The sequence below is a fragment of the Enterobacter cloacae complex sp. CARB60 genome (assembly GCF_036487345.1).
Lineage (GTDB): Bacteria > Pseudomonadota > Gammaproteobacteria > Enterobacterales > Enterobacteriaceae > Enterobacter > Enterobacter asburiae_D.
In genome coordinates, this window is the sequence record NZ_JAZKLC010000002.1 from 2,014,596 (window position 1) to 2,129,275 (window position 114,680).

110 protein-coding genes, 2 pseudogenes and 1 other annotated feature (2 of these 113 cut by a window edge) are annotated in these 114,680 nt (G+C 53.9%); of the genes and pseudogenes, 63 read left to right on the top strand and 49 right to left on the bottom strand.

Going from position 1 to position 114,680, the window contains the following annotated elements:
• On the bottom strand, positions 1–409 hold the start of the coding sequence (locus V4835_RS10610) for an anthranilate synthase component 1 (protein WP_331412117.1). It extends 1,154 nt beyond the left edge of the window; only the first 409 of its 1,563 coding nucleotides appear in the window; its start codon is at positions 407–409; its stop codon lies off the left edge, out of view.
• A 23-nt stretch (positions 410–432) separates the two neighbouring features.
• Positions 433–527: a sequence feature (Trp leader region), on the bottom strand.
• A complete protein-coding gene (gene trpL / locus V4835_RS24390) occupies positions 504–548 on the bottom strand; it encodes a trp operon leader peptide (protein ID WP_106993556.1) in 45 nt (14 codons plus the stop codon). It overlaps the preceding feature by 24 nt.
• A 139-nt stretch (positions 549–687) precedes the next feature.
• Here trpL and rnm point away from each other — a divergent pair, with 139 nt between their 5' ends.
• The 3 genes from rnm to rluB all read left to right on the top strand — a co-directional run bounded on the left by rnm (position 688) and on the right by rluB (position 3,158).
• The gene (rnm, locus tag V4835_RS10615) at positions 688–1,569 is read left to right on the top strand and encodes an RNase RNM (RefSeq protein WP_331412118.1); all 882 of its coding nucleotides are present in this window, start codon (positions 688–690) and stop codon (positions 1,567–1,569) included.
• Complete coding sequence (locus tag V4835_RS10620) at positions 1,566–2,186, top strand: L-threonylcarbamoyladenylate synthase (RefSeq protein ID WP_003856793.1); 621 nt, start codon at positions 1,566–1,568, stop codon at positions 2,184–2,186. Before rnm ends, V4835_RS10620 begins: the two co-directional genes overlap by 4 nt.
• A 96-nt stretch (positions 2,187–2,282) precedes the next feature.
• A complete protein-coding gene (gene rluB / locus V4835_RS10625; protein WP_008502809.1) occupies positions 2,283–3,158 on the top strand; it encodes a 23S rRNA pseudouridine(2605) synthase RluB in 876 nt (291 codons plus the stop codon).
• A gap of 33 nt (positions 3,159–3,191) precedes the next feature.
• Here rluB and cobO read toward each other — a convergent pair whose 3' ends face one another.
• Complete coding sequence (gene cobO / locus V4835_RS10630; RefSeq protein WP_331412119.1) at positions 3,192–3,782, bottom strand: cob(I)yrinic acid a,c-diamide adenosyltransferase; 591 nt, start codon at positions 3,780–3,782, stop codon at positions 3,192–3,194.
• Positions 3,779–4,540 carry a YciK family oxidoreductase gene (locus V4835_RS10635; RefSeq protein ID WP_331412120.1) on the bottom strand — a complete coding sequence of 254 codons (762 nt, stop codon included), beginning with the start codon at positions 4,538–4,540 and terminating at the stop codon, positions 3,779–3,781. Before V4835_RS10635 ends, cobO begins: the two co-directional genes overlap by 4 nt.
• A gap of 251 nt (positions 4,541–4,791) precedes the next feature.
• On the opposite strand from V4835_RS10635, the gene sohB reads away from it, so the two are divergent.
• A complete protein-coding gene (sohB, locus tag V4835_RS10640) occupies positions 4,792–5,838 on the top strand; it encodes a protease SohB (protein ID WP_331412121.1) in 1,047 nt (348 codons plus the stop codon).
• Positions 5,839–5,872: 34 nt separating this feature from the next.
• Here sohB and V4835_RS10645 read toward each other — a convergent pair whose 3' ends face one another.
• A complete protein-coding gene (locus tag V4835_RS10645; protein ID WP_023312072.1) occupies positions 5,873–6,124 on the bottom strand; it encodes a YciN family protein in 252 nt (83 codons plus the stop codon).
• Positions 6,125–6,523: 399 nt separating this feature from the next.
• On the opposite strand from V4835_RS10645, the gene topA reads away from it, so the two are divergent.
• The 5 genes from topA to acnA all read left to right on the top strand — a co-directional run bounded on the left by topA (position 6,524) and on the right by acnA (position 14,008).
• Positions 6,524–9,121, top strand: coding sequence for a type I DNA topoisomerase (gene topA, locus V4835_RS10650; protein WP_029740526.1), 2,598 nt, complete (start codon positions 6,524–6,526; stop codon positions 9,119–9,121).
• Positions 9,122–9,308: 187 nt separating this feature from the next.
• Positions 9,309–10,283 (top strand): HTH-type transcriptional regulator CysB, encoded by a 975-nt coding sequence (cysB, locus tag V4835_RS10655; protein ID WP_024907120.1) that lies wholly within the window; start codon positions 9,309–9,311, stop codon positions 10,281–10,283.
• Between the two features lie 337 nt (positions 10,284–10,620).
• Positions 10,621–10,761, top strand: coding sequence for a YmiA family putative membrane protein (locus tag V4835_RS10660; protein ID WP_213327741.1), 141 nt, complete (start codon positions 10,621–10,623; stop codon positions 10,759–10,761).
• Between the two features lie 311 nt (positions 10,762–11,072).
• A complete protein-coding gene (gene ymiC, locus V4835_RS10670) occupies positions 11,073–11,171 on the top strand; it encodes a small membrane protein YmiC (protein ID WP_032623144.1) in 99 nt (32 codons plus the stop codon).
• A 161-nt stretch (positions 11,172–11,332) separates the two neighbouring features.
• Positions 11,333–14,008 (top strand): aconitate hydratase AcnA, encoded by a 2,676-nt coding sequence (acnA, locus tag V4835_RS10675; RefSeq protein WP_331412122.1) that lies wholly within the window; start codon positions 11,333–11,335, stop codon positions 14,006–14,008.
• Positions 14,009–14,044: 36 nt separating this feature from the next.
• Here the strand turns inward: acnA and ribA are convergent, their stop codons facing one another.
• On the bottom strand, positions 14,045–14,635 hold the full coding sequence (ribA, locus tag V4835_RS10680) for a GTP cyclohydrolase II (RefSeq protein WP_063145054.1): 591 nt from the start codon (positions 14,633–14,635) through the stop codon (positions 14,045–14,047).
• Between the two features lie 197 nt (positions 14,636–14,832).
• On the opposite strand from ribA, the gene pgpB reads away from it, so the two are divergent.
• From pgpB to yciH, 5 genes are all read left to right on the top strand, one after another.
• Positions 14,833–15,600 carry a phosphatidylglycerophosphatase B gene (gene pgpB / locus V4835_RS10685; protein WP_063145055.1) on the top strand — a complete coding sequence of 256 codons (768 nt, stop codon included), beginning with the start codon at positions 14,833–14,835 and terminating at the stop codon, positions 15,598–15,600.
• Positions 15,601–15,748: 148 nt separating this feature from the next.
• Positions 15,749–16,057 carry a LapA family protein gene (locus V4835_RS10690; RefSeq protein WP_023312067.1) on the top strand — a complete coding sequence of 103 codons (309 nt, stop codon included), beginning with the start codon at positions 15,749–15,751 and terminating at the stop codon, positions 16,055–16,057.
• 6 nt (positions 16,058–16,063) lie between these two features.
• A complete protein-coding gene (lapB, locus tag V4835_RS10695) occupies positions 16,064–17,233 on the top strand; it encodes a lipopolysaccharide assembly protein LapB (protein WP_331412123.1) in 1,170 nt (389 codons plus the stop codon).
• 185 nt (positions 17,234–17,418) lie between these two features.
• Positions 17,419–18,156, top strand: coding sequence for an orotidine-5'-phosphate decarboxylase (gene pyrF / locus V4835_RS10700; RefSeq protein WP_331412124.1), 738 nt, complete (start codon positions 17,419–17,421; stop codon positions 18,154–18,156).
• The gene (yciH, locus tag V4835_RS10705; protein ID WP_063145056.1) at positions 18,156–18,482 is read left to right on the top strand and encodes a stress response translation initiation inhibitor YciH; all 327 of its coding nucleotides are present in this window, start codon (positions 18,156–18,158) and stop codon (positions 18,480–18,482) included. Before pyrF ends, yciH begins: the two co-directional genes overlap by 1 nt.
• A 105-nt stretch (positions 18,483–18,587) precedes the next feature.
• Here the strand turns inward: yciH and osmB are convergent, their stop codons facing one another.
• From osmB to V4835_RS10720, 3 genes are all read right to left on the bottom strand, one after another.
• Entirely contained in the window at positions 18,588–18,806 is a 219-nt protein-coding gene (gene osmB / locus V4835_RS10710; RefSeq protein ID WP_008501216.1) for an osmotically-inducible lipoprotein OsmB, read from the bottom strand.
• 263 nt (positions 18,807–19,069) lie between these two features.
• Positions 19,070–19,822, bottom strand: a complete 753-nt coding sequence (yciT, locus tag V4835_RS10715) for a DNA-binding transcriptional regulator YciT (RefSeq protein WP_023312063.1) — start codon at positions 19,820–19,822, stop codon at positions 19,070–19,072.
• Positions 19,823–19,865: 43 nt separating this feature from the next.
• Positions 19,866–20,048, bottom strand: coding sequence for a YciZ family protein (locus tag V4835_RS10720; RefSeq protein WP_024907126.1), 183 nt, complete (start codon positions 20,046–20,048; stop codon positions 19,866–19,868).
• 193 nt (positions 20,049–20,241) lie between these two features.
• Between V4835_RS10720 and V4835_RS10725 the strand changes: the two genes are divergently transcribed.
• Positions 20,242–21,111 (top strand): crotonase/enoyl-CoA hydratase family protein, encoded by an 870-nt coding sequence (locus V4835_RS10725; protein WP_331412125.1) that lies wholly within the window; start codon positions 20,242–20,244, stop codon positions 21,109–21,111.
• Here the strand turns inward: V4835_RS10725 and pdeR are convergent.
• The 6 genes from pdeR to crrC form a co-directional block, all read right to left on the bottom strand.
• On the bottom strand, positions 21,108–23,099 hold the full coding sequence (pdeR, locus tag V4835_RS10730; RefSeq protein WP_331412126.1) for a cyclic di-GMP phosphodiesterase: 1,992 nt from the start codon (positions 23,097–23,099) through the stop codon (positions 21,108–21,110). The genes V4835_RS10725 and pdeR overlap by 4 nt on opposite strands.
• Before the next feature lie 322 nt (positions 23,100–23,421).
• Positions 23,422–25,356: an exoribonuclease II gene (locus V4835_RS10735; protein ID WP_331412127.1), complete on the bottom strand. Its 1,935-nt coding sequence runs from the start codon at positions 25,354–25,356 to the stop codon at positions 23,422–23,424.
• Between the two features lie 88 nt (positions 25,357–25,444).
• Entirely contained in the window at positions 25,445–26,431 is a 987-nt protein-coding gene (locus V4835_RS10740) for a CMD domain-containing protein (RefSeq protein WP_331412128.1), read from the bottom strand.
• Between the two features lie 153 nt (positions 26,432–26,584).
• Positions 26,585–27,373 (bottom strand): enoyl-ACP reductase FabI, encoded by a 789-nt coding sequence (gene fabI / locus V4835_RS10745; protein ID WP_003856831.1) that lies wholly within the window; start codon positions 27,371–27,373, stop codon positions 26,585–26,587.
• Between the two features lie 270 nt (positions 27,374–27,643).
• Positions 27,644–30,739 (bottom strand): multidrug efflux RND transporter permease subunit, encoded by a 3,096-nt coding sequence (locus V4835_RS10750; protein WP_331412129.1) that lies wholly within the window; start codon positions 30,737–30,739, stop codon positions 27,644–27,646.
• A gap of 95 nt (positions 30,740–30,834) precedes the next feature.
• Positions 30,835–31,245, bottom strand: a complete 411-nt coding sequence (gene crrC / locus V4835_RS10755; protein WP_331412130.1) for a colistin resistant protein CrrC — start codon at positions 31,243–31,245, stop codon at positions 30,835–30,837.
• 247 nt (positions 31,246–31,492) lie between these two features.
• Here crrC and V4835_RS10760 point away from each other — a divergent pair, with 247 nt between their 5' ends.
• Together V4835_RS10760 and V4835_RS10765 are read left to right on the top strand one after the other, a co-directional pair.
• Positions 31,493–32,197, top strand: a complete 705-nt coding sequence (locus V4835_RS10760; protein WP_331412131.1) for a response regulator — start codon at positions 31,493–31,495, stop codon at positions 32,195–32,197.
• Positions 32,194–33,258, top strand: a complete 1,065-nt coding sequence (locus tag V4835_RS10765) for an ATP-binding protein (protein WP_331412132.1) — start codon at positions 32,194–32,196, stop codon at positions 33,256–33,258. Before V4835_RS10760 ends, V4835_RS10765 begins: the two co-directional genes overlap by 4 nt.
• Here the strand turns inward: V4835_RS10765 and V4835_RS10770 are convergent.
• The 7 genes from V4835_RS10770 to pspF form a co-directional block, all read right to left on the bottom strand.
• Positions 33,239–34,180, bottom strand: a complete 942-nt coding sequence (locus V4835_RS10770) for an ATP-grasp fold amidoligase family protein (RefSeq protein ID WP_331412133.1) — start codon at positions 34,178–34,180, stop codon at positions 33,239–33,241. The genes V4835_RS10765 and V4835_RS10770 overlap by 20 nt on opposite strands.
• A gap of 149 nt (positions 34,181–34,329) precedes the next feature.
• Positions 34,330–35,136: a putrescine export ABC transporter ATP-binding protein SapF gene (gene sapF, locus V4835_RS10775; RefSeq protein WP_063145066.1), complete on the bottom strand. Its 807-nt coding sequence runs from the start codon at positions 35,134–35,136 to the stop codon at positions 34,330–34,332.
• Between the two features lies 1 nt (position 35,137).
• Positions 35,138–36,130: a putrescine export ABC transporter ATP-binding protein SapD gene (sapD, locus tag V4835_RS10780; RefSeq protein WP_008501228.1), complete on the bottom strand. Its 993-nt coding sequence runs from the start codon at positions 36,128–36,130 to the stop codon at positions 35,138–35,140.
• The gene (gene sapC / locus V4835_RS10785; protein WP_063145067.1) at positions 36,130–37,020 is read right to left on the bottom strand and encodes a putrescine export ABC transporter permease SapC; all 891 of its coding nucleotides are present in this window, start codon (positions 37,018–37,020) and stop codon (positions 36,130–36,132) included. Before sapC ends, sapD begins: the two co-directional genes overlap by 1 nt.
• The gene (gene sapB, locus V4835_RS10790; protein WP_063145068.1) at positions 37,007–37,972 is read right to left on the bottom strand and encodes a putrescine export ABC transporter permease SapB; all 966 of its coding nucleotides are present in this window, start codon (positions 37,970–37,972) and stop codon (positions 37,007–37,009) included. Before sapB ends, sapC begins: the two co-directional genes overlap by 14 nt.
• Complete coding sequence (gene sapA / locus V4835_RS10795) at positions 37,969–39,609, bottom strand: ABC transporter substrate-binding protein SapA (protein ID WP_331412134.1); 1,641 nt, start codon at positions 39,607–39,609, stop codon at positions 37,969–37,971. The genes sapB and sapA overlap by 4 nt, the downstream gene beginning before the upstream one ends.
• Positions 39,610–39,697: 88 nt before the next feature.
• Positions 39,698–40,675 (bottom strand): phage shock protein operon transcriptional activator, encoded by a 978-nt coding sequence (pspF, locus tag V4835_RS10800; protein WP_331412135.1) that lies wholly within the window; start codon positions 40,673–40,675, stop codon positions 39,698–39,700.
• A gap of 166 nt (positions 40,676–40,841) precedes the next feature.
• On the opposite strand from pspF, the gene pspA reads away from it, so the two are divergent.
• From pspA to V4835_RS10875, 15 genes and pseudogenes are all read left to right on the top strand, one after another.
• Positions 40,842–41,510, top strand: a complete 669-nt coding sequence (gene pspA, locus V4835_RS10805) for a phage shock protein PspA (RefSeq protein ID WP_063145071.1) — start codon at positions 40,842–40,844, stop codon at positions 41,508–41,510.
• Between the two features lie 49 nt (positions 41,511–41,559).
• Complete coding sequence (gene pspB, locus V4835_RS10810; RefSeq protein WP_023312045.1) at positions 41,560–41,784, top strand: envelope stress response membrane protein PspB; 225 nt, start codon at positions 41,560–41,562, stop codon at positions 41,782–41,784.
• Positions 41,784–42,143: an envelope stress response membrane protein PspC gene (gene pspC, locus V4835_RS10815; protein WP_023617934.1), complete on the top strand. Its 360-nt coding sequence runs from the start codon at positions 41,784–41,786 to the stop codon at positions 42,141–42,143. Before pspB ends, pspC begins: the two co-directional genes overlap by 1 nt.
• 12 nt (positions 42,144–42,155) lie before the next feature.
• A complete protein-coding gene (gene pspD / locus V4835_RS10820) occupies positions 42,156–42,380 on the top strand; it encodes a phage shock protein PspD (RefSeq protein ID WP_023312043.1) in 225 nt (74 codons plus the stop codon).
• A 197-nt stretch (positions 42,381–42,577) separates the two neighbouring features.
• Positions 42,578–44,275 (top strand): sugar phosphorylase, encoded by a 1,698-nt coding sequence (locus V4835_RS10825; protein ID WP_331412136.1) that lies wholly within the window; start codon positions 42,578–42,580, stop codon positions 44,273–44,275.
• Between the two features lie 14 nt (positions 44,276–44,289).
• Complete coding sequence (locus tag V4835_RS10830; protein ID WP_331412137.1) at positions 44,290–45,582, top strand: ABC transporter substrate-binding protein; 1,293 nt, start codon at positions 44,290–44,292, stop codon at positions 45,580–45,582.
• Positions 45,583–45,604: 22 nt separating this feature from the next.
• Positions 45,605–46,486: a carbohydrate ABC transporter permease gene (locus V4835_RS10835; protein ID WP_063145076.1), complete on the top strand. Its 882-nt coding sequence runs from the start codon at positions 45,605–45,607 to the stop codon at positions 46,484–46,486.
• Positions 46,473–47,315, top strand: coding sequence for a carbohydrate ABC transporter permease (locus V4835_RS10840; RefSeq protein WP_023335920.1), 843 nt, complete (start codon positions 46,473–46,475; stop codon positions 47,313–47,315). The genes V4835_RS10835 and V4835_RS10840 overlap by 14 nt, the downstream gene beginning before the upstream one ends.
• A gap of 28 nt (positions 47,316–47,343) precedes the next feature.
• Positions 47,344–48,396: a zinc-dependent alcohol dehydrogenase gene (locus V4835_RS10845; protein ID WP_331412138.1), complete on the top strand. Its 1,053-nt coding sequence runs from the start codon at positions 47,344–47,346 to the stop codon at positions 48,394–48,396.
• Positions 48,397–48,413: 17 nt separating this feature from the next.
• Positions 48,414–49,202: a sugar phosphate isomerase/epimerase family protein gene (locus V4835_RS10850; protein ID WP_331412139.1), complete on the top strand. Its 789-nt coding sequence runs from the start codon at positions 48,414–48,416 to the stop codon at positions 49,200–49,202.
• Between the two features lie 11 nt (positions 49,203–49,213).
• Complete coding sequence (locus tag V4835_RS10855; protein ID WP_331412140.1) at positions 49,214–50,272, top strand: Gfo/Idh/MocA family protein; 1,059 nt, start codon at positions 49,214–49,216, stop codon at positions 50,270–50,272.
• Positions 50,266–52,545, top strand: a complete 2,280-nt coding sequence (locus V4835_RS10860; protein ID WP_331412141.1) for a glycoside hydrolase family 65 protein — start codon at positions 50,266–50,268, stop codon at positions 52,543–52,545. Before V4835_RS10855 ends, V4835_RS10860 begins: the two co-directional genes overlap by 7 nt.
• Positions 52,535–53,199 (top strand): annotated as a pseudogene (gene pgmB, locus V4835_RS10865) (beta-phosphoglucomutase). The gene V4835_RS10860 and the pseudogene pgmB overlap by 11 nt, the downstream one beginning before the upstream one ends.
• A 13-nt stretch (positions 53,200–53,212) precedes the next feature.
• The gene (locus V4835_RS10870) at positions 53,213–54,295 is read left to right on the top strand and encodes an ABC transporter ATP-binding protein (RefSeq protein ID WP_331412142.1); all 1,083 of its coding nucleotides are present in this window, start codon (positions 53,213–53,215) and stop codon (positions 54,293–54,295) included.
• A 66-nt stretch (positions 54,296–54,361) separates the two neighbouring features.
• Positions 54,362–55,276 (top strand): OmpG family monomeric porin, encoded by a 915-nt coding sequence (locus tag V4835_RS10875; RefSeq protein WP_331412143.1) that lies wholly within the window; start codon positions 54,362–54,364, stop codon positions 55,274–55,276.
• 34 nt (positions 55,277–55,310) lie between these two features.
• Here the strand turns inward: V4835_RS10875 and V4835_RS10880 are convergent, their stop codons facing one another.
• Positions 55,311–56,321, bottom strand: a complete 1,011-nt coding sequence (locus V4835_RS10880) for a LacI family DNA-binding transcriptional regulator (protein ID WP_331412144.1) — start codon at positions 56,319–56,321, stop codon at positions 55,311–55,313.
• A 155-nt stretch (positions 56,322–56,476) separates the two neighbouring features.
• Here V4835_RS10880 and V4835_RS10885 point away from each other — a divergent pair, with 155 nt between their 5' ends.
• The 3 genes from V4835_RS10885 (at position 56,477) to tyrR (ending at position 60,577) form a co-directional block, all read left to right on the top strand.
• Entirely contained in the window at positions 56,477–57,874 is a 1,398-nt protein-coding gene (locus tag V4835_RS10885; RefSeq protein WP_023312030.1) for a YcjX family protein, read from the top strand.
• On the top strand, positions 57,871–58,923 hold the full coding sequence (locus V4835_RS10890; protein ID WP_331412145.1) for a YcjF family protein: 1,053 nt from the start codon (positions 57,871–57,873) through the stop codon (positions 58,921–58,923). The genes V4835_RS10885 and V4835_RS10890 overlap by 4 nt, the downstream gene beginning before the upstream one ends.
• 112 nt (positions 58,924–59,035) lie before the next feature.
• The gene (gene tyrR / locus V4835_RS10895) at positions 59,036–60,577 is read left to right on the top strand and encodes a transcriptional regulator TyrR (protein WP_023335909.1); all 1,542 of its coding nucleotides are present in this window, start codon (positions 59,036–59,038) and stop codon (positions 60,575–60,577) included.
• 37 nt (positions 60,578–60,614) lie between these two features.
• Here tyrR and V4835_RS10900 read toward each other — a convergent pair whose 3' ends face one another.
• Positions 60,615–61,823: an aldose 1-epimerase family protein gene (locus tag V4835_RS10900; protein ID WP_331412146.1), complete on the bottom strand. Its 1,209-nt coding sequence runs from the start codon at positions 61,821–61,823 to the stop codon at positions 60,615–60,617.
• 275 nt (positions 61,824–62,098) lie between these two features.
• On the bottom strand, positions 62,099–62,605 hold the full coding sequence (tpx, locus tag V4835_RS10905; RefSeq protein ID WP_047348304.1) for a thiol peroxidase: 507 nt from the start codon (positions 62,603–62,605) through the stop codon (positions 62,099–62,101).
• Positions 62,606–62,712: 107 nt separating this feature from the next.
• Here tpx and ycjG point away from each other — a divergent pair, with 107 nt between their 5' ends.
• Complete coding sequence (gene ycjG, locus V4835_RS10910) at positions 62,713–63,678, top strand: L-Ala-D/L-Glu epimerase (protein ID WP_331412147.1); 966 nt, start codon at positions 62,713–62,715, stop codon at positions 63,676–63,678.
• On the opposite strand, the gene mpaA is transcribed toward ycjG, so the two are convergent.
• Complete coding sequence (gene mpaA / locus V4835_RS10915; protein ID WP_331412148.1) at positions 63,669–64,382, bottom strand: murein tripeptide amidase MpaA; 714 nt, start codon at positions 64,380–64,382, stop codon at positions 63,669–63,671. The two genes, ycjG and mpaA, sit on opposite strands and share 10 nt — an antisense overlap.
• A gap of 185 nt (positions 64,383–64,567) precedes the next feature.
• Here mpaA and V4835_RS10920 point away from each other — a divergent pair, with 185 nt between their 5' ends.
• Positions 64,568–66,184 carry a peptide ABC transporter substrate-binding protein gene (locus V4835_RS10920; RefSeq protein WP_331412149.1) on the top strand — a complete coding sequence of 539 codons (1,617 nt, stop codon included), beginning with the start codon at positions 64,568–64,570 and terminating at the stop codon, positions 66,182–66,184.
• A gap of 199 nt (positions 66,185–66,383) precedes the next feature.
• On the opposite strand, the gene dctP is transcribed toward V4835_RS10920, so the two are convergent.
• Positions 66,384–67,445, bottom strand: a complete 1,062-nt coding sequence (dctP, locus tag V4835_RS10925) for a TRAP transporter substrate-binding protein DctP (RefSeq protein ID WP_331412150.1) — start codon at positions 67,443–67,445, stop codon at positions 66,384–66,386.
• 33 nt (positions 67,446–67,478) lie between these two features.
• Positions 67,479–68,090, bottom strand: coding sequence for a nuclear transport factor 2 family protein (locus tag V4835_RS10930; protein WP_331412151.1), 612 nt, complete (start codon positions 68,088–68,090; stop codon positions 67,479–67,481).
• 112 nt (positions 68,091–68,202) lie between these two features.
• Between V4835_RS10930 and V4835_RS10935 the strand changes: the two genes are divergently transcribed.
• Positions 68,203–69,084 (top strand): LysR substrate-binding domain-containing protein, encoded by an 882-nt coding sequence (locus V4835_RS10935; protein WP_331412152.1) that lies wholly within the window; start codon positions 68,203–68,205, stop codon positions 69,082–69,084.
• Between the two features lie 95 nt (positions 69,085–69,179).
• Here the strand turns inward: V4835_RS10935 and V4835_RS10940 are convergent, their stop codons facing one another.
• From V4835_RS10940 to V4835_RS10950, 3 genes are read right to left on the bottom strand one after another with little or no spacing between them, the layout of a single operon-like run.
• Positions 69,180–70,544 carry an efflux transporter outer membrane subunit gene (locus V4835_RS10940; protein WP_331412153.1) on the bottom strand — a complete coding sequence of 455 codons (1,365 nt, stop codon included), beginning with the start codon at positions 70,542–70,544 and terminating at the stop codon, positions 69,180–69,182.
• A gap of 3 nt (positions 70,545–70,547) precedes the next feature.
• Positions 70,548–73,655 carry an efflux RND transporter permease subunit gene (locus V4835_RS10945; protein ID WP_331412154.1) on the bottom strand — a complete coding sequence of 1,036 codons (3,108 nt, stop codon included), beginning with the start codon at positions 73,653–73,655 and terminating at the stop codon, positions 70,548–70,550.
• Positions 73,655–74,776, bottom strand: a complete 1,122-nt coding sequence (locus V4835_RS10950; protein ID WP_331412155.1) for an efflux RND transporter periplasmic adaptor subunit — start codon at positions 74,774–74,776, stop codon at positions 73,655–73,657. Before V4835_RS10950 ends, V4835_RS10945 begins: the two co-directional genes overlap by 1 nt.
• 240 nt (positions 74,777–75,016) lie before the next feature.
• Between V4835_RS10950 and V4835_RS10955 the strand changes: the two genes are divergently transcribed.
• From V4835_RS10955 to V4835_RS10965, 3 genes are read left to right on the top strand one after another with little or no spacing between them, the layout of a single operon-like run.
• Positions 75,017–75,676 (top strand): response regulator, encoded by a 660-nt coding sequence (locus V4835_RS10955; protein ID WP_331414109.1) that lies wholly within the window; start codon positions 75,017–75,019, stop codon positions 75,674–75,676.
• Positions 75,673–77,043, top strand: a complete 1,371-nt coding sequence (locus V4835_RS10960; RefSeq protein WP_331412156.1) for a sensor histidine kinase — start codon at positions 75,673–75,675, stop codon at positions 77,041–77,043. Before V4835_RS10955 ends, V4835_RS10960 begins: the two co-directional genes overlap by 4 nt.
• Positions 77,044–77,088: 45 nt before the next feature.
• A complete protein-coding gene (locus V4835_RS10965; protein ID WP_331412157.1) occupies positions 77,089–78,066 on the top strand; it encodes an aldo/keto reductase in 978 nt (325 codons plus the stop codon).
• Positions 78,067–78,228: 162 nt separating this feature from the next.
• Here V4835_RS10965 and V4835_RS10970 read toward each other — a convergent pair whose 3' ends face one another.
• The 4 genes from V4835_RS10970 to V4835_RS10985 all read right to left on the bottom strand — a co-directional run bounded on the left by V4835_RS10970 (position 78,229) and on the right by V4835_RS10985 (position 82,679).
• Positions 78,229–78,792, bottom strand: a complete 564-nt coding sequence (locus V4835_RS10970; RefSeq protein WP_074147325.1) for a DJ-1/PfpI family protein — start codon at positions 78,790–78,792, stop codon at positions 78,229–78,231.
• A gap of 217 nt (positions 78,793–79,009) precedes the next feature.
• Positions 79,010–79,150 carry an Ecr family regulatory small membrane protein gene (locus V4835_RS10975; protein ID WP_021240268.1) on the bottom strand — a complete coding sequence of 47 codons (141 nt, stop codon included), beginning with the start codon at positions 79,148–79,150 and terminating at the stop codon, positions 79,010–79,012.
• A gap of 74 nt (positions 79,151–79,224) precedes the next feature.
• Positions 79,225–80,457: a sensor domain-containing diguanylate cyclase gene (locus tag V4835_RS10980; RefSeq protein WP_331412158.1), complete on the bottom strand. Its 1,233-nt coding sequence runs from the start codon at positions 80,455–80,457 to the stop codon at positions 79,225–79,227.
• A 92-nt stretch (positions 80,458–80,549) separates the two neighbouring features.
• Complete coding sequence (locus tag V4835_RS10985) at positions 80,550–82,679, bottom strand: putative bifunctional diguanylate cyclase/phosphodiesterase (RefSeq protein ID WP_331412159.1); 2,130 nt, start codon at positions 82,677–82,679, stop codon at positions 80,550–80,552.
• Positions 82,680–83,136: 457 nt separating this feature from the next.
• Between V4835_RS10985 and V4835_RS10990 the strand changes: the two genes are divergently transcribed.
• The 4 genes from V4835_RS10990 to dbpA all read left to right on the top strand — a co-directional run bounded on the left by V4835_RS10990 (position 83,137) and on the right by dbpA (position 87,267).
• A complete protein-coding gene (locus V4835_RS10990) occupies positions 83,137–84,279 on the top strand; it encodes a methyl-accepting chemotaxis protein (RefSeq protein WP_331412160.1) in 1,143 nt (380 codons plus the stop codon).
• Positions 84,280–84,424: 145 nt separating this feature from the next.
• A complete protein-coding gene (gene zntB / locus V4835_RS10995; RefSeq protein ID WP_331412161.1) occupies positions 84,425–85,408 on the top strand; it encodes a zinc transporter ZntB in 984 nt (327 codons plus the stop codon).
• Positions 85,409–85,683: 275 nt separating this feature from the next.
• Positions 85,684–85,866, top strand: coding sequence for a proline-rich small protein YnaL (ynaL, locus tag V4835_RS11000; RefSeq protein ID WP_071787463.1), 183 nt, complete (start codon positions 85,684–85,686; stop codon positions 85,864–85,866).
• Between the two features lie 27 nt (positions 85,867–85,893).
• Positions 85,894–87,267, top strand: a complete 1,374-nt coding sequence (gene dbpA, locus V4835_RS11005; RefSeq protein WP_331412162.1) for an ATP-dependent RNA helicase DbpA — start codon at positions 85,894–85,896, stop codon at positions 87,265–87,267.
• A gap of 42 nt (positions 87,268–87,309) precedes the next feature.
• Here dbpA and ttcA read toward each other — a convergent pair whose 3' ends face one another.
• The 3 genes and pseudogenes from ttcA to gcvA all read right to left on the bottom strand — a co-directional run bounded on the left by ttcA (position 87,310) and on the right by gcvA (position 89,824).
• Positions 87,310–88,245, bottom strand: coding sequence for a tRNA 2-thiocytidine(32) synthetase TtcA (ttcA, locus tag V4835_RS11010; protein ID WP_257261100.1), 936 nt, complete (start codon positions 88,243–88,245; stop codon positions 87,310–87,312).
• Between the two features lie 48 nt (positions 88,246–88,293).
• Positions 88,294–88,560 (bottom strand): annotated as a pseudogene (locus tag V4835_RS11015) (tyrosine-type recombinase/integrase); the annotation flags it as partial.
• 349 nt (positions 88,561–88,909) lie between these two features.
• Positions 88,910–89,824 (bottom strand): transcriptional regulator GcvA, encoded by a 915-nt coding sequence (gene gcvA / locus V4835_RS11020; RefSeq protein WP_331412163.1) that lies wholly within the window; start codon positions 89,822–89,824, stop codon positions 88,910–88,912.
• A gap of 103 nt (positions 89,825–89,927) precedes the next feature.
• Between gcvA and V4835_RS11025 the strand changes: the two genes are divergently transcribed.
• Positions 89,928–90,254 (top strand): gamma-glutamylcyclotransferase family protein, encoded by a 327-nt coding sequence (locus V4835_RS11025; RefSeq protein ID WP_331412164.1) that lies wholly within the window; start codon positions 89,928–89,930, stop codon positions 90,252–90,254.
• A 161-nt stretch (positions 90,255–90,415) separates the two neighbouring features.
• Here V4835_RS11025 and V4835_RS11030 read toward each other — a convergent pair whose 3' ends face one another.
• Positions 90,416–91,612, bottom strand: a complete 1,197-nt coding sequence (locus V4835_RS11030) for an MFS transporter (RefSeq protein ID WP_331412165.1) — start codon at positions 91,610–91,612, stop codon at positions 90,416–90,418.
• A 135-nt stretch (positions 91,613–91,747) separates the two neighbouring features.
• Here V4835_RS11030 and V4835_RS11035 point away from each other — a divergent pair, with 135 nt between their 5' ends.
• Together V4835_RS11035 and V4835_RS11040 are read left to right on the top strand one after the other, a co-directional pair.
• Positions 91,748–92,335, top strand: coding sequence for a TetR/AcrR family transcriptional regulator (locus V4835_RS11035; RefSeq protein WP_331412166.1), 588 nt, complete (start codon positions 91,748–91,750; stop codon positions 92,333–92,335).
• A 157-nt stretch (positions 92,336–92,492) separates the two neighbouring features.
• Positions 92,493–92,813, top strand: a complete 321-nt coding sequence (locus V4835_RS11040; RefSeq protein ID WP_331412167.1) for a cupin domain-containing protein — start codon at positions 92,493–92,495, stop codon at positions 92,811–92,813.
• Positions 92,814–92,831: 18 nt separating this feature from the next.
• Here the strand turns inward: V4835_RS11040 and V4835_RS24395 are convergent, their stop codons facing one another.
• Together V4835_RS24395 and V4835_RS11045 are read right to left on the bottom strand one after the other, a co-directional pair.
• Positions 92,832–92,978 carry a YnaM/YnfT family protein gene (locus V4835_RS24395; RefSeq protein ID WP_370731984.1) on the bottom strand — a complete coding sequence of 49 codons (147 nt, stop codon included), beginning with the start codon at positions 92,976–92,978 and terminating at the stop codon, positions 92,832–92,834.
• 266 nt (positions 92,979–93,244) lie between these two features.
• Entirely contained in the window at positions 93,245–93,472 is a 228-nt protein-coding gene (locus V4835_RS11045; RefSeq protein WP_331412168.1) for a hypothetical protein, read from the bottom strand.
• A gap of 97 nt (positions 93,473–93,569) precedes the next feature.
• On the opposite strand from V4835_RS11045, the gene V4835_RS11050 reads away from it, so the two are divergent.
• Positions 93,570–93,734, top strand: coding sequence for a YnfU family zinc-binding protein (locus V4835_RS11050; protein ID WP_213327664.1), 165 nt, complete (start codon positions 93,570–93,572; stop codon positions 93,732–93,734).
• A gap of 187 nt (positions 93,735–93,921) precedes the next feature.
• Here V4835_RS11050 and V4835_RS11055 read toward each other — a convergent pair whose 3' ends face one another.
• Complete coding sequence (locus V4835_RS11055; protein WP_023335894.1) at positions 93,922–94,140, bottom strand: cold shock domain-containing protein; 219 nt, start codon at positions 94,138–94,140, stop codon at positions 93,922–93,924.
• A gap of 824 nt (positions 94,141–94,964) precedes the next feature.
• Here V4835_RS11055 and V4835_RS11060 point away from each other — a divergent pair.
• The 6 genes from V4835_RS11060 (at position 94,965) to V4835_RS11085 (ending at position 98,409) form a co-directional block, all read left to right on the top strand.
• Positions 94,965–96,488, top strand: coding sequence for an EAL domain-containing protein (locus V4835_RS11060; protein ID WP_331412169.1), 1,524 nt, complete (start codon positions 94,965–94,967; stop codon positions 96,486–96,488).
• Positions 96,489–96,563: 75 nt separating this feature from the next.
• A complete protein-coding gene (locus V4835_RS11065) occupies positions 96,564–96,911 on the top strand; it encodes a DUF1294 domain-containing protein (protein ID WP_331412170.1) in 348 nt (115 codons plus the stop codon).
• A gap of 100 nt (positions 96,912–97,011) precedes the next feature.
• Entirely contained in the window at positions 97,012–97,461 is a 450-nt protein-coding gene (locus tag V4835_RS11070) for a hypothetical protein (RefSeq protein ID WP_331412171.1), read from the top strand.
• 178 nt (positions 97,462–97,639) lie between these two features.
• A complete protein-coding gene (locus V4835_RS11075) occupies positions 97,640–97,837 on the top strand; it encodes a hypothetical protein (RefSeq protein ID WP_023312007.1) in 198 nt (65 codons plus the stop codon).
• Positions 97,838–97,840: 3 nt separating this feature from the next.
• Positions 97,841–98,263 (top strand): GFA family protein, encoded by a 423-nt coding sequence (locus V4835_RS11080; RefSeq protein ID WP_331412172.1) that lies wholly within the window; start codon positions 97,841–97,843, stop codon positions 98,261–98,263.
• Positions 98,264–98,331: 68 nt separating this feature from the next.
• Positions 98,332–98,409 (top strand): hypothetical protein, encoded by a 78-nt coding sequence (locus V4835_RS11085; protein WP_223239581.1) that lies wholly within the window; start codon positions 98,332–98,334, stop codon positions 98,407–98,409.
• A 64-nt stretch (positions 98,410–98,473) separates the two neighbouring features.
• On the opposite strand, the gene V4835_RS11090 is transcribed toward V4835_RS11085, so the two are convergent.
• The 3 genes from V4835_RS11090 to nifJ form a co-directional block, all read right to left on the bottom strand.
• A complete protein-coding gene (locus V4835_RS11090) occupies positions 98,474–98,599 on the bottom strand; it encodes a hypothetical protein (protein ID WP_265327649.1) in 126 nt (41 codons plus the stop codon).
• 145 nt (positions 98,600–98,744) lie between these two features.
• The gene (gene ompC, locus V4835_RS11095; RefSeq protein WP_032643297.1) at positions 98,745–99,854 is read right to left on the bottom strand and encodes a porin OmpC; all 1,110 of its coding nucleotides are present in this window, start codon (positions 99,852–99,854) and stop codon (positions 98,745–98,747) included.
• A gap of 388 nt (positions 99,855–100,242) precedes the next feature.
• The gene (gene nifJ, locus V4835_RS11100; protein WP_063142638.1) at positions 100,243–103,767 is read right to left on the bottom strand and encodes a pyruvate:ferredoxin (flavodoxin) oxidoreductase; all 3,525 of its coding nucleotides are present in this window, start codon (positions 103,765–103,767) and stop codon (positions 100,243–100,245) included.
• Between the two features lie 271 nt (positions 103,768–104,038).
• Between nifJ and V4835_RS11105 the strand changes: the two genes are divergently transcribed.
• On the top strand, positions 104,039–104,305 hold the full coding sequence (locus V4835_RS11105) for a putative hemolysin (RefSeq protein WP_032658293.1): 267 nt from the start codon (positions 104,039–104,041) through the stop codon (positions 104,303–104,305).
• On the opposite strand, the gene hslJ is transcribed toward V4835_RS11105, so the two are convergent.
• The 4 genes from hslJ to V4835_RS11125 all read right to left on the bottom strand — a co-directional run bounded on the left by hslJ (position 104,306) and on the right by V4835_RS11125 (position 107,410).
• Positions 104,306–104,743, bottom strand: a complete 438-nt coding sequence (hslJ, locus tag V4835_RS11110; RefSeq protein ID WP_331412173.1) for a heat shock protein HslJ — start codon at positions 104,741–104,743, stop codon at positions 104,306–104,308. It lies immediately after the preceding gene.
• A gap of 128 nt (positions 104,744–104,871) precedes the next feature.
• Positions 104,872–105,000 (bottom strand): DUF2474 domain-containing protein, encoded by a 129-nt coding sequence (locus tag V4835_RS11115; protein WP_008501283.1) that lies wholly within the window; start codon positions 104,998–105,000, stop codon positions 104,872–104,874.
• On the bottom strand, positions 105,000–106,010 hold the full coding sequence (gene cydB / locus V4835_RS11120; protein WP_331412174.1) for a cytochrome d ubiquinol oxidase subunit II: 1,011 nt from the start codon (positions 106,008–106,010) through the stop codon (positions 105,000–105,002). Before cydB ends, V4835_RS11115 begins: the two co-directional genes overlap by 1 nt.
• On the bottom strand, positions 106,010–107,410 hold the full coding sequence (locus V4835_RS11125; protein WP_331412175.1) for a cytochrome ubiquinol oxidase subunit I: 1,401 nt from the start codon (positions 107,408–107,410) through the stop codon (positions 106,010–106,012). Before V4835_RS11125 ends, cydB begins: the two co-directional genes overlap by 1 nt.
• A gap of 390 nt (positions 107,411–107,800) precedes the next feature.
• Here V4835_RS11125 and ymcF point away from each other — a divergent pair, with 390 nt between their 5' ends.
• The 7 genes from ymcF to patD form a co-directional block, all read left to right on the top strand.
• A complete protein-coding gene (gene ymcF, locus V4835_RS11130; RefSeq protein ID WP_023335881.1) occupies positions 107,801–107,989 on the top strand; it encodes a cold shock small protein YmcF in 189 nt (62 codons plus the stop codon).
• 82 nt (positions 107,990–108,071) lie between these two features.
• The gene (locus tag V4835_RS11135; protein ID WP_063142643.1) at positions 108,072–109,481 is read left to right on the top strand and encodes an aminotransferase-like domain-containing protein; all 1,410 of its coding nucleotides are present in this window, start codon (positions 108,072–108,074) and stop codon (positions 109,479–109,481) included.
• 271 nt (positions 109,482–109,752) lie between these two features.
• Positions 109,753–110,898 (top strand): putative ABC transporter substrate-binding protein YdcS, encoded by a 1,146-nt coding sequence (gene ydcS, locus V4835_RS11140; RefSeq protein WP_331412176.1) that lies wholly within the window; start codon positions 109,753–109,755, stop codon positions 110,896–110,898.
• Positions 110,899–110,915: 17 nt separating this feature from the next.
• Complete coding sequence (locus V4835_RS11145; protein ID WP_331412177.1) at positions 110,916–111,929, top strand: ABC transporter ATP-binding protein; 1,014 nt, start codon at positions 110,916–110,918, stop codon at positions 111,927–111,929.
• Positions 111,930–111,936: 7 nt separating this feature from the next.
• Positions 111,937–112,875 carry an ABC transporter permease gene (locus tag V4835_RS11150; RefSeq protein WP_414973509.1) on the top strand — a complete coding sequence of 313 codons (939 nt, stop codon included), beginning with the start codon at positions 111,937–111,939 and terminating at the stop codon, positions 112,873–112,875.
• Positions 112,865–113,671: an ABC transporter permease gene (locus V4835_RS11155; RefSeq protein WP_331412178.1), complete on the top strand. Its 807-nt coding sequence runs from the start codon at positions 112,865–112,867 to the stop codon at positions 113,669–113,671. Before V4835_RS11150 ends, V4835_RS11155 begins: the two co-directional genes overlap by 11 nt.
• 24 nt (positions 113,672–113,695) lie before the next feature.
• Positions 113,696–114,680, top strand: partial view of an aminobutyraldehyde dehydrogenase gene (gene patD, locus V4835_RS11160; RefSeq protein WP_331412179.1) — the 5' portion only. It continues 440 nt past the right edge of the window; only the first 985 of its 1,425 coding nucleotides appear in the window; the start codon lies at positions 113,696–113,698; its stop codon lies off the right edge, out of view.

Consider the following 114,680-nt stretch of genomic DNA (forward strand, 5'->3'; position numbering starts at 1 on the left):
GCACGGTGACCAGGTTCTGCAGCAGGCGGAAGGCATCGAAAACGGACAGGGAGCAGAGACGCGCGTCTTCGTCCAGCAGCTGGCTCACCGGCGGGAAATGCAGAATGCGCATTTCTGGGTGACGTTCGTTTTCAATCCCTGAAGGCAGGGCGGCATCCAGCAGCGGCAGCAGCGATGCGCCATTGTCTGACAGCGCCTTGATTGTGACGGTGTCACCTAAAGCGGTAATGCGCAGCGCGCTGTCGACCAGCAGCAGGCTCTTAAGGTCGTCTTTACTGTCGATATCCGCAGATTCCAGCAGTAGGGTAGCCGGACGCGCTCCGCAAACCTGATGAAACAGCGCGGTGGGGTTATGGCGATAGGCCGCCTCGCAGGTCAGCAGTTCGAGGTGTGGTTTGGCTGTTTGCATGATTTTATTCTCATTTTCTGTTCAAAAAAAAGCCCGCTTGGAAGCGGGCTGGGTATCTGTTTGCATTTCGCAGACGCGTGACACTGCCCGATGATCAGGAAGTACGCCACCAACCGTGCAGAGTGAAATGTGCTGTCATTTTCAGATACCTTTCTCGTGTGAACTTACGTACTAGTTAACTAGTTCGATGGCAAGTTGTCAACCCTTGATTTCAGAATTTCGCGTTAAGTCGGTATCATGGTGTTTTCGGATGTCTCTAACCTGCTATGGGAAGTGCTTTGAGCGATACCACCTACGCCATTATTTATGATTTACACAGCCATACTCAGGCCTCTGATGGCCTGCTGACACCCGAAGCCCTGGTTCATCGTGCCGTTGAAATGCGCGTCGGTACCCTGGCGATAACCGATCACGATACGACAGATGCCATTCCTGCGGCGCGCGCTGAGATCGCCCGCAGCGGGCTGGCGCTGAATCTGGTGTCCGGCGTCGAGATATCAACCGTCTGGGAAAACCATGAGATTCATATCGTTGGCCTGAACATCGATATAGACCATCCGGCACTTGTTGCATTTTTGCAAGAACAAAAAACGCGCCGCAATCAGCGTGCAGAGATGATCGGCGAGCGTCTCGAAAAGGCGCATATTCCGGGCGCGCTGGAAGGGGCGCAAAAGATGGCGAACGGCGGGGCGGTCACTCGCGGTCATTTCGCCCGTTTTCTGGTCGAAGCGGGGAAAGCGACGACCATGGCGGACGTCTTTAAAAAGTATCTGGCGCGCGGGAAAACCGGATACGTTCCGCCACAGTGGTGTACAATAAAACAAGCTATTGATGTGATTCATCATTCTGGCGGAAAGGCCGTGCTGGCCCATCCGGGACGGTATAATCTTTCTGCTAAATGGCTGAAAAGGCTGCTGGCACACTTTGCCGAATGCGGTGGCGAGGCGATGGAAGTCGCCCAGTGTCAGCAGGCGCCCAACGAGCGCGCGCAGCTCGCGACCTATGCCCGCCAGTTTGGCCTGCTTGGGTCACAGGGGTCTGATTTCCATCAGCCCTGCGCCTGGATCGAACTGGGGCGCAAGCTCTGGTTGCCCGCTGGCGTTGAGCCGCTCTGGCAGCTCTGGGAACAGCCGCAGCAAATTGAAGAGAGGGAAGTATGAGTCAGTTTTTCTATATCCATCCGGATAACCCGCAGCCACGTCTGATTAACCAGGCCGTGGAGATCGTCCGCAAAGGCGGCGTGATTGTCTACCCGACCGATTCCGGCTACGCGCTGGGCTGCAAAATTGAAGATAAAGGGGCGATGGAACGCATTTGCCGTATTCGCCAGCTGCCTGACGGCCATAACTTTACCCTGATGTGCCGCGATCTCTCTGAGCTGTCGACCTACGCGTATGTCGATAACGTGGCGTTTCGCCTGATTAAGAACAACACGCCGGGTAACTACACCTTCATCCTGAAGGGCACGAAGGAAGTACCGCGTCGTCTGCTGCAGGAGAAACGTAAAACCATCGGCATGCGCGTGCCGTCTAACCCGATTGCGCAGGCGCTGCTGGAAACCCTCGGCGAACCGATGCTTTCTACCTCGCTGATGCTGCCGGGAAGTGAGTTTACCGAGTCCGATCCGGAAGAGATCAAAGATCGTCTGGAGAAGGTGGTCGAGCTGATTATTCACGGCGGTTATCTCGGTCAGCAGCCCACTACCGTGGTCGACTTAACCGAAGATGCGCCGGAAGTGATTCGTGAAGGCGTGGGTGATGTAAAGCCTTTCTTGTAAGGGTATAAGCAGATATACTACGCGGCCATCAAAGCAGGGCTCAGCCCTCTTTTGACCTGATTCGACGCCTGTGAAGGCGACACCTGAGGAAGCTCAATGAGCGAGAAGTTACAGAAAGTGCTGGCGCGCGCCGGCCACGGCTCACGCCGTGAAATCGAAGCCATTATTGAAGCGGGCCGCGTGAGTGTGGACGGTAAAATCGCCACGCTGGGTGACCGCGTTGAAATCGTACCGGGGCTGAAGATCCGCATCGACGGTCATCTTATCTCCGTGAAAGAGTCTGCTGAACAAATCTGTCGCGTGCTGGCTTACTACAAGCCGGAAGGCGAGCTGTGCACCCGCAACGACCCGGAAGGTCGTCCGACGGTGTTTGACCGTCTGCCTAAACTGCGTGGCGCTCGCTGGATTGCCGTCGGTCGTCTGGACGTAAACACCTGCGGTCTGCTGCTGTTTACCACCGATGGTGAACTGGCTAACCGTCTAATGCACCCAAGCCGTGAAGTAGAACGTGAATACGCGGTGCGCGTATTTGGCCAGGTTGATGAGAATAAACTGCGCGATCTGTCGCGTGGCGTTCAGCTGGAAGACGGCCCTGCGGCGTTTAAAACCATCAAGTTTACCGGTGGGGAAGGCATTAACCAGTGGTACAACGTGACCCTGACCGAAGGCCGTAACCGCGAGGTGCGTCGTCTCTGGGAAGCGGTAGGCGTCCAGGTGAGCCGTCTTATCCGTGTCCGTTACGGCGACATTCTGCTGCCGAAAGGACTGCCACGCGGTGGTTATACCGAACTGGATCTGACCCAAACCAACTACCTGCGCGAGCTGGTTGGTCTGACGCCAGAAACCACCTCTAAAGTGGCGGTAGAGAAAGATCGTCGTCGCATGAAGGCGAATCAGATTCGCCGTGCGGTGAAGCGCCACAGCCAAGTGAGCAGCAACCGCCGCTCCGGCAGCCGTAACAACAACGGTTAAAAACGAAAGCCCGGTCAATGACCGGGCTTTTTTTTAGTAATCAATCCCGATTTGCGCTTTGATGCCCGCATCAAATGCATGTTTGACCGGACGCAGCTCGCTGACGGTATCTGCCAGCTCCAGAATATCCCGATGACACCCGCGCCCCGTGACGATAACCGTCTGATGCGCTAGGCGGTTTTTCAGGGCTGTCAGCACGGCCTCCAGCGGCAGATAATCGTAGGCGACCATATACGTTATCTCATCCAGCAGAACCATATTCAGCGTGGGGTCGGCGAGCATTCTTTTAGCGTGCTCCCAGACGGCGAGGCAGGCTGCGGTATCGGTTTCCCGGTTCTGCGTGTCCCACGTAAACCCGGTCGCCATCACCTGAAACTCAACGCCGTGAGGCTCAAGTAAATTTCGCTCGCCGTTGGGCCATTCGCCTTTAATAAACTGGATCACGCCCACTTTTTGCCCATGGCCGACGGCGCGTGTCGCCGTGCCGAATGCGGCGGTGGTTTTCCCCTTGCCGTTGCCGGTAAAGACGATGACGATCCCACGCTCGTCCTGTGCCGCCGCGACGCGCGCATCGACCTGTTCTTTCAGACGCTGCTGGCGTTGCTGATGACGTTCTTCACTCATTGCGAAATTCCTGGTTTACGGCCCGGCTGGGCGTCAAAGGTCATCCCGGTTTTGCGGCGGCTGTCGTCGCCCATCAGCCAGAGATAGAGCGGCATAATGTCTGCCGGGGTTTTCAGCTTCTGCGGATCTTCGCTCGGGAACGCGCAGGCGCGCATTTTGGTGCGCGTACCGCCCGGGTTAATGCAGTTTACGCGCAGATGGCGGCTCTGATACTCCTCCGCCAGCACCTGCATCATGCCTTCGGTCGCGAATTTTGATACAGCATAGGCTCCCCAGTTTGCGCGTCCCTCACGGCCAACGCTGGAAGAGGTAAAGACCAGGGATCCCGACTCGGATTTCAGTAATAAAGGAAGCAATGCCTGTGTAAGGAAAAATGTGCCGTTGACGTTGACCTGCATCACCTGCTGCCAGATATCAGGATCCTGTTCATCCATCGGACGCACTTCGCCTAACAAGCCGGCGTTATGCAGCACGCCGTCGAGTCTCGGATAGTGGGCGCTGATGCGCTGGGCTAACTCCTGGCACACCGCGGGCGTGCAGGTCAGCAAATCCAGCGTATACCACGGGGCCGGCGTGCCGCATACAGCCTCAATCTCCTGAGCGACGTTTTTCAGTTTTTCTTCGTTGCGCCCGATCAGAATGACGTTCGCGCCGTATTCGGCGTATGTCAGGGCCGCCTCTCGGCCAATCCCGTCGCTGGCACCGGTGACAAGAATAATCCGGTTTTGCAGCAGATTTTTTTGCGGTTGATAATGCACGGTGACTCCTCAGGCGACCGGTAACGCAATGGCGCCTTTATGATGACTTTTCGGCTTTATGCCCGAATTAGCCTAATAATTCAATCAGTCTACAGGACGCATTACTGTAAAATTAACAATTTGCAAATATTTAAACTCCAGTTCGGGGATTCCTGAAGGCGGCTCGCAGAGGTAATGTCACGAGCGAGACGCATGGGCAGGGCTGTTGTACACTGCCGTGAAAGATTCGTGGTTAAATCAAGGTGGAACGCGTGGAATTACTTTCTCAATATGGGTTGTTTTTGGCCAAAATCGCGACGGTGGTGATTGCCATTGCGGTGATTGCCGTTCTGATTGTCAACCTGACGCAGCGCAAGCGTCAGCGTGGGGAGTTACGCATCACCCGCCTGAGCGAGCAGTATAAAGAGATGCAGGAAGAGATGTCTCTGGCGCTGCTTGATAGTCATCAACAGAAACTCTGGCTGAAAGCGCAGAAGAAAAAGCATAAACAGGAAGCCAAAGCGGCCAAGGCAAAAGCAAAGCTCATTGCGCCGCAGGATAAGGCTACGCCACGTGTCTATGTGCTCGATTTTAAAGGCAGTATGGATGCGCATGAGGTTTCTTCTCTGCGGGAGGAAGTGACTGCCGTTCTGGCCGTGGCGACGCCGCAGGATCAGGTTGTCGTGCGTCTTGAAAGCCCGGGCGGGGTGGTTCACGGTTACGGACTGGCCGCCTCACAGCTGCAGCGCCTGCGTGAAAAACAGATCCCGCTGACTGTGGCGGTGGATAAAGTGGCGGCCAGCGGTGGCTACATGATGGCCTGCGTGGCGGACAAAATTGTTGCCGCGCCGTTCTCCATTATAGGCTCGATCGGCGTGGTCGCCCAAATTCCGAACTTTAACCGCTTCCTGAAAAATAAAGAGATTGATATCGAACTTCACACGGCGGGTCAGTATAAACGTACCCTGACGCTGCTGGGGGAAAACACGGAAGAAGGGCGTCAAAAATTCCGTGAAGATCTCAACGAAACGCATCACCTCTTTAAAGATTTTGTGCACCGTATGCGCCCGACGCTCGATATTGAACAGGTCGCGACAGGGGAGCACTGGTACGGCGTCCAGGCGCAGGAGAAAGGGCTGGTGGATGAAGTTGGAACCAGCGACGATCTGCTGCTCAACCTGATGGAAGGCCGTGAACTGGTGGGCGTGCGCTTTACCCAGCGTAAGCGACTCCTTGACCGCTTTACCAACAGCGCGGCGGAAAGTGCGGATCGCCTGCTGCTGCGCTGGCTACAGCGCGGACAAAAACCGCTGCTGTAAACAAAAACGCGAGGCACATGCCTCGCGTTTTGCTTTAATCGACCAGGTGATATTTCTCGGAAAGCGTATGCGCCAGGTATTTGAACATGTTAAATACGGCGGTGCTTTTCGGGGTCGGCAACCCCTGCTCGTCAAGGAAGTATTCGCCGCTGAAAATCAGCACGCCATTACGCTGCTCTACGCCGGTGGCTTCAATGCCCGCCAGCGTATCTTCATGGTCACGGATAAGCTTGTTTGCTTCGATAAGCAGAGAGGCTCGGTCAATAGGTTGGGTCGTATTCTGCATAATCCACTCCTTAAACAGTGACAATAGTCTACGCCGAGGGCGCATTGGGGGCAAATTTTCCCTGTAATGTGAGGGGATAAGGTGCAGGGGCCTGGCTGGCGGGATTTGCTTTTGCATGCTAATAAAGTTGCGTAACGAATTTTATCAGGTAGAGTGTGCGCTTTCGTCATTCTGGCAACAGAATTGCTTGACATTCAACCTGGAATTCGTCACGAATTACACGAGATGTGAGAAAAATACCCGAAAAATCAATCACCTGGGCGTCTTTTCTTTAACGCCCGGTAAGACAAAGGGGTTGATATCCCCTGACGCAGTCGCAATATCATTGGCTCGTCGTCAGCGGAAGGGAAATCAACGTGCGGCGTATTCCTGGAAGAATTAAATTAGGTAAAGGTGAATATGGGTAAAGCTCTCGTCATCGTTGAGTCCCCGGCAAAAGCCAAAACGATCAATAAGTATCTGGGTAATGACTACGTGGTTAAGTCCAGCGTGGGTCATATCCGCGATTTGCCGACCAGTGGCTCAGCCAGCAAAAAGAGCGCAGACTCTACCTCCACCAAAGGGGCTAAAAAGCCTAAAAAGGATGAACGTAGCGCGCTTGTCAACCGCATGGGTGTGAACCCATGGCATAACTGGGATGCACAATATGAAGTGCTGCCCGGAAAAGAAAAAGTCGTTAACGAGCTGAAGCAGCTTGCTGAAAAAGCAGACCACATCTATCTCGCAACCGACCTTGACCGCGAAGGGGAAGCCATTGCGTGGCACCTGCGGGAAGTGATTGGTGGTGATGACAAACGCTACAGCCGTGTAGTGTTTAACGAAATTACGAAGAATGCGATTCGTCAGGCGTTTGAGAAGCCGGGCGAACTGAATATTGACCGTGTAAACGCACAGCAGGCACGTCGCTTTATGGACCGCGTTGTGGGCTACATGGTTTCTCCACTGCTGTGGAAAAAGATTGCCCGTGGCCTGTCCGCAGGTCGTGTGCAATCCGTCGCGGTGCGTCTGGTCGTTGAGCGTGAGCGCGAAATTAAAGCCTTCGTGCCGGAAGAGTTCTGGGAAGTTGATGCCAATGTGACCACGCCGGGCGGTGACGCTCTGCCGCTGCAGGTGAGCCATCACAACGATAAGCCTTTCCGTCCAGAAAACCGCGACCAGACCATGGCCGCCGTGGCGCTGCTGGAAAAAGCACGCTATCAGGTGCTGGAACGTGAAGACAAACCGACCAGCAGCAAGCCGGGTGCTCCGTTTATAACCTCTACGCTGCAACAGGCTGCAAGCACGCGTCTCGGTTATGGCGTGAAGAAAACCATGATGATGGCCCAGCGCCTGTATGAAGCGGGTTACATCACCTACATGCGTACCGACTCAACCAACCTGAGCCAGGACGCAGTTAACATGGTGCGCGGCTATATCAGCGACAATTTCGGCAAAAAATACCTGCCGGAAAGTGCGAATCAGTACGCCAGCAAAGAGAATTCCCAGGAAGCGCACGAAGCAATTCGTCCTTCCGACGTCTCCGTCCTCGCGGAATCGTTAAAAGATATGGAAGCGGATGCGCAAAAGCTGTATCAGCTGATCTGGCGCCAGTTCGTGGCGTGCCAGATGACGCCTGCGAAGTACGACTCCACCACGCTGACCGTTGGCGCGGGTGATTTCCGCCTGAAGGCGCGCGGTCGTATCCTGCGTTTCGACGGCTGGACGAAAGTGATGCCTGCGCTGCGTAAAGGTGATGAAGACCGGACGCTGCCGGCGGTGAACAAAGGTGATGAACTCTCGCTGGTTGACCTCGTGCCAGCCCAGCACTTCACCAAGCCGCCTGCGCGCTTCAGTGAAGCGTCCCTGGTGAAAGAGCTGGAAAAACGCGGTATTGGCCGTCCGTCGACCTACGCGTCCATCATCTCGACGATTCAGGACCGTGGCTACGTACGCGTTGAAAACCGTCGTTTCTATGCGGAAAAAATGGGTGAGATCGTCACCGACCGTCTGGAAGCTAACTTCCGCGAGTTGATGAACTACGATTTCACCGCGCAAATGGAAGACAGCCTCGACCAGGTTGCCAGCCATCAGGCGGAATGGAAAAAGGTACTCGACAGCTTCTTCAGCGACTTTACCGACCAGCTTGAAAAAGCGGAGAAGGATCCTGAAGAGGGCGGCATGCTGCCTAACCAGATGGTTCTGACCAGCATCGACTGCCCAACCTGCGGCCGCAAGATGGGGATCCGCACCGCAACCACGGGCGTGTTCCTTGGCTGCTCCGGCTACGCGCTGTCACCAAAAGAGCGCTGCAAAACCACCATCAACCTGGTGCCTGAGAACGAAGTTCTCAACGTGCTGGAAGGTGATGATGCGGAAACTAACGCTCTGCGTGCCAAACGCCGCTGCAAAAAATGCGGCACGGCGATGGACAGCTACCTGATCGATCCAAAACGTAAGCTGCACGTCTGCGGTAATAACCCAACGTGTGACGGGTATGAGATCGAAGAGGGCGAGTTCCGCATTAAAGGCTATGACGGCCCGATTGTGGAGTGCGAGAAGTGTGGCTCTGAAATGCACCTGAAAATGGGGCGTTTCGGTAAGTACATGGCCTGTACCAACGACGAGTGTAAAAACACGCGCAAAATCCTGCGTAACGGTGAAGTGGCTCCGCCGAAGGAAGATCCGGTTCCGCTGCCAGAGCTGCCGTGCGAGAAATCCGACGCGTACTTCGTGCTGCGTGACGGCGCTGCGGGTGTCTTCCTGGCCGCCAACACCTTCCCGAAATCACGTGAAACGCGCGCGCCGCTGGTGGAAGAGCTGCATCGCTTCCGCGATCGTCTGCCTGAGAAACTGCGTTATCTGGCCGATGCGCCACAGCAGGATCCTGAAGGCAACAAAACCGTGGTACGGTTTAGCCGTAAAACCAAGCAGCAGTATGTTGCGGCCGAGAAAGAGGGTAAAGCGACCGGATGGTCAGCCTTCTTTGTCGATGGCAAATGGGTTGAAGGCAAGAAATAATCTTCCCTTACCGTAACTTACCTGTAAAAGGGCCGGATTTCCGGCCCTTTTTTATTGCCTTGTTATTATTTTTTGTTCCGTACTATACAGTCAGGCTATAAATGATATAGTGGTTATAGTTAACCTGTTTCTTATTATTAAATCGTCTTAAGCGATTGACCGCATGCGCTAAATCGGATGGTCTGGCATGAAATTACAGCAGCTTCGTTATATCGTTGAGGTGGTGAATCATAACCTTAACGTCTCTTCTACCGCAGAGGGGTTATATACCTCGCAACCGGGTATCAGCAAACAAGTTCGTATGCTGGAGGATGAGTTAGGTATCCAGATATTTGCCCGCAGCGGTAAGCATCTCACTCAGGTGACGCCAGCGGGGCAGGAAATCATCCGCATTGCGCGGGAAGTCCTCTCTAAAGTCGATGCGATTAAGTCAGTGGCAGGGGAACACACCTGGCCGGATAAAGGTTCGCTGTATATTGCCACGACCCATACCCAGGCGCGCTATGCGCTTCCCGGTGTAATCAAAGGCTTTATCGAGCGTTATCCCCGCGTCTCTTTGCATATGCACCAGGGCTCGCCAACGCAAATTGCTGAAGCCGTTTCCAAGGGTAATGCAGACTTTGCCATCGCCACCGAAGCGCTTCATCTCTATGACGATCTGGTCATGCTTCCATGCTATCACTGGAACCGTTCTATCGTGGTGACCCCGGATCACCCCCTGGCGGGTAAAGGGTCGGTCTCTATCGAAGAGCTGGCGCAATATCCGTTGGTGACGTATACGTTTGGCTTTACCGGACGGTCCGAGCTTGATACGGCCTTTAACCGGGCAGGGTTAACGCCGCGCATTGTCTTTACCGCGACGGATGCCGACGTGATTAAGACCTATGTGCGGCTTGGTCTGGGGGTGGGCGTCATTGCCAGCATGGCGGTGGATCCGGTGTCAGACCCTGACCTGGTGCGTCTTGATGCGCACGATGTTTTCAGTCATAGCACCACAAAGATTGGATTCCGTCGCAGCACCTTCCTGCGCAGCTATATGTATGATTTTATTCAGCGCTTTGCCCCTCATTTAACGCGTGATGTGGTTGATACCGCCGTTGCATTACGCTCAAATGAAGATATTGAAGAGATGTTTAAAGACATCAAACTCCCCGAAAAATAATCACACCCGGTATCTTTCCCTAAGGGAAAGATACCGAAATAACGCCTCAAAGCTAAATTAGAATTATCATCATCTACGCATCCCTGTCATATAATGTCATTATCCATTTAATTTGTAAGGTTATAATGTCGTGAATTGGCGACAAAAGTAGAAACTAATTTACGCCTTCGCAAATTTTTCTTTTCAATTATTTATTTCTGGTCAAAAGATTGAATATTTCATACCACCCGGTGCGTAAATTCACTGGCTTTTCGGCTAAAGTTTCTTTAGGATTTATCTCAACAGATGATTAATTATACCAATTGTTTGGTCCTAAATGATAAGCGATGTCGATTGTATGAGGTTAGCAATGCCTTCAGGAAGTGAAGAACCGCAAAGGGATCCTGCGCTCAAGCGTAAAGCCTGGCTGGCGGTCTTTCTCGTTTCTACCCTGTTTTGGGTGGTGGTTGCTCTCCTGGCCTGGAAATATTGGGGTTAAATATGGCAGTGACGGTACGTACAGAAACGGTAAAACAGATGTGTCAGCATCGTGACAATGGTCACAGAGGGCGTAAAGCACCTGCGACTGTTGTACCCGCGTCCTGGAAACTGACGCCGCAGCAGCAAGCGTTTATTGATGTGTTCGCAGAAGACGAACCCAAAAAACAATAATTTAGTTAATTGCGTAATGATGCAAATAGTCTGAATATCGACTCTGCACTTTTGTACTCTTTAATAAATACACATCAGCAATATAGCACTGAGGACTCACCTCAGAACTTTTTATAAATAATGCCTGGTGTCCCTACGATGAATAACATGACGTCTCACAAATACTGGTCATGGATCGGCGTTTTTACCGTGTCGATTCTGTTCTGGAGTCAGCTCATCTGGTTGGCCCTCCACTAAATTGTAAAACCTCGCTACGGCGGGGTTTTTTGTTTTCCCATTCTGGACCAATCCTAAATTTATCAATTTGGGTTGTTATCAAAACGTTACGACATCTTTGTGTTATCTTTAATTACGGCCCTGATGATTGTCGGGGCATCTCTGTGATTAAGGAGGAGCTTATGTCGTTAACCCTACGCGAAGCCAGTAAGGACACATTACAGGCAGAAAACAAAACCTGGCATTACTACAGCCTGCCGCTGGCTGCCAGAACGCTTGGGGACATTTCGCGTTTACCCAAGTCATTGAAAGTTTTACTTGAAAATCTCTTGCGCTGGCAGGACGGTGACTCTGTCACCCTCAATGATATCCAGGCGCTGGTAGGGTGGCTTGAAAATGCCCACGCCGACAGAGAAATCGCCTACCGCCCGGCAAGGGTACTGATGCAGGACTTTACCGGCGTCCCTGCCGTCGTTGATTTAGCCGCGATGCGCGAGGCCGTTAAGCGTCTCGGCGGAGATACGGCAAAAGTGAATCCGCTTTCCCCTGTTGACCTCGTCATTGACCACTCCGTAACCGTTGATCGCTTTGGTGATGACGACGCCTTTGGCGAGAACGTGCGTCTGGAGATGGAGCGTAACCACGAGCGCTACGTGTTTCTTAAGTGGGGGCAGCAGGCGTTCAGCCGGTTTAGCGTGGTCCCGCCAGGTACCGGTATTTGTCACCAGGTTAACCTTGAATATCTGGGTAAAGCCGTCTGGAGTGAATTGCAGGATAAAGAGTGGGTCGCCTATCCGGATACGCTGGTGGGCACGGACTCCCATACCACCATGATAAACGGTCTGGGCGTGCTGGGCTGGGGCGTCGGGGGTATCGAAGCGGAAGCGGCCATGCTCGGCCAGCCGGTGTCCATGCTTATCCCGGATGTGGTGGGGTTCAAGCTTACCGGCAGGCTGTCTGAAGGCATTACCGCCACCGATCTGGTGCTTACCGTCACCCAGATGCTGCGTAAGCATGGTGTGGTAGGCAAATTTGTCGAATTCTACGGGGACGGACTGGATTCGCTGCCGCTGGCCGACCGCGCCACCATTGCTAATATGGCGCCGGAATACGGCGCAACCTGCGGCTTTTTCCCCATTGATGATGTCACGCTGGAATACATGCGCCTTAGCGGGCGCAGCGAAGAGCAGGTCGCGCTGGTGGAGGCTTATACCAAAGCGCAGGGCATGTGGCGAAATCCGGGCGATGAACCCGTCTTCACCAGCACGCTTGAACTCGATATGGCAAGCGTTGAGGCGAGCCTCGCCGGGCCGAAACGTCCGCAGGATCGGGTCGCGCTGAGTGACGTGCCAAAAGCGTTTGCCGCCAGCAATGCGCTGGAAGTGAACGTGGCGCAGAAGGATCATCGTCCGGTCGACTATGTTCTGAACGGACATCAGTATCAGCTCCCGGATGGCGCGGTGGTTATTGCCGCCATTACCTCCTGCACCAACACCTCGAACCCCAGCGTATTAATGGCGGCCGGTTTATTGGCTAAAAAGGCGGTAGAGCTTGGGCTAAAACCTCAGCCATGGGTCAAGGCCTCGCTGGCACCGGGTTCCAAAGTGGTGTCGGATTACCTGGCACAGGCCAAACTGACGCCGTACCTTGACGAGCTGGGCTTTAACCTCGTGGGCTACGGCTGTACGACATGCATCGGTAACTCCGGCCCGCTGCCTGAACCTATTGAAACGGCGATCAAGCAGGGCGACCTGACGGTAGGCGCGGTTCTGTCCGGCAACCGTAACTTTGAAGGGCGTATTCATCCGCTGGTGAAAACCAACTGGCTGGCCTCGCCGCCGCTGGTGGTTGCTTATGCCCTGGCAGGGAACATGAATATCAACCTGGTGACCGACCCGATTGGCCACGATCGCAAGAATGACCCTGTCTACCTGAAAGATATCTGGCCATCTTCGCGTGAAATCGCGCTGGCCGTTGAAAAGGTCTCAACCGAGATGTTCCGCAAAGAGTATGCGGAGGTCTTTGAAGGCACGCCGGAATGGAAAACCATTAACGTTATTGGCTCAGATACCTATGACTGGCAGGATGACTCGACCTATATTCGTCTGTCGCCGTTCTTTGATGAGATGCTGGCCGAGCCGGCGCCGCTCAAGGATATCCACGGCGCGCGCATACTGGCGATGCTGGGGGATTCTGTCACAACTGACCACATCTCTCCGGCGGGGAGTATCAAAGCCGATAGCCCGGCTGGCCGTTATCTGCAAAGCCGGGGCGTCGAACGTCGTGATTTTAACTCCTACGGATCGCGTCGCGGTAATCATGAAGTCATGATGCGCGGGACGTTTGCCAACATCCGCATTCGTAACGAAATGGTGCCGGGCGTAGAAGGGGGCATGACGCGCCATCTGCCGGGTACGGAAGTCGTTTCGATTTATGATGCGGCGGTCAAATATCAACAGGAAGGTACGCCGCTGGCGGTGATCGCCGGGAAAGAGTACGGTTCCGGCTCCAGCCGAGACTGGGCAGCGAAAGGTCCGCGTCTGCTTGGCGTTCGCGTGGTCATCGCCGAATCGTTCGAACGCATTCACCGCTCGAATCTGATCGGTATGGGGATCCTGCCGCTCGAGTTCCCGCAGGGCGTGACGCGTAAAACGCTGGGACTGACCGGGGAAGAGCAGATTGAGATTAGCGGTCTGCAAAACCTGCAGCCGGGTAAAACGGTGCCGGTGAAGTTAACGCGGGCAGACGGGAAAACCGAGGTGCTGGATTGCCGGTGCCGTATTGATACGGCAACCGAGCTGACCTATTACCAGAACGACGGCATTTTACATTATGTGATTCGCAAGATGCTGGACTGATGAAACAAGCCCGGCACGCGTGCCGGGCTTTTAGCATCACTCTTTCAGCAGATGGCCCATTTTGGCGGCTTTGGTATCAAGGTAGTGGGCGTTTTTCGGGTTACGGCCGACAATCAGCGGTACACGCTCGACGATGTTAATCCCCGCTTCGGTCAGGATCTCCACTTTTTTCGGGTTATTGGTCAGCAGGCGAACTTCGTCCACGCCCAGCAGCTTGAACATATCGGCGCACAAGGTAAAGTCGCGTTCGTCAGCAGCAAAGCCGAGCTGATGGTTTGCTTCAACCGTATCGTAGCCCTGGTCCTGAAGCGCGTAGGCGCGGATTTTATTCAGCAGACCAATATTACGACCTTCCTGGCGGTGATAAAGCAGTACACCGCAACCTTCTTCTGCAATATGAGACAGGGCGGCTTCCAGCTGGAAACCACAATCACAGCGCAGGCTGAACAGCGCGTCGCCGGTAAGACACTCTGAATGGACGCGGGACAGCACCGGCGTCTGCCCTGAAATGTCGCCATACACCAGCGCGACATGATCCTGTCCGGTTGCCAGTTCTTCAAAACCCACCATCAGGAAATCGCCCCATGGGGTTGGCAGTTTGGCTTCTGCCACACGTTTAAGCTGCATGTGATTCTCCAGAGTAGGCTGACACGTTTCGTGCCTTTGCCCTGTTTTGCTTTCTGTATCAGTTCATTTTGCCACAAGCTCAGCAGGTTCGCCTAATGGGCACCATGCTATATGAACGTTAAACGCACGATCCGACATCTCCACCCGGTGGATTAATTTCAGTTATGATTGTGACGCTTAGCGAAAAAGGAGAAGACATGCTTTCAATCGCCAGACGTACGGCAGCAGGTGCGGCCATTTTACTGATTATGCCCCTGGCCGTATGGCTTTCAGGCTGGATGTGGCAGCCCGGGCAGAACGCCACGTGGCTGAAAACGTTATACTGGATTACGGAAACGGTCACCCAGCCGTGGGGAATTATTACCCATGTGCTCCTCTGCGCCTGGTTTCTGTGGTGCCTGCGCTTTCGTCTGCGCGCGGCGCTGATGCTCTTTGCGATCCTCGGGGGCGCTATCCTTGTCGGTCAGGGCGTGAAGTCCTGGGTTAAAGATCGCGTTCAGGAGCCGCGTCCTTTTGTCGTCTGGCTGGAAAAAACGCATCATGTTCCGGTGGATGAGTTCTACAATTTAAAGCGTAAAGATCGCGGCGCGCTGGTGAAAGAACAGCTTGCGGAACAGCAGGATATCCCGAAATTCTTGCGTAAACACTGGCAGAAAGAGACGGGGTTCGCGTTTCCTTCCGGTCACACCATGTTTGCGGCCAGCTGGGCGTTGCTGGGGGTTGGGCTGCTTTGGCCAAGGCGTCGAACGGTCACTATCGTGATTTTACTGGTCTGGGCGACGGGAGTAATGGGCAGCCGCTTGCTGCTGGGGATGCACTGGCCGCGGGATCTGGTCGTCGCCACGCTGATCTCATGGCTGCTGGTGACACTGGCGACCTGGCTTACTGAACGATTCTGCGGCCCGCTCACACCACCGCCGGAAGAGAAAGAAGAAATAGCCGAAAGGGACCAAACCGACGCCTGACGGTTGATATTCCGTATTTTGCCCATAGATCCATGACCGGCGCGTCACTTTTTCCGTTTCGCGCTCGTCGCTAAAATGGTAGTTTATAAGGCTGATTGCGGTGAGTTGAACACACTTTATTCGCTTGAACCACATAACGGGAAGTAATGTGAAATATTTACTCATTTTCTTACTGGTATTGGCGATTTTTGTCATTTCAGTCACGTTGGGTGCACAAAACGATCAGCAGGTGACGTTTAACTATCTGCTGGCTCAGGGTGAGTATCGCGTCTCGAGCCTGCTGGCGGTCTTATTTGCTGCCGGTTTTGCCATTGGCTGGCTGGTTTGCGGTCTGTTCTGGTTGAAAGTCCGTGTTTCTCTTGCGCGCGCTGAACGTAAAATTAAGCGACTCGAAAATAACATTGCCCCTGCGTCTGACATCCCGGAAAGCTCTGGTGTGCCGGTCGTGAAGGAATAATCGACTATGCTGGAGTTGTTGTTTCTGCTTTTGCCTGTAGCCGCAGCCTATGGCTGGTATATGGGCCGCAGAAGTGCGCAACAAACAAAACAGGATGAGGCCAACCGGCTCTCCCGCGACTACGTTGCGGGGGTGAACTTCCTCCTGAGCAATCAGCAGGACAAAGCGGTAGACCTGTTCCTCGATATGCTGAAAGAGGATACGGGGACGGTTGAAGCGCATCTCACCCTGGGTAACCTGTTCCGCTCTCGCGGCGAGGTCGATCGCGCCATTCGTATTCACCAGACCCTGATGGAAAGCGCCTCGCTGACCTACGATCAACGTCTCCTTGCGGTGCAACAGCTGGGGCGTGATTACATGGCCGCGGGGTTGTACGATCGCGCTGAAGATATGTTCGCGCAGCTGGTGGACGAAACAGATTTCCGCATTGGCGCGCTGCAGCAGCTCCTGCAGATTTACCAGGCCACCAGCGACTGGCAGAAAGCCATTGATACCGCTGAACGTCTGGTGAAGCTGGGTAAAAATAAGCAGCGCGTTGAGATAGCCCATTTCTACTGTGAGCTTGCGCTTCAGCAGATGGGCAACGACGACATGGATAAAGCCATGGCGCTGCTGAAGAAAGGCGCAGCAGCGGACCGCAACAGCGCGCGAATCTCCATCATGATGGGGCGCGTCTTTATGGCGAGTGGCGACTACGCCAAAGCCGTTGAAAGCCTGCTGCGGGTTATCGACCAGGACAAAGAGCTGGTCAGTGAAACGCTGGAAATGCTGCAAACCTGCTATCAACAGTTGGACAAGCAGGAAGAGTGGGTAGCATTCCTGCGTCGTTGCGTGGAAGAGAATACCGGCGCTACCGCTGAACTGATGCTATCTGACGTTGTTGAGCAGTATGAGGGAAGCGACACCGCGCAGGTTTATATTACGCGTCAGCTGCAGCGTCATCCGACCATGCGGGTGTTCCATAAGCTGATGGATTACCACCTGAACGATGCTGAAGAAGGGCGCGCCAAAGAGAGCCTGATGGTGCTCCGAGACATGGTTGGCGAGCAGGTGCGCAGCAAGCCGCGCTATCGCTGCCAGAAGTGTGGTTTTACCGCGTATACGCTTTACTGGCACTGTCCTTCCTGCCGCGCCTGGTCCACCATCAAGCCAATTCGTGGCCTGGATGGGCAGTAATTTTTTAAAACATCCCATTTTAGTTACAACATACTGATGACTTTTACCTCTCGTCGTACATCGTGCGGTTTGCAGGCCTGGCAGGCGCGTAAATGGATCCTGTCAATTTGCGGCGTCGGCAGGTAGAATGCTGGCCGTTTATCTGTTCCGCGCCGCTGCGCGCCCATAGACGAAAAGGGCTGGTCATGACGTCTGTTACATCCTCCACTTCCCGCGTAATTACGGATTCTCCTGTTGTTGTTGCGCTTGATTACAATAAGCGTGACGCCGCACTGGCGTTTGTCGACGGTATTGACCCTCGCGACTGCCGCCTAAAAGTTGGCAAAGAGATGTTCACGCTGTTTGGACCGCAAATCGTTCGCGATCTGCAGCAGCGCGGCTTTGACGTTTTCCTCGATCTGAAATTCCACGATATCCCGAATACCACGGCGCACGCAGTTGCCGCAGCCGCAGAGCTGGGCGTATGGATGGTCAACGTCCATGCATCGGGTGGGGCAAGAATGATGACGGCCGCCCGTGAGGCGCTCCTGCCGTTCGGTAAAGATGCACCGCTGCTGATTGCGGTCACCGTGCTGACCAGTATGGACGAAAACGATTTACGCGACCTGGGCGTGACGTTGTCACCCGCAGAGCATGCAGAGCGTCTTGCGCGTCTGACGCAACGTTGCGGCCTGGATGGCGTAGTTTGCTCCGCGCAGGAAGCGGTACGTTTCAAATCAGCGCTGGGCAAGGATTTTAAACTGGTCACGCCGGGGATCCGCCCTGCAGGCAGCGACGTGGGCGATCAGCGCCGCATTATGACGCCTGAGCAGGCGCTGGCTGCTGGCGTTGACTACATGGTTATCGGACGTCCGGTGACGCAGTCTGCAAATCCGGCTGAGACGCTTAAGGCTATCAACGCATCGCTGAAAAAGGGGGCGTAATGACCGATTCCAACAGCCGTCTGGTCTATTCAACCGATAGCGGGCGAATAGATGAACCGAAAGCGAAAGTGGAGCGTCCAAAGGGAGACGGCATCGTTCGGATCCAGCGCCAGACCAGTGGACGAAAAGGGAAAGGTGTTTGCCTTATCTCCGGCATTGACCTGGATGACGCTGAACTGACAAAGCTGGCGGCCGAGTTGAAAAAGAAATGTGGCTGCGGCGGCGCCGTGAAAGACGGCATTATTGAAATCCAGGGTGATAAGCGCGATTTAATAAAATCTCTGCTGGAAGCTAAAGGGATGAAAGTCAAACTGGCAGGCGGCTAAAATAAATGAGCCACGGCAAATGCCGTGGCTCGTGTTATATACGTGCGTAAGTCAGACCTGAAATGCGTTCAAATATCGCAATACCGGGGAAGGCTTAGATAATAATTATTTGCCAACCTGGTGACCGATAATACCACCGACAGCAGCGCCACCTAATGTACCCAGCGTACTACCATCCGTTAATACTGCACCACCAAGAGCACCGGCACCGGCACCAATAGCGGTGTTACGGTCACGTTTAGACCAGTTAGAGCACGCGCTCAGGGACATTGCTACAGTGATTGCCAGAACAGCGGCGGCTAATTTTTTGCTGGTTAAGGTCATAATACTTTCTCCTGAATTATCGATTCACGGAAAGATGTACACGTTAAGTATAGACGAATCGAATACTTAATTCTGTTCTCCGTGAAAGCTGGTCGCGCAGGCGTTACGTAATCACGCAGGTGATAGTCACTTCCTGTTATATCGCTAACATTAATTTTACGACTTTAATGCAGGTTAAACAGGTAAAAACTCTTAAAGAAGTACCAGGAATCATCTCAGAGAAAGAAGGGCGTATGCGCCCGAAATTCGGGCGCGGAGGGGACTCAGGCGGTCGTTTTAATAATATTGACGATCAGTCCGTCATCTTCCAGTTTATTACGGTGCGCGTCGCTCAATCTTTCGTCGGTAATCACGCGGCTAAAGCGTGAAACGGGGCCCATCGTATAAGGATGAACGGCGCCAAATTTAGAGCTGTCGGTGAGCACAATGGCTTCACACTCTTTTTCCAGCACGGCATTCACGACGTCAGAGCGCATCATATCCCGGCCGGTAAAACCTGTCTCCGGCTGCCAGCCGTCAATTCCGATGAAGGCCTTGCTAAAATGAACCTGCTGGACATACTGACGGGTCAGCGGGCCTACCATGCTTTCACTTTTTTTCTGGTAAATACCGCCGAGCAGAATCACCTCGCAGCGTGTCTCTTTGAGCAAATGCGCGATATAGCTGCTGACGGTGATGATAGTAACGTCCTTTTGATCGGCAAGCGTGCGCGCCAGAAGGGCATTACTGCTGCCGTTTTCAATAAAGACGGTCTCGCCGTTGTTCACCAGGGACGCGGCAAACTCCGCCAGTTCACGTTTGAGCGCGTAGTTATTCATCATGCGCGTCTCAACGTCATCACTGTCCAGCGGGACAGCATATCCGTGTGCGCGACGCAGGTAGCTCTGTTTTTCCAGCAGATTAAGATCCTGACGGATTGTGACTTCAGACACACCGGTGGTTTTAGCGAGATCGACTACGCTTACGCGTCCCTGATCGATGACCATCTGCAAAATGAGTTGTTGTCGGGAATTCATAGCATCCATTTAATAAAGCGAAACGAGGTCGGAGACGGTGGGGTTAAACTTCCCACGGCGCTTTTGGCTGTCTGTTTTCAGGCGCATTGTCAGCACCATTCTGAGCAAGAAGTTCAGACTTCAGGATCTCGAGATTACGGATAGCAGAGTGATAATCGCCCGCCACCAGGATATCCAGCACGGTATCAATTCGTTGTGCTACAGCTTGTGCGTCAATAGTCGACATAATCTCACCCCAGGCGCGAAAAGTTAATATTTTCAATGATGCAGAAATTAGGATCAAAAGAGAAGGGAAAAAATGCAATAACTAAATTACATAAACGTAAGTGATAAATTTATTCCCCCTCATGCAGCGGGCTTATTGAGTGGATTAGTCTAAAACTGCGCGCAAGGCGCTTTTTTATAAGAGGAATTAGACTATGACAGTTATCAATCAGCCTACCTGCACACTGTTTACCGATACTGAACGGTTCACGCAGCTGTCAGGGTATTACGAGGCGGAGCGTCACACGGTCTGGATGATGCTGCGGGCTCAGCCACGCCCTTGCTTTAACCATGCGTTAATCGAGGAGATCATGAACTTTTCATGGCTGGTTCGCCAGTCTGGGTTTGCGGTTGATTTTTGGGTAACCGGTTCGCTGGTTCCCGAAATGTACAATGTGGGCGGTGATTTACAGTTCTTCGTCGAGTGCATTCAGAATGGACGTCGGGAAGCGTTACGGGCGTACGCTCGCGCCTGCGTTGATTGTGTCCATGCGGCCTCACGGGGGTTTGATACGGGGGCCATCTCTCTGGCAATGGTCGAGGGCAGTGCGTTAGGGGGCGGGTTTGAGGCCGCTTTGGCGCATCATTTCGTCCTGGCTCAGCGCGATGCCCGCTTAGGTTTCCCGGAGATTGCCTTCAACCTGTTTCCGGGTATGGGAGGATATTCCCTGGTTGCACGCCGTTCAGGCATGAAGCTGGCGGAGGAACTCATCTACAAAGGGGAATCCCATACGGCTGAATGGTACGAACAGCACGGGCTGGTGGATGTCCTGTTTGAACCCGGACAAAGCTATGTCTCTACCCGAACCTTCATTGATACGCTGCGGCCAAAACTGAATGGCATCAGGGCGATGCTGCGTGCCCGTACGCGCGTTCTGCAATTGCCCCGCAGTGAACTGATGGACATCACGGAAGACTGGGTAGATGCCGCTTTCTGCCTGGAGCCGAAAGATATCGCCTACATGGAGCGGCTGGTCACGCTGCAAAACCGCCATCACGCGGCGGGCTTGCGTAAAGCCAGTTAACGTTGATTTCGCGCTTGATATCGTTTTAGCCATCGCTCGAATGCGGCAGCGGGCATCGGCTTAGCAAACAGAAAACCCTGCCGTTCGTTGACGCCGTTCTTGGTGAGAAAGGCGTCTTCTTTTGCATTTTCCACACCTTCGGCAATCACCTGCAGATTTAACGCCTGTGCCACCGCGACGATAGCGCGCACCAGAGACTGGGAGATGGACTGCTTATGAATATCCCTGACAAAAGACTGATCGAGTTTAATGGCGTCGATAGGGAAGCGGGCCAGTTGCGAAAGGGAAGAGTAGCCGGTGCCAAAATCATCCAGATGAATTTGCGCCCCGAGTCGGCTGAACTGCTGGATCACGGACAACGCCAGCTCTTCGTTCTCGATAAGACAGCTTTCGGTTAATTCGACGTCGACAGGGCAGTATTCAAAATTCAGATCCTTCAGCGCCTGCTTTAAGTCACTGAAGATGGTCTGGTCGGCCAGCTGGCGTGCAGAGACGTTCACCGCCACGCGCAGGTTTATTCCCTTATCGCGCCATTTCGCCACCTGGCGAACCACGTCGAGCATCACCCAGCGGCCCAGCGGCACAATCAACCCCGACTCCTCGGCATAAGAGATAAACTCCAGCGGAGGGATCAACCCCCGTTCTGGCGATTGCCAGCGGACCAGCGCTTCAAGGCTTCTGACTTCCCCGCGCCAGGTTATTTTCGGCTGATAGTGGATCAGAAGCTGATCGTTATCCAGGGCCTTACGCAGGTTGGTATCCAGCCAGAGATACTCAAATACGCGCTGGTTCATCTCGGGGGAGAAGACGCAGAACTTGCCCCGACCGTTCTCTTTGGCGGTGTACATGGCGGTATCGGCGTTACGAATGACGCTTTCCCGGTCGTTCCCATGCTGCGGGGCGAGGGCGATACCCAGGGAGCAGCCGGTATAAATCTCAATCAGACCGATTCGGAACGGCTGGCGCAGACGGGTTAAAATGCGCGATGCCATCGCCTCCAGAGACCCCTGAGAGGTATTGGTGGCCATGACGATAAACTCATCACCGCCAAGTCGTGCCAGCACCTGTTCCTCGTCCAGACAGCTCAAAATGGCGAGGGCGACAGCCTGTAACAGCTGGTCGCCAAACATATGCCCGTAAGCGTCGTTGACCTTTTTAAAATTATCCAGGTCGAGATACACCACGCCCACCTGCGTGTCGCCGCGGTTGTCGATGGCGTCAGAAATCAGGTCGTGGATCGCATTGCGGTTTGGCAAGCCGGTGATGGTATCGGTATTGGCCAGCACGCGCAGCCGCTCCTGAGCGCGGCGCTCCTCGGTAATATCGGTCCCGGAACAGATAAGGAAAATTTCATTTTTACCGCTGCCGCTGTGCACGAATTTATTTCTGAACAGAAACAGCCGCTGCCCTTTACGCGTTTTGATCCAGCGTTCGACTTCGTAAGAGCTGCCGTTGCGAAAAAAACCGGTAATATTGCGCTTTGAAGCGGCCGCTTCGCTGCGGCTCATAAACAGCTTAAACACGTTCTGGCCAATGACCTCATGCTCTTTCAGGCCGGTGTACTCTTCGCTAAGCCGGTTAAAACGCTGGATATTGCCGTGCCGATCGAGAATAACAATGACGGAGTTGGCCTCCGAGACAACCTGTTCCGCGAAAGAGAGCCCCTGGGCCAGATCGCGCGCCACGGAGGGCGTATCGTTCCAGGCGGACGCGGTTCCGGCCCACTCGTTACGGGTAATTTTACGGCCCACAAGATGAACCGGAACATCTTCTCCGTACAGGGAGAGCGTCATTGAAATGCTGGAGGTAATAACGGTTAAATGACGGATGAGATCGGCCTGTTCATCGTCCAGCGCCACGACCTGAGTGACATCGGCATTTTCGCTGGTGGAAAGGTGCAGAGCGTTGCTGTCAGCTGACAAGCGCCACCACGGGCTGTGAGTCCCCATGTAGCGAAACAGCAAATTCTGCTCCAGATCGTCCATCATGTTTTCTCCCGCAGCTTTCATTAGCGCACAAATTATTCATTTGCTGTCGACTTTTCCGTTGAGAAACAGCGGCAAAACCGAAGTGAACTTATTGTTTTTCCCTGTTTTCTTATAATAAAACGAGACAGGTTAAAAAGGATACTGAGCGTATAAAAATTCACGTAACCGAATATAACAACACTCTTTTACTGTAGATAATTATGGCGGGTTTGGGCGAAGGGATTCTGAAAATAGTAAGGAAAAATAATGATTTTGTGGTGGGGGTAAAAAGAAAAATTGTCGGCCCTTCCGGAAAAGAAAGGACCGACAATTGAAGCGGTTATCAGGCGACAGGACGCGCGATAATGCTGCGGGTTTCCATGCGAACTTCGGCGATAGTGACGTCAATCACGTCGGTGACTTTGTAAACTGTTTCACCTTTAATTTGCACGGTACCATTTTCCTGGCTACAGACCATTTCTTCACGAACCGCATGCAGGAACGGCGCAGGAATAAACGCGACAGCGCCGTTATCGACCAGGCGGACGCGCATACCCCCGCGGCTGATATCAATGATCTCAGCCGCGAAACGGGTATCCGTACCGGCTTTATCCTGCAGGAAGCGTGCGTACAGCCAGTCTCCAACGTCACGTTCCGCCATGCGGTTCAGACGGCGGCGATCGGCCATCTGCAGCGTGGTGTCCTCCTGCGGACGGGCAATGGTTTCACCTTTGATAATCGCTTTCAGCAGACGGTGGTTAACCATATCGCCATACTTACGGATTGGCGATGTCCAGGTGGCGTAAGCGTCGAGGCCCAGACCAAAGTGCGGGCCCGGCTCGGTACTGATTTCCGCGAAGGACTGGAAGCGACGAATGCGGCTGTCCAGGAAACCTGACGGCTGCGCGTCCAGTTCGCGGCGAAGCTTGCAGAAGCCCGGCAGCGTCAGCACTTCTTCCGGATCGACGTGCACATCGTGATTCTTAAGCAGGGCCGCCAGCGCTTCGGTATTCGCCGGATCAAACCCGGTGTGGACGTTGTAAATGCCAAAGCCCAGCCTGTCGCGCAGCACGCGTGCGGCGCAGATGTTGGCGGAAATCATCGCCTCTTCAACGATGCGGTTCGCAATGCGTCGCGGTTCGGCCACGATATCCAGCACTTCGCCTTTCTCGCCCAGAACAAAGCGATAGTCCGGGCGGTCTTTGAACACCAGCGCATGGGTTTTACGCCACTCGCCGCGGTTCAGGCAGATGCGATGCAGCAAACGGATTTGCGCGGCAATGGCGTCGGATTCAGGTTTCCAGCTACCGGTATTTTCAAGCCAGTCGGACACGTTATCGTAGGCCAGCTTGGCTTTCGATTCGATAGTGGCGGCAAAGAACTCGATATCGTCCTCAATCGTGCCATCTGCGGCGATGGTCATGCGGCAGGCAAGCACCGGGCGCACTTCATTTGGACGCAGCGAGCAGAGATCGTCTGACAATTCGCGCGGCAGCATCGGAATGTTGAAGCCCGGCAGGTAGTTGGTGAAGGCGCGGATTTTCGCCGCGTCATCCAGCTTGCTGCCTTCGGCAATCCAGGCAGTTGGATCGGCAATGGCCACGGTCAGATGCAGTTTGCCATCGGCGCTCTCTTCAGCGTACAGCGCGTCATCCATATCTTCTGTGCTGGCGCTGTCGATGGTGACAAACTCCAGCGCGGTGAGATCGCGGCGCGTCAGACCTTCGTCCTGCATCTCAGTCGCTACGCCGTTCGGCGCTTCTTTTTCAAGATTGTGGCGCGCCAGCGTCACCCACCATGGCACGAAATGGTCGGCGCCGAAGGTAATGAACTGGGTCAACTCGGCATAAAAACCGCGATCGCCTTTCAGAGGATGACGGCGCATTTCTGCTACGGCCCAGTCACCTTCTTTAAAATCATGCTCAACGCCACGGGCGGCGCGGCAGGGAATGGCATCTTTCAGCAGGGGATGATCCGGCACGATAGAAAGACGATCGTTTTTTCCCTGCACCTTACCCACAAAACGGGTCAGGAACGGCTCGATCAGTTCTTCCGGCTCGGCAGACTCTCGGTCCTTCTCGGTATGAATGACGGCCATGACGCGATCGCCATGCATCACTTTCTTCATCTGCGGTGGCGGAATGAAGTAGCTTTTCTGCGCGTCAACCTCAAGGAAGCCAAAGCCCTTTTCCGTGGCTTTTACGACCCCTTCTGCACGCGGCGTCTGGGAATGCAGTTGCTGTTTAAGCTGCGCTAGCAGCGGGTTGTCCTGAAACATAATGTTCTATTTTCGTAGCCATTGAGCGGCTGACAGTTTTACGCGATTCTCACTGTCTCAGCAAGCGGTCTTTGGGTAATTAGTATGGTTATTCCTCTTTACCAAACGCGACTTTCAGACGATTGAGCCAGCCATCAAACGCACTCTGGGTAAGCAGCGTGACGGCGTGTTCGCCGGGGAGTCCTTCATCCGTGAGAGGGGTAAACTGTGCGGCGCTGAAGCGGTCCGGAGAGCGTGTCAGCAGTTCGACCGCCGCCGAAAGTGCGGGGGACGTCAGCGGGATCTCTTCACGGCTGTTTAACAGGATTTCTCCGGTCAGGTCGAGCAGCGACGGCTCGTGGCAAAGGACCGGCGTCAGCGCCTCCAGCGCGGGTTCTGCCTGCCAGCGAGACAGCGACTCAAGCTGATGCGCGCTCGCATAGCGCAGCTCGACGACAGGCAAAAGCGGCACCCACGCGTCGTGGCGCGTGGGCAGCGTGTGCGGCTGAATATGATGGCCTGGCAGCCAGCGAACAGGGTGTCCCAACATCGCCTGAAAAATCGCGACGACGCGCGCCTGAAACCCGATAAACCCGATAATCTGGTTTATCACCACAATGTCATACGTTGACAGGCCAACCTCATCAAGCTGGTTCTGCGCTTTATCATCAATGACATCAGGGGAGCTGGCGAGCTGGCGGGCATACTGCGTAATTTGCGCCAGACGTTGGTTACTTTCGCGCGAGGAGTCCGGGCCGGGAAGCGGGGCGAGGAGGGCGGCGTAATGGTTACAGAGCCGCTGAACGCCGCAGGCCTGTGCGACCGTTAACGCGGTACTGAGTCGATCGTAGGCGCTGAGCGTATGCAGGCGGTTAACGGGAATCGAGAGCGGAAACAGCTGGTGGCATAAGTCTCTGGCAGGGGTAAGCCAGCCAGAACAGGCGGCGACAATCTCATCAGGCAAGGCTAAATCGAGCAAAAAACGATCGTCGACGTTAGCGGCTTCGGGCACCAGAGGCAGAACATCCGTCTGCGCGTGGTTCGACTGGGTTTCGTGATACCAGTGGCCTTTGCCGGAAAAACGGCGTTGTTCCATGTGCGTTCCTTGATCTCAAAATGGCGATCAATATCCTGGCGTAAGGCAGATAAAGGGAAAAATATTGTTAGGTGATAACAAATAGCAGAACGGAATAACGGAGGGATGGTGCGGGGGGAAAACTCTCTTCCCGGGCGGGAAGAGAGTAACAGCTTATTTAATTTCCAGCTCGTTCATTGCAGCGATGTTGAAGCCGCCGTCAACGTGAACCACTTCGCCGGAGATACCAGCGGAAAGGTCAGAGCACAGGAATGCTGCAGAGTTACCCACATCTTCAATGGTAACGGTACGACGAATCGGGGTAACCGCTTCGCAGTGTGCCAGCATTTTACGGAAATCTTTAATACCGGAAGCTGCCAGGGTGCGGATAGGACCTGCAGAGATGGCGTTAACGCGCACGCCTTCAGGACCCATTGCGTTCGCCATGTAGCGTACGTTCGCTTCCAGAGACGCTTTAGCCAGACCCATAACGTTGTAGTTAGGGATAGCACGTTCAGCGCCCAGGTAGGACAGGGTCAGCAGGGCTGCGCCCGGGTTCAGCATTGCGCGACAGGATTTCGCCATCGCAACGAAGCTGTAGGAGCTGATGTCGTGAGCGATTTTGAAGCCATCACGGGTAACCGCGTTCACGTAGTCGCCGTCCAGCTGGTCGCCAGGAGCGAAGCCAATGGAGTGAACGAAACCGTCGAATTTCGGCCATGCTTTTGCCAGTTCAGCAAACATGCCGTCGATGCTTTCGTCTTGTGCAACGTCACATTCCAGAACAATGCTGGAACCCAGCTGCGCGGCAAACTCTTCAACACGGCCTTTCAGCTTGTCGTTCTGGTAGGTGAACGCCAGCTCAGCGCCTTCGCGATGCATTGCCTGTGCGATGCCGTATGCGATGGACAGTTTGCTGGCAACGCCAGTTACCAGAATGCGCTTACCGGAAAGAAAACCCATAGCTTTAATCCTTATATTCATTGCTTATTTTGCCTTGTAATTCATAGCGTTACAGGCAGTATTTCAAAATCATTCGAAATTAGCTCGAAATTATAGCCCACTCACAGCCCCTTGTGTCACGATATTTCTCGCACTTCTCCGAAGACGCCTGCTCCGAAGAATGCACCGCGGACTCGCGGGGGCTCAAAATTTCAGCATTCGTCCATTATATCACCCGGCAACAGCTTCGCCTCATCCAACCAGAGAGGGAGCGCGATTCCGCCAGGGTATTCACGCTTTCCTGATGTTATCGACAAAACGCGCAATGACGATAAAGAAAACCGGTACGAAGAAGATCGCGAGAAGCGTACCGCTAATCATGCCGCCAAATACTCCGGTACCGATGGCATGCTGCGTACTGTCGCTCGCACCGCTGGCCAGCATCAAGGGAACAACCCCTAAGGTGAAGGCTAACGATGTCATCAGAATAGGGCGCAGGCGCTGGCTGGCGGCATGAACGGTTGCCGCCAGCAGGGGTTGCCCTTCGCGATGGAGCTGCCTGGCAAATTCAACAATCAAAATGGCGTTCTTGGCCGACAGGCCGATAAGCGTAATCAGGCCGACCTTGAAGAAAACGTCATTCGTCATACCGGCAACAGATACCGCTATCACCGCGCCGATAAGACCCAGCGGAACGACCAGCATGACCGCAAAAGGAATAGACCAGCTCTCATACAGGGCGGCGAGAACCATAAATACGACCAGTATCGACAGGACGATAAGGCCCGGAAGCTGAGATTCCGATTTTCGCTCCTGCAATGAACTCCCGGCCCACTCGCCCGCCATGCCCTGAGGTAAATCTCTGGACAAACTCTCCATAACCTTCATTGCGGTGCCGCTGGACTCTCCCGAGGCCGCATTTCCGGTAATGCGAATCGCAGAATATCCCTGGTAACGCGTCAACTGCTGCGGCGCAACGTTCCAGGAAAGCGTGGCAAACGTCGATACCGGTACCATCTGACCCATCCGGTTTTTCACAGATAATGTCAGTATCTGCTCAGGCTGCATTCGGTAGGGCGCATCGGCCTGAATGATCACCTGCTGAACGCGGCCGCTATTCGTATAGTCATTGACGTAATTTGAGCCCAGGGTGACGGAGAGCGTCTGGTTGACTTCATCAAATGAGACGCCCATCGCTTCCGCCTTTTCTCTGTCCACCTTGAGCGCAAGGCTTGTTCCTTCCGGAAGACCGTCTATATAGACGTCACTCAGTTCAGGACGCTGATTGGCTTGCAGGACCAGCGCGTCAGCAGCGCGCTTTAACGCCTCGTAGCCCAGCCCGGCTCTGTCCTGCACGTACCAGGTGAACCCCGAGGAGGTGCCCATATCCGAAATGGTCGGCGGGAGCAGGCTCATCGTGACGGCATCAGAGACGTTCGCCATACTGGCCTGTATATGGTCGGCTTCACCCTGAGCCGTCGAACCCTGCCGGTTTTTCCAGTCCTTCAGCGTGGTGAAGGCCATAGCCGAATTCGGCCCTGAACCTGAAAACCCAAACCCCAGGATCATAATGTTGCTTTCAATATCCGGCCGGGCCGCAATTTCCTCTTCAAATTTTTTAACCACGTTCAGGGTGCGCTGCATCGTGGCATCAGAAGGCAGCTGGATTGAGGACATAAAGTAGCCCTGATCTTCCTCCGGTAGAAAGGACGACGGTAACGAAGACAATCCCAAAAACAGCGCAGCACAAAGCGCAACGTACAGGAGCAGCATACGTCCGCTTCGCTTCATAACGGCACCCAGCCTGGCTTCGTAACAGACGGTGAGCGAACGGAAGCGCGCGTTAAACTCGGTCGCGAACCTTCCACCTCCGCTCTTTCCCGCCTTGTGCGGCTTGAGTAACGTTGCGCACAGGGCAGGCGTCAGCGTCAGGGCAAGAAACGCGGACAGCAGTATGGAGACCGCCATGGAGATACAAAATTGTCGGTAGATAATCCCGACGGATCCTTCGGCAAACCCCATGGGAATAAAGACGACGGTTAGCACCAGCGTGATGCCTATAATCGCCGGGGTGATTTCCTGCATGGCTTGCCGCGTGGCGTCACGCGGGGACAGGCTTTTTTCCTCCATCAGTCGTTCAACGTTTTCTACGACCACGATGGCATCATCAACGATAATCCCTATCGCCAGCACCATGCCGAACATCGTCAGAATATTGATGGAATATCCGCTCAATAACATCACCGTGAAGGTACCAAGAAGTGCGACGGGAGCAACAATCGCCGGGATAAGCGTACAGCGTATCTTGTGCAGAAAAAGCAGCATAACCAGGAAGACGAGGACCATCGCTTCCACAAATGTCTGAACAACCTTCACGATAGAAAGTTTCACAAACGGCGCGGTATCGAAGGGAACCGTAAACGCCATTCCTTCCGGTAATACCTGGGAAAGCGCGTCGATGCGTGCGCGTACGCCTGAAGCCGTACTCATTGCGTTGGCGCCTGGCGACAGCTGTATTGCCGCCGCCGTTGCGGGCGCGCCATTTTCGCGAATACCAAAGGCGTAGCTTTGCAGGCCAGATTCAATGCGTGCAATGTCGGACAATTTCAGGCGGGCGCCGGATGCGTCAGATTTCAGGGTGATATTGCTGAACGCCTCTACCGAGGAGAGCTGTCCCTTTACGGTGATGGGATACGTTACCCCTTGTCCTTCAGCTGCGGGCTCATCTCCCGTTTTACCGGGCGAAACCAGGGCATTTTGCTGGCCAACGGCGGTAAGAACATCGCTTACCGAAAGACCATAGCCGTGGAGCTTCAGTGGATCCAGCCAGATGCGCAGCGCTTTTTCGCCGCCAAACAGCTGAACTTTCCCTACGCCGGGCACGCGACGAAGCTCGTCACTGACGTTTCTGGCAAAATAGTCGCTTAAATCGGCTTCCTCAAACTGACCTGTCGTGGACTTCAGCCCCACCATCATTAAAAAGCCAGAATTAGCGGCCTCGACGTTAATGCCGTTTTGTCTTACCGCCTGAGGCAGACGAGGCTCGACGATCTTAATCTGATTCTGCAGGTCCATCTGCGCCAGCTTGATGTCCGTGCCCGGTTTAAACGTGACGGTGATCGATGCCGAACCGGTTGTGTCACTGGATGATTCGAAATAGAGCAAGTTATCGACTCCAGATATTTCGCGCTCTATTAACGACACCACCGACGTATTCATGATATCAGGGCTGGCCCCCGGGTAACTGACGGAAATAATGATTCCCGGCGGTGCCACTGCCGGATACTGCGCAACCGGTAAACGGGGAATAGACAGAATTCCCGCCAAAACGATAAAAAGCGCCACTACCCAGGCGAAAACGGGGCGTTCAATAAAAAAATGAGGCATTGAGTTATTTTTGTGCAAAAGAGTGAGGTAGAGAGTCTACCGCGCGCCTGTTTAGCGGACATGGGCGGTTTATGGAGGACGTGTGGAGAAACGGCTCAAATCATTCTCATAATGAGGTACAGCGGTGCTCCGCCAAAAAATATAATCAAATAACACTCGTAGTAAAAGATCAGATCCTCGATATCGGGCATCGCGTTTAACAGCACGGTAAACGTAATAATGAGATAAACAAAAATCACTATTAGCCAGAAGGCGATAACAAGCAGCTCGGTTAACGCGCCAGCTTTATTCTGGATTATCAGAAAGACAACCGACAATGCGATACAGCCATAGATAATGGGTGAAGAGAGTAGCGTCGAGGCGACTTTTTCATCCATTTTGTGCACCAGCACCAGCCAGGTATAAAGTAATCCCCACGACAGCAGCAGAAACAGGGAATATATGCCCAGCTTTTTAGGAGAGAAATATTTAGAAAGTTCCATGTTCATTATTTCAGCCAGCTTCATAAAATCTTTAGGAAAAAGTGGTAATTTGTAACGCGCAATGCACAAAGGGTTATGCCTCAATAGCGATTTTGAACCGGGATTGTCGAGTCTTTATTGACTGAATGTGTAGGCTGTGTGGAGAAATAACCGGGCATTTTAATTAAGCGGGAAATTTTCGTGACCACGGCACTTTTTCCCGGAGGCTGTGTCTTATTGTGCTAAAGATATCTGATAGCGTGCTCAAAGGGATTTCACCCACGGAGATAAAATGCACAAAAATACGTTGATCCTTGTAGTTGAAGATGAAGACGAAATCGCCGATATACTGATGAGCTATTTAGAGCGTTCGGGAATGAAAGCGCTCAGAGTCAGGCAGGGCGAGCAGGCCATAACGCTCAATCGCCTGCATAAACCGGATCTCATATTGCTGGACATTCACCTGCCCGTATGTGACGGCTGGAGCGTACTTACCACGCTTCGTCAGGAAAGTGCTGTTCCCGTCATTATGGTTTCCGCTCTCGATCAGGATGTCGATAAGCTTATGGGGCTGAGGCTGGGCGCAGATGATTACGTGATCAAACCCTTCAACCCTTCTGAGGTTGTCGCGCGGGTTGAGGCGGTGCTGCGCAGGACAAAAACCGCGCTTCAGCAGGCGGGTTCCCTGCCGCTCAGAACGCCCTTTATTACGGTCTATCCGGATGATTTCTATGTGGAAGTCACCGTTGGTGAAGAGGTTATCTCCCCGGTATTAACGACGACCGAATTTAAATTACTTACCTGGCTGGTGCGTTATCCGCGAAAGGTCTGTTCCCGTGAAGAGTTACTCAACGCGTGTCTGCCGGAAGGTGACACGCTCGACAGAACGGTCGACAGCCATATGAGCAAGCTGCGTAAAAAACTGGAGCTTGCTGGCCTCTACGGTGTTCCCGAGAGCATCAGAGGCATGGGCTACCGGCTTGGGGAAAAGAAATGAGCAAAGAGTCAGTCCTGAGTCGTCAGATCTTAACGTATATGCTGTTGCTGACGTTTACGATAATTGCCATTGCTATATTGGGCTCGTGGTTTTTTTACTCCTTTATTCTGGATCACCTCCCGGGCGGCCCTGCTGCGGGCGATGACGAGCAGATGACGATGTGGGACTGGGCATGGATTGGGACCGCGACAACGATCAGCCTGATTATCGCACTCTTTTTCACGGTCAAACTTTCATCGCGAATACTCACCCCGCTAAACGCGGTAGCGTCCAGCCTGAAAAAGATTTCTCAGGGCGATCTGGACGCCCGGGCATTTTGTACCAGTTCCCGGCTGGGTGAAATCAATCACCTTGTGACGGATTTCAATGAAATGGCGGAAAAATTACAGACGCTGGATATTCAGAGGAAATCCTGGAATGCCGCTATTGCGCATGAGCTGAGAACCCCTGTCACGATTTTACGCGGACGGCTTCAGGGGTTGGTTGACGGTGTTTTTACCCCGGACCCGGTGCTGTTTAATAATCTTCTCAAACAGACGGAAGGGTTAACCCGTCTGATTGAAGATCTCCGGGTTGTCAGTTCGGATGGCGGGGCGGGATACACGCTATACCAGTCCAGCACGGATCTAAAAGGGACAATACAGGATACACTCGATACCTTCATGCCTGAGTTCAACCGTAAGGCATTTACCGTCAATACAGAACTGAGGGAGCAGCAATGCGTATTCGATCCGTTACGCATCAATCAGTGTCTGACCGTTTTATTTGACAATGCCTTACACTATTCAACCTCGCGCAAACTCATCGTGAAAAATGGCGTTTCTGATAAAGGCAATTATATCCTTATTCAGGACGGGGGACCGGGCATCCCCAGGGAGTTTCATGATTTCTTATTTCAGCCCTTTCAGCGCGATAATGGTGCCAGACATGTGAACCCGGAAGGCTGTGGTTTGGGCTTGTCGGTGGTAAAAGCCATCATGCTGGCTCATGGTGGCGATGTTACCTATACCTTATCGACGCAAAACCACTCGATATTTAAACTCACCTGGCCCGACGCGTGAGTTTCAGCGGCAGGTCAAATGCGCCTGCTGGCGATAAATGCCATATTTTTCCTAACGTAGCATCCCATTCCAGCGGGGTAATCTTCAGTTTACCGCGTTTCGGGCTTAGGGTTATTTCGCTGAAATAGATTTCATCTTTTTTTAGCATAAGGTCAACGCGGCAGTAGTCAATTCCATCCGCCAGCTCCTGGGATGCCAACAATGCCTGTCGGAACAGAACCGGTTCGCCTGGATTTGCTGAAGTATTGGGATATTCCATCTGGAAGGGTTGTAAGTTCCAGTACCTGTCATAAACGTTGATAAAACCTTTTCCGTTATCATCCGTAAAATCCGCTTCAACATAGTGGGCAACGCCGTGAAAGCAATGGATCCTCAGCATTTCAGGCGTTGTATTCCTGTCAGCATCATCGAAGAGATCGATAAACGGCTCGCAAAGTATACTCGGCGAAATGTTTTTGTACTGCCATTCGCGCGTGGTGTAGTACAAATTTTTCTTTAACGCGAGGCTCAGCTTTTTACATGCTTCCCTGACATTAAATTGCGCTTTGTTTGTACATATTATTGTGCTGCCACTGTCATGATTGCACTTAAGGACGAATTTGTCAGGGAGTACGGAAAAATCAATCTGCGACGCCCTGTTATAAACGCCTATTAATGGCACCGTTTTCACGCGATTTGTTCTGGAGGAAATGTATTCCCGAACGGCGAGCTTATCGGCGAGCATCGTGTAGAGGTTATTATGATCATAGACCAGACGATGGCATATTTTTTCACTCAACGTTGTGGGTGATTGAATATCAGGGGGTTTCCCGGACGCTTTCTTCAGCCTCACAGTATGAAAGTGCAGGTCCGTCATTAAATATGAACGGCATTTTCTGATGAGATACTCTGTATATTTGAGAACGTAAGTGGCGGTGTTCATTTCTTCTCCTCCGTAATGTCCGGATATTCTGGAGAAGAACTGTTGATGTATTTTGCTGAGAATATGGAGCAGGAGTGGAGATGAGAAAGTTAAAGGATTAAACAGCGTGTAAAAGCTATTTAATCCTTATTGAACAGTGCAACGCTTGTTTAACGGTCTTTACGCCACGCATCGGCGGTCAGTGCTTCACCGAAATGACCCGCTATCAGTCGTTTTGTCAGCTCATGAAGCGGGGAGGCCATCACATCCGCCGTGCTGCCGCGCTCGACAACTTCTCCCTGGTGCATGACCATCACCTGATCGCTGATGTGCTTCATCATTCCCAGATGTTGGGTGACGTAGATATACGAGATCCCCTGTTTTTCCTGCAATTCCAGCATCAGGTTAATCAGCTGCGAGCGCATCGACATATCCAGCGAGGCAAGCGCTTCATCCGCAATGATCACTTTTGGCCGCAAAATCAATGCGCGCGCCAGACCCAGACGCTGTTTCTGGCCGGGGGCCAGCATATGCGGGTAGTAGCTTTCGTGATCCGGTAACAGCCCAACCATACGCAGGGTTTCAAATACGCGCTTACGGCGCGCCTCGGGCTCCAGGTCGGTGTTCAGACGCAGCGGAAAATCGAGGATCTGCGAAATGCGCTGGCGCGGATTAAGCGAGGTGGACGGATCCTGGAAGATCATGCGGATGCGCTGGCTGCGGAAAGAGTAATCGCCGAACGTCAGAGGATGATCGTCAATTAACACTTCGCCTGCAGTCGGTTCAACCATGCCGGCGAGCATTTTCGCCAGGGTGGATTTCCCGGAACCGTTCTCGCCGATGATCGCCAGGGTCTGTTTTTCACGCAGCGTAAAGCTCAGCGGTTTCACCGCCTCGACAGTTTGACGATGAAACAGCCCCGTACGGTAGCGAAAGGTCTTACTCAGGTTGCGAACTTCCAGTAAGGTTTCGACCATTTCACTCTCTCTCCATGTTCAGCGGGAAATGACAGGCGTAAAGATGATTTTTGGCCCCGGTCAGGCGTGGCGTCTCGATACATTTACGCTGAGCATAGGGGCACCGCGGCCCCAGACGACAGCCTATCGGCAAGGATTCCAGCAGCGGAATCGCCCCCGGCAGGGTATTCAGGCGGCTTTTATGCGGCATGGCGCTGCCAAAATCCGGAATGGCGCGGATAAGCGCCTGCGTGTACGGATGATGCGGCGCGGTGATCAGATCTTCACTCGGCGCAGTTTCGACCGTTTGCCCGCAGTACATCACGTCAATTTTATCCGCCCATTTGCTGAGCATTTGCAGGTCATGGCTGATCAGCAAAATGGTGGTGTTGTTATTCTGGTTGAGACGCGACAGCAGGCGGAAAATTTGCGCCTGCGTGGTGGGTTCCATCGCGTTGGTGGGCTCATCCGCAATCAGCAAACGCGGCTGATTTGCCAGCGCGATGGCAATCATCACTTTCTGGCATTCGCCGTCGGTCAGCTCATAAGGGAAGCTGCGCATCGCATCTTTGTGATCTTTGATCCCGACGCGGTGTAAAAGCTCGATGGCACGACGCTTACGCCAGCCAACGCGTTGCCACCAGCGGCCTTTATAGGTCCACCCGGGAATGTTCTGCATGAGCTGTTTACCCACGCGCTCTGACGGGTCGAGACAGGACTGCGGCTCCTGGAAAATCATCGAGACGTTATGCCCGACCAGCTTGCGCCGTTCGCGGGGGGAGAGGCGCAGCAGATCGATATCATCAAAACGCATACGGTCTGCAGTCACGCGCCAGTTGTCTTTCGCCACGCCGCAGATAGCCTTGGCTATCAGGCTTTTGCCTGAGCCGGATTCACCTACCAGCCCGCGAATTTCACCCTCCGCGAGGGTAATACTGATGCGATCGACGGCTTTAACCCAGCCTTCACCGGTTTTGAATTCGATGGTGAGGTTGCGAATATCAAGAAGCGGCATTATTGCACCCCCGCGTTGATTGCACGGCGAATACCGTCGCCCAGCAGGTTGACGAGCAGCACGCTCACCATAATGGCCGCACCCGGCAGCATGACCGTCCACGGAGCCACGTAGATGAGTTCCAGCGCGTCGCCGAGCATCGCGCCCCATTCTGGCGACGGCAGCTGCGCGCCGAGGTCGAGGAAGCCGAGCGCCGCGATGTCCAGGATCGCCATCGACAGGGCGCGGGTGATCTCAGTGACCAGCCCGGCGGCGATGTTTGGCAGCACGGCAAACCACAGAATGTTGAAGGTCGTCGCGCCGTCCAGACGCGCTGCGACGACGTACTCTTTTTCCAGCTCATCATGCACCATGCTGTAAACCGAGCGCACGATGCGGGGCAGGATAGCCAGCCAGACGGCGAACATGGCATGTGACAGATGCGGACCGGCAAAGGCAACAACAATGATCGCCAGCAGCAGAGACGGAATCGACAGCAGCGTATCCAGAATGTGGTTAAGCACCGCCGAACGCAGGCCATGCGTAGATCCCGCAAAAATACCGAGCGCCAGCCCACAGATCGTTGCCGCGAGCGTCACCACAAATGCGCCGCCCACCGTCGGGGCTGCACCGCTCAGCAGGCGGCTCAACACGTCACGTCCGAGGTCGTCCGTTCCCAGGAAGAAAGAGACTTCGCCGTAGCGCGACCAGGACGGCGGCAGCAGCTGATAGCCAAGGAACTGCTGGTCGATACCATACGGCGCAAACCACGAGCCAAAGACGCAAAGCAACGCCAGGCCGGCACAGCCGTAAAGGCCGATCATTGCCGTGGTATCACCATAGAATTTACGCCACACGGTGCGCAGCACACCGGGCGTGCGCTTTTCACTGTATACGCTATCGTAAGGCATACCATTCCTTATGCTTCAATGGGTTGGCCATGGCACCCAGAATATCGGACAACACGTTAACAATAATGACCAGCGAACCAATCACCATCACACCCGCAGAAATAGCGGCGTAGTCCTGCTGGCGGATGGCGTTAATCAGCCATCGCCCCAGGCCTGGCCAGCTAAAGACCATCTCGGTGATCATTGCCAGCGTCAGCATGGTGGAAAACTGTAATCCCAGACGCGGAATAACCGGCGGCAGCGCGTTGTGCAGGACGTTGCGGCGCAGTATGGTCAGGCGTGACAACCCGCGCGTGGCGGCAGCTTTGACGTAGTTCTGGTCAAATACCTCAATAGTGCTCAGGCGCATCAGACGGATTACTTCGGTTGTCGGCGCAACCGCCAGCGTTAGCACCGGCAATACCATATGGCGCAGGGCGCTGACGATCATCTCATGGCGCCACATCGAGTCGGAAAGCCACGCGTCGATGATGGCAAAACCCGTCACCGTTTTAACCGTATAGAGCAGGTCAAAACGACCCGAAACCGGCAGCCAGCCCATCGTCAGCGAGAAGAAAAGTGTCAGCAGCAGCGCCAGCCAGAATACCGGGATTGAGAAGCCGAGCAGGGCGAGGGCGCTGATAAACTTATCCTGCCATTTATTGCGATAGATCCCGGCCAGCATGCCCACAGGAATGCCAACCATCAGGGCAAAACCGAAGGCCAGAATGCACAGCTCCATCGTGGCCGGGAACACCTCTTTCAGCTGCTCGGAAATGAGCTGCCCGTTAATGCTGGACACGCCGAAATCCCAGTGCAGCAGCCCGTTAAACCAGAAGAGCCAGGCATCCCATAGCGACGACCCCTGGAGCGGGGCGTGGGGCGTGAAATAGCTCAGGCTGAAGCCGACAAAGTTCAGGAAAAAGAGCGTCACCAGCAGCAAAAGGAGCCGACGTAAGGTAAAAATAATCATGGTTTTTTCACCTCTTGTTCTTTTTCACGCGACACGCCGGCGAACGAGGCGTTGCCAAACGGACTCAGCACCAGACCTTTGATATCATAACGATAGGCCTGAAGACGCAGGGAAGAGGCTAGCGGCAGCACCGGCAGTTCCTGGGCAAGGATCTTCTGCGCTTCATCATAGGCGTCAATACGCGAGGCCAGCTGCTGGGAAGCCAGCGCTTTTTGCAGCACGGCGTCAAACTCCCGGTTACACCAGTGGGCGTAGTTGGTCTGCGAGTTTATCGCCGCACAGCTCAGCAGCGGCCGGAAGAAGCTGTCCGGATCGTTACTGTCGGTCGCCCAGCCGGTCAGGGTTAAATCATGATTCATGTCCATCAGGCGCGCCTCCTGGAAACGGCCTTCAACCGGTACGATGATCACTTTGACGCCCACCTGCGCCATATCCGCCTGCAGCAGTTCGGCGGTCTTGAGCGGGCTCGGGTTCCACGCCTGGGAACTGGTTGGCACCCAAAGCTGCAGCGTGAGGTTTTCCGCCCCCAGCGCTTTAAGCTGTTCACGCGCTTTTGCCGGATTGTATTCCGTAATTTTAGCTTCACCGTCATAGGCCCACGAGGCGCGCGGTAAAATTGAGGCGGCTGTCTCCGCCGTGCCGTAGTAGATCGACTGCATCAAACGCTGGTTGTTAATCGCCAGCGCCAGAGCGTGGCGCACGGCAGGGTTATTCAACGGCGGCTTATCCGTGTTAAAGGCCAGATAAGCGATATTCATGCCGGGGCGTAACGTCAGGCGCAGGCGCGGATCGTCGCGCAAAATGGTGAGCTGGCTGGCCGCGGGCCAGGCGAGCACGTCGCATTCCCCGGTGAGCAGTTTCGACAGACGTCCTGTTCCGCCAGAGCCGAGATCGACAACCACCTGCGGCATCAGCGGGGTGCCGCGCCAGAAATGCTCATGGCGCTGCAGACGAATATATTGCCCGGCGCGGTATTCGCCCAGCTGGAAGGGACCGGTGCCGACCGGCTGACGATCGATTAACTCCTGACGATCCTTTTTCGTCAGGTTTGCCGCGTATTCAGCGGACATGACTGATGCATAGTGGGTCGCCAGGTGCCAGAGGAAGGAGGCATCCGGGCGCGTCAGCGTAAATTCGACCGTCCGGTTATCCAGCTTACGCACGCTTTTGACGGTGTCGGCAAACTGCAGGCTGTCGAAATAGGGGAAGTTGCTGCCGTTAACGTTATGCCACGGATGGTTGCGGTTAAAGATACGCTGGAAGGTGAAGACCACGTCATCTGCGTTCAGCTTGCGCGTGGGGGTAAACCACGGTGTACGCTGAAATGCGACGTCATTGCGCAGGTGAAAACGGTAGGTTGCGCCGTTATCCAGCACTTCCCAGCTTTCCGCAAGCTCAGGCACCAGACGGTAGGTGTATGGGTCAACATCAAGCAGACGGTCGTAAAGCTGCGCGGCCAGGGTATCCACGATCAGGCCGCTGCCCGCTTTTTGCGGGTTGAAGGTATCCACCTGGCCGCTTACGCAATAGACGAAGCCGCTGTCGCGAATGTCAGGCTGCGGAGTTAGCCCGGGCGCGGCAAAGGCCAGGCTGCTAAACAGACCGAGTGCAAAAAAGGACGATAAAACCAGACGCATAATTTTTAAGGTTTTTAGGTTCGATCTGCAAAGTGTATCGCACTTACGCCTGCTTCGTAAAAATGTCTGCGGGTAAGTGCTGATATTGTCAGCGCATTTGATGCTTTTTGAGCAATGCCCTTAACTGATGGTAGGTCAGCCCCAGCAGTTCAGCCGCCCGTTTCTGGTTATATTTCGCCGCCTTCAGGCTTTGTTCCAGCAGCTGTTTCTCCTGGTCGTTCTGAAACTGGCGTAAATCAAGGGGGAGAGAGGGGACATCGCCTGAGGACGGCGGTGCGGACAGCGGCGATGCACCGCGCTGAAAAGGATCGATAATGATGTTGTCCAGCTCCGTCTCGCTGCTGCCGTGACGATAGACGGAACGTTCCACGACGTTTTTCAGTTCACGGATATTTCCCGGCCAGTGGTAAGCAAGCAGCGTCTCCTGCGCATAATCGCTGAAGCCGGGGAACAGCGGCAGCCCGAGCTCGCGGCACATCTGAATCGCAAACTGGTCTGCCAGCAGCATGATGTCGCTTTTGCGCTCGCGCAGCGGAGGAAGCTGAACGACGTCAAAGGCCAGGCGGTCAAGCAGGTCGGCACGGAATTTCTCCTCCGCCACCATCTCCGGCAGGTTGGCGTTCGTGGCGCACACCAGGCGCACGTTAACCTGCAGCGGCTGGCTACCGCCGACGCGTTCCAGCTCGCCGTACTCAATCACGCGCAGCAGTTTTTCCTGCACCAGCATGGGGGCGGTGGCCAGTTCATCAAGAAACAGCGTACCGCCGTCGGCGCGCTCAAAGCGTCCGGGATGGCGTTTCTGGGCACCGGTAAACGCACCCGCTTCATGGCCGAAGAGCTCGGTGTCGAGCAGGTTTTCATTCAGCGCCGCGCAGTTAAGGGAAATGAAGGGGCCATCCCAGCGCCCGGATAAATAATGCAGACGGTTGGCTATCAGCTCCTTCCCCGTTCCGCGTTCACCGACGATCAGCACCGGTTTATCGAGCGGCGCCAGGCGAGAGACCTGTTCCAGCACTTCCAGAAAACTGTTTGCTTCACCGAGTAAATTGTCTTTGTATCCAGGCATGATGAAATTAACCACTCCTTAGCGATATTCACCAGGTAAGAGTAGTGCTTTACTGCATGAAAATCAATCAGTCTCAGTTAAATCAATAAGATAAAAAGTTGGCATGATGTTTGTATTATCTGTACAGCAGGGCATAGCCCGATAACAGAACTATGAGGATTAGATTATGGGTATTTTTTCTCGTTTTGCCGACATCGTGAACGCCAACATCAACTCACTGCTTGAGAAAGCGGAAGATCCGCAGAAGCTGGTACGTCTGATGATTCAGGAAATGGAAGACACGCTGGTGGAAGTGCGTTCTACCTCCGCCCGCGCGCTGGCGGAGAAAAAACAGCTTTCGCGTCGCATTGAACAAGCTACCGCTCAGCTGAACGAGTGGCAGGAAAAAGCGGAACTTGCGCTGCGCAAAGACAAAGAGGATCTGGCCCGTGCGGCGCTGATCGAAAAACAGAAGCTGGCCGATATGGTCGCGACGCTCGAGCATGAAGTGACGCTGGTGGATGACACGCTCACCCGCATGAAGAAAGAGATTGGTGAGCTTGAAAACAAACTGAGCGAAACCCGCGCGCGTCAGCAGGCGCTGACCCTGCGTCACCAGGCGGCTAGCTCCTCCCGCGACGTGCGTCGTCAGCTGGACAGCGGTAAGCTTGATGAAGCGATGGCGCGTTTTGAATCGTTTGAACGTCGCATTGACCATATGGAAGCCGAAGCCGAAAGCCACGGCATCGGTAAGCAGAAGTCGCTGGATCAACAGTTTGCCGATCTTAAGGCCGATGATGAAATCAGCGAACAGCTGGCGGCACTGAAAGCCAAAATGAAGCAAGACAACCAATAATAATTCCTGCGGCACCTGAGCGTGCCGCATCGTAAGACAAGGAGTACACATGAGCGCGCTTTTTCTGGCCATTCCCCTGACAATTTTCGTGCTGTTCGTTTTGCCGATTTGGCTATGGCTGCACTACAGCAACCGTTCTTCACGGGGCGAACTTTCCCAGAGTGAACAACAGCGTCTGGTACAGCTCTCCGATGAGGCGAACAAAATGCGCGAACGCATTCAGGCGCTGGAAGCCATCCTGGATGCCGAACATCCAAACTGGAGGGACCGTTAATGTCTGGACTGAATCTGAATAAAAAGTTGTGGCGTATTCCACAGCAGGGCATGGTGCGCGGCGTTTGTGCCGGGCTGGCTCATTATCTTGATGTCCCGGTTAAACTGGTACGCGTGGTCACGGTGCTATCGATCTTCTTTGGTCTGGCATTTATTACCCTGGTGGCTTATATCGTCCTGTCGTTTGTTCTTGACCCGATGCCGGAAGGAGAACTGGCTGCGGAAGGTGCCCCCACCAGCAGCGATCTTCTCAATGCGGTTGATGAGCAACTCGCCGCCGGTGAGAAGCGGCTACGGGAAATGGAACGCTATGTCACGTCGGATACCTTTACGCTGAGAAGTCGTTTTCGTCAGCTTTAAGAGAGAGATGAGATGAAACAACACTGGCAACAGGCCGGTCAGAAGGTAAAACCCGGCCTGAAAATCGCAGGCAAACTGGTCCTGCTGACCGCATTACGGTTCGGCCCGGCAGGTGTGGCGGGTTGGGCGATAAAATCCGTTGCCCGCAAGCCGGTCAGAATGGTGCTGGCCGTGGCGCTCGAACCGCTGTTGCAAAAGGTGGCAAAACGGCTTTCTCGCCGCTACTTATCCCAATAAGTCCCGCTGGCGTTAGCCCTTTCCCTTCCGGGAGAGGGACTGGCGACGGTTAACCGCATTTTCTCTTTTCCCCGTGCTTTTTTTGCGGCAGCTCACACTATTGCGCTGAGCTGCTTTGCAAACACCTTTTTCTCCTCCCTGGTCCGTTGACAGATATTTTCCATGGGAGTAGATTGCCACTTCGTGGGACCGCTACCATGGAAAGTGAAATGAATACAAAAATTAAAGAATTGATTAATCTTGTTTACGGGGAAACATTTTCTGAAGCCCATCTTAATGTGCTGCTGGAAAATATCGGAAAGGCCGCTTCTGTTATTACAGAAAAACGTAAGATGGCCTGGGATGAAAAAGATGTTGTTCTGATTACCTATGCCGATCAGTTTTCATCGAAAGGGGAGAAGGCGCTACCAGTTTTTACACGTTTTTATAACAAATGGCTTTCTCATTCTTTTTCTCATGTCCATCTCTTACCTTTTTATCCGTGGTCTTCGGACGACGGGTTTTCAGTTATTGATTATCATGAGGTTGCGCCTGAAACAGGTACGTGGCGAGATGTCGCTGAATTAAAACAGTCAACCAGCTTAATGTTTGATTTCGTCTGCAACCACATGTCAGCTAAAAGCAAATGGTTCGCTAATTACCTGAAGCAAACGCCAGGATATGACGATTTCTTTATTTCTGTCGATCCTGAAACAGACTTATCCGCAGTGACGCGTCCGCGCGCCTTACCGCTTCTTACGCCTTTCACGCTGCATGATGGCAGCGTACGACACCTGTGGACCACCTTCAGCGAGGACCAGGTTGATCTCAATTTCGCCTCTCCGCAGGTGCTGATCGCGATGGTCGACGTGCTGCTGCATTACCTGATTGAAGGGGCGCGATACATTCGGCTGGATGCTGTGGGATTCATGTGGAAAATACCCGGAACAAACTGCATCCACCTTGAGCAAACCCACCAGCTCATCCAGCTTTTCCGCGCCATTACCGAGGCTGTCGCCCCGGGGACGGTGATTATCACCGAGACGAACGTTCCGCATAAAGATAACGTTGCTTACTTCGGTGACGGTGAAAATGAAGCGCAGATGGTTTATCAGTTCTCATTGCCCCCGCTGGTGCTGCATGCCGTGCATTGTCAAGACGTCCGAACGCTGAGCCAGTGGGCAGCGTCGCTGACGCTGCCTTCCACGAAAACCACCTGGTTTAACTTCCTGGCCTCGCATGACGGGATTGGTCTGAATCCGTTACGCGGCATTTTACCTGAGTCGGAAATCCTCTCACTGGTGGAGAAACTTCAGGCTGAAGGGGCGTTGGTTAACTGGAAAAATAACCCGGATGGTACACGCAGCCCTTATGAAATTAACGTGACCTATCTGGATGCATTAAGTACGCGTGACAGCCTTGATAGCCATCGGATTGCCCGGTTTATTCTGGCGCATGCCGTCCTCTTAAGCTTCCCCGGGGTGCCTGCGGTTTATATCCAGAGTATTCTCGGCTCGCGTAATGATTATGCAGGTGTTGAACGCCTGGGATACAACCGCGCAATAAATCGTGAGAAATACGCTGCAGGACAAATTGATAGCGTGCTTGAAGATAAAAATAGCCTTCGTTATCAGGTCTATTGTGCGTTAAGTCAGCTAATCTCGCTGCGTCGGGCGGAAAAAGCATTCCATCCTGACAGTGAGGCTTATTTTAGCGCGTGTGGTGAACATATTTTAAAAATCGTTCGTATTGCGGATTGTGGCGAGAGAATAACGGCGTTGTTTAATTTCAGCGATGGTATTAAAACGGTGGAGTCCGATATTCAGTCCGGGGCGGAGTTGATTACCGGAGAAAATATTACAGATAAAACGCTGACCCTACATCCATGGCAGGTGTTGTGGATTAAAGAAAACTAAAAAGGACCTTAAAAATGAAAATGCCCAGAATTGTGCTGATATCAGCACTGGTTTCGTGCGCCTTATTATCAGGCTGCAAGGATGACAAAAAGTCTGCTGTCACCATTGAGTTTATGCACTCATCGGTCGAGCAGGAGCGTCAGGCGGTTATCACGAAGCTGATCGAAAAATTCGAGAAAGAGAACCCTGGCATCACGGTGAAACAGGTGCCGGTAGAAGAGGATGCCTACAACACCAAGGTCATTACGCTCGCCAGAACGGGCGCGCTGCCTGAGGTGATAGAAGTCAGCCATGACTACGCGAAAGTCATGGACAAAGAGCAACTGCTGGATCGCAAGGCTATCGGTGAAGCCATTAAAGCAGTAGGCGAAAACACCTTCTATGACGGCATTTTGCGTGTTGTTCGTACGGAAGACGGTTCTGCCTGGACAGGGGTGCCAGTCAGTGCCTGGCTATCTGGCGTCTGGTATCACAAAGATGTGCTTGCTGCGGTGGGTATCCAGGAGCCGCATAACTGGGAACAGCTGCTGAAAGCCACCCAGAGCCTTAACAACCCGGCCAAAAAACGTTACGGCATTGCGCTGCCTACCGCGGAAAGCGTGATGACAGAGCAGGCATTCTCCCAGTTTGCGCTTTCCGGCGGCGCGAACGTTTTTGATGCCAATGGGGACGTCAACATTGAAACCCCTGAAATGGCAAAAGCCCTGGCGTTTTATAAAGCCCTTGCCGCGACCACTATGCCGGGTTCAAACGACGTCATGGAGATCAAAGATGCCTTCATGAACGGTTCCGCGCCGATGGCGGTTTATTCCACCTACATCCTGCCGGCGGTATTCCAGGATGGAAATCCTGCCAACCTGGGCTTCGTCGTCCCAACAGAAACATCTTCTGCTGTTTACGGCATGGTCACGTCGCTGACGATTACCACCGGTCAAACCGAAGAAGAAACTCAGGCGGCTGAAAAGTTTGTCACATGGATGGAGCAGGCTCAAAACGCAACCGACTGGGTCATGATGTCGCCTGGCGCGGCACTGCCGGTGAACAAGCTGGTGGTGGGCACCGATACCTGGAAAAACAACGATGTGATTAAAGCGTTTGGGCAACTGCCTTACGAACTGATTGCGCAGTTCCCGAACGTGCAGGTCTTTGGCGCCGTGGGCGACAAAAACTTCACTCGAATGGGCGATGTAACCGGGTCCGGCATTATCAGTTCCATGGTGCATAACGTCACGGTGGGAAAACACGATCTCAGCAACACGCTTAGTGACAGCCAGAAGCGGCTGACTGATCTGATTTCACAACGATAGGAGCGCTCTGCGGAAGGAAATTATGAAGACGTTGTTTTCTGGTCGTTCAGATATGCCTTTCGCCATGCTGCTGTTGGCCCCCAGCCTGATTTTGCTGGGGGGCCTGGTGGCCTGGCCAATGATTTCCAATATTGAAATCAGTTTTTTACGACTACCGCTTAACCCGCGTATTGATGCGGTGTTCGTCGGGCTCGATAACTACATCCGCATTCTCGGGGATGCTGCGTTCTGGCACTCGCTGTGGATGACGTTCTGGTACACCGCGCTGGTGGTGATCGGCAGCACGGGGTTGGGGCTGGCTGTTGCGGTCTTCTTTAACCGTGAGTTTCGTCTGCGGAAAACGGCACGTTCACTGGTGATTTTGTCCTACGTCACCCCGTCCATTTCGCTGGTGTTTGCATGGAAATACATGTTCAACAACGGCTACGGCATTGTGAACTATCTGGGCGTTGACCTGCTGCATCTGTATGACCAGGCGCCCCTGTGGTTCGACAATCCTGGCAGCAGTTTTGTACTGGTGGTGCTGTTCGCCATCTGGCGTTACTTCCCGTACGCGTTCATTTCGTTCCTGGCGATTTTGCAGACCATTGATAAGTCGCTGTATGAAGCGGCTGAAATGGACGGCGCGAATGCCTGGCAGCGTTTTCGAATCGTCACGCTGCCCGCGATTATGCCGGTGCTGGCAACGGTGGTGACGCTCCGCACTATCTGGATGTTCTACATGTTTGCGGATGTCTACCTGTTGACTACCAAGGTCGATATTTTGGGCGTCTACCTCTACAAAACGGCATTCGCTTTCAATGATTTGGGTAAGGCTGCGGCGATTTCCGTCGTGCTGTTCGTGATCATCTTCGCGGTGATTCTGCTGACCAGAAAAAGGGTAAACCTCAATGGCAACAAATAAACGCGTACTGAGCCGTATTGGTTTTTATCTTGGGCTGGCGGTGTTTCTGGTCATCACGCTGTTTCCGTTCTTCGTGATGCTAATGACGTCGTTTAAGAGTGCGAAAGAGGCGATATCGCTTAACCCGACCATATTGCCGCAGGCGTGGACGCTGCAGCATTACGTGGACATCTTTAACCCGCTGATTTTCCCGTTTGTGGACTATTTCAAAAACAGCATGGTGGTGTCGTTGACCTCTTCGGTGATTGCCGTGTTTCTCGGCACGCTGGGGGCTTACGCTTTATCCAAACTGCGTTTTAAGGGCCGCACGACGATTAATGCGAGTTTTTACACCGTCTACATGTTCTCCGGGATATTGCTGGTGGTGCCGCTGTTCAAAATCATCACGGCCCTTGGGATCTACGACACCGAGCTGGCGCTGATTATCACCATGGTGACCCAAACGTTACCGACAGCGGTGTTCATGCTGCGCAGCTATTTCGACACCATCCCGGACGAAATCGAAGAAGCCGCGATGATGGACGGCCTGAACCGCCTGCAAATCATCTTCCGCATCACCGTACCGCTGGCGATTTCCGGGCTCGTATCGGTGTTTGTCTACTGCTTCATGGTGGCGTGGAACGACTATCTGTTTGCGTCCATTTTCCTGTCCAGCGCCAGCAATTTCACCTTGCCGGTCGGGCTGAACACGCTCTTTAGCACGCCAGATTATATCTGGGGTCGCATGATGGCGGCATCGCTGGTGACGGCGCTTCCGGTGGTCATCATGTACGCCCTGTCTGAACGTTTTATTAAAAGTGGTTTGACCGCCGGTGGCGTGAAGGGCTGAGGCGGCCAATTTTAACAAGGAGTCAGTCATGAAAAAATTAGTTGCGACAGCGCCTCGTGTGGCGGCGCTGGTGGAGTATGAAGATCGTCCGGTTGCGGTTCATGAAGTGAAAATTCGGGCCCGCTTTGGCGCGCCGAAACACGGTACCGAAGTGGTGGATTTCCGCGCGGCAAGCCCGTTTATTGATGAAGAGTTCAACGCAGAGTGGCAGATGTTCACGCCGCGTGAAGAGGGTGCCGCGCGCGGTATCGAATTCGGTAAGTTCCAGCTGGGCAACATGATTGTTGGCGACATTATCGAATGCGGCGCAGACGTGACGGAATACCAGACAGGCGATCGCGTCTGCTGCTACGGTCCGTTGCAGGAGACGGTCATCGTTAACGCGGTTAATAACTACAAGCTGCGCAAAATGCCGCAGGGTGCGTCCTGGAAAAACGCCGTTTGCTACGATCCAGCGCAGTTCGCCATGAGCGGCGTCCGTGATGCCAACGTCCGCGTGGGCGACTTTGTGGTCGTAGTCGGTCTGGGGGCCATCGGGCAAATTGCGATTCAGCTGGCGAAAAAAGCCGGGGCGTCCGTCGTTATCGGCGTCGATCCTATCGAACACCGCTGCGAGATCGCGCGCCGTCACGGTGCGGATCACTGCCTGAACCCAATCGGTACCGATGTGGGGCTGGAAATTAAGAAGCTGACCGGTAAGCAGGGTGCGGATGTGATCATCGAAACCAGCGGATTTGCGGATGCACTGCAATCCGCGCTGCGCGGACTGGCCTACGGCGGCACCATCTCCTATGTCGCCTTCGCAAAACCGTTCGCGGAAGGCTTTAACCTCGGCCGCGAAGCACATTTCAACAACGCGAAGATTGTCTTCTCCCGCGCCTGCAGCGAACCCAACCCGGACTATCCGCGCTGGAGCCGCAAGCGTATCGAAGAGACCTGCTGGGAACTGCTGATGAACGGCTATCTGAATTGTGACGATCTGATCGACCCGGTCGTGACCTTCACCACCAGCCCGGAAAGCTATATGAAGTATGTCGATCAGCACCCGGAACTCAGTATCAAAATGGGCGTCACTTTTTAAGCTAAGGAGAGCACATCATGAAAATCGCAACACAAAACCAGGCCTTTTTCCCAACCAACATCATGGAAAAATTCCAGTACATCAAAGCGATGGGTTTTGATGGCTATGAAATTGACGGCCGCCTGCTGGTGGAAAACCTCGACGACGTAAAAGCCGCTATCAAAGCCACCGGTCTGCCGGTGACGACGGCCTGCGGTGGATACGATGGCTGGATTGGCGACTTCATCGAAGAACGTCGTCTGAACGGGTTAAAGCAAATCGAGCGCATTCTGGAAGCGCTGGCTGAAGTAGGCGGCAAGGGCATTATCGTGCCTGCTGCCTGGGGAATGTTTACCTTCCGTCTGCCGCCAATGACCTCGCCGCGCAGCCTGGACGGCGATCGCAAAGCCGTAAGCGCCTCCCTGCGCTGGCTGGATGAGGTGGCGGCTCGCACCGGCACGACCGTCTACCTGGAGCCGCTGAACCGCTATCAGGATCATATGATCAACACCCTGGCTGACGCGCGCCGCTATATCGAAGAGAACGGCCTGAAGCACGTGCAGATCATCGGCGATTTCTATCATATGAACATCGAAGAAGACTCTCTGACGGATGCGCTGCATCAGCACCGCGATCTGCTGGGTCATGTGCACATTGCAGATAACCACCGCTATCAGCCTGGAAGCGGCAGCCTCGATTTTGCCAGCCTGTTCGAGCAGCTGCGTGCGGATAATTACCAGGGTTACGTAGTGTATGAGTGCCGTGTGCGCGCCGAGGATCCGGCTCAGGCATACCAGGACTCGCTCACTTATCTGCGTGAATGCTAAGGATGACGAGCGTGATGAGTGCTTCTACACCTTCGCCGCTGCGCGTCGCCATTATTGGTGCCGGGCAGGTCGCGGACAAAGTGCATGCCTCGTATTACGCCACGCGCAGTGATGTTCAGATGGTGGCTGTCATGGACAGCCGCCTTGAGCAGGCACAGGCGTTCGCGGAACGTTATGGTATTCCCTCTGTATGGCAGGATGCGCGAGAAATGTTCGAGGCGGTTAAGCCGGATGTGGTGAGCGTCTGTTCGCCTAACCGGTTCCATTTCGAGCACGTCATGGCCGCGCTTGAAGCGGGCTGCCACGTGATGTGTGAAAAACCACCTGCTATGACGCCGCAGGAGGCCGATCGGATGCGCATGGCCGCGCGCAAGGCGGGAAAAGTGCTGGCGTATGATTTTCACCATCGTTTTGCTCTCGATACGCAACTGCTGCGTGAGGCTGTGATGAAGGGCGCGCTGGGGGAAATTTATTACACCACGGCGCAGGCGCTACGGCGCTGCGGGGTTCCTGGCTGGGGCGTCTTTACCAACAAAGCGCTACAGGGCGGTGGGCCACTGATTGATATCGGCATCCATATGCTTGATGCCGCAATGTATGTTCTGGGGTTCCCGGCGGTAAAACGGGTGACCGCGCATAGCTTCCGGAAGCTGGGAAACCGTAAAAGTACCGGTCAGTTTGGCGAGTGGGATCCCACGCAGTTTACCGTGGAAGATGCCCTGTTTGGCACGATTGAATTCTGCAACGGTGGCCTTCTGCGTCTGGATACCTCCTTTGCGCTTAACATTCGCGAACAGTCCATCATGAACGTCGCATTCTGCGGTGAAAAGGCAGGGGCAACGCTGTTTCCGGCGCACGTCTATAACGACGAAGCCGGTGTTTTACAAACCCTTACCCAGCGCGAAGAGGCGGACGACCAACGCCACCTGCGCAGTATGGATGCCTTCGTGCGCCACGTGCAGGGAGAACCCGTCATGATCGCTGATGCGGAGCAGGGGCTGGTTATCCAGCAGCTTGTCGCCGCGCTGTATGAATCAGCAGAAACAGGGGAAAGCGTGACGTTATGCTAAACGTGTCTGTATTAACCGACCCGGGCTTTTGTCCACACAGCCTGAATAAATACGCCTCCATCATGGCCTGCGGTAATGGCTACATGGGGATCCGCGCTGCGCATGAAGAAGATTACACCCAGCAAACCCGAGGCATGTATCTTGCGGGTCTCTATCATCAGACGGGTCGTAACGAGACCACTGAGCTGATCAATCTGCCGGATGTCACCGGTATTGATGTTGAGCTGGATGGCGTCAATTTCACGCTCCTGTCAGGCGAAATTCTTGAGTGGCAGCGCGAGCTGGCGTTTGCCAATGGCGAACTTCGTCGCAGCGTCGTCTGGCGCTTGCCTGACGGAAAACGCTATCGTCTGGAAAGTCGTCGTTTTGTGTCGCTTGACCAGTTGCCCCTGGTGGCCATGCAGCTTTCGATCACACCGCTTGATGCCGCCACGCAGGCCGTGCTGAAAACCGGCATTGATGCAACGCAAACGAACAGCGGCAGACAGCATCTGGATGAAATGTCGGTCAGAGTGTTTGACCAGCAATACATGCAGGGCGTGTATGAAACGCAGGACCGTGCGTCAGAAATTGTTGTTTCGGCGTTTTGTCAGCTCTCTGCGAAGAGCGACAGCTGTTTCACCGCCAAAAATCGTCGTCTCAGCGTTCATCATGCGCTGAAAATTGCGAAGGGTGACACTGTCACGCTCGAGAAAATCGTCTGGGTGACGCATCGCAGTGATAAAGCACTGTCGCAGGCCTCTTTCGCTCGCAACGCGCTGGCCGACCTTAAGGTCTGTGCGGCAAGAGGCTACGACGCGTTGCTTGAGAGTTCATCGTATGCCTGGGAAGAGGTCTGGCGTAACGCTCGGGTGCAAGTGGACTCTACGGAGTATCAGGATCAGATGGCGCTGGATTACGCCGTCTGGCATTTGACGACCATGACGCCTGCCCATGATGAGCGAAGCAGTATCGCCGCCAAAGGGCTGACGGGCGAGGGGTATAAAGGCCACGTCTTCTGGGATACCGAAATTTTCCTGCTGCCTTTCCATCTCTTCACGCGTCCCCAAATCGCCCGTAGCCTGCTGCGTTATCGTTGGCTCAACCTGGCCGGTGCGCGGGAAAAAGCCCGTCGCAACGGCTGGCCCGGCGCGTTATTCCCATGGGAAAGCGCCGCCAGCGGGCTGGAAGAGACGCCGGAGTTCGCGGCGATCAACATCCGAACCGGCACGCGCCAGAGGGTGGCCTCCGCGCTGGCGGAACACCACATCGTGGCGGACATTGCCTGGGCCGTCGTCGCTTACTGGCAGGCGACGCACGATGATGCCTTTATGCGAAATGAAGGCCTGACTCTGCTGATGGAAACCGCTGCGTTCTGGATGGGACGCGCAACGGAAATGAATGGCCGTCTCGAAATCCATGACGTCATCGGACCGGACGAATACACCGAGCATGTGAACAACAACGCGTATACCAACTATCTGGCCTGGCATAACGTTGCCTGCGCTCGCCGGTTTATGGCGATGTTTGGGCGCGAGGATGACGGTTTTACGCAGAATGCCACACGGTTCCTGACGCGCTTATGGCTGCCGGAGGCCAATTCAGACGGTGTGATCCCGCAGGATGATACCTTCATGGCGAAACCTGCCATTGACCTGAGCCGCTATAAAGCGAAAGCGGGTAAGCAGACCATTCTGCTCGATTATTCCCGCGCGGAAGTCAACGAGATGCAGATCCTTAAGCAGGCTGATGTGGTGATGCTTACCTACCTGTTGCCGGAGCGGTTTACCCCGCAGCAATGTGCCGCCAATCTGGCGTTCTACGAGCCCCGCACGATCCATGACTCTTCACTGAGCAAGGCCATTCACGGCATTGTGACCGCCCGCTGTGGTGACACCGAGGGTGCCTACGCCTTCTGGCGTGATGGCGTCGCCATTGACCTTGGGGACGATCCGCACAGCTGCGATGACGGGATTCACGCCGCTGCGACCGGCGCGATCTGGTCCGGCGTCATTCAGGGCTTTGCCGGTATGCAGATTGTGGAAGGGGAGCTGCACCTTGCGCCCAGGTTGCCGGCCCACTGGCGAAGACTTGCTTTCCCCCTGCGCTGGCGGAACGCAACGCTGCATTTTACGTATGAAAACGAGGTTTTAACCATTGAAGCTTCGGCACCTGCCACGCTGACGCTGTGGGGCAAAACGCTTCACGTATCGGGGCATAAAGTTTGCGCCTATAAGGACTTTCTTGCATCTGTAAATGGGACCGCTACCACGGAGGTGCGCCATGACGCTTAAGGCTGTTGTATTCGATCTGGACGGTGTGATCACCGATACCGCACACCTCCATTTTTTGGCCTGGCGTGCAGTGGCGGAGGAGATCGGCATCACCTTCGACGACGTGTTTAACGAACAGCTGAAGGGCATTAGCCGTATGGATTCTCTTCAGCGCATCCTGAAGCATGGCGGGAAAGAGGGGATGTTTAGCGATGAGCAGCGCCTTGCGCTGGCGACGAAAAAAAACGCGCGCTATGTCCAGTCTCTGGCGTCACTGACGGAAGATTCACTGCTTCCCGGTATTCGCGACGTGCTGGCGGATATCCGTGCGGCGAACGTCAAAATTGGGCTCGCCTCCGTTTCCCTGAATGCCCCTGGCATATTGCGTGCCCTGGGCATTCAGCACGCTTTTGATTTTGTGCTGATGCTTCCCTGATTATCTGTTCGAAGCCGGACCCGGAGATCTTCCTCGCCGCCTGTGCAGGCCTGAATGTGCGTCCTGAAGAGGCCATTGGCATCGAAGATGCACCTGCAGGCGTTGAGGCGATTAACGCGGCGGGAATGCTATCGGTTGGGATTGGATCTGGCCTGAACCATGCGGGATTACAACTTCATTCAACGCGGGAACTGACCTGGAAATGCCTGACCGAGTTTTGGGCATCCCGGACGTATTGATAAGGAATTAACAATGGCTCAACTGTCTCTGAAACACATTCAGAAAATCTATGATAACCAGGTCCACGTGGTTAAGGATTTCAATCTCGAAATCGAAGACAAGGAGTTCATCGTCTTCGTCGGGCCTTCGGGCTGCGGTAAATCCACGACGCTGCGTATGATTGCCGGTCTGGAGGAGATCAGCGCGGGGGAACTGGTCATTGACGGGGTGTGCATGAATGACGTTCCCGCCAAGTCTCGCGATATTGCGATGGTGTTCCAGAACTATGCGCTTTATCCGCATATGACGGTCTACGACAACATGGCGTTTGGCCTGAAGATGCAAAAAATTGCGCCTGCGGTCATCGAAGAGCGCGTTAACTGGGCGGCACAGATCCTCGGATTACGTGAGTACCTCAAGCGTAAACCAGGCGCGCTGTCCGGCGGCCAGCGTCAGCGCGTGGCGTTAGGCAGGGCGATTGTGCGCGAAGCGGGCGTGTTCCTGATGGATGAACCGCTCTCCAACCTCGATGCCAAGCTTCGCGTGCAGATGCGGGCTGAAATCAGCAAGCTGCACCAGAAGCTTAACACCACGATGATTTACGTGACCCACGATCAGACGGAAGCCATGACGATGGCGACCCGCATCGTGATATTAAAAGACGGCATTATTCAGCAGGTCGGTGCCCCGAAGCAGGTCTATAACGAACCGGCAAACATGTTTGTCGCAGGGTTTATTGGATCGCCAGCCATGAATTTCATTCGCGGCGCTATCGACGACCGCTATTTCGTCACGGAAACGCTGCGGCTTGAGATCCCGGAAGACAAGCTCGCTTCACTGAATGCCGCAGGGTATCAGCGCAAAGCCGTGGTCTTTGGGATCCGCCCGGAAGATATTCTCACTCTTCAGAGCAGCGGTGAAAACATCGCGGCGAAAGTCAGCGTAGCCGAACTGACCGGCGCGGAGTTCATGCTCTACGCCACCGTTGGCGGTCATGAGCTGGTTGTTCGCGCTGGAGCTGCGAATGATTATGCCGCAGGGGATACTATCAGCATCCAGTTCGATATGAATAAGTGCCATTTCTTCGACGCTGAAACCGAAGCGGCTATTAGATAAGAAAGGTGTTCGCCGGAAATGCAAATTTCCGGTTTTTTTGTTTGTTACTTATAAAGGGAATAATTAATGAGTACTCTACTAAGAAGTGCTGCGCTCATGCTGTGCGCAGGGGTTAGCTGTGTACAAGCATCAGAATCAGCTAAACAATGGGAATTTAATATTGGCGCGATGTATGAAATCGAAAACGTTGAGGGGCAGGCCGACGATAAAGATGGATTATATGAACCTTCCGTGTGGTTTAATGCAACCTGGGATGCATGGACTATTTCGCTGGCGATGTATCAGGAGGGGCCGGTTGATTACAGCAGCATGACCCGTGGAACCTATTTTGACCGTCCTGAATTTGAATTACGCTATCGTTTTATCGGAACCGATGATTTTACTTTCGGTCTGACCGGTGGTTTCCGTAATTATGGTTATCACTTTAAAGATGAGCACGGTGCTAAAGACGGCAGCGCTAATATGCAGCGCTACAAAGTTCAGCCTGACTGGGATATTAAATTAACCGACGACTGGCGTTTTGGCGGCTGGTTTGCCATGTATCAGTTTGCTAACGATCTGGAAAAAACGGGTTATGCTGACAGCCGCGTCGAAACCGAAACGGGCTTTACCTGGACCATTAACGAAACCTTTGCGGCTAAAGTGAATTACTATTTAGAGCGCGGTTTCAATATGGACAGTTCCCGTAATAACGGCGAGTTTTCTACCCAGGAAATTCGTGCCTATCTGCCCATTTCGTTAGGCCAGACCACCCTGACGCCTTATACCCGCCTGGGGCTTGATCGCTGGTCGAACTGGGACTGGCAGGACGATCCTGAGCGTGAAGGACACGATTTCAATCGACTCGGTCTCCTCTACGCTTACGATTTCAACAATGGTTTATCCATGACGCTGGAATACGCCTATGAGTGGGAAAACCACGATGAAGGCGAAAGCGACCGCTTCCACTATGCGGGAGTTGGCGTAAACTACGCGTTCTGACCGACGTCATGCCAGGGGCAATATGCCCCTGGTTTTAGCGAAGGGAAGCAGCCAACAAAAAGTGGGTATCAACCAGCACTTTTTGCGGGGCGGGCTGACCGGCAATACGCCTGAAAAGCAGATCGCAGCTCTCTTCCCCCAGTTTTCGGGTGGGGATATCAAAGCCGCCAGGTGCGGGCGTTAAAATGAGAGACAGCATCGGGTCACTGTATCCGGCTATCACCACCTGCTCCGGGATCATCAGATTCAACTCATCCGCCGCACGATAGAGGCTCAGCAACTTCATGCTGTCGGTAGCAAATACCGCATCAGGCGGCGTGGGTGACGACAACAGTTCCAGAGCCGCAGTAAGCGCACTCTCATGGGTATAACCGCCATCCCTGATCCATTCCGGGTTAATGGCAATATGGTGCTTTTCCATACTGGATTTATAGCCCGCCAGGCGATCGATAGAAACATGATAATCAAGCGGCGCATGCAGACAGGCAATTTTTCGGCGACCGTTTTTTATAAAGGTTTCGGTCAGCGTGGCGCTGTCATGGAAATTATCCGTGTCGACGGAATAAATATTTTGATACTCACCTTCAACTTTGCCGATAACCACAACCGGTACGCCGTACGCATCCAGCGTGGTGAAAAAGGATTCATTTGCGGGTGAACTCAGCATAATGATCCCTTTGATCATCTTCTGTTTTATTTTACTCACACATTTGAGCAGATCGTCTTCGCTGCTTTTTGACGTTTGTAAAATAACATCAAACCCTTCTTCTTCCGCTTTTGCCGTAATGGCATGAAGAACATCGGAGAAAAAAGGATTACCGGCAGTGGTTTTTGTTGATCGGGTTGAAATAACCATAATGGCATCGAAGCCTGAAGAGGTCAGGGCGCGGGCCAGTTTGTTGGGCTGATAATTTAATTCGTCAATCGCCTTCAGCACTTTGTCACGTGCTTCGGGAGAAATATTCGTTTGTTTATTCAGAACGCGGGAAACGGTTGATTTCGATACGCCCGCAACCCGTGCGATATCATAGATGGTGGGTGACATACACCTTACTCACTCCGGACTGACAGCAATGTTGTTCATCTTACTGGAGAGAAAACGGCAATAGCAATAAATAAGAATTGATAATCAACGATCTGCCCCCATTTATTGTATTCTGAAGCCATGCATTCAAGGCTTCCAGGCAACGAAGGACGGCGATGAAGCGACTTAAAAACGAAATCAATTCACTGGTGAACCGTGGCGTTGACCGTCATCTGCGTCTGGCCGTGACGGGGCTGAGCCGCAGCGGTAAGACGGCGTTTATCACCGCGATGGTAAACCAGCTCCTGAACCTGCACGCCGGGGCGCGTCTGCCGTTGCTTAGCGCGGTGCGGGAAGAACGCCTGCTGGGCGTGAAGCGCGTCCCTCAGCGTGATTTTGGTATTCCACGCTTTACCTATGACGAAGGGCTGGCGCAGCTCTACGGCGATCCGCCCACGTGGCCGACGCCGACGCGAGGGGTCAGTGAAATTCGCCTCGCGCTGCGTTTTCGCTCGAATGAATCCCTGATGCGCCACTTCAAAGATACCTCCACGCTGTACCTGGAAATCGTCGATTACCCCGGCGAATGGCTACTCGACTTGCCGATGCTGGCGCAGGACTACCTCAGCTGGTCGCGGCAGATGACGGGGTTATTGCAGGGGCAGCGCGCCGGGTGGTCGGCCAAATGGCGACAGCTGTGCGAAGGCCTGGACCCGCTTGCCCCGGCCGATGAAAACCGTCTGGCGGCCATTGCCGAAGCCTGGACGGCGTATCTGCATCAGTGTAAGCAGGAAGGGTTGCACTTCATTCAGCCGGGTCGCTTTGTCCTGCCGGGTGATTTAGCAGGCGCCCCTGCGCTTCAGTTCTTCCCCTGGCCGGATGTGGATGGGGTGGGCGAGTCGAAGCTGGCGCAGGCCGACAGGCACACTAACGCCGGGATGCTGCGCGAGCGTTACAATTACTACTGTGAAAAAGTGGTCAAGGGATTTTATAAAAACCACTTTTTGCGATTTGACCGTCAGATTGTGCTGGTGGATTGTCTGCAGCCGCTCAATAGCGGGCCACAGGCATTCAACGATATGCGCCTTGCGCTGACGCAACTGATGCAAAGTTTTCACTACGGGCAGCGGACGCTGTTTCGCCGTCTGTTCTCTCCGGTGATCGACAAACTGCTCTTTGCGGCCACGAAGGCCGATCACGTCACGGTCGACCAGCATGCCAATATGGTATCGCTGCTGCAGCAGCTGGTGCAGGACGCCTGGCAAAACGCCGCCTTCGAAGGGATCGGCATGGATTGCCTTGGGCTCGCGTCCGTGCAGGCGACGCAAAGCGGGCTGATTGACCTTAACGGCGAGAAAATACCGGCATTACGCGGGAACCGGCTCAGCGACGGTGAACCGCTTACCGTGTATCCGGGCGAAGTGCCCGCGCGGCTGCCGGGGCAGGCCTTCTGGCAGAACCAGGGCTTCCAGTTTGAAGCCTTCCGCCCGCAGGCAATGAGCGTCGATCGGCCATTACCACACATCCGTCTGGATGCGGCGCTGGAGTTTTTGATTGGAGATAAATTGCGATGACGGAACCGTTAAAACCGCGCATAGACTTTACCGGAACGCTTGAGCAGGACCCTCAGGAGGCGTTCAAAACCGCGCAGACGTTCAGCGGCACGCAGGCTGATAACTTTGCCCCGGCCCTGACTGAGGAGCCGGGCGTCGAGGAAGGTCCGGCGGAGGCGGTTGTGGAAGCCGCTCTGCGTCCAAAACGCAGCCTGTGGCGCAAGATGGTCACCGCCGGTCTGGCGCTGTTTGGCGTAAGCGTGGTTGGGCAGGGCGTGCAGTGGACGATGAATGCCTGGCATACTCAGGACTGGGTCGCGCTGGGCGGATGTACCGCGGGCGCGCTAATTGTGGGGGCGGGCATCGGGTCGGTTGCCACCGAGTGGCGTCGGCTCTGGCGATTGCGCCAGCGGGCGCACGAGCGTGATGAAGCGCGGGATCTGCTCCACAGCCACGGCACCGGGAAAGGTCGCGCGTTCTGTGAAAAGCTGGCCAGCCAGGCCGGCATCGATCAGTCGCACCCGGCGCTTCAGCGCTGGTATGCCGCCATCCATGAAACCCAGAATGACCGGGAAGTGGTGACGCTCTACTCCCATATGGTTCAGCCGGTGCTGGATGCCCAGGCGCGACGCGAGATCGGCCGCTCTGCGGCTGAATCCACCCTGATGATTGCCGTCAGCCCGCTGGCGCTGGTCGATATGGCCTTTATCGCCTGGCGCAATCTGCGCCTGATCAACCGTATCGCGAACCTTTACGGCATTGAACTGGGTTACTACAGTCGGCTCAGACTGTTCAAACTGGTCCTGCTCAATATCGCGTTTGCCGGAGCGAGTGAACTGGTGCGCGAAGTGGGAATGGACTGGATGTCGCAGGATCTGGCGGCGCGTCTTTCTGCTCGTGCCGCTCAGGGTATCGGCGCGGGATTACTGACGGCGCGTTTGGGGATTAAAGCGATGGAGGTCTGCCGTCCGCTGCCGTGGATCGATGGCGATAAGCCCCGGCTGGGGGATTTCAGGCGTGAACTGATCGGCCAGCTCAAAGAGACGCTCAATAAAAAACCTGCTCCGTGAGGTTTTGTTCACTAATCGTGCTGGCTGTCAATATTTGTTGACAGCCATCTTCCGGATCACCGTGTTCTGACATATCATTTTACTGTTATTGGCTTAAAACGGTGAATTTCCCATGCGTCTTGAAGTCTTCTGTGAAGACCGTCTCGGTCTTACCCGCGAATTACTCGATCTTCTTGTTTTACGTAGCATTGATTTACGTGGCATTGAGATCGATCCTGTCGGGCGAATTTACCTCAATTTTGCCGAAATTGAATTTAATACCTTCAGCAGCCTGATGGCGGAAATCCGCCGTATCGCTGGCGTTACGGATGTACGCACCATTCCCTGGATGCCCTCTGAGCGTGAGCACCTGGCGCTGAGCGCGCTGCTGGAAGCCATGCCAGAGCCGTTCCTTTCCCTGGATTTGAAAAGCAAAGTTGAGCGCGTGAACCACGCCAGCTGCCAGCTTTTCGCGCAGAGCCAGGAGAAGCTCAGCAATCATAACGCCGCGCAGCTGATCCCCGGCTTTAACTTCCAGCGCTGGCTGGACAGCAATCCGCAGAACACGCTTAGCGAGCATGTGGTGATTAACGGGCAGAACTTCCTGATGGAGATCACGCCGGTCTATCTGAAAGGGGAAGGGAATACCCGCGTGCTGACCGGGGCGGTGATCATGCTGCGCTCGACGTTACGCATGGGCCGTCAGCTGCAGAACATTTCCAGCCAGGATGTTGGCGCCTTTAGCCAGATTATTGCCGTCAGCCCGAAAATGCGCCACGTGGTTGATCAGGCGCGCAAGCTCGCAAGCCTGACCGCGCCGCTGCTGATTACCGGGGACACCGGCACCGGTAAAGACCTGCTGGCTCACGCCGTGCATCTGGCGAGTCCGCGTGCGGCCAAGCCTTATCTGGCACTTAACTGCGCCTCTATTCCGGAAGATGCCGTTGAAAGCGAGCTGTTTGGCCACGCGCCGGAAGGCAAGAAAGGGTTCTTCGAGCAGGCTAACGGCGGCTCCGTGCTGCTGGACGAGATCGGCGAAATGTCGCCGCGTATGCAGGCTAAGCTGCTGCGTTTCCTGAACGACGGAACGTTCCGCCGCGTCGGTGAGGATCACGAAGTGCATGTGGACGTGCGCGTCATTTGCGCCACCCAGAAAAACCTGGTTGAACTGGTGCAAAAGGGGATCTTCCGCGAGGATCTCTATTACCGCCTCAACGTCCTGACGCTGAATATTCCCCCGCTGCGCGATTGTCCGCAGGACATCATGCCGCTAACGGAGCTGTTCGTCGCCCGCTTTGCCGACGAGCAAGGGGTGCCGCGTCCGAAGCTGTCTGCCGATCTCGGTACGGTGCTCATGCGCTACGGCTGGCCGGGCAACATTCGCCAGCTTAAAAACGCCGTCTATCGTGCGCTGACCCAGCTCGAAGGCTACGAACTGCGTCCGCAGGATATCCTGTTGCCTGATTACGACGCGGGGACGGTATCTGTCGGCGAAGAGGCGATGGAAGGTTCGCTGGATGATATTACCAGCCGTTTTGAGCGCTCGGTGCTGACGCAGCTGTACCGCAGCTATCCCAGCACCCGCAAGCTGGCAAAACGGCTTGGCGTCTCGCACACCGCGATCGCGAATAAGCTGCGTGAGTATGGTTTGAATCATAAGAAAGGTGACGAATAACAAAAAAGCCTCTGCAAAGAGGCTTTTTACTTTACGTTTATTCCTTCGCCAGAGGCGTGTTAACGATTTCTGTTTTTGTCTCTCCCTGAATCGACGCAATCCTGCTTTCCACGTCTTTCACCTGCTGCGGACTGTGCAGCAGGGTATAGGTCAGGTCAAACTGCGCGCTGGCACCGGGCTGCAGCTGCTTAACACGCTTCTGTTCGCGTTCAATTGTGACGGGGTAGGCGTAGCTGGTGCCTGGCTCAATGCCCGTGACGTACCCCTGCTTCAGCGTGTCGGTGTTCTTCCATAAGGTCAGCACGGGCAGCTGGCGGGTATCAAACTGGATTGACGCGCCTTTATCTCCGGCTTTATTGACCACCGCCGCGAGCGTTTCGTGGTTATTGTCCGCGAGTGGTTTAATGTTAAAGACCATCTCATCAAAGCCTTTTGTCGGCCCGGCATAGGTTTGCCAGTCGTTAACACCCGCTTTGGCGTAGTCATTAAATGGGCTCACGCTCACCGCCGGCGCAAGGAAGCGGGCGCCTTCTTCGAGGATCGGCGTGCCGAAGTTGCTGTGATAGATGATCTGGTAATCGTGCGGGTAATCTGCATGGTTTGTCAGAACATCGTGCAGGCTGAACTGGTTGCTTCCGGGAACGTAGCGCAGTTCGGTCATGGTTTGCAGATCCGCTTTTTTAAACGTGCTCTCTTTGATCAAACCCCGAACGCGGATCTCATGCGGGGCGGCATCCGCGATTTCAACCTCGACCTGCGAAACAGGGGTATTACCGGCCCTGCCGTGCAGGGTGTAAATTTGCCCGTCCGCGGTGACCGGGTGCCCGGTCCACTCATAGCCACAGCGCACCATCATCTCGTTGAAACCATCCAGCCAGCCGAGACCGTTGCGGCTTTCAAGATTGATATAAGCCGGATTAACGACCTCTTTGACGGGGGAATTCCAGCCCAGTCTGGTGCCAAAGCCTTCTACATGCAGAAGGTTCATCCCACGGGTTGGGCTCAGGGTGATGGTCAGGCCGTCTTTGCTGCTAATAATGATGACTTTGCTGCCTTCCTGTTTACCGCCGTGTAAGACTTTTTGCTCAATGCTGAACGTCCGATCGCTAACTTTCAGCTCATCACTGGAAATCTTCCAGTTTCCTTTCTCTACGCTGCTTTCAGCGCTTGTCAGCACCCAGGTTTTAGCCGCAGCATGGCCAGAAATCAGTACCGCAAGGAGCGTAAAAGCGAGTTTGATCTTCATATTTTATCCTTTTTGCTGAAACGATTATTTTCTTTCGTAAGCAAATCTAATGTTTAGGCAAAAAGGGAAATGTGATGAGCTTCACTGGGGATGAAAATAGGGGATTTTAACGATTATTATGCGTTCTTGATCACGGTAATGTTACATATTGCTTTTGTTATTGCATGATTAATGTGACTTATGAATATTTTAGCTTTAACGATTCAGCTTTGACGTAATAAAAAACCCCGCCGTGGCGAGGTTGAGAATTAGCTGTATAGAATGCTAAGTACTTATTATGCTTTCAGCACGTCCAGCGCGGCAGCGTAATCCGGCTCGGTGGTGATTTCGTTAACCAGTTCGCTGAAGACGACAGTGTCGTTTTCATCAAGAACCAGTACAGCACGTGCTGCCAGGCCTTTCAGTGGGCCTTCCGCGATGCTGACGCCGTATTTCTCGAGGAAATCTGCGCTGCGCAGGGTGGAGAGGGTAATCACGTTGCTCAGGCCTTCGGCACCGCAGAAACGGGACTGGGCAAACGGCAGGTCAGCGGAAATGCACAGCACAACGGTGTTGTCCATTTCAGTCGCCAGCTGGTTGAATTTACGCACGGATGCGGCACAAACGCCGGTATCAATGCTTGGGAAAATGTTCAGTACTTTGCGTTTACCCGCAAACTGAGCCAGTGTGACGTCAGACAGATCTTTAGCCACCAGAGTAAAAGCCTGCGCTTTGCTGCCAGCCTGCGGAATGGAACCTGCAACAGCAACCGGGTTGCCCTGGAAATGAACGAGTTGTGACATAGATATCTTCCTGTTTACATATAGTTAACGTCGTGGCTAGTGTATGCCATCAGCGGATAACACGGCAAACCAAATTTTTCGCCTTTCCGGGCCGCAAGGAGTCAGTGATGAGAAGCGTTAAGGTCTATGAAGAAGCCTGGCCATTGCATACCCCGTTTGTGATTTCCCGCGGTAGCCGAAGTGAAGCCAGCGTGGTCGTGGTTGAAATCGAAGAAGAGGGGGTTAAAGGCGTCGGGGAATGTACGCCTTACCCGCGCTACGGAGAAAGTCCTGCGTCGGTGATGGCGCATATCATGACCCTGGTGCCTGACCTGCAAAAAGGGCTCACGCGCGAGGCGTTACAGCAGCGTTTACCCGCCGGGGCAGCGCGCAACGCCATCGACTGTGCGCTCTGGAGCCTTGAGGCCGCTAAGCAGCAACAATCGCTGACATCCTTGCTGAGCGTGGCGCTGCCGAAGTCCGTCGTGACGGCGCAAACGGTCGTGATTGGTGAGCCGGAGCAGATGGCTGCCAGCGCAAAAGCGCTCTATGACGCCGGGGCCACGGTGCTAAAAGTGAAGCTCGACGATCGCCTGATCAGCGAGCGGATGGTCGCCATTCGCTCGGCGGTGCCCTCGGCCACGCTGATTGTTGACGCCAACGAGTCGTGGCATCCCGAGGGGCTTGCCGCACGATGCCAGCTGCTGGCCGACCTGGGCGTGGCGATGCTGGAGCAGCCTCTGCCAGCGAAGGATGATGCGGCGCTGAAGAATTTTATCCATCCGCTGCCCGTCTGCGCGGACGAAAGCTGCCATACCCGCGAGAATTTGAGCGCGCTTAAGGGCAGCTATGAGATGGTCAATATCAAGCTCGACAAGACCGGCGGGCTGACAGAAGCGCTGGCCCTGGCGGCGGAAGCGCAGGCGCAGGGCTTTTCTCTGATGCTGGGATGCATGCTCTGCACATCCCGGGCAATCGGTGCGGCGCTGCCGCTGATCAATCAGGTCCGTTTTGCCGATCTGGATGGCCCAACGTGGCTGGCGGTTGACGTTTCACCGGCGCTTAATTTTACCAGCGGCGTGCTTCATCTTTGAGGCTGCCAGCGCAGAAGCTCCATCATCGCTTTTAGGTAAATTTCGCTGGCTTCGTCGGAGGAGATCGGCGGGAATTCAGCGGTGATGCAGGGCAGGCTCAAATCGGCGCACCAGCTTCCGAATGATCCGGGTGTCTCATAACCCACGCTGGTGACGAGCGGCAGGGCGAAAGCCTGCGCAAGCCACGCGCCCAGGTCGGAGTGACGCGGATCTTCAATGCAGGCCAGCGGATCGTGGAAGGAGACAACCCATGCGGGGTGGATCTTATGGATAAGCTGGCACAGCGCCTGCGTTTCCGGCTCGGAACCGGGCTTGTCTCCCGTCAGCAGCACTACGTCCCGCTCCTCGGCGGAGCTGTTCCAGCGATAAACCGTTTCTCCGGCGCGCCAGTTTGCCGCCGGGAAATTACGGTTCAGGTCGACTCCCCTCGCATTCGCCCGTAATCCAAGCTGGCAGCCGTCCGGATTTACGGCAAGAATCACATGATGACGTCGCAATGAAGGCGTCAGCGTCCGCAGCGCGCACGAGAGCGTGACGACGGATGAGTTCTCATCTCCGTGCGTGCCGGCAATGAGCAAACCGCTGCTGCGATCGGCATCGGGCGCCGGGAACCAGATCAGCGATGCGCCTAAAAATGAGCGGCCATATTGCTCAGCGCCCGGCGGAAAGGCGCCGCGTTCCGCTCGTGGTCGGGTGATTGCCATACGAAATCCTGATAAAGAAGTCACTAATGGCAGTGTTGTGCAAAACCCGCTGTTAATCAAATAGTTTCCATGAAGGCTGAGAATTGCCTCAAATCACTATTCCGGACGAAGGTATTTGCATTTCTCTGTTTCGAAACAAATAATTACGCATCTGCTTGTTACCTGAATTCATTAAAGGGGATCTTATGAAGCATCCTGTTTCGCGTCTCTGTGCTGCACTGTACCTGTGCGGACTCTCTACACTCTCGTACGCTGCTGATGTGCCACAGGGCACGGTACTGGCGCAAAAACAGGAGCTGGTCAGGCATATTAAAGACGAACCGGCTTCGCTCGATCCGGCAAAAGCGGTCGGATTACCCGAGATTCAGGTGATTCGCGATCTTTTCGAAGGGCTGGTGAATCAGAACGAGAAAGGGGAACTAACCCCGGGCGTGGCGACGCGCTGGCAGAGCAACGATAACCGTATCTGGACGTTCATCCTGCGCGATAACGCGAAATGGTCTGACGGTACGCCCGTCACCGCGCAGGATTTTGTCTACAGCTGGCAGCGTCTGGTCGACCCGAAAACCACCTCTCCGTTTGCCTGGTTTGCGGCGCTGGCGGGAATCAACAACGCCCAGGCCATTATTGACGGTAAAGCGGCGCCAGATACCCTGGGCGTGACGGCGGTTGATGCCAGAACCTTACGCGTCCAGCTGGACAAGCCGCTACCGTGGTTTAGCAACCTGACGGCAAACTTTGCCTTCTATCCGGTGCAAAAAGCGAACGTTGAAAGCGGTAAAGAGTGGACGCGTCCGGGCGCCCTGGTGGGCAATGGCGCATACGTCCTGAACGACCGCGTGGTGAATGAAAAACTGGTTGTCGTTCCGAATACCCACTACTGGGACAATGCGAAAACGGTCCTGAAAAAAGTGACTTTTATTCCGATTAATCAGGAATCATCCGCCACCAAACGCTATCTGGCGGGGGATATTGATATCACCGAATCGTTCCCGAAAAACATGTATCAGAAGCTCCTGAAGGACATTCCGGGACAGGTGTATACGCCGCCTCAGCTTGGGACCTATTACTATGCGTTTAACACGCAGAAGGGCCCGACGGCCGATGCCCGGGTTCGTCTCGCGCTGAGTATGACTATCGATCGCCGGATTATGGCGGAAAAGGTACTGGGTACCGGCGAGAAGCCGGCCTGGCATTTCACCCCTGACGTGACGGCGGGTTTCACCCCTGAGCCTTCACCGTTCGAGCAGATGTCCCAGCAGGAGCTGAATGCGCAGGCGAAAACCTTGCTCCAGGCCGCAGGCTACGGTCCTCAGCGTCCGCTGAAGTTGACCCTGCTGTACAACACCTCGGAAAACCACCAGAAAATCGCCATTGCGGTGGCCTCCATGTGGAAGAAAAATCTCGGGGTGGATGTCAAACTGCAAAACCAGGAGTGGAAAACCTATATCGACAGCCGTAATACCGGCAATTTTGACGTGATCCGCGCGTCATGGGTAGGTGATTACAACGAGCCCTCGACCTTCCTGTCCCTGCTGACCTCAACCCACAGCGGCAATATCTCGCGTTTCAATGAACCGGCCTACGATAAAATTATCAACCAGGCAACGCTGGAAACCACCGCGAAAGCGCGTAATACGGACTACAACATGGCGGAGAAAATCCTCATGGAGAAAGCCCCCATCGCGCCAATTTACCAGTACACCAATGGCCGCCTGATTAAGCCCTGGGTGAAAGGCTACCCCATCAATAACCCGGAAGACGTGGCGTATAGCCGGACGATGTATATTGAGAAGCACTGATGCGTACTGCCCCCCTGCTAACAGTAGGTGACCATCGCTAAACCCAGAACTGGCGCGGCCTGGCGCGCCAGTTTCTCTTTCAGACTATCTCCCGCCACAACAGAAAGCATCACTTTTCTGACGCTGCACTGAATGCCGCTATTCGTTCGGGCGGTGTATAACAAGGCGGATTTACACAACCCCATCTACAGACGGCTTATCATTCCTGGTGTGCTTTTTGCTGCATGGCCTCATCCATAATGGTGTTAACCTGCTTCATCACCGTTCCTGCATCATTCACGCCTTTTGCCTTCTGTTCTTTTACCCACTTAGCCTGCGCGGCCTGGTAGTGGGTGGTGGTTTGCCACTGTGCTATTTCCTGCGGTTTCAGGATGCGCACCGTGGCACCGGCGTTTCGCAAATCGTCTATCTGGGTATTAAAGCTTCTGTCCATCACCGCGCTCAGGGAGTGATACGCCGTTTCTGCCGCGCGCTGGATCGCCGCCTGGTCTTCCGTGGACAGCTTGTCCCAGGTTTTTTCGTTCATCGCCAGAATATAGAGATGTCCCAGCCACAGTTTTTTGGAAATCAGTACGTTGGACGCGAACTGATATGCTTTCAGATCGTAACCGCTGTCAACGTTCAACATCATGCCGTCAATCGCGCCGGTTTTCAGCGCGTTATAGGTTGGCTCTCCCCAGGGCATCGTCACTGGCTTCGCGCCCGCGCTTTGCAGAAAATCGCGATGCCAGAAGCTGGCAGAACGCCATGTTCCGCCCTTAATCTCGCCCAGATCCGGCATCGCTTTGCTGCTGAAAAAAGCCAGTGGATAGCCAGTTTCCAGAAAAACGCTCACCACATTATTTTTCTTCAGCTCTGCCGGAAAGGCAGGAATGTCAGTATATGCGCGACGGAAGAATGCAACCTGTTGTGCACCGGCTGGGCCGACAGGGAAGCTTTTAAAGAGCTGATGCAGCGGCAACTGCTCGGCGTTGTACTCCGGCACAACGGTTGCCATATCAACATCGCCCTTGCTGACCTTGCCTAACGCCTCATAGCTGGTGTTAAGCTCGCTGCCCCAGTGTGGGTCGATCTTCAGGCGACCCTGCGACTCTTTTTCAATTGCCGGGAAAAAAACGTCGTTAATAAAACGGGTACGCATGCCTCCCAGCGGCTCATGATCGCTGTAGGTGAGAATTTGGGTCGCCGATGCAGCAGCAGGCATTAGCGATGTGGTGAGTAAAAGAGCCACCAGCGTTTTACGTGAATATCCGATTTTCATGCGGGTCCTTCGCGTTGGTTAAAGATTAAAGCGTTATTCGGCGTGACTATGGGCAATCTTCTCTTCATCCGTCAGCCAGCGCTGGCCCGCTTCCTTCATTTGCTTCTCAAGGTCGCTGCCGCGCGTGGCGAAAACGCGATTAACCGGGAAGCCGCTTTTATCCAGCAGATAAGCCAGCGCGGCGTATTCGCGAGGGTATTTTGCCACCGTTTCTTGATCGATATCGACGATGCCGAGGGGGAAGGTGAAGCTGCCCATATCGTAAATACTTTGGCGGTGGAACAGCTTCCAGACGCCGTTGCGTTTTTCCGCCATGTCGTAAAAGCGGTTGTGGGTGGTGCAGCCGATATTCAGCCTCACGTTTTCAGCGATGATCATCGCGTTAGTTTCAACAATTGCTTTTGTGGCGTTGGCATTGAAGGTGACGACCGGCGTGCCAATCAGATGTTTGGTACGCGCGTCTGATGCGCCCATGCGCATTGAGCCGTCAACAAAATCGCTGGCCAGTCCTTCAAACCAGGTGATCTCAATCGTGCCATCCGGGTGGAACAGATCGCGGAGCTGCTCCCACTCGCCCAGATCGCGGTGGATCCATCCCGTAAGCAGGTCGGTAATTTGTTGACGATCTTTCAGAAAAGTATGCATAGCGTGTCAGCTCATCATTAAAGAGGAACTTCAGTTTGATCGCGATTAACGATAAAATCCAGTAAATGAAACTGACCTATTATTCAGTTTAGATGAATGATGGAGGTTGTATATGGAACTGCGTCACCTGCGCTATTTTCTCGCCGTCGCGGAGGAGGGCCATTTTGGTCGCGCTGCCGAACGGTTGAACATTGTCCCGCCAGCACTCAGTATGCAAATCAAAGCGCTGGAAGAGGAACTGGGCGGCCCACTGTTTACGCGCACCAGCCGGAAAGTGGTGCTGACCGAGGCCGGGCGGCTGTTGCAGGTGGAGGCGCAACGCACGCTGGATCAGGCTGAAAATGCCCGGCTGGCGGTGCAGCGCTCGATGCGCGGCGAAAGCGGCCGCGTGCGCATCGGTTTTGCCGGTAACGCGGTGTTCAGCGGTAAATTGACTCAAGATATGCGGGCGTTTCGCAACGCCTATCCTGATGCTGAACTCGTCGCTCGTGAAGTGGCGCCGCTGTTGCAGGCCGACGCTATCCTCTCCGGGCAGCTCGATATTGGCTATACGCCGGAACACAGTCTCCTCACCGCTCCGGGATTGTTATCTGAAACGGTTGGTGTCTGGAGCCGTCTGGTGGCTATCGCCGACGATCATCCCCTGGCCGAACAGCCTTATCTGACGGTGGATATGTTGGCGGATGAGCCGATCATTTTTTACGATAGTCACAGCGCGGATGAGCCGCTTTACACGGCGCTCACCCGAAGACTGGGCCGCGCGCCCAAGATCGCGCATCGTACCTCCAGCACCCTGAGCGTCCTCACCCTGGCAGCCGCAGGGCAAGGGCTGGCGCTGGTGCCGGAGCCGTTGCAGAATATTGCTATTCCGGGGCTGGTGTACCGTCCGCTGGATGCCCCGGAGCTGTCGGCCAACCTGATGCTGATCAGCCGAAAGAGAGATAATAGCGGCGCGGTACAGGCTTACCTGGCTATCGCGCGTGAAAATGCATAGCCCACTCGCTAGCACAATGGTCGCCATGCCGACATTGTCTTTGCTGACTTTGTCTGGCGCATCATAGCTGGAGTTAAACCCGCCGCACCAGCACGTCAACTCGCTCCGCCTCCCAATGATTGCCACAGCGTAATGCGGTTCGCGAGATCGGTCTCCTGTAGCGCAATCAGCGTCTGCTGCGCTGACCACAATGTACGTTGCGCGGTTAGCGCGGTCAGGTAATCCCCCACGCCTGCCTGATAGCGCTTCATCGCAACATTGAGGGTCTGCTGCTCCGCCGCCACGTACTCACGCTGGGCATCCAGTTGCTCGCTCAGCGTCTGGCGACGCGCTAGTGCGTCCGCCACGTCTTTAAATGCGCTCTGAATCGTTTTTTCGTAGGTGGCAATCAGCCCCTTTTTCTGCGCCGCGGCGTAGCGCAGTTGCGCCAGATTGCTGCCACCGGTAAATAGCGGCAGGGAAATTGATGGTGCGAATGACCAGACGCTCATTCCGTGGCTAAACAATGAGGAGAGCGCGTCGCTGCCCACCCCGGCGCTGGCGGTGAGCGAAATGGTCGGGAAGAAGTTCGCTCGTGCTGCGCCGACGTTGGCGTTGGCGCTCTTTAAGTTATGTTCCGCTTCCTGAATATCCGGGCGCATCAGTAGCACGGATGAAGAAACGCCTGCGGGTATCAGTGAGATGGTATTCGGGGCCAGGCTCTCCAGCGTGCCGGGTAGCAGGGAGTCCGGAACCGTTTCACCGGCCAGTAGGTTAATGGCGTTTTTGTCCTGCATCACCAGCGTCTGACAGCTGGCGACGCTGGCGCGGGCCTGCTGGTAGACGCTCATCGCTTCACTGACGTCGGTGGCGGCGGCGGTGCCAATCTGCTGCTGGCGCTGGACAATTTTCAGCGAATCCGCGGCGCTGTTCATCGTCTGCAGCGCCAGCGCGAGGTTGCTGTTATCGGCAGCCAGCGTCACCCACGCGGTAGTCAGCTCGGAAATCATCGTCAGACGCGTGTTCTGCGCGGTGAATTCACTGGCAAGCCAGGTCTCCCGCGCGGAGCGGGAGAGGCTCTGATTACGGCCAAACAGGTCCAGCGCGAAGCTGGAGACGGTGCCGTCCACCTGGGTGGAGGTATTGGCCCCGGTGGTCGTGGTGCGGCTACGGCTGCCGGTCAGTTCCGCGTTCACCGTCGGGAAGAGTGACGCGCGCGTTTCCCCATATAGCGCCCGCGCAGCGTCAATGTCGGCAATGGATTTTTGTACATCGCGGTTGCCGCTGAGCGCCTGGCTCACCAGCTTTTGCAGGCGCACATCGTTCACCACCTGCTGCCAGTTGCCGACCACGGTGATGGCTTCGCCGTGGCTGCCCGGCAGGCTCGCTGGGATGGGCGCGTCCGGGCGCTGGTAGTTAGGGTCCATCGACACGCAGCCCACGCTCAGAAACGCAATAAATAACACCGATAAACGAAACATAACTTACTCCTGACGGCCGCGTTTGCCAGCGAAGAGACGTTTCACCAGCACAAAGAACAGAGGAACAAAGAAAATAGCCAGCAGAGTGGCTGTCAGCGTACCGCCGATAATTCCGGTACCGATGGCGACGCGGCTATTAGCGCCCGCACCGGTGGCTACCGCCAGCGGCATTACGCCGACAACAAAGGCCAGCGAGGTCATCAGTATCGGTCGTAGACGCGTTTGCGCGGCTCGCAGCGTCGCACGGGAGAGCGAGTAGCCTTCTGCTACGGCGGCCTCAGCGAATTCGACGATCAAAATGGCGTTCTTCGACGACAGCCCGATGGTGGTCAGCAGCGCGACCTGGAAGTACACATCGTTGCTGAGTTCACGCATCCACGCTGCCATGGCTGCGCCGAGCAGGCCGAGCGGGATGACCAGAATTACCGAGAAGGGTACTGACCAGCTCTCATACAGCGCAGCCAGACACAGGAACACCACCAGAATTGAGATGGCATACAGACTCATCGCCTGGCCGCTTGCCAGTTTTTCCTGTAATGACAGGCCGCTCCACGCCCCGGTCGTTCCCGCAGGCAGGCTGTTGGCGAGTGCTTCTATCTTTTCCATCGCCACACCGGAGCTAAAACCGTCCGCGTTTTCACCTTGAATTTCATAGGCAGGAGAGCCGTTATAGCGAACCAGACTTTCCGGGCCGTATTCCCAGCGGGTCGTGGCGAAAGTGGAGAACGGTGTCATGCTGTCATTGCTGCCACGCACGAACCATTTGCCGAGGTCTGACGGTACGGCGCGCGCGTCGCTATCGCCCTGGATGTAGACCTTTTTCACGCGGCCGCGGTCGATAAAATCGTTGACGTAGGTACCGCCCCAGGCGCTGGAGAGCGTGTCGGTGACGTCGTTTAACGAGAGTCCCAGCGATACCGCTTTGTTATTGTCGATATCCACCCGTAGCTGTGGCATCTGCGGCAGATCGTTGGCGCGCACCGAACGCATTGATGGGTCATCATTAGCGGCCTGAATCAGCTGATTACGCATTTTTAGCAATGTATCGCGGTCGGTACCGCCGTTAGCCATTAACTCGAAGGTAAAACCGTTCGTCTGCCCCAGGCCATCGACGGCGGGTGGCGACATGGCGAAAAGTGTGGCATCGCGAAGGGCGCCTAATTCTCGCGTCGCGCGTGATGCAATGGCCTGGGCACTGTTCTCACTGCCTGGGCGTTCAGACCAGTTTTTTAGCGACACAAAGGCCATCCCCGCGTTCTGTCCGCTGCCGCTAAAGCTATATCCATCGACGGTAAAAATAACGTTAGTATTGGCTTTCTCTTTAACCAGGAACCAGTCGATAACGTGTTTGCGGACTTCGGCGGTGCGGGAGGCTGTGGCCCCGGCAGGTAGCGAGTATTGCACCATGATAAAGCCCTGATCTTCTACCGGCAGGAAGCCGCTGGGCAGTTTCCAAAGCGTTAACGTCATGGTGGCGCAGATGGCAATGTAAACGGTCATGACTACGCCATAACGGCGCAGTACGTTCGCGATACGGTGCTTATAGCCATGCTCGGTGGCGCCGTAGAGTCGGTTGAACGCGCCGAAAAAGCCTTTCTTATGCGGTGGCGTGGGGCGTAAAATCGAGCCGCACAGGGCAGGTGTCAGCGTTAATGCCACCACCACTGATAGCAACATCGCCGAAATAATGGTGACCGAAAACTGTCGGTAAATCACCCCAGTGGAACCGCCGAAGAAAGCCATCGGAAGAAACACCGCCGACAATACCAGCGCGATGGCGATCAGTGCGCCGGATATTTCACCCATTGATTTTTCGGTCGCCTCGCGGGGAGGCAAGCCTTCGTCGTGCATAATACGCTCGACGTTTTCCACCACCACGATGGCGTCATCCACCAGCAACCCTATCGCCAGTACCATGGCAAACAGCGTCAGAGTGTTAATTGAGTAGCCGAACAGCGCCAGCACGCCGAAGGTGCCTAGCAAGACAATCGGCACTGCCAGCGCGGGTATCAGCGTAGCGCGGATATTTTGCATGAACAGATACATCACGCAAACCACCAGGGCTATGGCCTCAAACAGCGTTTTCACCACGTCTTCAACGGAGATTTTGATGAACTCGGTGCTATCTCGCGGGAAGGCGACATCGTAGCCTTGCGGCATGTTACGTTTAAATTCGTCGACTTTTTCCTTCACGCGGGTGGCGGTAGCCAGCGCGTTTGCGCCAGGTGCCAGCATTATTGCGACGCCGGCTGCAGGATGACCATTCAGGTTGCCGATGGTCGTGTAATCCTCGCTGCCCATCTCCACACGAGCAACATCGCCAAGGCGTACTTTCGCACCGTTGGTCTGGCTCTTAATGATGATATCTTTAAACTGATCGACGGTTTGCAGTCTTGACTGTGCCCGTACGGTAGCAGTGAGTTGCTGGGTATTCGGCGAGGGTAGCGCACCGATTTTCCCGGCAGATATTTGTACGTTTTGTGCTTCAATGGCGGATTCAACGTCGGATGGCATGAGCGAATAAGAGGCCAGTTTGGTGGGATCCAACCAGATTCGCATGGCATATTCCGCGCCAAATACCCGGAGGCTACCGACACCATCAAGGCGGGCCAGCGGATCTTGTATATTGCTAACTAACCAATCGGAGATATCAGATGTGGTGGTTTTGTCGGTTTTGTCATACACCGACACAATCAACAAAAAGCTACTCTGTGATTTCACTACCGTGACGCCTGCTTGCTGTACTTCGCTGGGTAACCGCGACAGTGCCTGCTGCACCTTATTTTGTACTTGAACCTGGGCCGTGTCCGGGTCGGTTCCTTGATCAAATGTGACTTTAATGCTTACCGTTCCATCAGAACTGCTGGTGGAGGAGAAATAGAGCAGGTTATCAAGGCCGGTGAGCTGCTGTTCAATCACCTGAGTGACGCTATTTTCTAGCGTATCGGCGGACGCACCGGTATAGGTGGCGGAAATCTGAATCGTGGGTGGCGCAACGTCTGGGTATTGAGCCACCGGTAGGGTGCGGATTGCCAGTATTCCTGCGAGCATGATCAGAATCGCGATCACCCATGCGAAGACCGGGCGTCGCACAAAGAAAAGAGCTACCATCAGGCCTTACCCCCGTTTTCTGGTGCGGCGACGGGTTTGACCGTTTGTCCGACCGTCACTTTACCTGTGCCTTCAATAATCAGCTTATCGCCATCTTTCAGGCCGCTTCGCACCAGCCATTTGTCGCCATAGGTGCCGTCCGTTTCCAGCGCGCGTTGTTCCACTTTGTTATTGGCATTAACGACTAACGCGGTGGCGTTACCCTTTACGTCACGGGTTACACCCTGCTGCGGCGCGAGAATCGCATCGTTCATCACTCCTTCTTCAATGCGTGCGCGGACGAACATCCTGGGGAGCAGTTGCTGGTGTGGGTTGGGGAAGATGGCGCGCAGAGTGACCGAGCCGGTGGATTCATCTACTGCTACTTCGGTCAGCGCCAGACGACCTTTTTCGCTGTACGTGCTGCCGTCTTCCAGCGTGAGCGTTACGCTAAGGGATTCGCTATTGGTGGCCAGCGACTGTTTACGTAGCCGCAGCAGGTCGACGCTGGAGCGGGTGAGGTCAACGTACATGGTATCCAGCCCGCGGATGGTCGCCAGCGCGGTGTTCTGCTGCGCGGTCACCAGCGCCCCCGGCGTGACTGATGAAATACCAATACGCCCATCAATAGGCGCGGTCACGGTTGTCCAGTCGAGGTTAATGCGTGCGCTTTCCTGCGCCGCCTTTTTCGATTCAACGCTTGCTCTGTCCTGCGAGCAGGTTGACTGAGCATCGTCCGCATCCTGGCGGGAAACGCCGTTATCTTTTACCAGAGTTGCGTAGCGCTGCGCCTTCTGGCAATCGGAAATGACCAGTGATTGCGCATGTTTTAGGGAGGCAGTCGCTTCGTTGTAGGTCGCGCGAAAGCTGGCCGGATCAATCTGGTACAGCGCCTGGCCTGCTTTGACGGTATCGCCTTCATTAAAAAGTCGTTTCTGGACGATGCCGGAGACCTGCGGTCGGACTTCCGCGCTCAGGGCGGCGTTAGTGCGTCCGGTCAGGTCGCTGACGATGGAAACGGGCTGGCTTTTTAAGATGATTATCCCGACCTGCGGATCGGGGCGCGGTGGTGTGGATGTTTGTGCGTTATCACATCCGCTTAAAAGAAATAATGTTGCAATGCTGATTGTTATATATTTCATATTTATTCTCAGGGTGAGTTATATTCACCTCGGAAATGAGTGCTGGAATTTCCCGCTAGCGGTTATCGCGCTGCTATGCTAATCAATGCCTCTGCATATAGAGCACACTGTACGACGGCAGATTTATCACTGAATTAGCAAATAATTAGCTGAAAATGAGCAACTAAAAATAAAGCAATAATTCTCAGCTAAGAATTACGGGGTAGAATCATCATTAACATCCGGCATTGAGTGAAAAATATGCGAGCACTTCTGATAGAAGATGATGTCATGATTGGGGCAAACCTAAAGCGGGCGCTGGAAGGCGTGGGCTGGTCGGTTGATTGGGTAAAAGATGGCACTCTGGCGCTACGTGCATGGATTGATGGCGATTATACCTGCATCTTATTAGATCTCGGCCTTCCGCATGATGACGGAATGAATATTCTGCATAAAGCGCGAATGCAAGGTGACGTGAAGCCGGTATTAATTTTGACTGCCAGGGATAGCCTTGAAGATCGTATTCGTGGGCTGGACACCGGCGCCGATGATTATTTACTCAAACCCTTTGATTTTCAGGAAGTACTGGCGCGTATGAGAGCGATTATTCGCAGGAATCACGGTGCGGCAGATTCGGTTATAGGAACAAAAAGCGTTCAGCTGGATATGGTTACCCGTGAAGTCATTTACCAGGGCCGCCGTGAGCAACTTACCGCTCGTGAATATGCGTTGCTTTATGCCCTGCTTGAACGTCCTGGCGCGATTTTGTCGCGCGAGCAACTAGAGAACCGTATTTACGGCTGGGGCGAGGAGGTGACCAGTAATGCGATTGATGTCTTAATACATGGCATGCGGCGTAAGCTGGGTAATGAGTTTATTAATAATGTGCGTGGCCTGGGATGGCGGGTGCGTATTATATGAACCGTAAAATATATCAATTCGTTACGCGCTCTTTACGCAATAAATTATTGTGCAGCCTGGTGCTGATCCACTTGTTAACTATTAGTGGTGTCGCCTGGTACTTTTATTGTAGTTATGATTCATTAATTGAAACGCTTAAAGATGAACAACTACGTACTTTAGCTGATGCCTATGCAACAAATCAGCAAATACCCGAATTAAGATCCGTTGATATCACCAAAATAGAAAAAAAAGAAACCTTTATTGTTCAGATCTGGGATAAGGAAGGACGAATCCAGGCCAGCTCCTGGCCGCAACTGGCCATTCCTCTTAACGCAAAGCCCGGCCTGTATACGGTTAGCACGGGTCCTCGTAGCAACCAGCGTTGGCGCGTCTATACGCGCGCAGGGGCAAAGAATAGCCAGATAGGCATGATTCAGGTAATCCATAACATCCGCTATATACAAAAGCTCATCCTTCGTCGCGCGATCTCTGACGTGATCCCTCTGGTGATGCTGCTTCCATTCTCATTTGGCGTGCTATGGTGGGGGGTGAGACGGGTATCGGTTAACCTGAAGAATGTATCGTATTTTATCGCCTCACAGGAGACGGATGATTTTTCCCAAGATTACATGAACCGTATTCCTGATGAGATTGTGCCGATGGTAGACGCTTATCATAGCGTGCTGGATCGGCTCAGTAATGCCATCAGCATTCAGCGCCGTTTTCTACAGGATTCGGCGCATGAGTTGCGAACGCCGATCACCGCCATCAGCCTGCAGCTTGAGAATTTAAGACCGTATATGATTTCTGATGAGGCGCGAGAGCGTTTTATGCAGCTGGAGTCTGGGGTGCTAAGAACCCGAAATCTGGTGGGGCAATTATTAAGTCTGAGCCGGCAGGAAGGTGATAATGCGGCATTAAAAACGGTGGAAACCATCGATCTCAACCAGCTATTAAAAGAGAGTATCGAACACCTGATGGTGCTGGCCGATAGCCGGAGAATTGATATTGGTTTCACTGGCTATGAAGGACTGACAATACGTGGAAACCATTCAGAGCTACGAAGCTTATTCGACAATTTAATTGGCAACGCGATGCGTCATACGCCAGAGGGTACGGTGGTTGATGTCGTATTGAAAAAAGTGGCTGCCAGTACGGTTATTGAGATTATTGATAATGGGCCGGGCATTCCCGAAGAGAATATTCAGCATGCGTTTGACCGCTTTTCCAGATTCAACACGACAGAGATCCATGGCAGCGGTTTAGGGTTGGCAATAGTGAAAAGCATTGCGACATCGCATGGGCTTAACGTTGAACTGCGCAATCTTTATCACGGTAGAGATATTGTCGGTTTCTGTGTCAGCGTTACCTCTTTATCCGCATAAGAGGTTTGGATTGCAATGCGTTAATCTGATGACTGGAGTATCACCATGAAAATGACCGTACTGGGCAATAATGGGCCGCTGGTGTCGAGACTGGGTTTTGGCACGATGCAGATGGCGATGAGAAAACCATACAATGATAAAGAGAGTATTGCTACCTTGCAGGCAGCGCTGGATGCCGGGATAGGGTTTCTGGATATCGCCGACTTTTATGGTATGGGACGCGCTGAAATGCTGGTTGGGCAGGCGATCAAGGGGCGACGGGAACAGGCGTTTCTTAGCGTCAAATGTGGTGCGATGTTCTCACCGTCCGGCGCGTTTCTCGGTGTGGATGGTCGTCCTGAAGCCATAAAAAATTTCGCTTCCTACTCGTTGCAACGTCTGGGAGTGGAGGTTATCGACCTTTATCAGCCAAGCCGTCTCGATCCCTCTGTACCATGGGAGGATACCATTGGCGCCGTGGCCGATCTGATCAAAGAAGGTAAGGTGCGCTATCTGGGTGTCTCTGAAGTGAATGCAGATCACCTGCGCCGCGCCCACCAGATTCATCCGGTCAGCGCGCTGGAGATTGAATATTCGCTGGCCTGCCGTTTTATCGAATCGGAAATCCTGCCTGCTGCGCGTGAGCTTGGCATTGCAGTCGTGCCGTACCGCATTCTGGCGGATGGACTTCTCACCGGAAATCTGACGAGCGCATCGGCACAGCAAACGGGTGTATTCTCGGTACCCCGCATACAGGGGCAAAATCTGGAACATAACCTGCAACCGGTCGAGGTGCTTAAAGCGCTCGCCGCTGCCCGGGGATGTTCTCCGGCACAGCTATCCGTCGCCTGGCTTTTGTCCCGAGGGGAAGATATTGTGCCGCTGCTGGGGATGAGTCGTCCGTCCCGCATTGCGGAAAATCTGCAAATGCTGGATATCGCCCTAACCGATAACGAGCTGGAGACGCTGGAACAGGTATTTTCACCGGATGCGATTATCGGTGATCGTTACCCGGAGGCGGTGATGAAGCTGGCGGCAAGGTAGTGTGAGGAATATCGCCTGAATCAGGTCCAATCAGTCATGCTCTTATATGACGGTTACATAACCAGCCACTGACGTTTAATGAGAACTGGCGCATTATCGCGCCAGTTCTGCACTACGCGGTACCGCTTCATCCGTTATGCGTGGCCTGATGCCAGATCTCTATTATTCTAACAGCGCATTAAACTTCGCCAGCCACTGCGGATGCGCGGGCCAGGCGGGTGCCGTCACCAGGTTGCCGTCTACATGGGCCTGATCGATGCCGATAGTGGCGTAGTGTCCACCCGCGAGGCGTACCTCAGGCGCACAGGCCGGATAGGCGCTACAGGTTCGTCCCTTCAGGATACCTGCGGCAGCCAGCAGCTGTGGGCCGTGGCACACCGCAGCAATCGGCTTACGCGCGGCGTCAAATGCCTGCACCAGCTTTAACACGTCCTCATTTAACCGCAGATACTCGGGCGCTCTCCCGCCGGGGATGAGCAGCGCGTCGTAATCCTGCTCCTTTACGGTGGAAAAATCGGCGTTGAGGGTAAACCGGTGACCCGGTTTTTCGCTATAGGTCTGGGCGCCGTCAAAGTCATGGATTGCCGTCATGATGTAGTCGCCCTTCGGTTTGTCGGGGCAGACCGCATCCACCTGATGACCAATCATCTGCAAAGCCTGAAAAGGCACCATGGTTTCGTAATCTTCGGCGTAATCGCCAACCAGCATCAGGATCTTCTTGCTCATCATTCCTTACCTTTTTTAATAAAGATGATTAAGATATAGCCTGGCATGGCTGAATTGCCGGAAATAAAAAAGCCCGTCAGAGCACGGGCAACATAAGCAAATGAATAAGTGATTCGTTATCAACATTGTTGGAGGATAACGCTGCGTATTTTACGCGGCAGTAAGGGAAGCAGATACCTGACATATTCGGTAGGTGAAACAAGCGATTAAACGTGCGTTACGGTGCGTCGAAGGTCGGGTATAAGCTATTTTCAAGAAATTCGACGAGATACCAGATCTCACCGCTAAAAATAAACCAGAAGCCAAATATAATAAGGAGCAAAATAATTAAGGTGAGTATTATTTCGGTTTTTCCCATTGCAGCTTTAACCCACCTGAAGCTAATTGATTCGAGGTGGGCATTGTAGCGGGGCTTTCCTGGATACTCCAGTTTCATGCAGCAAGGACTTTATTGCGTCCGTCATTTTTAGCGCGATATAGCGCATCGTCCACACGCTTAAACAGCTCGTCAATACTCTCCCCCTGATCGTGCCGCGCCACGCCAATGCTGACGGTAAAGCGCGGTAAGCCCGGGATCGTAATGCGGGCAACGGCTGCACGGATCGATTCGGCAATCTGCAGCGCGGTATCGAGAGGGGTATGCGGCAGTAGGATGACGAACTCTTCGCCCCCCCAGCGGAACACCATGTCGTTCTCCCGGCTACAGGCTTCCAGCGTTCGCGAGAGGGCGATAAGCACCTCATCACCTTTCAGATGACCGAACAGATCGTTAATGTTTTTGAAATGATCGGTGTCCACCAGCAGCAGGCTAAATTGCTGCTGCGCAGGAAGTGTATTCAGGTTGCTTTGATCGGTAATTGCGTAGAACTGCCGCCGGTTGAGTAACCCGGTCATGGAGTCACGTAATGCCGCATGTTCCAGCTCCTGCTCCAGCCTTTTTTGCTCGGTGATATCGTGGATGATGCACAGCATCAGCTTGTCACCGTAGATCTCAATGGGCCCGGCATACGTCTGAACGTGGCGGGTGGATCCATCCGCAAGGCGGTGAACAAAATTGAGCGGCTTATGTCCGCCGGGCAGTGCGGCAATCGCAGTCATAATGGGCATCACATCTCGCCCCAGGGTATTGATTTCCCAGGTATGTTTGCTGCACATGTCATCATGTGAATAGCCATAAAAATTGAGCGCGGCCAGATTCGCATCGACGATTTGACCATCGCGGGCAGGATCGATTAGCAGCATCGGGGCGCTGTTGGTCAGAAAAAAGCGCGCATAAAAACCCTGTTTTTTCCGGCGGTAGGTGGCGGAGCGGCTGGCCTTCAATCCTGAGAGTATTTGTGGGGAGATCCCCTCGAAAACAATCACATCTCCCCAGGGAGCGTAGTGGGCAAGCGAGAGGCGACAGCTTAACGGCGTATCTAGTCCATCTCTGCTTAGCGTCCAGATTTCGACGATCTCCTGCTCTGTTTTCAGTTCAGGTACATACATCGACAGGAGGGTTTGCGCACTGGCAGAGTAGATCCCTTTGCGCAGGTCATCGAGCGTTTTATCCCCCATGACCTGCGTTGCGGCCACATTCGCAAAAATAATCTGTTCCGACACGGGTGAAATGAGCCACACGGGTGTTTTAATTACATTCAACGCATCAAAACAAGGTTGCGACATAGGCATTTCCTGTTCATTGGCACACTGTGGCCGACAGTCATGACAGAATTGACTCGCGTGTACTCCTTTGAAACATACTCTACAAAATCCCGTCAGGCATGGTTTTTTTGTGAAGCAAATGCATGTTCCGAATGAATTTTACCAATTGGTATAATTTGTTTATCCGAGTTTATTTGCAGAAGCAGCCACGGCACCTGTTCGGCAGGTAAGGGGCGGGAAAAAAGGTATCCCTGCAGGTAATCGCAGCCGAGACGGGTGAGAACCGCCTGCTGTTCCTCCGTTTCGATCCCTTCTGCCACCACATTCATCTCCATGGTCCGGGCGATACTGATGATGGTTTCAACCAGCTTGTAGCTTTTTTCATTTTCCAGCATTGAGGTCACAAAGCTTCTGTCGATCTTAAGTTCTTTAGCCGGCAGCACGCTCAGCATCAGCAGGTTGGAATAGCCCGTACCAAAATCATCAATCGAGACGGTAATCCCCGCATGATTAAACGCATTGAGCAACTCAATACTGCGGTCGAGATTTTTAAGCGCGGTGCTCTCCGTTACCTCAAGGATCAGACGGGACGGAGACAGGTTATATTTTTCCAGCATCGACGAAATGATATGGAAAATGTCCGGCTGTTCGAACTGGACGGGGGAGAGGTTGAGCGACAACGTCCACTGGCTGAACCCTTGTTCAGTCCAGAAATGCAGCTGTCGGCATGCCGCTTCAATGGCCCAGTTACCTACCGGAATGATTAAGCCTGTTTGTTCCAGCGAGGGGATAAAAAGATGTGGCAGCACAACCCCTTGTTCAGGATGGCGCCAGCGCAGAAGGGCTTCAAAACCATGAATCGTTTTTTCTTGCGCATGCCAGGTTGGCTGGTACCACAGTTCAAACTGATCGCGTTCAAGCGCCTGAGAGAGCTCCTGAAGGAAACCGGGTTTCGCCGGGATCGCCGTTGACATCTCGGCCCGGTAAATCGCCCAGCCGTTGCGGCCATCTTCTTTGACATGATGTAAGGCTGCATCCGCCTTGAGCTTCAGCTCGTGCAGCGTTTCGCCATCCTGAGGATAGAGGCTGACGCCCGCGCTAATCGACGTGCTCAACGTATGTCCGCAGATAGACAGGGGACGTCGTACATCCCCCAGCAACGAGGTGAGCAGGGCGTTGAGCTTGTCGTCATCACATTCAGGCACCAGCAGGATAAAGGCGTCTCCTCCCAGCCTTGCCAGGGTCATCTCACGCGTGAGTCGGGCCGTGATGCGCTGCGCAACGGTGATCAATAGCTCATCACCGACGCTGTGACCCCAGGTGTCGTTAACGCGCTTGAAGTGATCGACGTTCAGGAAAATAACGGCAAATGGCTTCTTGCTGAGCAGCGCGCTGCGCAGACAATCCTGCATGCGGAGATCCATCTGGTGGCGGTTTGCGAGCCCGGTGAGCGCGTCAAAACGCGCCTGTAGCTCAAGCTGACGGTTGAGCTGCTGCAGATTATCCGTCAGCCGACTGGTGCGGCGGTGAGAATCGATAAGTGAAATGATCAACATCACGCCGAGCAGGCAGAGCGTGGTGACTGAAACCCAGATCGATAGCCCCAGCTCGCCAATCCCACCGGGGAGAGTGTGCGCCATCTCCTGAAACTGCGCGGCACTCATGCCGGTATAGTGCATCGCGCAAATTGCGGCGCCCATGACGAAGGCCGCGAGAACGCGATCGATAAAGACGCCTTTGTGGTTATCCCGCAGACGGAAAGCCAGCCACAGCGCCGTGCCGGAGGCAACAACGGCAATAACCACGGATACCGCCACAATGCTGCGATCCCAGATGATGCTGCCATCCAGCATCAGGGCCGCCATACCGATGTAGTGCATAGACACCACGCCCGCGCTCAGAATTGCCGTGGCGAGGATCAGTCGAAAGGGAGAACGTTTTTTGCCCGTGACGGCAATATTAAGGGCCGTGGCCGATGCAACCACCGCGACGCCCAGGGACGCAAGGGTTAACCAGAGGTCGTAGCTCATCATCATGGGCATTTGCATCGACAGCATGCCGATAAAGTGCATTGACCAAATGCCAATGCCCAGCGTAACCCCACCGGCAATGCGCCAGAACAGGGCAGCCTTGCGGCTGGAAAGGGGGATCTTTCCGGCGCTGTCCAGCGCCACAAAGGAGGCGATAAACGCCACCAGATAAGAGATAGCGATTAACACAGGGTCCCACGATATATTGAGCATTATGCAATCCCACGCCTGAGAGGGTCACCGATTTCGCCTGCCGGGTACATCTTTATCGGGCAACGAACATGCGCATTAAAACCATAGTAGTTATTTATCGTGAACAATGACCAGTCATATTAATACTCTAAAACTTATTAAGAATATAAAATATATTCTATTTGTTAATGTATTAAGCATTGCTAAACAAAAACGAATAACAGTAGCAAAGCTCCTTAAATATGAGGGCGATCGTATCGTCTCACCGCGGGCGATACTATCGCTTAAGATGGCTGGAGACCAGTATCACAGCATCCTGCGCAGAACATTTTCACTAATACGCTCTTTTTATCTGACTTAAGACAAATCTCAGGATGCTAACGGCGAAACCAAAAACAAGCGTTGTTTGCGATGAAAAACTTCTGGGCCAATGCTATAAGTCTTAATGCCGACCAAAATATAAAACGTGGGTATTATCATGCTAAAAAATATTAGTGTCAGGACCTTTATTATTGGGTTCCTTTTATCTCTTTTTTTGGTGAATGCAGGTGTCGTTGTTCTAATTTCCAGCAATCCTTCTCTCTTTATTTCGCTTAATGTTATCAACTTCGTTGGGCTATTTTTGCTGTGGGTCTATATGACGAAGTATCTTGTGACGCCGATCAATACGGTGAAGAAAAGTATTGAAGAGGTGACAGCAGGTAACCTTGGCGTCTCTATCCCTGAGTTTGGCAACAACTGTGCGGGCCGACTCATCCCGGGGATCAATAGCCTTTCCGGCAACATTGCGACGCTGGTGCGCGAGATCAGGGCGTCATCGCAAAGCGCCATGACCTTATCGGATCAACTCTCGACACGTAGCGCTCAGCTTTCGGTGAAAACCGAACAGCAGTCTGCGTCTTTAGTGCAAACCGCAGCCAGCATGGAGCAAATGGCCGCGAGCACGAAAAACAATGCTGATAACACCCGCCTGGCGAGCGAGCAGGCCACTGTGGCGACGTTACAGGCGCGCAAGGGCGGTGAGCTGATGGGGCAGGTCGCCAGCAATATGCAGTCTATTACCGAATGCGCACAGCAGATGACGGAGATTATTTCGCTCATTGACGGCATTGCGTTTCAGACGAATATCCTGGCGCTCAACGCAGCCGTTGAGGCGGCGAGGGCGGGCGATCACGGAAAGGGGTTTTCTGTGGTCGCGGAAGAGGTAAGACACCTGGCACACCGCAGCGCAGAGGCCGCGAAGAATATCAAAACGCTGATTGACGTCACCAGCAATAACGTCACTCAGGGGGCCAGCGTTGTTTCACAGGCAGAGAAAAACATGCATGAAATCGTGACCGGCTCGGGGAATGTCAGCCGGTTGATGGACGACATCTCGGCGTCGACGTCAGAGCAGGAGAAAGGGATTTCTCAGATTACGCTGGCGCTATCGGAGCTGGAGCGGGTCACGCAAAGTAACGTGGCAATGGCAGAAGAACTCAACGGTTCCTCTGATGTACTGCGCAATCAGGTGATTGAGCTGCAGGCCCGCACGCGTAATTTCAGGCTTGACCCGGGTTCCTCTTCCGCATCACCTGGCTGTTCACCATCCTTCCTTCAGCGGCCCGAGCACTCGATGTAACATAACCGCAAAGCCTGGCATGCCAGGCTTTTTTACACCTCTGGCCAATTCCTGAGCGATATCAGCGCGATGGGATACATAGTTGTTGCTTAACCCCTGATGACAGCTAGACTGACACCGAAAGAGCTAAAAAGGTGGAGGCGCTGTGGAAAGCATTAAAGGATCTGAACTTAACGTTCCTGACGCAGTTTTTGCGTGGGTGCTGGACGGTCGCGGCGGTGCGCGGCCGCTGGAAGACAATGATGTGATCGACAGTGCGCATCCCTGCTGGCTGCATCTGAACTATACCCATACGGACAGCGCTGACTGGCTGGCTTCGACCCCGCTCCTGCCTAACAACGTGCGCGATGCGCTGGCAGGTGAAAGCCTGCGGCCCCGCGTGAGTCGAATGGGTGACGGTACGCTGATCACCCTGCGCTGTATTAACGGAAGCACGGATGAGCGTCCGGACCAGCTGGTTGCGATGCGTGTTTATATGGACGATGGGCTGATCGTCTCCACCCGGCAGCGTAAAGTCCTCGCGCTGGATGACATCGTCAACGATCTGAAAGAGGGCACCGGGCCGGTCGACTGCGGCAGCTGGCTGGTGGACGTCTGTGACGCGCTTACCGATCATGCGAGCGAGTTTATTGAAGAGCTTCACGACAAAATCATCGACCTGGAAGATAACCTGCTCGATCAGCAGATCCCACCGCGCGGTTTTCTGGCCCTGTTGCGTAAGCAGTTGATTGTGATGCGCCGCTATATGACGCCGCAGCGCGACGTGTACGCGCGTCTTGCCAGCGAAAGGCTCACCTGGATGAATGACGATCAGCGACGCAGAATGCAGGATATTGCCGACAGGCTGGGGCGCGGGCTGGACGAGATTGATTCCTGTATTGCCAGAACGGCGGTGATGGCGGATGAAATCGCGCAGGTGATGCAGGAGTCGCTGGCGAGAAGAACCTATACGATGTCCCTGATGGCGATGGTGTTTTTACCCAGCACGTTTCTTACCGGGCTGTTTGGCGTGAACCTGGGCGGAATTCCGGGGGGCGCTTATCACTACGGCTTTACCGCGTTTTGCGTCATGTTAGTTGTTTTGATTGGTGGTGTTGCATGGTGGTTGCATCGTAGTAAATGGCTGTAAATTTACGCTTTTTTCAGCTTTTACGGAGATCAAAACGCTCTTTTAATTGAGCGAAGTCAATAAACATCTACCCCGTAAGGTGCAATATTACTCCCGCAGGTGAATGCAACGTCAAGCGATGGGCGTTGCGCTCCATATTGTCTTACTTCCTTTTTTTGAATTACTGCATAGCACAATTGATTCGTACGACGCCGACTTTATAGTCGGCTTTTTTTTTGCCTCCAGATTCTCAGCGTCTACCCTAAAAGGGACGACAGTAAATTCTGGAGGGAATGATGAGCATCCTGAACGCTCTGCTACTGCAACAATCGCGTCAATCCGATCCTATCCCCAGCGATCCGGTGCCAATGCCCGATCCCATCCCGCGCCCGCAGCCGATGCCCGATCCGCCGCCAGATGAAGAACCGATTAAATTGTCGCATCGGACCGCGAGATCTGCGAGGATACGCGCCATCTGACCGCAAAGATGACCACGAGAGACTATTGTGACCGCTTTTTCTACCCTGAATGTTCTACCCGCTGCCCAACTCGATAACCTCAACGAGTTGGGATACCTCACGATGACGCCTGTTCAGGCGGCCGCGTTGCCCGCTATCCTCGAGGGCCGTGACGTGCGCGTACAGGCGAAAACGGGCAGCGGGAAAACGGCGGCATTTGGCCTTGGCCTGTTGCAGCACATTGATGCGGCGCTTTTTCAGACCCAGTCACTGGTGCTGTGCCCGACCCGCGAACTGGCAGACCAGGTTGCGGGTGAACTGCGTCGCCTGGCGCGTTTCCTGCCCAACACCAAGATTTTAACCCTCTGTGGCGGACAGCCGTTCGGCGCCCAGCGTGATTCACTCCAGCATGCGCCGCACATTATTGTCGCCACGCCTGGCCGCCTTCTGGATCACCTGCAAAAAGGCACCGTCTCGCTGGATGCGTTACAAACGCTGGTGATGGATGAGGCAGATCGGATGCTGGATATGGGCTTCAGCGATGCGATTGACGAGGTGATTCGTTTTGCACCGGCCGATCGCCAGACGCTGCTGTTCTCTGCGACCTGGCCGGACGCTATCGCCGCCATCAGCGGACGCGTGCAGAAAGATCCACTCACCATTGAAATCGACAGCGTAGATGCGCTGCCCGCTATCGAGCAGCAGTTCTTTGAAACCTCGCAGCAGGGGAAAATCCCGCTCCTGCAGAAATTGCTGAGCCAGCATCAGCCTGCGTCCTGCGTGGTGTTCTGTAATACCAAAAAAGACTGTCAGTCAGTCTGTGATGCCCTCAATGCCGCCGGGCAGAGCGCGTTGTCGCTGCATGGCGATCTGGAACAGCGCGATCGCGATCAGACGCTGGTCCGTTTCGCTAACGGCAGCAGCCGTGTTCTTGTCGCAACCGACGTCGCTGCGCGCGGTCTGGATATTAAATCCCTTGAGCTGGTGGTGAACTTCGAGCTGGCGTGGGATCCTGAAGTGCACGTGCACCGTATTGGCCGTACCGCACGAGCAGGGAACAGCGGTCTGGCGATCAGCCTCTGCGCACCGGAAGAGGCGCAGCGCGCCAACATTCTCTCTGAGATGCTGCAGATTAAGCTGAACTGGATGAATGCCCCTGCTGGCGTCAGCCTGGTGCCGCTGGAAGCCGAAATGGCGACGCTGTGCATTGATGGCGGTAAAAAAGCAAAGATGCGTCCAGGTGACGTATTAGGCGCGCTGACCGGGGATGTGGGTCTGGACGGAGCGGATATCGGTAAGATTGCGGTCCATCCGGCGCATGTCTACGTTGCGGTTCGCCAGGCGGTGGCCCATAAGGCATGGAAGCAGCTGCAGAACGGGAAAATTAAGGGTAAAACCTGTCGCGTACGTCTGCTGAAATAAAGAATGAAGCGTCTCAGAAGATGTTTCTGAGACGCTAATCGCTTACTTCACTTCAAGCACGTTCAGCCGCAACTCTTCAAACTGACTATCATCTTCTTCCGGCTGCCAGCCGGCTGGCTGCATGGGAATATCTTCCCGATCAAACGCCAGGTCGCCGCCATTCACCACGTCTGAGTCATGATTGATGCCTTTGAAGTCGAACAGTTCAACATCCGCGAGATGGGAAGGGACGACGTTCTGCATCGCGCTGAACATGGTTTCGATACGACCCGGATAACGCTTATCCCAGTCGCGCAGCATGTCGCCAATCACCTGACGCTGCAGGTTAGGCTGAGAGCCGCAAAGGTTACATGGAATGATCGGGAACCCTTTAGCCTGAGAAAAACGCTCGATGTCTTTTTCACGACAGTAGGCAAGCGGGCGGATCACAATGTGTTTACCGTCATCACTCATCAGTTTAGGCGGCATGCCTTTCATCTTGCCGCCGTAGAACATGTTGAGGAACAGCGTTTGCAGGATATCGTCGCGGTGATGGCCCAGCGCAATTTTGGTCGCGCCCAGCTCCGTCGCGGTACGATACAGAATGCCGCGGCGCAGACGAGAGCAGAGTGAGCAGGTGGTTTTCCCTTCCGGGATTTTCTCTTTCACAATGCCGTAGGTATTTTCTTCGACGATTTTGTACTCAACGCCCAGATTTTCGAGGTATTCCGGCAGAATGTGCTCCGGGAAACCCGGCTGTTTCTGGTCAAGGTTGACCGCCACCAGGGAAAATTTCACCGGTGCACTTTGCTGAAGATTACGCAGGATCTCCAGCATGGTGTAGCTGTCTTTACCCCCTGACAGGCAAACCATGATGCGATCGCCTTCTTCAATCATGTTGAAGTCTGCAATGGCTTCGCCCACGTTACGGCGCAGTCGCTTTTGCAGTTTGTTGAGGTTATATTGCTCTTTTTTGTTAATCTCTTGATTTTCTTGCATTTATTACTACCTTCGGAGCCAGTAGGGGCATAATAGGGGCAAAATTTTTCAGCGTGCCAGCTTATCGTTAAGCATCAGCACCTGTTCGCCATTCATTTCTTCAATCCACGCACCGTAGACTTCATAAACCATTTGCGCGTTTTCATGCCCCATCTGGCTGGCTATGAAAGAGGGGTTAGCGCCGGCAGATAAAAGCCAGCAGGCAAAAGTATGCCGCGTATGGTACGGATTCCGGCGGCGAATACCAGCACGTTTTACAGCTGCGTTAAATCTGGAGCCGATACTCGATAAAGAGTAGTAGGCTTTCTGTTTGCCCATGGAGGACTGAGCGATTCGCATGTTTCTGATGCTCTCAACTCGCTCACCAGGTGCAAAATAATCTTCAGTCAAAAGCAGGGCGTGATGAAATGCTTGGGTTTCAGACAGGCTGAACACGGGAAAAAATCTTCCCGGGCCGTTTGCTCTGTGCGTGAACAGGGAAGGTTAAAACAATCCATTTCTGCTGCGGGCAGATTCATCCTCCCGTAGCAGAACTTTACCGGATAGGGCATTCAGCAACAGTGGCAAAATACGACGAGATATTAAGATCTGCTTAGAGTTCGATAAATTTTCGTGATGTCCTGGTCCGCTTTGTGCCAGGAGCGGACTTTTCTTAGAGCACCATTCAATCTTTCAGCAAACTCATTTCTTCAGAGATCCATTGTCTTAGAATGCCTATTTTTAATGAATCCTGATTATCTGACCGGTAGACTAAATCGTAACCCCGCTCAGCCTTAAGTTTGTACTGTGGAAATGGAACAACAAGCCTTCCAGCAGCTACATCATCTGCAATCAGAACACTGCGTCCCAGAGCAACACCTTCGCCACGTATAGCAGCCTCAGTCGCCATACTGCCTAGAGTCCATAATGGCCCCTGCTGATAGCTAAAATTTTTTTCTCCGGCCAACTCAAACCATGCCTTCCAGTTCGCCAGCATTCTGTACTCATGAAGAAGAACGCAGTTTAAAAGTTCCTTAACCTCTGTCAGACCATTATGTTTCTTAAGAAAATCTGGGCTACAGACAGGGGTGACTGTTTCATCGAACATACGTTCAGACGAAACATCTCGATAATTGCCGAGGCCGTAACGAATTGCAGCATCTACCTGACCATCATTAAGATCTACATTAACGTCAGTAACATCCAGCTCAATATCAAATTCAGGATATCTCTGCCTGAACCGGCTTAGACGCGGCGCTAACCACTTACTGGCAAATGAAACCGTTGTACTTATACGCAAACTCTTTATCAGGTTTCTTCCACGCAGACGCTCGGACTCCGTCATTAAATCACCCAAAAGTCGGGTAACCACATGGTGAAATTCGGCCCCTTCCTCCGTCAGTATTATCTGTCGTGTCAGCCTGAAAAATAGCTTTAACCCCAGATGCTCTTCGAGCTTCCGGATTTGTCGGCTTATCGCGCCATGCGTAACGTGCAACTCCGCTGCCGCCAGTGTCATGCTCGAGAGGCGGGCGGTGGCTTCAAAAGCGCGCAGAGTCTGCAGTGGGGGGAGGCGATCGAATATCATACGCGTGATCATAATTCACGCGTGTTGTGAGAACAAATGATTTGTCAGGCCAGAGTCCGAAAATCAAAATTAATACAAAGAACGTCATCATTTCATAGCGATACGCGGAGGAGTAATGGAAAGTTTGTTTGTTTACGGGACACTCGGTCCGGGTCGGCCTAATGCTCATATTCTTGAAAATATTGGGGGAACATGGCAGGAAGGCCACGTTGGTGGTTCTCTATTAGAGAAAGGCTGGGGTGCAGAGATGGGGTATCCGGGAATTGTACTGGATGACTCAGGTAATCGTGTACAGGGTTTTCTTTTCACGTCAGAGAATTTACATAATTACTGGCACATACTCGATGAGTTCGAAGGTGCTGAGTATGAACGGGTTCCGGTAGAGGTAACCACATCTACCGGTCAGACAGTTCAATCATGTATCTATATGCTCAAAGCATAAACGATATGGCCTGCTGTAAGCGAAATTTCTCCAGTTTTACAAGTAGCAATCATAAGTGGGGCTGCCGCGGGCCTCATATGTTTATTGATTATTCTTAAAAAAACGACTCTAAGAAATTTAGCTAAATGCTTAAATAGGGTGCGCCACCATCAGGTGGCATCCTATACAGACGAGACTTGCGCACGCAGGCGCTGATGCCCCCATAGAGACACGAGCAACACCACCGCACCGGCGCAGAGCGCGACGGTGAATCCAACCCGTACGCCACCGTTATCGATAACCTGGCCGGATGCCGCCGCGCCCAGCGCCACGCCGACATTCAGCCCAGCCAGCAGCCAGGTCATGCCTTCGGTTAGCAGGTGCCCTGGCACCAGACGCTCGACCAATGACATCGCCACGATCATGGTGGGCGCGAAGAACAGACCAGCTATCAGCACCGCCGCGGCCAGCGCGGGGATGCTGCCGACCAGCAGTAGCGGTAACGTGGTGACAGCCGTTGCCAATCCACCTGGCAACAGCAGGCGATGCAAAGGCATATGCAGCTTGAGTGCGCCGAACAGCAGCCCGGACACGCAGGAACCCAGGGCATAAGCTGACAAGACCAGGCTGGCGGCTGCCGGTTTACCCACTTGTTCAGCGAAGGCCACGCTCACGATATCCACCGTACCGACAATCACGCCCATAGCCATCATCAGCAGCGCCAGCAGCCGCACGTTTGCCGACTGAATCACTGATCCAGATCCATCCGTGGCTGCGTCTTGCGCTTCGACGGCGGGTTCAGTACCCCGCTGCACTACAAGAGTGAATACACCGAGGATCAGCAACAGTGCAGCCGCAAGCAGGCCCGCCTGCGGCAACACGGCAACAGACAGCCCCACCGACAATGGTGGCCCTGAGATGAAGGTGACTTCATCAAGCACCGTTTCCAGCGAATAGGCGGTTTGCAAGCGGAGCTGACCCCGGTACAGCGCCGTCCAGCGTGCACGTACCATCGCCGACATGCTGGGCATGAAGCCAGCCAGGAAGGCACCGATGAACAGCGTCCAATCGCCCGCCTGCCACCAGGAACCAGCAACCAGAATCAAAAAACCGATGACGCTGATGGCCGTGGCAGTGGGCAACACGCGGCGTTGCCCAAGCCGATCCACAAGCCGGGAACTCTGCGGCGATAACAACGCATAGGTCAGCACGAAGGTGGCAGAGACGGCCCCTGCCAGTGCATAGCTGCCGCGCAGTTGCGTCAGCATGGTGATGATGCCGATACCCGTCATCGGCAGCGGAATGCGTGCCAGGAAACCGGCCAAAGCAAAGCCCTTGGTGCCAGGCATGGCGAATAGTTCTCGATAGATGTTGGCCATCTCATTCTCCTGAAGCCTTCGCTTGCTTTGGCAAGCTGGCGTAGCGATAATACATACAAATCGTATGAATAGGATCATATATTCATACGTGTTGTTTGTAAATAATGATGCGTATCGTATGTAAGGAGAAAAAACATGGTTCGTCGCACCCGCGCCGAGATGGAAGAAACCCGCGCCACGCTGCTGGCGACGGCCCGGCGGGTATTTACCGAGCATGGCTACGCCGACACCTCGATGGATGACCTCACCGCGCAAGCGAAGCTGACCCGTGGTGCGCTCTATCACCACTTCGGCGACAAGAAGGGGTTACTGGCCGCCGTGGTGGAGCAGATCGACACCGAGACGGATCAGCGCCTGCAAGCCATCTCTGACGCTGCCGAGGACGATTGGGAAGGTTTTCGCAGTCGCTGCCGGGCTTATCTGGAAATGGCGCTGGAGCCGGAAATACAGCGCATCGTGCTACGCGATGCCAGGGCGGTGCTGGGGGGTGCCTCACCGGAATCGCAACGCGATTGTGTTGAGTCGATGCAGCGCCTGATCGACAAGCTCATGAAGCAAGGCCTAGTGGAAGAAGCTGATTCGCAGGCGCTAGCGTCGCTGATCTACGGCAGCCTGGCCGAAGCGGCGTTCTGGATCGCCGACGGCGAGGACAGCAGAGCGCGTTTGACACGCGGTATCGATGCGCTGGAGTTACTACTGCGCGGGTTGTTAGTCAAGCGATAGCTTTACGAGATGCCGGGGCCACACTGCCGTGTCAGCCTGCGCTGTGGTTTCAAGACCTATAGCATCTTACTCGTCCTGGTTTCCCATATTTGTTATATGACGGCAGGGAACTTATATGGCATAAGAGCGTTAAACGAACATCAAAAGGAATGACGTTATGTCGCTTTATGACCTCAAAACCGAAGCACTTGCATTACCGGAGACCTGGCACTCTCAAGTATTAGGCCGCATTGGAAATGCGAATCTCAAAGTTTTACGAATGGATGAACGCTCAGTGATAGAAGAGGTTCATGAGTATGACGAGGGGTTACTGGTCATTGATGGACGTCTGGAGCTGAGCGTAAAAGGTAAAAAAATCTCTGTAACGCCTGGACAGCTTTACGTAGCCAAAGCTGGCACTCCCCATACTGTAGAAACAGGCAGTTTTGGCACACTGGTTATCATCGATTTACCAGAAGCGGAAGTGGCCTCACTTTAAGCGCGGCTTGCGATTAGGTCACAGATTGTCAGGGTTGTTCGACGTGCTGATCCAAACTTTGATTAGACTCAACGTTATCAACCCCATGACTGCGGCAACAGTGGTTACAATAATATAAGATGTCATGAAATAATTTTTCCTGGTAATGGTCTTTATTTGACTCATTTCTTTTGCATTAGTTCCTGCAAAGAGAAAATTTTAATGAAAAGAAGTGTCGGTTTTTAGTTTGTTTTATGTAAATAAAAATGAGGTGGGGTATAACTGCAGATTTTAAAAAAATGCCTGCATTTAGCAGGCTTTAATAATAAGACGTTTTTATTATTTTAATTCAAAAGATAAAGCCTAAAGATGTTCGCTAAAATACTGGCGATTTTTACTGAGGTTTTATCTTTCCTTTTGTGAAGTGGCTGAGATTTAGCAGGAAACGCATATCACAAATGGTTTTTTGCGGCATCAAGTATCTTCTGAGAGGTGAGTTCTCTATCAGAGGCAACGTAGACAAAATTGCGATCTCCGGTTAAAGATGGGAAGCCAGCAGACATAATCTGAAGGTATATTTCTTCTCCACCCGGATACTCCTGCCTTACGGACGTAACGCCTTGTTGTACCGTGACAACTTTACCAGGTTTTCCATTGAAAAAAACGATGACATTCTTCATAAACCACCTTGTGTTTTTTGGGAGCATTCGAAAACTAAAGCAAGCATTTTTTAGCGTTAACGTGTATTGTGGCAGTCCGTAAAATCAGGAGATGCCTATGTCTGGACGTAAAAATACACAATCCCATCGAAATCATTTAGTCAAATGTTCATGCCCAAATTGCTCTAAAGATTCAGAGCATAGTTTTAATCGCGTGCAAAAAGGCGCTCAACTTGTCTGCCCGTACTGCCACGCTTTGTTTAAATCTACTCAACGATTCTAAACCAAAGTAGTTGACAAAATGAGTTAGCTTTGAGTTTTAGACCACTCATGCAGCAGTTCTGTACTTCATCACCTTGGTAGCGCACTCGTAAAGAAAATATGCTGGCTGTTGATATGAATAACAGTCATATTATCCAGGGCCCGTTTACTTAAGAAAGTTTTTTGGTAATCACGGGCCATTGATAATTTTATCTATCTAAAAGTATTACGTTTGCAGCAGCAGGGCCTTTATCACCGCTTAGAATCGCAAATTCGACTTTCTGACCTTCAAATAGTGTCTTGAAACTCTCTCCCTGCAGGGCAGAGAAATGAACAGAAACATCTTTACTGCCATCAAGTGGGGAGATAAAACCAAAGCCTTTATCTTCATTAAACCACTTAACCAGACCTTGAATTCTTGAAGACATAAATACTCCTTTTAAAGACTCTTTAAATGATAAGAAATGACAAAACGTATGGACTCAAAAGGAGGGGATATCAGCGATAGCGCCTGGTTATGAGGACTGCCGGGAAAAATAGTGTATTCGGTATTACATCGAACTAACTAAATCATTAAGGCACGGACTGAGTTAATAAGCAAACATTATTTTAGCCATCCGGGTGGCTGCCTGGGTGCGTTTCCAGTCACGTTGAATCCGGTTCAATTCTCGATAAAAAGTCGTCGGCGCTATGTTCTTCTTTGCGAATCCGGGGCCGGAAAAAGAGCTGCGCGCATTGACCTTGTGAATATATTTTGATTAGGCTATGCATGTCCAGCACCACGCTTTTTCTTAAAATTTTATCCCATTGGAAGGGTTTTACGTGTTCAAGCTTAATTCATCTCTACTGGCCATTCTCCTGCTGTCAGGCTGTAGTTCTGATCTGGTTCTCAGTCCCCCTCAACGACCCGAATACAAGGCTATGCCAGAAATAACCCAGTCTGTGACGCCATCACAGCAGCGTGCAATCATGGCTGGCGAGAGGCCTGACTGGTCAGAAAGAACGCCAGTCAACGCTACAAAGCGCTATTAATAAAAACGTATCAGCAGGGCTGCCATTCGGTGGCCTTTTTGTTTCCCCTCGATTAAGTCGTTTATTGCGCCATGGGAGCAGAACAACTGTTCGGGTCTGAACGAAAATTTTCGACGCCTGACATGGTAATTATTACGTAATCTACCATGATTAAGACGATGACAATTCAATCACTTCAGCATCGTTGAAGCGGCCACTTCACTCTAATCGAGAACCCTAAATGCGCCATGCATCTATCCCCGTAGCTGCAGCCACGGCAATATTTTTGCTAGGCGTTTTTATCATCAATTTACAGGTTTGGTATTCTGCACGGGCTGACAGCCTTGCAGGGGCGCACTATGTTGTGCGGAACATGAATGTCATTCTTAAAGAAGCCCGTCATGCAACTCAGCTGGCGAAGCAACTTGCTGAGAACGAGTGTGATGCGGAAGGACAATACCAACTAGGCACTGAGGCTGCATTACAGCCTCACCTGAGAACGATCGTTATTCTGAAAAATGATGCGGTCTGGTGCTCTTCATTACCAGGAAACCGCGTGTTGTTGGTCAACAGCGCCGTGCTCCCAGAATCATCATTGCTACTCGTCCCTGCGGAAAGTACCGTCAACGGCCTGCCTGTGCTCTTATATCAGACCAATTACGCCGGAAGCCGAATCATCGTTAGCATCAGCGACAGCCATATCCGGGATGCACTGGATATACCATTAAATGGCGTTGAATATTCACTCAGAGTAGGCAATACCCTTTTGGGCCTGTCTGGCGATGTGGCGACGGCAGACCATTCCAAGAATGAGGTATTGACGGTAAAAGCCTCTAATTATCCTTTCGAGATACAGTTTAACGCTCCAGTCCTTTTCAGCCTTAAGAGATTGCTCAATCGAGCCGGCGGCGTGGTGTTATTCCTGCTGATAATATCGTCTCTTTCTGCTTATATACTTCAGCGATATCGATCAAAAGATGTTTCACCAGAAGAATCACTGCGTACCGCCATTTACAGAAATGAAATTACGCCCTATTACCAGCCCGTGGTTAGCGGCAGGGAGGGAACCTTGCGGGGTGTGGAAGTGCTGGCCAGATGGAAGCATCCGCAGTCAGGGTTTATTTCTCCCGCATCCTTCATTCCTCTCGCTGAAAAATCGGGTTTAATTATTCCTCTGACTCAGAGCCTAATGAAACAGGTTGCAAAACAAATGAACGCTATTTCTACATTGCTGCCAGAAGGGTTTCATGTAGGGATTAACTTCAGCGCTTCTCATATCGTTGCGTCCACCTTTGTGGAAGAGTGTCTCCACTACAAACACAGTTTTATTCAACAGGATCTAAACCTTGTCATTGAGGTAACCGAGCGTGAACCGCTCCACATTGATGAACATCTCGTCAGGACGCTGAATGAGCTGCATAACAACGGATTTGCCATTGCGCTGGATGATTTTGGCACGGGATATTCAGGTCTATCCTACCTGCAAGAGCTGCATATTGATTACCTTAAAATCGACCAAAGTTTTGTTGCCAGGGTTAACGCCAATGAGGATTCAACCCTGATCCTGGATTCGGTACTGGAACTGGCAAAAAAACTTTCAATTAGTATTGTGGCGGAAGGGGTTGAAACACAAGATCAACTTGATTACCTCATCCGCAATAACATCCGTTTTTTACAAGGATTCTTCTTCTACAAACCTCTACCTTACAAGGAGCTGGTCAAAGTTCTCTTGTCAAAGCCTAAAGTTAAAGTGAGGGTGGAATGAGGTTTATCCAGCACATGACTAAGATAGCGTATAATGCGTCTCCCAAAACTGCTCAACAACCCAGTGACGCATTCTATGACCCTCAATCGCTTTTGTTACTTACTCCTGCTATTCGCTGCGCTCGGCAGCCTTTTATCGTCGAATCCTGTGGTCGTCTGGTTTCTGCTGATCAATGTGCTGACAATGGTCATATATGGTGCCGATAAAATGGCGGCTCGTAAGGGGATGCGCAGGGTTCCGGAAGCGACGTTGCTGGTATTTGGCGTGACCGGAGGCTGGCCTGGCGCCATTGCGGGGCAACAGCTCTTTCGCCATAAAACCCAAAAGCAGCCTTTCAAGACCTATTTTTTCATCAGCATCGCCGTCAGCATCGCCGTGATGGCGGCGGTTTACCATTTATCGGCTTATTCTCCCTTATATTAATCCCTCGGTTACTGCCAATAGTAGTCGGACTATTCTTAAGTTGTTGCTGTTTTTTGCGCAATCTGAATAATACGTGCAACAACACGGACGACAACATCCCATGAAAATAGAATCTATTATGCTGGCAGTGCTGGTGGTCTTTTCTGCGCCTTCCTGGTCCGCTTTTCAGGAGCGGGAATATAATACCTGGTATATGAAAAATGCGGTGCTCTACGATATGACGCAGACCTCGGCAGGTTATCCCGTCCTGGTGAGCGTATCCCAGCCTGGAAGGATATCCGCAAATTTGCTCGTGTCATATATTACGGAAGGTCGCTGTGGTGAGAATAGTCTACCGCTGAATGTGAATGGTAAAGTGCTGCCCGCAAAATATAATTGTGTCCAGATAGGGCAAAACAGAGTTGAGCATTTTTCAGTAGTGGATGCGGAAAGCGTCAATGGCATAGTGACGCATCTGAAATCTGATTTCACTATTCTCCTGCAAAATGATATCAAAATTTGGGCGGCAAATATCAAAACGCCAAAATACGGTTTGACGCCGCGATTCTAAATATGGAATGCCTGTGTTACGACAGGTGTTTTTTTGGATGTACCTCAATCATTTTTAAAGCAATAGTATAGAAGTCGTACCTGTCTGAACTGTTTAAATGAAATTCACAGGGCATGTGTCCGACATTCCGTTTTACCGTATTCCTGCTACGCTTGTTTGTTGTACCAGGAGCATGAATATGAAAAACAAAGATGAACAAACCGGATTAGTGGGGCTGGCGATTGGGGCCGCCGTTATTGGGCTGGTTTCAGCGCAAAAACCGATCCATCGCAACAGTATTGTCGATGAGCTGGTCAGGCTCGGCAGGCAAAAAGGCGATGGTGTAGAAGACGAGGTTTTCGTGAAAGCCGCCGAGCTGGTGAGAAAAGGGGTATAGCCCATGGCTGAAAGACGTAATGCGAAGTGCCATTGCGGCGCGGTAGCATTCACCGTTGAGCTTACCGATGGACTGAACACCGCGCGGCGATGCAGCTGTTCCTTTTGTCGTATGCGAGGCGCGGTCGTCGTCTCTGCGCCGCTGTCGGGGATTACGGTGACCAAAGGTGAGGATAAACTCACCGAGTACCGCTTTAACACGGGAACGGCACGGCATTTCTTTTGCTCAGTGTGCGGAATTTACACGTTCCATCAGCGGCGTTCTAATCCAAATGAATACGGCGTGAACGTCGCCTGTTTTGAAAGCGTTTCTCCGTTTGATTTCCCGCAGGTAACAGTGATGGACGGTGTCAACCATCCCACGGATGGGGAGAGTGGGGTATTTGGCTATCTCTCTTTTCGCGAGAAAGGGAAAGAGCAGGCATGATTGCCGCCTGGCCACTCTTCAATCATCCTGGCTATAGTGGAGGGTGGTTATCTGAAACAGGAGAAACTATGCTCTGTGTTGAAAAAGACGATCCGCGTGAGGCCCCTGAATCAGGTGATAAAAAGCCTCAACCTGTGAAAAAATAACGCGACCTATGCGTTTATCCGCCACCGGCACTGCTGGTGGCTTTTTATTTCCCCGTAAACCCTGTTAACTGCCATCCAGATGGTTTAACAGCGCGCCGAGATGCCCGACAATATCACCAAAATCAAAAATTAACGCCATCCACAGCATGGCTAAAAGGGTAAGTACGGCAAGGGATACACGACCAAACAACGCTGTAATCCTTAGTGACGAAAGGGCTATCACCTGAGTTTAACCAGCTTTCTTTCAACTTACCCTCAACCAACCCCTTTCTGAAACTGTCTTTTGTGACGAACTTCAAAAAAACGAGCCCGCATCTTGATGCGGGCTCTGACAATCAGAACTGGTAAACCAGACCTAACGCTACGACATCATCCGTGCCGATGCCGTTGTTTTTGTAGAAGCTGTCATCTTCATCCAGCAGGTTGATTTTGTAATCAACGTAGGTGGACATGTTTTTATTGAAGTAGTAGGTCGCACCTACGTCAGCGTATTTAACCAGATCCTGATCGCCCTGACCGTTGCCCAGGTCCTTACCTTTAGACTGCAGGTAGGAAAGGGATGGACGCAGGCCGAAGTCGAACTGGTACTGCGCGGTCACTTCGAAGTTCTGGGTTTTGTTCGCCACGGCGTCGGTGTTATCACCATACGGGGTCATATTGCGGGTTTCAGAATACATTGCTGCCAGGTAGATGTTATTGGCGTCATATTTCAGACCCGCAGTCCATGCATCCGCTTTGTCACCACCCGCTGTGGTATTCATCACCTGCTCGTTGGTACGGTCAGAAGAGGTGTAGGCAGCACCCGCAGTAATCCCCATGCCGAAGTCATAGGTGGTAGAGATACCGAAGCCATCACCATTCTCGTGACGTGTGTCGCGACCGTTGTTGGTGCCTTCCTGATTGTTGCTGGCATCTTCATTTTTGCCCTGATACTGCAGCGCAAAGTTCAGACCCTGCACCAGACCATAGAAGTCGGTGTTACGGTAGGTTGCCACGCCGTTGGCACGGCCGGTCATGAAGTTGTCGGCTTTGGTGTAGGAGTCGCCGCCGAACTCAGGCAGCATATCTGTCCAGCCTTCCACGTCGTACAGTACGCCATAGTTACGACCGTAATCGAAAGAACCGTAGTCGCCCACTTTGACACCGGCGAAGGCCAGACGCGTCCAGGACTGGTTATCAGACCCTTCGGTGTTATTGGCCTGAATGTTGTATTCCCACTGCGCGTAGCCGGTCATCATGTCGTTGATCTGGGTTTCGCCTTTGAAGCCCAGACGCATATAGGTTTGATCCCCGTCAGCGCCTTTATCGTCGGAGAAATAGTGCAGACCATCTACTTTGCCGTACAGATCTAATTTGTTACCGTCTTTATTATAAATTTCTGCTGCATGTGCAGAACCAGCCATTAACAGAGCCGGAATCATCAGGGCCAGTACTTTTCTTTGCATTGTGATATTCCTTTGCGGTTGTTTTTATTTAATTACCTGTTGAACTTTCAGAATGAGAAAGTTGTCTCATGCTAAATCACTCCTGTGTAAGAGTAATAAAATATAATTGTTACGAACTAAGTAAAATCTAAACGGGATAAATCATAGGAAATGATCATTTGTTTGGTGAATGATTTAAAGGTAAGTATATTAAATTGAAATTATTAATCAGGCGTTAATTAAGATAATCTTGCTGGCGTTATATGCCTTTAAGATGATTTATCCATAATTAACGTGAATGCTATTAAGCAAACTCAATAGATATTCATTGATTATCTGGATTCGCCCGGTGTGAATACGCCGGGCTTTTTTATGGCAAAAAAATGCCCGGACACGCCGGGCAGAGGCACTAGTCGCTGGTCGGTTTTTCGGCTTTACCCGCCATTTGCGCCAGGAAGTCATAGCGTTTTTGCAGGTCAGCAGCGGCATCTTTCCAGAGCTGTTCGGCCACTTCCGGCTGCTGCGCGTTAAGGCGACGGAAGCGCTGTTCCTGCATTAACGTCTCGGCCAGGGCATCTGACGGCGGACGCGAATCCAGCGCCAGCGGTAATTTACCCTCGTCAGCACGACGCGGGTCGAACCGGTACAGCGGCCAGAAGCCGGTCGCGGTCAGCTGTCGCATCTGGTCGTGGCTGAGTGCCAGGTCGTAGCCATGCTCTTCGCAAGGGCTGTAGGCAATGATCAGCGACGGGCCAGGATACGCTTCCGCTTCCTGGATGGCTTTTACCGTCTGGTTAAGCTGGGCACCCAGCGAGATTTGCGCGACGTAAACGTGACCGTACATCATCATGCTCACACCGAGATCTTTGCGCGCCTTACGTTTACCGTGTTCACCGAATTTCGTCACGGCGCCTAACGGTGTAGCTTTCGACGCCTGGCCACCGGTGTTTGAATAACACTGTGTATCCAGAACCAGGATATTGACATTTTCGGTCAGGCTCAACACGTGATCCAGTCCGCCAAAGCCGATATCGTAAGCCCAGCCGTCGCCGCCAATCAGCCAGATCGATTTTTCGACCAGGGCGTCAGCGTCGGTCAGCAGCTGTTCAGCTCCCGCCACACCCTGAAGCGCGCGACGCAGCTCGGCAACCTGCTCACGACGTTCTTCTGGCGTCGCGTCCGCATGAAGCGCGTCATTGAGCTCTGCGGGGATCTGCCCGGCAAACTGCTCCAGCAGGCGCATCACGCGTGCGCGGTGCTGGTCGACGGTCAGGCGGAAGCCCAGTCCGAATTCGGCGTTATCTTCGAATAACGAGTTTGCCCACGCCGGACCGCGGCCATTTGCGTCGGTGGTGTAGGGAGTGGAAGGCAGATTACCGCCATAAATTGAGGAACAGCCGGTTGCGTTGGCAATCAGCATCCGGTCACCGTACAGCTGGGTAAGCAGCTTGATATACGGCGTTTCACCGCAGCCGGAACAGGCCCCGGAGTACTCAAACAGCGGCGTAATCAGCTGTGACGTACGAATATCAATACGTTCCAGCTTGCTGCGATCGATTTCCGGCAGATTCAGGAAGAAGTCATAATTGACCTTCTCCTCTTCAACGTGCTCCAGACGCGACATCATATTGATGGCTTTGATCTCCGGATCCTGCCTGTCTTTCGCTGGACACACCTCGACGCACAGGTTACAGCCGGTGCAATCTTCCGGCGCGACCTGCAGAACGTATTTCTGACCGCGCATATCACGAGATTTCACATCCAGGGAATGCAGGCTGGCCGGCGCGGCTTCCATCTCTTCCGGTGACACCACTTTGGCGCGAATGGCAGAGTGCGGGCAGGCCGCCACGCAGTGGTTGCACTGCGTACACAGCTCTTCTTTCCAGATGGGGATCGCTTCGGCAATGTTACGTTTTTCCCAGCGCGTGGTGCCCATCGGCCAGGTGCCATCCGGCGGTAGCGCAGAGACGGGCAGGGCATCGCCCAGACCGGCCAGCATCGCCGCCGTCACGGTCTTGACGAAATCAGGCGCCTCGTCGGATACCACCGGAGGGCGATTCGGACTTGCGGCATTCACCGGCTGCAGCGGTACTTCAAACAGAGATTCGCGCGCCAGCGCTAGCGCCTGCCAGTTGCGCTCGACCAGTTCCTGGCCCTTGCTGCTGTAGCTTTTAGCAATCGCGCCCTGTAGTTCCACCAGCGCGCTGTCGCCCGGCAGGATATTGGTCAGATGGAAGAAGGCCATTTGCATCACGGTATTAATACGCGCAGCAAGACCACATTCGCGGGCAATTTTTGCGGCGTTGACCACATAGAAACGGGCTTTTTTCTGGTTCAGCACCGCCTGAACTTCCTGCGGGAGCCTTGCCCAGACTTCGTCCGCGCTGTAAGGCGTATTGAGGAGGAAAATACCGCCGGGTTTCAGGCGCTCAGCCATCTGGTATTTATCGATAAACTGCAGCTGGTGGCAGCCAACAAAATCAGCCTGAGAAATAAGATACGCGGAGCGGATGGGCTGTTCGCTCACGCGCAGGTGGGAAACGGTCAGGCCGCCTGCTTTTTTGGAGTCGTAAACGAAGTACCCCTGGGCGTACCACGGCGTTGAGTTGCCGATGATTTTGATGTTGTTTTTGGTTGCGGAGACGCTGCCGTCACTGCCCAGGCCATAGAACAGCGCCTCAAGTTTGGCGGTTGAGGGCAGGGTATTTTCCGGCAACGACAGGGACAGGTTTGTCACATCATCATAAATGCCGACGGTAAAGCGCGGCTTGGGTTTTGCTTCGCTTAACTCGTTGAATACCGCCAGCACGCAGTCCGGCCCAAACTCCTTGGAGGACAAACCATAGCGACCCCCGATTACGCGCGGCAGGGTTTCACGTTCGCCCTGATTAAAGGCTTCTGCCAGGGCGGTCATCACATCCAGATAGAGGGGTTCCGCCTGCGCGCCCGGCTCTTTGGTGCGATCGAGGACCGCCACGGCGCGCGCGCTTTCAGGCAGAGCCGAAAGCAGATGTTTGGCCGAGAACGGACGGTAGAGACGCACTTTAAGCACGCCCACTTTTTCGCCGCGCGTCAGCAGTTCGTCAACCACCTCTTCACAGGTTCCAATGGCTGACCCCATCAGCACAATGACCCGTTCCGCCTGCGGATGGCCGTAGTACTCAAACGGCTTATATTCGCGGCCGGTTGCGGCGGCAAAGTCATTCATTGCCTGTTCAACATGGTCGTAAACCGCGTTGTACCAGGGGTTCGTGGCCTCGCGGGACTGGAAATAGGTGTCCGGGTTCGCCGATGTCCCGCGAATAACCGGGTGTTCAGGATTAAGAGCCCGGGCGCGATGCGCGTCGATTTCCGCCTGCGGCAGCAGATTCAGGATTGTATCGTCGGCCAGCGGGACGATTTTGTTGATTTCATGTGAGGTGCGGAAACCATCAAAGAAGTGAATAAACGGCACGCGGCTTTTGAGCGTGGCGATATGCGAAATTAAGGCAAAGTCCTGCGCTTCCTGAACGCTGCTGGCGCATAGCATCGCGCAACCGGTCTGGCGCACGGCCATCACGTCAGAGTGATCGCCAAAGATAGAGAGCGCGTGGGTGGCAACGGTACGCGCGGCGACGTGCAGAACGAAGGGCGTCAGTTGACCGGCGAGTTTGTACAGCGTAGGGATCATTAACAACAATCCCTGAGAAGAGGTAAACGACGTGGAAAGCGCGCCGGTCTGAAGCGCACCGTGTACCGTGGCAATCGCACCGGCTTCAGACTGCATTTCAACCACTCTCGGGACATCGCCCCAGACGTTTTTTAACCCGTTTCCAGCCCAGGCATCCGCCTGCTCAGCCATGGTAGAACTTGGCGTAATCGGGTAGATGGCGATAACTTCACTGGTGCGAAACGCGACTGAGGCAACTGCACCATTACCGTCAATAGTTTGCATAGGACAACACCCTTACATTGCGCAAAAAATAGGGGTCTGTATAACGACAACAAACCCTGAATATTATCAGTGTATTCTAGCAAAGGCGGGATTTTACGATTTTCGCTTTTGTGTCCTTGGTATTCTCACCATCAATGAGTAGATCAAACTTTTGGCGAAAAAATTGCGAGAAATTGTTTCTGGAGCGCATAAATACGCACTTCCGCTCTCGACGACACGGGATGTGATGCCTATTATGCATAGGTTTCGCATTATTCATGGGGGAGAGAGCATGCGCTCAGCATTTTTGGTAGGGTGTGCCGCATTATTGTTGTCGGCATGTAGCAGTGAGCCAGTCCAGCAGGCAACGGCAGCCCACGTGGCGCCGGGAATGAAAGCGGCGATGTCCAGTTCTGGTCAGGCCAACTGCGCAATGATTGGCGGTTCGCTGTCTGTCGCCCGCCAGCTTGATGGTTCTGCTATTGGGATGTGCGCCTTGCCAAACGGCAAACGCTGTAGTGAACAGTCGCTTGCCGTTGGAAGCTGCGGTAACTACTGATTATTCTACACGCTTAAACATCAGCGTTTTATCGGCTGTCGCCAGCGTTAACTGGTCCTCAGTCAGGTCGACCTGCGCCCCTTTGCGCAGCATGTCGCCGATGGCCTGATCCAGCTCATTCAGCTGCGGTTCAGTACAAAGCTTGCGCGTCATGGCCAGCGTTTTAACCTTAAGCTCGCCTTCGGACAATTTCCCCTGTCCGTTGAAGCGGTTACACATCTGGCCGGAAACGCTGATGTTATTAATCAGGCTGATATCTGGCAGCGCGCTAAAACCGATCTCAGGTTGCGTTGTTGCGGTCTTCACGGCCTTACCGTTTACATTTTCCAGCACAAAGCGGTGGTTTTTAAGTTGCTCCGGCTGTACGGAGGCTTTACCCGGATTAACGCATCCGGTAAGGACAAGACTAATAACACTTAACGCAATGAGCTTTTTCATTTTTCTTCTCAAACTATAAATACCGTGAATCTTTTTCCAGTGTAACGATACTCTGCCGTGCGTTAATGGGGTTTATCTGAAAGTGCGGGGGGAAGTACCGGGCAACGCAACGGTTGCCCGGAATGGCGTTAATGCGATTTAAACCCAGCCGCCGTCATCAGCATACGGAAGAGCATGCTGACAGCAGCCAGCGCCAGTACGCTGCCGCCCCAGATAATGGCCAGCCACAGTAATCTTTTCCAGACCGGTTGTTGCATCAGTGATAACCCTCCCCATGCTGAACTTTGCCGCGAAACACGTAGTAGCTCCAGAAGGTGTAGACCAGAATAACGGGAATGATCAACAGCGCGCCCACCAGCATAAAGCCCTGGCTTTGCGTCGGTGCGGCGGCCTGCCACAGGGTGATCGACGGCGGAATGATATGCGGCCAGATGCTGATCCCAAGCCCGCTAAAGCCCAGGAATATCAGCCCCAGCGTCAGGATAAACGGACGGCTATGGCTGTCGGGATTATTCAGGCAGCGCCACTGGTACAGGCTAAAAATCACCACCAGGACAGGGACAGGCAGCAGATAAAACAGATTCGGCAGGGTAAACCAGCGCGCAGCGATGGCCGGTTGCGCCAGCGGCGTCCAGAGGCTGATCGCCGCAATAAACGCTAGCAGCACAAGTGACAGCCTTTTCGAAACCTCACGCATCCGCTGCTGCAGCGCGTTTTCGCTTTTCATCACCAGCCAGGTAGAGCCTAGCAGCGCATAAGCCACCACCAGCCCCGCGCCGCAAAACAGGTTAAACGCGGTAAACCAGTCAAAGGGGCCGCCGGTATAGGCCCGACCGGTGACGGTAAAGCCGTTAATGACGGCGCCTACCGTCACGCCCTGGGTAAACGTTGCCAGAATTGAGCCGCCAATAAACGCCTTATCCCAGAAGGGGCGGTGGGTCGGCGTGGCTTTAAAGCGAAACTCAAATGCCACCCCGCGGAAAATAAGTCCGATCAGCATTAACGTCAGCGGAATGGTGAGAGCATCAACGATCACCGCATAGGCCAGCGGAAACGCGCCGAACAGGGCGGCACCGCCAAGCACCAGCCAGGTTTCATTTCCGTCCCAGACCGGCGCGACGCTGTTGACCATCACATCGCGATCGTCGGCGTTCTGCGTTGCCGGGAACAGAATGCCAATCCCCAGATCAAAACCGTCCATCACGATATACATCAGCGTGGCAAAGACGATGATCACAAACCAGATAATGGAAAGATCGATACCCATTATGGCTGCTCCTTATGTTCAGTTGTAACGGCAGAAAGCGGGCGCGCCGGACGTCCGTCGGACTCGGTGGCGAATGATTCATGCGGCTGCGGGCCTTTTCGGATGAGGCGCACCATATAGCTGTAACCCACGCCGAATACCGAGGTATAGACGATGAAGAAGGCCAGCAGGCTCACGCTCATGTGCAGGTCACCGTGGGCAGACACCGCATCCTTCGTTCGCTGGAGTCCGTAGACCACCCACGGCTGGCGGCCCACTTCGGTAGTGATCCACCCGGCCAGGATGGCAATCAGCCCGGTTGGCCCCATCAGCAGCGCAAACCACAGGAAAGGGCGCGACGAATACACGCGTTTTTTGTAGCGCAGCCAGAGTGCCGTCACCCCGAGCAGCAGCATCAGCATGCCCAGGCCCGCCATAATGCGGAATGACCAGAAGACGATGGTGGAATTCGGACGGTCTTCCTTCGGAAACTCCTTGAGGGCCGGAACCTGTTTATCCAGGCTGTGCGTCAGGATAAGGCTCCCCAGCGCCGGGATCTCAAGCCCAAAGCGGGTGCGCTCCTGTTCCATATCCGGCCAGCCAAACAGCAGCAGCGGGGTAGGCTCGCCCGGCGGATTTTCCCAGTGGCCTTCAATGGCGGCAATTTTCGCAGGCTGGTGCTTTAAGGTGTTCAGCCCGTGCATATCGCCAACCATGGCCTGGATGGGGGCGACAATCAGCGTCATCCACAGCGCCATCGAAAACATCGCGCGGATGGCGGGGGTATTATTGCCGCGCAGCAGATGCCATGCCGCCGATGCGCCCACAAACAGGGCGCTGCTCAGGAATGCGGCTATCGACATATGCAGCAGGCGGTAAGGGAAGGAGGGGTTAAACACCACGGCGAACCAGTCCACGGGCACGACCTGACCGTTGACGATCTCAAAGCCCTGCGGGGTCTGCATCCAGCTGTTCGACGAGAGGATCCAGAACGTTGAGATAATGGTGCCCAGCGCTACCATACAGGTGGCGAAGAAGTGCAGACCCGGCCCGACCTTGTTCCAGCCGAACAGCATCACGCCGAGGAACCCGGCTTCGAGGAAGAAGGCGGTGAGCACTTCATAGGTCAGCAGCGGGCCGGTAATGCTGCCTGCAAACTGTGAAAATCCGCTCCAGTTGGTGCCAAACTGGTAGGCCATCACCAGCCCGGAGACCACGCCCATGCCAAAGTTGACGGCAAAAATCTTCGACCAGAAATGGTAAAGCGAGCGCCAGACCGGATTTTTTGTTTTCAGCCACAGCCCTTCGAGTACGGCAAGATAGCTTGCGAGACCAATGGTGATGGCCGGGAAAATAATGTGAAAGGATACGGTAAAGGCAAACTGTATCCGCGCAAGGTGAAAAGCATCTAAACCAAACATGCACAGCCTCAATGTCAAACGGTGTGCTGTTATGGTATAGGGGCTAAGTTCCGACTATCAGACGCAGAAAAGTGATTTTTAACCATAACAGTTGGCATAAAACTCATGCTTTAGCCATCTGATATACTTCGCGCTGAGGAATAAAAACAGTGTTTTTATGATTTTTACGCATAAAACCGCTTGCCTTGTCGTCTGCGCCGTGCGTTAATGGTCTTCTGGTTTTGAGTCCAAATAAATATCTGACGTAGTTTTATAAAGCAGTTCTCATCACGTTGTGCCTCTCCGCAGCCTCTCTTGGGTCTTTATCTACTTTCCGATTCGTTTTGTTTAAAACCATTATTGCCCAATCGGCCCATTAGTAATTTACGTTTTACGTTTCAGGAGAATCCTATGACTTCTTATATCCATTTTCGCTGCCCATGCTGTCATGGCTCGCAGTACCGTACCTCAGTCTTTGACATGTCTGAGAAAAACCCACTCGGCGCGAAATGCATTTTTTGCAAATCGTCGATGATTACGCTCGATCACCTGGCCGCTGCGCGTCAGGCGCAAAGCCACGTTACCGAGTACCGTAAGTAATTTATTTCGCAAACTATAACAGTAAGCTAAATCTTCTCTTTTTCTCCTGCTGATATACACTGTCGGTTACAAGGAGAATCTGATGAAAAAATACCAGCGTCTGGCGCAACAAATTATCTCGCAGATTGAGCTTGGCGTATGGCTGCCGGGCGATAAACTGCCCTCGCTGCGAGAGCAGGTGGCGAGCAGCGGTATGAGTTTTATGACCGTTGGCCACGCGTATCAGATGCTGGAAAGTCAGGGGCGCATTGTCGCCAGACCGCAGTCGGGCTATTACGTTGCCTCGCGCCCGACCGCACAACAGCCTGCTCCACCTGCCCAGGTGATGCGTGACGAAGTGGTGGATATTAACACCTACATCTTCGACGTCTTACAGGCCAGCCGCGACCCGTCCGTTGTTCCTTTTGCCTCCGCGTTTCCCGATCCCCGACTTTTCCCGCTTCAGCAGCTCAACCGTTCGCTGGCGAACGTCAGCAAAACCGCGACGGCGATGAGCGTGATTGAGAACCTGCCGCCGGGTAACGTCGATCTTCGCCACGCCATTGCCCGTCGCTACGCGCAGCAGGGAATGAACATCTCCCCGGAAGAGATCGTGATCACGGCAGGCGCGCTTGAAGCGCTCAATCTCAGCCTGCAGGCGGTGACCGAGCCGGGTGACTGGGTGATAGTCGAAAACCCGTGTTTCTACGGCGCGCTGCAGGCGCTGGAACGCCTGAAGCTCAAAGCGTTGTCGATTGCGACGGATGTCCGCGAGGGGATTGACCTGAATGCCCTTGAACAGGCGCTGAATGAGTATCCGGTTAAAGCCTGCTGGATCATGACCAACAGCCAGAACCCGCTTGGCTTCACGCTGAGCGCGGAGAAAAAAGCGCAGCTTGTGGCGCTGTTAACGCAGCACAATGTTCCCCTGATTGAAGACGATGTCTACAGCGAGCTCTATTTTGGCCGCGAAAAGCCGCTCCCGGCGAAAGCATGGGATCGTCAGGACATGACGCTGCACTGCTCGTCCTTCTCAAAATGTCTGGTGGCCGGTTTTCGCATCGGCTGGGTCGCGGCAGGAAAACACGCGCGACGCATTCAGCAGCTGCAGCTGATGAGCACGCTCTCAACCAGCTCTCCCGTGCAGCTGGCGCTGGTGGATTACCTGGCGACCAAACGCTACGACGCCCATCTGCGCCGCCTGCGGCGGACGCTCGCCGAGCGAAAGCAGCAGGCCTGGCAGTCTCTTCTGCGTCATATGCCTGCCGGCGTCAAAATCCACCATAACGACAGCGGCTACTTTTTATGGCTGGAGCTTCCGGCGCAGCTCGATGCAGGGCTGCTGAGCGAAAAAGCCTTAACGCACCACATCAGCATTGCCCCCGGAAAGATGTTTTCTACCTCTGACGCATGGACTCCGTTCTTCCGGTTTAATACGTCCTGGGCCTGGGGAGAGCGAGAAGAGCAGGCGGTCATTCAGTTAGGAAAATTAATTAGCGCGATGCTGGAATAATTTTTTCGACCTTATTTAAATAATCAATTCTTATCCTGATGACGGCACGGCGAATATTCCGCGGTGCCTTGTCATAGGAAATCTGCATACCGTCTCTCGCGGCTAACTCCTTGTCTATAATCCAGTTAACGGGGAATGCGCCCTCGGTCACACCTTGATGAAATTTCCTGAAGCCGTACGGTGCGGCGCATTTGCGCGGTCTACGTTTAATAAGGGAGATATTTTTACGGCACGGCTGCCGCTAAATTTCATTGCGACAGGAGTAACTCTTATGAGCAAAATTTTTGCCCGCAGCAGCCTGTGCGCGCTCGGCATGACTATCATGACAGCGCAAGCCGCAGAACCACCAAAGGCTATTGGCGACGGGGAAGGTCGGCTGGATATTATCGCCTGGCCGGGATACATCGAACGCGGACAGACGGATAAAAATTATGACTGGGTTACCCAGTTTGAAAAAGAGACAGGGTGTGCGGTCAATGTCAAAACGGCGGCCACGTCGGATGAAATGGTCAGCCTGATGGCGAAAGGGGGATATGACCTGGTTACCGCCTCGGGTGATGCCTCCCTGCGCCTGATTATGGGGAAACGCGTTCAGCCCATTAACCCCGACCTCATCCCTAACTGGAAAACCCTCGACGCGCGGATTGTGAAAGGGGAATGGTTTAACGTCGGCGGTAAAGTCTACGGCACGCCGTATCAGTGGGGGCCAAACCTGCTGATGTACAACACCAAAACCTTCCCAACGCCGCCGGACAGCTGGAGCGTGGTCTTTACCAAACAGGATCTTCCGGACGGTAAAACCAACCAGGGACGCGTGCAGGCGTACGACGGCCCGATTTATATCGCCGATGCCGCGCTGTTCGTCAAAGCCACGCAGCCGCAGCTGGGTATCAAAGACCCGTACCAGCTCACCGAAAAACAGTATGCCGCCGTGCTCAAGGTGCTTCGCGACCAGCATGCGCTGATCCACCGCTACTGGCATGACACCACCGTCCAGATGAGCGACTTTAAAAATGAAGGCGTCGTGGCCTCCAGCGCCTGGCCGTATCAGGCGAATGCGCTGAAGGCCGAGAACCAGCCCGTTGCCACCGTCTTCCCGAAAGAGGGGGTAACCGGCTGGGCGGACACCACCATGCTGCACGCGCAGGCAAAACACCCGATGTGCGCCTACAAATGGATGAACTGGTCGCTGACGCCGAAAGTGCAGGGCGATCTGGCGGCATGGTTTGGCTCCCTGCCCGTGGTTGCAGAAGGGTGTAAGGCCAGCACGCTGCTGGGTGATAAAGGCTGCGAAACACACGGTTATAACGAGTTCGACAAAATCAAGTTCTGGAAAACCCCCATCGCAGAAGGCGGAAAATTTGTCCCTTACAGCCGCTGGACGCAGGATTACATCGCCATCATGGGCGGTCGTTAATTGCCCGGGAGCAGAACATGACGTACGCGGTAGAGTTTAACAATGTTTCCCGTCTGTACGGCGACGTACGGGCGGTGGATGGGGTCACCATTGCCATTCGTGACGGAGAGTTTTTCTCCATGCTGGGGCCTTCGGGCTCCGGCAAAACCACCTGCCTGCGTCTGATTGCCGGCTTTGAGCAGCTGTCAGGCGGCACGATTTCTATCTTCGGCAAAGAGGCGAGCGAACTGCCTCCCTGGGAGCGGGACGTGAACACCGTGTTCCAGGACTACGCGCTGTTCCCGCATATGTCGATCCTCGACAATGTCGCCTACGGGCTGATGGTCAAAGGCATCGACAAGAAAAAACGCCATGCGCAGGCCCGTGATGCCCTGGAAAAAGTGGGCCTGAGCTTTGCCGTTGCCCGCAAACCGTCGCAACTTTCCGGCGGCCAGCGCCAGCGCGTCGCCATCGCCCGGGCGCTGGTCAATGAGCCGCGCGTCCTGCTGCTGGACGAACCTCTGGGCGCGCTCGATCTCAAACTGCGCGAACAGATGCAGTTCGAGCTGAAGAAACTTCAGCAGGAACTCGGCATCACCTTTATTTTCGTCACCCACGATCAGGGTGAAGCTCTCTCCATGTCAGACAGGGTGGCGGTGTTCAATAACGGGCGCATCGAGCAGGTGGATACCCCTCGCGATCTCTACATGCGTCCGCGCACGCCGTTTGTCGCCGGTTTTGTCGGCACCTCTAACGTCTTCGATGCGGGTCTTGCGCAGAAAATATGCGGCATGGAAGGCAGCTATTCCCTGCGTCCGGAACATATTCGCCTTGATGAGGGCGGTGACGTTCAGGTTCAGGGCGTCGTGCAGGCCGTTCAGTATCAGGGGGCGGCCACGCGGCTGGAGCTGAAGCTCGCCGACGGTGCCAGGCTGCTGGTGAGCCAGGCCAATCTCAGCGAAGCCTCGCCGCTGAGCGGCATTGCGCCGGGGCAGGCCGTCACGGCGTCGTGGTCACGCGAGGCGATGATTCGCCTGCACGAGGAGAGGTGAAATGGATATGAGCGTTGCGCATCCTCCCGCCTCGCGCGGCTGCTTAAGCCGCATGACGGCGCTGTTCTGGCGTAAACCGTCGCTCGGCCTGTTCCTGCTTCTGCTCGCGCCGCTGATGTGGTTTGGCATCGTCTATTTAGGATCGCTTCTGACCCTGCTGTGGCAAGGGTTCTACACCTTTGACGATTTCACCATGGCCGTCACGCCGGATCTGACCCTGGCGAACATTCAGGCGCTTTTCAACCCGGCCAACTACGATATCATCCTGCGCACGTTAACGATGGCGATTGCGGTGACGATTGCCAGCGCCATCCTGGCCTTCCCGATGGCGTGGTACATGGCGCGATACACCCACGGCAAGTGGAAAGCCTTTTTCTATATTGCTGTGATGCTGCCAATGTGGGCGAGCTACATCGTCAAAGCCTACGCCTGGACGCTGCTGCTGGCGAAGGACGGGGTGGCGCAGTGGTTTCTCAGCCACATGGGGCTGGAGCCGATCCTGACCTCGCTTCTTACGCTCCCGGCGATTGGCGGCAACACCTTGTCCACATCAGGGCTGGGGCGGTTTCTGGTCTTCGTCTACATCTGGCTGCCGTTTATGATCCTGCCGGTCCAGGCGGCGCTGGAACGCCTGCCTGCCTCGCTACTGCAGGCCTCAGCCGACCTCGGCGCGCGTCCTCGCCAGACCTTTCGCTATGTCGTTCTGCCGCTGGCGATCCCGGGTATTGCGGCAGGCTCAATATTCACCTTTTCCCTGACGCTGGGGGATTTCATCGTTCCGCAGCTGGTGGGGCCGCCGGGGTACTTTATCGGTAACATGGTCTACTCCCAGCAGGGTGCCATTGGCAATATGCCCATGGCCGCCGCGTTCACGCTGGTGCCCATCGTGCTGATTTCACTCTATCTGGCGTTCGTGAAGCGTCTGGGAGCATTCGATGCACTCTGAACGCGCACCGCTGTTCCTGAAAGTGGCGGCCTGGGGAGGCGTCATCTTCCTACACTTCCCGCTGCTGATTATCGCAACCTATGCCTTTAACACCGAAGACGCGGCCTTCAGCTTTCCGCCGCAGGGGCTCACCCTGAAGTGGTTTAGCGTGGCGGCGGGGCGCGGCGATATTATTGAATCCGTGACGTTGTCACTTCAGATTGCGTCGCTATCCACCGCAATTGCCCTCGTGCTTGGCACGCTTGCTGCAGCGGCGCTGTGGCGAAGCGAGTTTTTTGGCAAGAATGCGATCTCACTGTTGCTGCTGTTACCGATTGCGTTACCGGGGATCATTACCGGCCTGGCGCTGCTGACCGCATTCAAAACCATCAACCTTGAGCCGGGCTTTTTCACCATCGTGGTCGGACACGCCACCTTTTGCGTGGTGGTGGTGTTTAACAACGTGATTGCCCGGTTCAGACGCACCTCCTGGAGCCTGGTGGAAGCGTCGATGGATCTCGGGGCCGACGGATGGCAAACCTTCCGCTATGTGGTGCTGCCCAACCTGGGGTCCGCGCTGCTGGCCGGGGGTATGCTGGCGTTTGCCCTGTCGTTTGACGAGATAATCGTCACAACATTTACGGCGGGACACGAGCGCACGTTACCGCTGTGGTTGCTCAATCAGCTCGGCCGTCCGCGCGACGTGCCGGTCACCAACGTCGTAGCACTGCTGGTGATGCTGGTGACAACCATCCCCATTCTGGGAGCCTGGTGGCTAACCCGCGACGGCGAGAACATCGCCGGCAGCGGGAAATAACAGTGAATTCAACAGGAAAATGCTATGCAAACACAACTGCTGATAGAGGGAAAACTGGTAACCGGAGAGGGAGAAAAACAGCCGGTCTATAACCCGGCCACTGGAGAGCTCCTGCTGGAAATTGCTGAGGCGTCAGCGGCTCAGGTCGACGCGGCGGTTCAGGCGGCCGACCGTGCTTTTGTGGAGTGGGGACACACCACGCCGAAAACCCGTGCCGAGTGCCTGCTGAAGCTGGCGGATGCGATTGAAGCGCATGGGGAGGACTTTGCCCGGCTCGAATCCCTCAACTGCGGCAAGCCGCTGCACTGTGCTCTGGGCGATGAAATTCCGGCGGTGGTCGACGTTTTCCGTTTCTTCGCCGGGGCCACCCGCTGTCTTAACGGGCTGGCCGCGGGCGAGTACCTTGACGGCCACACGTCGATGATCCGCCGCGATCCGGTGGGCGTGGTTGCCTCTATTGCTCCCTGGAACTACCCGCTGATGATGGCAGCCTGGAAACTGGCGCCCGCGCTGGCGGCAGGGAACTGCGTGGTGATTAAGCCCTCAGAGATCACGCCGCTGACCGCGCTGAAGCTGGGAGAGCTGGCAAAAGATATCTTCCCGGCAGGCGTTCTGAACGTCCTGTTCGGACGGGGCAAAACGGTCGGCGATCCGCTGACCGGGCATGAAAAGGTCCGCATGGTTTCCCTGACCGGTTCGATTGCCACCGGGGAACATATCATCGGCCATACGGCGTCCTCCATTAAACGCACCCACATGGAGCTGGGCGGTAAAGCGCCGGTTATCGTCTTTGATGATGCCGACCTGGATGCGGTTGTCGAAGGGGTGCGGACGTTTGGTTTCTACAATGCCGGACAGGACTGCACGGCGGCCTGCCGGATTTATGCCCAGAAGGGCGTTTATGCCGCGCTGGTGGAAAAGCTGGGCGCAGCGGTCGCCAGCCTTATAATGGGTGCGCCGGAGGATGCCTCAACCGAACTGGGACCGCTCAGCTCGGCCGCCCATCTTT

Coding starts and splice junctions, on each gene's coding strand:
- V4835_RS10620 (WP_003856793.1), top strand. CDS start 1,566: ATGAGTCAGTTTTTCTATATCCATCCGGATAACCCGCAGCCACGTCTG.
- rluB (WP_008502809.1), top strand. CDS start 2,283: ATGAGCGAGAAGTTACAGAAAGTGCTGGCGCGCGCCGGCCACGGCTCA.
- cobO (WP_331412119.1), bottom strand. CDS start 3,782: ATGAGTGAAGAACGTCATCAGCAACGCCAGCAGCGTCTGAAAGAACAG.
- V4835_RS10645 (WP_023312072.1), bottom strand. CDS start 6,124: ATGCAGAATACGACCCAACCTATTGACCGAGCCTCTCTGCTTATCGAA.
- topA (WP_029740526.1), top strand. CDS start 6,524: ATGGGTAAAGCTCTCGTCATCGTTGAGTCCCCGGCAAAAGCCAAAACG.
- cysB (WP_024907120.1), top strand. CDS start 9,309: ATGAAATTACAGCAGCTTCGTTATATCGTTGAGGTGGTGAATCATAAC.
- V4835_RS10660 (WP_213327741.1), top strand. CDS start 10,621: ATGAGGTTAGCAATGCCTTCAGGAAGTGAAGAACCGCAAAGGGATCCT.
- ymiC (WP_032623144.1), top strand. CDS start 11,073: ATGAATAACATGACGTCTCACAAATACTGGTCATGGATCGGCGTTTTT.
- acnA (WP_331412122.1), top strand. CDS start 11,333: ATGTCGTTAACCCTACGCGAAGCCAGTAAGGACACATTACAGGCAGAA.
- ribA (WP_063145054.1), bottom strand. CDS start 14,635: ATGCAGCTTAAACGTGTGGCAGAAGCCAAACTGCCAACCCCATGGGGC.
- pgpB (WP_063145055.1), top strand. CDS start 14,833: ATGCTTTCAATCGCCAGACGTACGGCAGCAGGTGCGGCCATTTTACTG.
- lapB (WP_331412123.1), top strand. CDS start 16,064: ATGCTGGAGTTGTTGTTTCTGCTTTTGCCTGTAGCCGCAGCCTATGGC.
- pyrF (WP_331412124.1), top strand. CDS start 17,419: ATGACGTCTGTTACATCCTCCACTTCCCGCGTAATTACGGATTCTCCT.
- yciH (WP_063145056.1), top strand. CDS start 18,156: ATGACCGATTCCAACAGCCGTCTGGTCTATTCAACCGATAGCGGGCGA.
- osmB (WP_008501216.1), bottom strand. CDS start 18,806: ATGACCTTAACCAGCAAAAAATTAGCCGCCGCTGTTCTGGCAATCACT.
- yciT (WP_023312063.1), bottom strand. CDS start 19,822: ATGAATTCCCGACAACAACTCATTTTGCAGATGGTCATCGATCAGGGA.
- V4835_RS10720 (WP_024907126.1), bottom strand. CDS start 20,048: ATGTCGACTATTGACGCACAAGCTGTAGCACAACGAATTGATACCGTG.
- V4835_RS10725 (WP_331412125.1), top strand. CDS start 20,242: ATGACAGTTATCAATCAGCCTACCTGCACACTGTTTACCGATACTGAA.
- pdeR (WP_331412126.1), bottom strand. CDS start 23,099: ATGATGGACGATCTGGAGCAGAATTTGCTGTTTCGCTACATGGGGACT.
- V4835_RS10735 (WP_331412127.1), bottom strand. CDS start 25,356: ATGTTTCAGGACAACCCGCTGCTAGCGCAGCTTAAACAGCAACTGCAT.
- V4835_RS10740 (WP_331412128.1), bottom strand. CDS start 26,431: ATGGAACAACGCCGTTTTTCCGGCAAAGGCCACTGGTATCACGAAACC.
- fabI (WP_003856831.1), bottom strand. CDS start 27,373: ATGGGTTTTCTTTCCGGTAAGCGCATTCTGGTAACTGGCGTTGCCAGC.
- V4835_RS10750 (WP_331412129.1), bottom strand. CDS start 30,739: ATGCCTCATTTTTTTATTGAACGCCCCGTTTTCGCCTGGGTAGTGGCG.
- crrC (WP_331412130.1), bottom strand. CDS start 31,245: ATGAAGCTGGCTGAAATAATGAACATGGAACTTTCTAAATATTTCTCT.
- V4835_RS10760 (WP_331412131.1), top strand. CDS start 31,493: ATGCACAAAAATACGTTGATCCTTGTAGTTGAAGATGAAGACGAAATC.
- V4835_RS10765 (WP_331412132.1), top strand. CDS start 32,194: ATGAGCAAAGAGTCAGTCCTGAGTCGTCAGATCTTAACGTATATGCTG.
- V4835_RS10770 (WP_331412133.1), bottom strand. CDS start 34,180: ATGAACACCGCCACTTACGTTCTCAAATATACAGAGTATCTCATCAGA.
- sapF (WP_063145066.1), bottom strand. CDS start 35,136: ATGGTCGAAACCTTACTGGAAGTTCGCAACCTGAGTAAGACCTTTCGC.
- sapD (WP_008501228.1), bottom strand. CDS start 36,130: ATGCCGCTTCTTGATATTCGCAACCTCACCATCGAATTCAAAACCGGT.
- sapC (WP_063145067.1), bottom strand. CDS start 37,020: ATGCCTTACGATAGCGTATACAGTGAAAAGCGCACGCCCGGTGTGCTG.
- sapB (WP_063145068.1), bottom strand. CDS start 37,972: ATGATTATTTTTACCTTACGTCGGCTCCTTTTGCTGCTGGTGACGCTC.
- sapA (WP_331412134.1), bottom strand. CDS start 39,609: ATGCGTCTGGTTTTATCGTCCTTTTTTGCACTCGGTCTGTTTAGCAGC.
- pspF (WP_331412135.1), bottom strand. CDS start 40,675: ATGCCTGGATACAAAGACAATTTACTCGGTGAAGCAAACAGTTTTCTG.
- pspA (WP_063145071.1), top strand. CDS start 40,842: ATGGGTATTTTTTCTCGTTTTGCCGACATCGTGAACGCCAACATCAAC.
- pspB (WP_023312045.1), top strand. CDS start 41,560: ATGAGCGCGCTTTTTCTGGCCATTCCCCTGACAATTTTCGTGCTGTTC.
- pspC (WP_023617934.1), top strand. CDS start 41,784: ATGTCTGGACTGAATCTGAATAAAAAGTTGTGGCGTATTCCACAGCAG.
- pspD (WP_023312043.1), top strand. CDS start 42,156: ATGAAACAACACTGGCAACAGGCCGGTCAGAAGGTAAAACCCGGCCTG.
- V4835_RS10825 (WP_331412136.1), top strand. CDS start 42,578: ATGGAAAGTGAAATGAATACAAAAATTAAAGAATTGATTAATCTTGTT.
- V4835_RS10830 (WP_331412137.1), top strand. CDS start 44,290: ATGAAAATGCCCAGAATTGTGCTGATATCAGCACTGGTTTCGTGCGCC.
- V4835_RS10835 (WP_063145076.1), top strand. CDS start 45,605: ATGAAGACGTTGTTTTCTGGTCGTTCAGATATGCCTTTCGCCATGCTG.
- V4835_RS10840 (WP_023335920.1), top strand. CDS start 46,473: ATGGCAACAAATAAACGCGTACTGAGCCGTATTGGTTTTTATCTTGGG.
- V4835_RS10845 (WP_331412138.1), top strand. CDS start 47,344: ATGAAAAAATTAGTTGCGACAGCGCCTCGTGTGGCGGCGCTGGTGGAG.
- V4835_RS10850 (WP_331412139.1), top strand. CDS start 48,414: ATGAAAATCGCAACACAAAACCAGGCCTTTTTCCCAACCAACATCATG.
- V4835_RS10860 (WP_331412141.1), top strand. CDS start 50,266: ATGCTAAACGTGTCTGTATTAACCGACCCGGGCTTTTGTCCACACAGC.
- V4835_RS10870 (WP_331412142.1), top strand. CDS start 53,213: ATGGCTCAACTGTCTCTGAAACACATTCAGAAAATCTATGATAACCAG.
- V4835_RS10875 (WP_331412143.1), top strand. CDS start 54,362: ATGAGTACTCTACTAAGAAGTGCTGCGCTCATGCTGTGCGCAGGGGTT.
- V4835_RS10880 (WP_331412144.1), bottom strand. CDS start 56,321: ATGTCACCCACCATCTATGATATCGCACGGGTTGCGGGCGTATCGAAA.
- V4835_RS10885 (WP_023312030.1), top strand. CDS start 56,477: ATGAAGCGACTTAAAAACGAAATCAATTCACTGGTGAACCGTGGCGTT.
- V4835_RS10890 (WP_331412145.1), top strand. CDS start 57,871: ATGACGGAACCGTTAAAACCGCGCATAGACTTTACCGGAACGCTTGAG.
- tyrR (WP_023335909.1), top strand. CDS start 59,036: ATGCGTCTTGAAGTCTTCTGTGAAGACCGTCTCGGTCTTACCCGCGAA.
- V4835_RS10900 (WP_331412146.1), bottom strand. CDS start 61,823: ATGAAGATCAAACTCGCTTTTACGCTCCTTGCGGTACTGATTTCTGGC.
- tpx (WP_047348304.1), bottom strand. CDS start 62,605: ATGTCACAACTCGTTCATTTCCAGGGCAACCCGGTTGCTGTTGCAGGT.
- ycjG (WP_331412147.1), top strand. CDS start 62,713: ATGAGAAGCGTTAAGGTCTATGAAGAAGCCTGGCCATTGCATACCCCG.
- mpaA (WP_331412148.1), bottom strand. CDS start 64,382: ATGGCAATCACCCGACCACGAGCGGAACGCGGCGCCTTTCCGCCGGGC.
- V4835_RS10920 (WP_331412149.1), top strand. CDS start 64,568: ATGAAGCATCCTGTTTCGCGTCTCTGTGCTGCACTGTACCTGTGCGGA.
- dctP (WP_331412150.1), bottom strand. CDS start 67,445: ATGAAAATCGGATATTCACGTAAAACGCTGGTGGCTCTTTTACTCACC.
- V4835_RS10930 (WP_331412151.1), bottom strand. CDS start 68,090: ATGCATACTTTTCTGAAAGATCGTCAACAAATTACCGACCTGCTTACG.
- V4835_RS10935 (WP_331412152.1), top strand. CDS start 68,203: ATGGAACTGCGTCACCTGCGCTATTTTCTCGCCGTCGCGGAGGAGGGC.
- V4835_RS10940 (WP_331412153.1), bottom strand. CDS start 70,544: ATGTTTCGTTTATCGGTGTTATTTATTGCGTTTCTGAGCGTGGGCTGC.
- V4835_RS10945 (WP_331412154.1), bottom strand. CDS start 73,655: ATGGTAGCTCTTTTCTTTGTGCGACGCCCGGTCTTCGCATGGGTGATC.
- V4835_RS10950 (WP_331412155.1), bottom strand. CDS start 74,776: ATGAAATATATAACAATCAGCATTGCAACATTATTTCTTTTAAGCGGA.
- V4835_RS10955 (WP_331414109.1), top strand. CDS start 75,017: ATGCGAGCACTTCTGATAGAAGATGATGTCATGATTGGGGCAAACCTA.
- V4835_RS10960 (WP_331412156.1), top strand. CDS start 75,673: ATGAACCGTAAAATATATCAATTCGTTACGCGCTCTTTACGCAATAAA.
- V4835_RS10965 (WP_331412157.1), top strand. CDS start 77,089: ATGAAAATGACCGTACTGGGCAATAATGGGCCGCTGGTGTCGAGACTG.
- V4835_RS10970 (WP_074147325.1), bottom strand. CDS start 78,792: ATGAGCAAGAAGATCCTGATGCTGGTTGGCGATTACGCCGAAGATTAC.
- V4835_RS10975 (WP_021240268.1), bottom strand. CDS start 79,150: ATGGGAAAAACCGAAATAATACTCACCTTAATTATTTTGCTCCTTATT.
- V4835_RS10980 (WP_331412158.1), bottom strand. CDS start 80,457: ATGTCGCAACCTTGTTTTGATGCGTTGAATGTAATTAAAACACCCGTG.
- V4835_RS10985 (WP_331412159.1), bottom strand. CDS start 82,679: ATGCTCAATATATCGTGGGACCCTGTGTTAATCGCTATCTCTTATCTG.
- V4835_RS10990 (WP_331412160.1), top strand. CDS start 83,137: ATGCTAAAAAATATTAGTGTCAGGACCTTTATTATTGGGTTCCTTTTA.
- ynaL (WP_071787463.1), top strand. CDS start 85,684: ATGAGCATCCTGAACGCTCTGCTACTGCAACAATCGCGTCAATCCGAT.
- ttcA (WP_257261100.1), bottom strand. CDS start 88,245: ATGCAAGAAAATCAAGAGATTAACAAAAAAGAGCAATATAACCTCAAC.
- gcvA (WP_331412163.1), bottom strand. CDS start 89,824: ATGATCACGCGTATGATATTCGATCGCCTCCCCCCACTGCAGACTCTG.
- V4835_RS11025 (WP_331412164.1), top strand. CDS start 89,928: ATGGAAAGTTTGTTTGTTTACGGGACACTCGGTCCGGGTCGGCCTAAT.
- V4835_RS11030 (WP_331412165.1), bottom strand. CDS start 91,612: ATGGCCAACATCTATCGAGAACTATTCGCCATGCCTGGCACCAAGGGC.
- V4835_RS11035 (WP_331412166.1), top strand. CDS start 91,748: ATGGTTCGTCGCACCCGCGCCGAGATGGAAGAAACCCGCGCCACGCTG.
- V4835_RS11040 (WP_331412167.1), top strand. CDS start 92,493: ATGTCGCTTTATGACCTCAAAACCGAAGCACTTGCATTACCGGAGACC.
- V4835_RS24395 (WP_370731984.1), bottom strand. CDS start 92,978: ATGAGTCAAATAAAGACCATTACCAGGAAAAATTATTTCATGACATCT.
- V4835_RS11045 (WP_331412168.1), bottom strand. CDS start 93,472: ATGAAGAATGTCATCGTTTTTTTCAATGGAAAACCTGGTAAAGTTGTC.
- V4835_RS11050 (WP_213327664.1), top strand. CDS start 93,570: ATGTCTGGACGTAAAAATACACAATCCCATCGAAATCATTTAGTCAAA.
- V4835_RS11055 (WP_023335894.1), bottom strand. CDS start 94,140: ATGTCTTCAAGAATTCAAGGTCTGGTTAAGTGGTTTAATGAAGATAAA.
- V4835_RS11060 (WP_331412169.1), top strand. CDS start 94,965: ATGCGCCATGCATCTATCCCCGTAGCTGCAGCCACGGCAATATTTTTG.
- V4835_RS11065 (WP_331412170.1), top strand. CDS start 96,564: ATGACCCTCAATCGCTTTTGTTACTTACTCCTGCTATTCGCTGCGCTC.
- V4835_RS11070 (WP_331412171.1), top strand. CDS start 97,012: ATGAAAATAGAATCTATTATGCTGGCAGTGCTGGTGGTCTTTTCTGCG.
- V4835_RS11075 (WP_023312007.1), top strand. CDS start 97,640: ATGAAAAACAAAGATGAACAAACCGGATTAGTGGGGCTGGCGATTGGG.
- V4835_RS11080 (WP_331412172.1), top strand. CDS start 97,841: ATGGCTGAAAGACGTAATGCGAAGTGCCATTGCGGCGCGGTAGCATTC.
- V4835_RS11085 (WP_223239581.1), top strand. CDS start 98,332: ATGCTCTGTGTTGAAAAAGACGATCCGCGTGAGGCCCCTGAATCAGGT.
- ompC (WP_032643297.1), bottom strand. CDS start 99,854: ATGCAAAGAAAAGTACTGGCCCTGATGATTCCGGCTCTGTTAATGGCT.
- nifJ (WP_063142638.1), bottom strand. CDS start 103,767: ATGCAAACTATTGACGGTAATGGTGCAGTTGCCTCAGTCGCGTTTCGC.
- V4835_RS11105 (WP_032658293.1), top strand. CDS start 104,039: ATGCGCTCAGCATTTTTGGTAGGGTGTGCCGCATTATTGTTGTCGGCA.
- hslJ (WP_331412173.1), bottom strand. CDS start 104,743: ATGAAAAAGCTCATTGCGTTAAGTGTTATTAGTCTTGTCCTTACCGGA.
- V4835_RS11115 (WP_008501283.1), bottom strand. CDS start 105,000: ATGCAACAACCGGTCTGGAAAAGATTACTGTGGCTGGCCATTATCTGG.
- cydB (WP_331412174.1), bottom strand. CDS start 106,010: ATGGGTATCGATCTTTCCATTATCTGGTTTGTGATCATCGTCTTTGCC.
- V4835_RS11125 (WP_331412175.1), bottom strand. CDS start 107,410: ATGTTTGGTTTAGATGCTTTTCACCTTGCGCGGATACAGTTTGCCTTT.
- ymcF (WP_023335881.1), top strand. CDS start 107,801: ATGACTTCTTATATCCATTTTCGCTGCCCATGCTGTCATGGCTCGCAG.
- V4835_RS11135 (WP_063142643.1), top strand. CDS start 108,072: ATGAAAAAATACCAGCGTCTGGCGCAACAAATTATCTCGCAGATTGAG.
- ydcS (WP_331412176.1), top strand. CDS start 109,753: ATGAGCAAAATTTTTGCCCGCAGCAGCCTGTGCGCGCTCGGCATGACT.
- V4835_RS11145 (WP_331412177.1), top strand. CDS start 110,916: ATGACGTACGCGGTAGAGTTTAACAATGTTTCCCGTCTGTACGGCGAC.
- V4835_RS11150 (WP_414973509.1), top strand. CDS start 111,937: ATGAGCGTTGCGCATCCTCCCGCCTCGCGCGGCTGCTTAAGCCGCATG.
- V4835_RS11155 (WP_331412178.1), top strand. CDS start 112,865: ATGCACTCTGAACGCGCACCGCTGTTCCTGAAAGTGGCGGCCTGGGGA.